Here is a 113405-nt window from a genome sequence, read left to right on the forward strand (position 1 = left end):
TAAGGCGTCTCGCGCACCATCATCACCAGGCGGCGGCGCTCCTTCAGCGTCACGTCCGCGGCGCGGGTGATGAGGTTGTCCGACAGCCCATGGGCCACGGCCGCCAGGGTACGCATCGAGCACGGCACGATCACCATGCCCGCCGTGGCAAACGCCCCGCTGGCCAGTGTCGCGCCGATGTCGCGCACGCTGTATACGTGGTCCGCCAGCGCTTGCACCTGCTCGCGTGTCATGTCGAGTTCGTGCTTGACGTTCAGGACGCCAGCGGCGGACACGACCAGATGGGTTTCCACGTCGGGCACATCGCGCAGGGCCTGCAGCAGCCGTATGGCATACAGCGACCCTGTCGCGCCCGTCACGCCGACCACCAGCCGGCGCACGGCCATCGTCATGCAGTGGCCCCGGCGTCGTCCAGCAGCGTTTTCAGTTCGCCGCTTTCATGCATCTGGCCCATGATGTCCGATCCGCCGACGAACTCGCCGCGCACGTACAGCTGCGGGACGGTCGGCCAGTTGGAGAATTCCTTGATGCCCTGGCGGACTTCGTCGTCGTCCAGCACATTGACGGTGACCAGCTTCTTCACGCCACAGCTCTTCAGCAGCTGGATGGCCTTGCCGGAAAAGCCGCATTGCGGGAACTGTGCCGTGCCCTTCATGAAAAGCACGACCGGATGCTGCGTCACGGTATCGCGGATGAATTGTTGAACGTCGCTCATGATGCACTCACAAAGAGGTGATTCTTTCAATTATAGGTATCTGCGGCATTTCACAGATACCCGCCCGAAATCCTTTCTATGCCGGCCAGGTCGCGCCGGCTGTCCACCCCGCGCAGCCCGGCCTCGGCCAGCAGGCCGCGTACCGCCTCGGCCTGGTCCCAGCCATGCTCCACCCATAGCACGCCGCCCGGTTTCAGATGGGCGGGCGCACCGGCGATGATGGCGCGCAGGGCATCCAGGCCGTCGGCTTCGTCCGTCAAGGCCAGGCGCGGCTCGAAACGCAGATCGCCCTGTTCCAGATGGGGATCGTGTTCGGAGATATAAGGGGGGTTCGACACGATCACGTCGAATTTCTGGCTGGCCGTCAAGGCGCCATACCAGTTGCCGCCGGCAAAATGCAGATGGGCGCTTAGGCGGACCGCGTTTTCCGCCGCCACCTTCAGGGCCTTCATGCTGCGGTCCGTCGCCAGCACTGCCACATCCGGCCGCGCCAGGGCGATCGAAATCGCGATCGCGCCGCTGCCCGTGCCCAGGTCCAGCACCGACAGCGATTCGAAACCGGCCAGCCATTCCAGCGCCGCCTCGACCAGCAGTTCCGTTTCCGGTCGCGGGATCAGCACATCCGGACTGACCTTGAACATACGCCCCATGAATTCCCGCTCGCCGATCAGATAGGCCATGGGCTCGCCGGCGGCGCGCCGGGCCGCCAGCACGGTGAATGCGCGTACGGCCTGGGCCGGCAAGGGATCGGCGTCGTGCGCCAGGATCCAGGCGCGCGGCTTTTCCAGCACGTGCTCCAGCAGCATGCGCGCCTCCAGCCGCGGCAGGCCCGACGCGAACAGGATGTCCTTGGCGCAGGCCACTCAGACCTCTGCGCCCAAGGCCGCCAGTTGCTCGGCCTGGTGCTCGGCGATCAGCGCGCCGGTCAGTTCGTCCAGGTCGCCCTCCATGATCTGCTGCAGCTTGTACAGCGTCAGGTTGATGCGATGGTCGGTCAGCCGGCCCTGGGGAAAGTTATAGGTACGGATACGTTCCGAACGGTCGCCGCTGCCCACCAGGCTCTTGCGTTCGGCGGCTTCCTTGCTCTGCCTTTCGCGCTGCTGCTTGTCCTTCAGGCGCGCCGCCAGCACCTGCATGGCCTTGTCCTTGTTGCGGTGCTGGGAACGGTCGTCCTGGCATTCCACCACCAGCCCGGTCGGGATATGGGTGATGCGCACCGCGGAATCGGTCTTGTTGATGTGCTGCCCGCCGGCGCCGCTGGCGCGGAAGGTGTCGATGCGCAGGTCGCCCGGGTTGATGACGATTTCGCCCATCGCGTCGGCTTCGGGCATGACCGCCACCGTGCACGCCGACGTATGGATGCGGCCCTGCGCTTCGGTGGCGGGCACCCGCTGCACCCGGTGTGCGCCGGACTCGAACTTCAGCCGCCCATACACGCCGTCGCCTTCGATGCGGACGATGACTTCCTTGTAGCCGCCCAGTTCGGACGGGCTTTCGGACATCAACTCCACGCGCCATCCCTGGCGTTCGGCATAGCGCGAATACATGCGCAGCAGGTCGCCGGAGAACAGCGCGCTTTCATCGCCCCCCGTGCCGGCGCGGATTTCGAGGAACACGCTACGGGCGTCGTCGGGGTCGCGCGGCAGCAGCAGGCGCTGCAGCGCGCCGTCCAGGTCCTCCAGCTTCACCTTGCCGGTCTTGAGCTCTTCTTCCGCCATGCTTTTCATATCCGGATCGGAGAGCATCTCCTGGGCTGTCGCCAGGTCGTCCTCGGCGCCGCGATAGGAGGCGAAGGCCGTCACCACCGGCTCGAGTTCGGCGCGCTCGCGCGACAGTTTGCGGAAGCGGTCCATATCCGTCGCGGTGTCGGGCTCGGACAGCAAGGCATCCACCTCGACCAGCCGTCGGGACAATTGCTCCAGCCGGTCACGCATGGAAGATTTCATAAGCACTCAAAACAAGGGAAAAAGGAAGCAGCGAACGCGTATGCACGCCGGGTCCGCGCGAGGGCGCGGCATGGCGATGATGGCAGAGCGTCGCTAACGCCGCGTGTCGCGGCCGGGGAACAGGCGCGGGACCATGGCCAGCAGTTGCTCGCGATCGGCGCCTTCGCTGCGATTCAGCGCGGCCAGGGGGCCGTGCAGGTACTTTTGCGTCAGGCCGTGGGCCAGCTGTTCCAACACGGCGTCCGGCGATTCGCCCCGCGCCAGCAGGCGGCGGGCGCGCTCCAGTTCGGCCGCGCGGATCGCATCGGCGCCTTGCTGCAGGTCCTGCAGCACGGGCACGATGGCGCGCGAGGCCATCCACTGCATGAAATTGCGGACCCGGGTTTCGATGATGGCCTCGGCCTGGACCATCGCGGCCCGGCGCGCGTCCGTGCCGCTTTGCACCAGCCGCCCCAGATCGTCCACGGAATACAGGTAGACGTCGTCCAGGCGGCCGACCTCGGGCTCGATGTCGCGCGGCACCGCCAGGTCGATCATGACCATGGGGCGGTGGCGGCGTTGCTTGGTGGCGCGCTCCACCATCCCCAGGCCGAGGATGGGCAGCGAGCTGGCCGTACAGGAGACGATCACGTCGAATTCGTGCAGGCGCTCGATCAGGTCGGCCAGGCGCATCGTCCCCGCCGAGAAACGATTGGCCAGGGCTTCGGCGCGCTCCGCGGTTCGGTTGGCCACGACCATTTCCCGCGGCCGCTGCGCGGCGAAATGGGTAGCGCAGAGTTCGATCATCTCGCCCGCGCCGATGAACAGCGTGCGCGCGTCGCCCAAGTCACCGAACACTCGCTCGGCCAGGCGCACCGCGGCCGCGGCCATGGAGACCGAATGCGCGCCGATGTCGGTGGTCGACCTCACTTCCTTCGCCACGGAGAAGGTGCGCTGGAAGAGCTGGTGCAGCAAGGTGCCCAGCGAACCGGCCTCGTCGGCGACGCGCACCGCGTCCTTCATCTGGCCCAGGATCTGGGGCTCGCCCAGGACCATGGAATCCAGCCCGCTGGCGACGCGGAAGGCATGGCGCACCGCGCCGTCCTGCTGATGATGGTAAAGATGCGGCTGCAGGTCGATAGCCTGTACCTGGTTGACGTCCGCCAGCCAGGCCGGCAGATGCTCGGCCACATGGGGTTCGGCCGCGCAATAGACTTCCGTGCGATTACAGGTGGACAGGATGGCGGCTTCGCGCACCGCGCCGCCAAAGGCCGCGCGCAATCCGTCCAGGGCCGGACGCAGCAGATCGACGGGCATGGACACGCGTTCGCGCACGGAAACGGGCGCGGACGTGTGATTCAAGCCAAAAGTAAGAACGTCGACCGACATGTGCCATCGCCTGCGCCGGATCGCAGGCCGGGATAGTGGCCAGCCACCATCCGCGGAGGTAGCGGCTGGTATCTGGAATGCGTGGAATTATAGCGCTTCGCTACCGACCGGTACGTGCTGCCGAGCACGACCCCGAAAAATTGTGTATAGTTGCGGGCTTCGGTTGGCCTGGTAGCTCAGTCGGTAGAGCAGAGGATTGAAAATCCTTGTGTCGGTGGTTCGATTCCGCCCCAGGCCACCATCGATTCGATGCCCAGCCCCAAAAGCTGGGCATTTTCATTGGTGCATCAGGCACTTACGCCTGAACTTCGCCCCCAGCGCCTGGCCGCCCGTGTCCAGCAGAATGTTCCTGCTGGCTTCCATACGGGGTTCCATATGCCGGCCGTGGCCGCTTATCCATGCGGCCCGACAGCGCTGCCTCAGGCATACTTCTCGACCACCGCGGACAATATGGCCGCCGTTTCCACATCCAGCGCCCCATCCTAGTTCCCCGGCCGGAAGTGCAGTTGAAACGCGCGTACCAGGTCCTTGAATCCCGCCGGACCTCCCACCGCACTTGTGTCATAGCCGTATTTGCGGAATTGCTTCAGCGCCTCTTCCTGCGGCAGTGGCGTGTCGGTGTATTGGGCCAAATACCGGGCCTTTACATCCTCTTCATACCAGGCGCCCACACCCGCCCGATGCAGATCCTGCCACGGGAACATCGGGCCCGGATCGCTCTTGCGGCCAGGCGCGATGTCGGCGTGCCCGACCACATTCGTGGGCGTGAATCGCGGGGTAGGCGCGCAGCCGCGTCCGAAACAGTCTCCGGCGGCTTGTACGCGGCAAATGCATTGATTTGTCCGTTCACACCATCGTCATTATGAAGCGCAGGCCGGACGCCGGGTTCCTCGAAACGAGGCACCACGGAATGGGAGATGGACGTAACAGCCATGGGTAAGCTCCTCATCACACGGCCACATTGGCCGCGAACGATACGTGCCCCATGAGGTCAGGCGTGCTCCAGGGCTAGAAGGCCGTCCTGACGGGAACCATTGCGTCCGTAGACCCCGCCTAAATGGCTTAGCCGCCCCCGCTCAAGTAGACATTTCTTTCTAGAAAAAGTATTCTACGCGGCAATTTTGTTCTAGCGCCCTTTGCCCAGTGACCGGTACCGCCCCTTCCGCCAAGCCTACCCCCGCCGAACTCCATGTGTTGCAGGCGCTATGGGCGCTCGGCCCCGCGACCGTGAAACAGGCGCACCAGGCCATGCAGGCGGAACGGCCGGATCTGACCTATGCCACGGTTCTGCGTCAGATGCAGATCATGCATGCCAAGGGTCTGCTCAAGCGCGATGAAAGCGAACGGTCGCACGTCTACGCGCCGATGCAGACCCAGAACGCGCTGCAAAGCAAGCTGTTGAAAGACGTTATCCAGAAAGTCTTCTCCGGTTCCGGCAAGGCGCTGGTGCTGGCCGCGTTGCGCGCGCATGTCACGCGCGAAGAGCGCGCCGAGATCGAACAATTCCTTCAAGCGGAAAGGCCATGAGCAGCCGTGCCTTCGGAAAGATCGCGAAGAGCCGGGCGGCGATGGAGGTTTTCCGTTCCCACAACATCAAGAGGACGCTCTTGGCGGCGCGCGGTATCGCGCCGCCGCATGGCGTTCTCTACCCATGGCCTCTTTTACCCGACCATGCCTGATTTCTTTTTCCCATTGCGCGCGCTCGTGCGCCGCGTGTCGACCGGCCTGATACTGGGCGGCGCCGCCGCGACCTTCGTGGCGCTGCCCACGGCGGCACATGCCGGCACGGCCGATACGCCGCAGACCGCCAAGAAGGCCGGTGCCAAGAAGGCCGCCGCCAACAAGAAAACCAGCAAGATCATCTATCGCTCGCGCTCGCGCGCTACGTCGGCGCCGCGCCACCACGGTGCGACGCACGCCGCCGTGGCAACGCGCACCGCGCTGGAGCTAGACCCCTACGCCACCCGCCCGTATTCGCCCGACGGCAGCACGCTGCGTTCCGAAGTCGCGTATATGGTGGACGAGAGTACCGGCTTGCCGCTGGTGGACAAGAACGCTGACGACATCGTGCCCATTGCGTCGATCACCAAGCTGATGACGGCGATGGTGGTGCTGGATTCCGGGGCGTCGCTGGCCGAACCGATCCGCGTCACGGACGAAGACCAGGACTTCGAAAAGCACACCGGGTCGCGCCTGCGGGTCGGCGCGGTCCTGTCGCGCGAAGACATGCTGCACATCGCCCTGATGGCCTCGGAAAACCGCGCGGCCGCGGCACTGTCACGCTACTACCCCGGTGGGCGGCCCGCATTCATCGCGGCGATGAACCAGAAGGCACAGGCGCTGGGCATGACCAACACGCATTTCGAGAACCCCGCAGGGCTGTCGAAGTACAACGTATCGACCGCGCGCGATCTGGTGAAGATGGTGGAAGCCGCCGCGCACTACCCCATGATCCGCTTGTATTCGACCGACCAGAACTATACGGTGAACACGGGCAAGGGCGTGCTGGATTACCACAGCACCAATATCCTGTTGGGCAAGCCGGATTGGGATATCGGCGTGCAGAAGACGGGCTTCATCAACGAAGCGGGCATCTGCCTGGTGATGCAGGCCACCATCGAGAACCGGCCTGTCGTCATGGTGCTGTTGCATTCCAATCGCCGGCACGCCGACTTCATGGATGCCGAGCATCTGCGCACCGCGATGTTGAACAACGCGTTCCCGACGGCCGGCATGCAGCGCAATTACGCCAACGCTGACGCACATCCGATGTAATGGATCAACGCGTAAACCGCACGGTTCGTAAAAAGGGGGAAACCCCCGCGGCGAAACGGCCATCGTCCAAGGCGATCGCGGCCGACAGCGGCCTGACCGTGGGCGTGGACGGCCTGGCCCGCCCGCCGTGGGCCGCGGTGGATCCCCTGCTGCAGGCCTACTACGACACCGAGTGGGGCATGCCGGTGCGCGACGAGCACGGGATGTTCGAGCGGCTGGTGCTGGAAGGCTTCCAGTCGGGCTTGTCCTGGGCGACGATCCTGCGCAAGCGGGAGGCCTTCCGTGCGGCCTTCCATCGCTTCGATCCGGACAAGGTGGCGGCCTACACCGCCGCCGACGTCGAGCGGCTGCTGGCCGACGCGGGCATCGTGCGTAATCGGGCCAAGATACTGGCGACCATCAACAATGCGGCCGCCACGATCAGGCTGCGGGATGACGGCGGGCTGGTGGATTTCATCTGGTCCTTCCAGCCGGCGCAAACGCCAGCCCCACGCACCCTGACGGAGATCCCGACGATATCGGAAGCCTCCATTGCGCTGAGCAAGGCCTTGCGCAAGCGCGGCTTCGCTTTCGTCGGTCCCACGACCATGCACGCGCTCATGGAAGCCACGGGGATAATCGATACCCACCTTGTCGGCAGCCACCGCCGCGGGGCCTCCGGCGTCTGGCCGGCATAGGCCCGCCGCGGCGACGATCAGGTTCCCAGGCGCAACGGCGCGGTCAGCTTGCGTAGCGCCGCCAACACGCTTTGGGCGGTGATGCGCCCGGTCTTGGGGTTCTCCGACGGGATATTCTGGATTTCCATCGAAAACGTCGCCGCGTCGGAATCGACCTCCACGCGGTGGAGGTTGCGTTGCAGCGTCGGATCGGCCCAGATTTCCAGCGTGGTCTTGTCCGGCCCGATACCGGCCAGCGAGACGCTGACCGCGACGTTCAGGTTGGCGGGAAAACCGATGGCCGCCTCGCGCGGGGAACCGCGGAAGATCAGCGTGGGTTCGGTGATATCGGAAATATCGATGTTGTTGGCCGCCAGATAGGGCGCGCCGAGCAGGCCCCGCACGGGCTTGCGGGTGATCATGGTCACCGAATGGATCTTGCCTTCCGCGGCCGCGGTCAGGGCATCCAGGCCGAGGATGGCCCCCGACGGAATCACGATCTGCCCGCCGCTCGCGCGCGCCGCGTCGATCAGTTCCGGATGGGACAGCAAGGCGCCCGAACTGAGCACCACGGCCTTCTTGCCCGCGCGCAGCATGGGCCCGATGGCGTCCGCGAAGACCGCCGCCGGCGCGCATTCGACGACGACATCGCACAGCGGCTCCAGGCCGTCCAGCGTGGTGACTACCGGCGGCTTGCCTTGCCAGGAGGCGGAGGCGTGCCGGGATGGATCGCGTACCGCGATGGCGGCCAGGGTCATGCCGGGCACCGCGCCCACATCCACCGATTTGGCCACCGATTGTCCGATGGCGCCGAAGCCCGCGATACCGATACGTATTCCGCTCATGAACGTCCTTGTCCAGACGCGGGGCCGTCGCAATCGTGCGCGCCTGCCGCGTTCTCATTGCAGTGGTCAGGATCCTCGACCTGCACCGTCACATGGGAGATATCGAAGCGCTGCGCGACCCGCTGCCGTACCGCCTGGATGACGTCGCGCGCGGCGACGCCCTCTTCGGGAACGACATGCAAGGTCAGCATATGCTGCTCCGCTGTGATCGACCAGGCATGGATATGGTGCGCCACGCGCACCACCGCGACATTCTGCTCCAGATCGGCCTTGATTGCATCCGGCTCCAGGCCCGGCGGCGCCCCTTCCAGCAGGATGTGGCCGGTGGACCGGACCAGCCGCCAGGCGCTTCTCAATACGATCAGGGCCACGAAAATCGACAGTATCGGGTCGATCGGCGTCCAGTCGGTCAGCATGATGACTACCGCGGCCACGATCGCGGCCACGGATCCCAGCATGTCGCCCAGCACGTGCAGCAGTGCGCTGCGCATATTCAGATTGCCCTGGGTGCCGCCCGTCAAGACGAGGAAGGCCACGATATTGGCCGCCAGCCCGGCGATCGCGATGGCCAGCATGGTGCCGGCCATGACATCGACAGGACTCCAGAAGCGCTGGACGGCTTCCACCGCGATCCAGATCGCGATGGCGAACAGGGCCAGCCCATTGACGAACGCGGCCAGGATTTCCAGGCGTCGATATCCATAGGACATGCGGGGCGTCGCCGCACGCCGGCCGACCCGCAATGCGACCAGGCTGAAACCCAGCGCGGCCGCATCGCTGACCATATGACCCGCATCCGCCAGCAGGGCCAGCGAACCCGACACCACGCCGCCGACGACCTCGACGACCATGAATAGCACGATGATCAGCAGCGCCCAGGCCAACCGGCGCTCGTCGGTGGCGCCGGCCGCATGACTGTGTCCGGAATCTCCATGGCCCGGGTGGCTGCGGCCGGGGTGACCGTGGCCGGGACGGCCCGCGGCGGCGTGGCCGCGATGATCGCGATCGCGCGGGTGGGTCTTTTCTTCGGCATCACGGGCGTGCGGCATCGGAGACTTTTGGATGGAGGCGATGGCGCCGAATATACCGCCGGCTGTGCGCGCACGCCCTCCGGATGGGCCGCGCGCGCAGCCCGCGCCCCGGGCACATCGGCACGCGAGGGACGGCATGCCATCATGAGTTTCATTGATTACGCGTAAATCGTCCTTATCCGAGACCCCAAGGCACGAACCCACGCAGTGGCAGACGTAACCGATCCGGGTGATCCCATCATGGCTTCACCCCGGCCACACCGCTTCGGCGGCGCCGGAATCCAGCAACATTCGGAGCCCTCGAACATGACAGTGCCCCAAACCGCGGCCGTGGCCGCGACCGCCTATCCCAACGTCGACCAAGAAACCGCGAATACCCCTCCACCCACCGGGAAGCTTGGCGATCACAGCTTCGAGCCGCAGGACATCGGCGATAGCGGCCGCGCCGCCATATCGCCCAAGCCCGGTATGCCCCCACGAAAGCTCACGCTTGTAGCCGGCCAGCAAGTGGCGACCGGGGCCAATCGCAGCCGCACGGAGTCCACCCCCCCCACGCCGGATTCCGGCCTGCCCCCGACCTCGTCCAAAGGCTCTCTCTTTGGATCCCGGGCGGACGACCTCGATCGCATGCGCGACACCGCTGCGCCGATCTCGCCCGCGGGCCGACCGCCTGAGTTCAACGCCTTGTCCCGCGCGCGTTCGCACAGCCTTACGCCGCTGGTGGATGCCGATTCCCTGCGTCGGGCCGGCGCGAATCCGGCCGACGACGCAAGGTCGGTAGACTCATACGATCGGAATCCATTCGACGATGCGTCCTCCGTGGGCTATGCCGTAGTGCTCCCGTCTCGCCAGAGTGCCCGGCCGCTCCTGGATGAAACCGGTCAACCACCGGCTGCCGCCATTACGCAGCAACGTGCAACCGCCCCGCCCCGGCCCGTTCCAGCGGTGCGGACCAAGCGCGCGCCCGCCGAGGTGCCGGTATCCCCGCCCCCTGTGCGCCAGCAGGCCGCCGTCATCGCCCGCGCCGAGCAGCATCCGGATGTCGAGGCCGCCCTCCACGCCCTGCGGGACGCCGTGACCCAAGCCGCGCCGCGCACGCCGGAAGCATCCCGAAAAACAACCCGCTATACCGGCGCCCGACCGCTGCAAAACATTGCGCGCGCACAACGCCATTCCAAGGACGTCCTGCATCAGCGCGCCATGGGTTTCTACAAGGCCGCGATCGCGCTGTCCCGCGATCCCAATGGCGCCGCGTCGCAGAAAAACGCCGCCATCATGCTGGCCGCCCTGGCCCAGCGTGCCGAGGCCGAAGGCTACGAGGCCGTGGAAAAGGATCTGGTCAAGCGTGTAATGACGCCCCTGCTGCACAGCCTGTCCCTCGAAGCACTGTGCCAATTGGCACGCCTGAATGATCGTGACGACGGCCTGGGCGACCAAATCCTGCACGACGCCGGCAAGCTGTTGGGTACGGACAAGCCGCCCCAAACGGCCGATGGGGCACAGGCCCGCCGACAATCGAACGTGGCATCGGCGCTGCTGGGCCTGTTGGCTGAATTGAGCCGCGAACATGCGCGCGCCGCGTCATGGGACGGTCAAGTCGCGGCGGCGCTGGAGGCGGCCCGTAACGGCCAGCATCAGCGCCTGGACGCGGCACTGCGTGAAATGTGGCAGGGCGACCTGTTGGCAGGGGACATCGGCACGCCGCGCAGCCAGCGCCTGAAGGAGCTGGTCGAACGGCTGGCGCCGGACCAGCAAGACGCGCTGGCCCGGATGCTGGGCACGGACGGCGCCGTTGATGCCGCCACGATCAACTTCAACGATTTCACGCTACGTCACCTGGGGGAATTCGAAACCGATCCCACCATGCACCGCCAGATGCTGGGTTTCATCGAGCACCTGCGCGCCGCCAGCCGGGCAACGCTGCACGCCGGCACGAACGCCTTCGCGCCCGCGGGCCAACCCGTCCCACAAAGCGGCGCGGATGCTTCCGTGTTTCCGGCGCGCATCACGCCACCCGCCACCTTGGGATCGACGTTCCGACGGCTGCGCCAGAGCGTCGCGTCGACATTCCGACGCAAGGCCACCACGCGGGACGCCGCCAAGACCGAGATCAACAAGGCGGTACTGCAACTGATCGCCGGAGGTCGCCTTGATGCCACCCACGTCCAAGCGCTGCAGTCCGTCAACGATAAGCTGGCGGACAAGCTGGGGCGGTCCAAGGGCACGACCTTTCAGGGTGTACTGGTCCAGGAGGCACTCAGCCGTCTGAGCCCGGACCAGCTGGGCCAGCTTCGCGCCAGCCTAACGGCGGCGCGCAACGATCCGCATGTGTCGACGGGACAGGACACCGGTGTGAAGGCGTTCTACCGGATGCTTGAGACACGACTGGATAGGGAGGCGCACATTCGCCGCGGCGCGGCAGCCCTGAACGAAGTCCTGGCCGCCCTGCAGCAGCCACGCCACCCGGAAAAGTTGGTAACCGCCCTGGACCTGCTGGCCGACGTGCACGTCCAGGCGCCCCCGCAGCAGAGCGAACTGGACTACTACGCGGATGCACTGGGCCGCCTGGGCGACACGGCAAGGGCAACCCTGCAAAAACGCTTGAAGGGACGCGAGGACATCCAGCGCCATATGCGAGGCATCCGTGACGAACTGATCCATGAGCCGGCGGCGTGGCTGCAATACCGGCACGGCCAGCTCAATACCCTGTCGGTGGCCGCCCGCACCAAGGTGTAGTTCCACACCCTGGCGCGGAAAGGGTAGGCAGGGGCTACCAGATGCCCTTACCACCCGCGGCCGCACGGCGTTTCGATTGAAACGCCGCGACCAGGAAATCCACGAACACGCGCACCTTGGCCGATAGATGGTGGCGTGTCGGAAAAACCGCATAGATGTCGGCGGGCGGCAGCCGATAATCCTCCAGCACCAGCTGCAAGCGCCCGCTACGCAAGTAGCGGGCAAGATCCCATTCCGCGCGCTGCAGAATGCCCAGGCCGGCCATGGCCCAGGTCAAGGTCACTTCGCCGTCGTTGCTGCTCAAGCTACCCTTGACCTTCACCGTCTGTATCTCGCGGCCCTTGGCAAAGCGCCAGACGCCATACGCCGATTCATTCTGGCGCAGGACGATGCATTGATGGCGCAACAGGTCGCGCGGCGTCTTCGGTATGCCATGGGCCTTCAGATAACCCGGTGACGCGCACACCAGGCGCCGATTCGGCGCGATCCTGCGTGCGATCAGCCGCGTGTCCGGCATTTCACCGAAGCGTATGCAGACGTCGAAGGCGTCCTCCACGAAGCTGGCGGGCGTGTCGCTCAAATGCAGCTGCACGGCCGTTTCCGGATGCGCCTGCGAAAACGCCGCGATGACGGGCGCGATATAGGTACGGCCAAAGCCCAAGGGCGCATTCACCTTCAGCAAGCCCAGCGGGCGCACGCCGCTGCTCGCCACCAGTTCATCCAGCTCTTCGATCTCGCCCAGGATGCGGCGGGCATGCTCGAGGTAAAGCTCCCCTTCCGCGGTCAGGCTGATCCGCCGCGTGGTTCGATTGAGCAGGCGCACCCCCAGGCGGGCTTCCAGCTGCCGCAGGCGCTTGCTGACTGCCGCCGTGGTCACGGCCATCTCGCGGGCCGCGCCGGTCAGGCTGCCCGCCTTGACCAGCTCCACCAGGAGGACCAGTTCGTTGGAATGACCCATTATTAACCTGTAGGAAAAAGCGGTTTGAATTATGCCGCGTTTGCCCAGCGGCGTCCGAGCCCATATTTGGCCCGTGCAAATCAGCAGAGGAGCCATCATGCGCCAATACAGCATCGCCGCCATACCGGGAGACGGCATCGGCTCGGAGGTCATCGCGGCCGGGCTGGAAGTCCTGCAAGCGCTTGCGTCCGCCGACGGGAATTTCGGGCTTCGCATCGAGCATTTCCCCTGGAGTTCGGCGTACTACCTGGAACACGGTTATTACATTCCACCCGATGGCCTGGCGCGGCTCAAGCAGTTCGACGCCATTTTTTTCGGCGCCGTGGGCGCGCGTGAAGTGCCCGACCATGTCTCCCTGTGGGGACTGCGCCTGCCCATCGCGCAGGGCTTCGACCAATACGCCAATGTGCGGCCCGCGCGCGTGCTGCCGGGCGTACGCAGCCCGCTGGCCGACGGCAAGGACATCGACTGGGTCATCATCCGCGAGAACTCCGAGGGCGAATACGCCGGCAACGGCGGCCGCGCGCATCGCGGCCTGCCGATAGAAGTGGGCACCGAAACCGCCGTGTTTACCCGTGCGGGCGTGGAGCGCATCCACCGCTTCGCGTTCGCGCTGGCGCGCAGCCGGCCACGCCGCCACCTGACCCTGGTGACCAAGTCGAATGCGCAGCGCTTCGGCATGGTGATGTGGGACGAGATCTTCTACGAAGTGGCGCGGGACTTCCCGGATGTCACGACGGACCGGGAACTGGTGGACGCGGTCACCACGCGCATGGTGCTCAAGCCCGCCACCCTGGACGTGGTCGTTGCGACCAACCTGCATGCCGACATCCTGTCGGACCTGGCGGCCGCCCTGTCGGGCAGCCTGGGCATCGCACCGACGGCCAACCTGAACCCCGAGCGCACCTTTCCGTCCATGTTCGAGCCCATCCATGGCTCTGCCTTCGACATCACGGGCAAGGGAATCGCCAACCCCATCGCCACGTTCTGGACCGCCGCGATGATGCTGGACCACCTGGGCGAACCGGACGCGGCGGCACGGCTGATGAAGGCCATCGAAAGCGTCACCGCGGCGCGCGTCTTTACCCCCGACCTGGGCGGCAACGCCACCACGGCCGAGGTCACCCGGGCCGTGCTCACGGCGTTGGCCGAAGCGGCTTGACGCACGGCGCCATCGCCCAAGGCCGGAAAACCATAAATACCGGTCCGCCCCCACCCTAGAGGAGACAACGATGCCTGACATCCTGCGTGCATGGGCCGCCGCGGCGGCCCTGTGCCTGGCCGGTGCCGCCACGGCGGCGCCGTCCTATCCCGACAAGCCGATCCGCCTTATCGTGCCCTTCCCGGCGGGCGGCACCACGGACATCCTGGCCCGCACCGTGGGCCAACGCCTGACCATGGCCTGGGGCCAACCGGTCATCATCGAGAACCGTCCCGGCGCGGGAGCGACCATCGGCGCGGACGTCGTGGCAAAGGCGCGTCCGGACGGCTATACGCTCCTGATGGCCGCCGTGCACCACACCATCGCCGCCACCTACTACAAGCAACTGCCCTACGACCTGCGCAAGGACCTGGCGCCGGTATCGGTGGTGGCCATCGTGCCCAACGTACTGGTGGTACGCCCGGACCTGCCCGTGTCCAACGTCCAGGAACTGATCGCGTACGCCAAGGCCAACCCCGGCAAACTGACCTACGCATCCAACGGCGCCGGCACGGCGCACAACCTGATCGGCGAGCAATTCAAGAGCATGACCGGTACGGACATCATGCACATCCCCTACAAGGGCAGCGCGCCGGCATTGACGGACCTGATGGGCGGGCGGGTCACGATGATGTTCGATACCGTGTCGTCCTGCCTGCCCTACGTCAAGGCCGGCAAGCTGAAGGCATTGGCGGTGGCCACGTCCGCGCGCTCCAGCGTGCTGCCCGACGTGCCGACGCTTTCCGAGGCGGGCCTGAAGGGCTTCGATATTGCCTCATGGTTTGGCGTGATGGCGCCCGCGGGCACGCCGCGAGCGATCGTCGACAAGCTGAGCGCGCAGATCGACAAGGACCTGGCCGACCCGGAAGTGCGCAAGGTATTGCTGCCCATCGGAGCCGAGCCGGTGGGCGGCACGCCGCAGGCCATGCAGACCCGTATCGATACAGAGGTCCGCAGCTACGGCGAGCTCATGAAGCGCGCCGGCATGCAGGAACAATAGGACGGATAAGGACAGGCAAGACCGAATCAGCCTGCCGTGACGGCTTGCTGGAAGGTGAAGCTATCCGCGTAGATATGGTCCATGCTGGCGCCCAAGGTGGCGAAAACCGCCTTGGCCTCGGCGACCATGTCCGGGGACCCGCAAACGTAGATCGCGTGTTCGGACAAGTCGTCGTAGTCTTGCGCGACCGCGTCCTGCACATGGCCGCGCCGTCCTTGCCATGAGGGACCGGCCCGCGACAGCACGGGCACGAATTCGAATTCATACAGGCGGTCCTTCCAGCTTTCGATGACGTCCCGCATATACAAGTCCGCCTCCGTGCGCATCCCCCAGTAAAGCCTGACGGGCGGACAATCGGGATCGTCCAGGAGGGATTCCAGGATGGCCTTGATGGGCGCCAGCCCAGTGCCGGTCGCCACCATCAGCAACGGCCGGTAGTCCTCCGGGTGGTAGCAGAAGGTGCCCAGCGGCGCCTCGATGTGCAGCGGCATGCCGGGCGCCGCCTGGGCCAGCACGGTATCGGTAAAGCGGCCGCCCGGTATGCGGCGGATATGAAGCTCGATTTCCGTACCGTTGGCGCGCGGTGGCGACGCCATGGAGAAACTGCGCGCACTGCCATCGGGCAACAGGACGTTCATATACTGGCCGGGCCGGTATTCCGGAAGACTGCCCTCCGGCAGCGCCAGGGTCACATGGACCACGTCGTTGCAGGGCTGATGAATGCGCGCCAGGGATGCCGTGGCGCGCACCGGCTCGGCAAGCAGGGGCCCGCGCGCCGGAATGGCCACGACCAGGTCGGACAGCGGCCTGGCCTGGCAGGCCAGTGCATAGCCCTGCGCATGCTCGGCTTCGCTCAGGGCGAGGGGGAATTCCTCGTACCCGACGGTGCCCTCCATCAGCTTGACCCGGCATGTGCCGCAGCCGCCGAAGGTGCATTCATGCGGCATCGCCACGCCGGCGCGGCCGGCCGCATCTAGGATGGACTCGCCCTCCTCCACCGTGAAGGCGTGCGCGGATTCGAGCAGGATGACGCGATGGGCCATGGCGGCCTCCAGAAAGCTATTTCTTGATGTCGGCGGCGACCACCACCTTCATGCCTTTGTCCGCCAGCAGATCCGCCAGCGCCTGCAGGGCCGCCACGCCCGCCGCGGTGTCCTGCTCGCCGTTGCCGCCGCTCAGGCCGACCCCGCCGACGACTTCGTCATTCACCACGATCGGAAAACCGCCGACGAACACCGCGAACTTGCCGTCGAAGCTCCATTGAATGCCGAAGGCTTCGTTGCCCGGCAGCGCGGGGCCATTGGGCGGCGTGTTGAACAGATGCGTGGAGCGCTTGTGGCCCGCGGCGGTAAACGCCTTGTTCCAGGCGATCTGCGGCCCGGTGATGCGTGCGCCGTTCATCCGCTCCATGGCGATGGGATAGCCGCCGTCGTCCACGACACACACGGTTTCCAGTACGCCGATGTCACGCGACTTGGCGATCGCGGCCGCGATCATCGCGCGTGCCTCTTCCAGCTCGAGCCTGTATACCTGTTTCATGCCTTGGTCCTGCCTGTATGTAGTCCAATGGGAGAACTGACGCGGCCCGCGCCCTAGCCGGCGCGATACACCGTCTTGATCTGGGTGTAGAACTCCAGACCTACCCGGCCGGATTCGCGGAAGGTGGATGTGCTGGACCGCTTCAATCCGCCGAACGGCGCATTGATGAGGTTGCCGGTGGTGGTGCGGTTGATCTTGACGGTGCCGGCCTGGATGTCCTTGGCGAATCGGTGCGCATGGCCGGCATTAGTGGTCGCGATGGCGGCCGACAAGCCGTATTCCGTGTCGTTGGCCTGGGCGATGGCGTCTTCATAGCCGTCCACCTCGATAATGGCGATGACCGGGCCGAAGATCTCTTCGCGGGCAATGCGCATTTGCTGCGTCACATCGGTGAAGATGGCGGGCGAGACGTAGTAGCCCTTGGCCAGCGCGCCATCCTGCAGGCGCTCGCCGCCATACAGGTGCGTGGCCTCGCTTTTGCCCACCGCGATATACGACAGTACATTGTCCAGCTGGCGCGCCGTGGCGAGCGGCCCCAGGTCGCAGCCCGGCTCCAGGCCGCTGCCTATCTTCATCGTCTTCACCCGGGCCAGCAGCTTGTCGGTATACGCGGCCTTGACGCGACGGTCCACCAGCACGCGGCTGGTGCCGGTGCAGGCCTGCCCCGTCAACGAGAATCCGCCCTTGATGGTCAGGTCGACCGCCTTGTCCAGGTCCGCGTCGGCCAGCACGATCAGGGGATTCTTGCCGCCAAGCTCCATCTGGGTCCGGGTCGTGATCCCGACCGAGCGGTGGATGTGTTCTCCCGCGGCGGTGGAACCGGTAAAGGAGATCGCCTTGACCTGTGGCGCCTGCGTAATGGCGGCGCCCACCGCGGACGCGGATCCTGCGAGGAAGTTCAGCACGCCGTCCGGGATGCCGGCCTCGACGAAGGCCTCGGTCAGGCGGTAGCCGCTGAGCGGCGCGTCCGACGACGGCTTGAACACCACGGTATTGCCCATGATCAAGGCGGGGGCGATCTTGCGCGCGGGGATGGAAACCGGGAAGTTCCACGGCGAAATCACCGTCACCACGCCCAGGGGCTCCAGCTGGCTGTAGACGACCATGTCGGGATCATCGTTGGGAAAGGTCTCGCCGGTGAAGGACTGTCCTTCGGCCGCATAGAAGCGCAGCGTCTGCGCGGAACGCAGGATTTCGTCGCGGCTCAGGCTGATCGCCTTGCCTTCTTCGCGCGTCAGCTCTTCCGCGAACTGGGCCACATGCGCTTCCAGGTAGTCCGCCGCGCGGTACAGCACCTGGGCTCGCCGGCTGATGGGCATGGCCTTCCACTGGGCGAATGCCTCTTGCGCCGCGGCCACCGCGGCGTGGGCGTCGGCCGCTTCGGACGCCGGGAAATTCCCGACGATGTCGTCGGTGTTGGCCGGATTGATATTGGGCACGGTACGCCCGCTCTCGCAGGGCGACCATTTGCCGGCGATGTAATTCGTGAATTCGCGATTTTTCAGGTCTTCCACGGACGGCGCCTTTGGATGAGAGAGGGACGGCCGGCCTGGCAATGCAGGCATCGGGGCGTATTGCACATTGTATACTTTAATCTGTTGTGTGCACGTGCGCGTGTCCTAGGGAATACGCGCACGGCGCCGGCGCCCCGCCTCGCTCACTGCCAGATGAGGATCGCGCAGATCGTGGAGATGAACAGCGCGAGCACCACCGGCAGCAGGAGCGCGCGCACCATTTCCAGGACATGCACACGGGCAAAGCCCGCCACGGCGATCAACGACGACCAGGCGATCAGGGTGCCGCCGCCGGTCCATACCGCGCCCATCTGGCCGACGGCGGCCAGGGTGGCGGGGTCGATACCCACGACGGGCCCAAGCGCGCCGGACAGCGTGCCGGTCAAGGGCAGCCCGGCAAAGCCGGAACCGTCGATGCCGGTCACCATGCCGACGATCAGGACGCCGAAGGCCACCAGGAAATGATTGGAGGGAATCAGCTGCTGCGCCGAAGCGATGATCTCGAAAAGCAGCCCCGGCGCCTGGGCGCTATCCATGCCCAGGATCTGGGCCGCCGTATCGTGGGCGCCGATGAAGAAGAAGCCCGCGATGGGTAGCACCGAGCCCATGGCCTTGAAGGCGAACACGAAGCCGTCGGTAATGTGATCGGGACAGACGTCCAGCATCCGGCGCGGCCCTTCGGCCGCCAGCGTCACCAGCATCATCAGCGCCACCGCCACGCCACCCACCAAGGCCGCCGCGTCGCCGCCGCGCAGCGCCGGCAGGCCGGGCCATACGCGCGGCAGGACCATGATCGCGATCACGCCCAGGAAGGCCAGCGGCGTAATCACGGCAAAAGCGCGCGACCACCGGATGCGGCGCGCTTCCTCGGGCGTGGCCGCGGTGCGCGGCGGCGTGGCCGGCGGCTCGTCATAACTGGTGCCGCGCGCGATCTCCGCCTTGTCGAAGCTGCCTTCCGATTCGATCGCCGCCAGCGAGCCGTCCTGCGCCCGCGCCTGCCAGGCGCCGAGCAAAGCGGCGCTGCCCGGCACGATATGGCGGCGGATCATGAAGTACGCGACCACCAGCGCGATGCCGCCGGTAATCAGCGACAGCACGAGCGCCCGGTCCGCCACGGTGGCTGCGCTGACTGCCGCCCCCGCGGCCTTGGCGCTGATCCCGGGCGCGACGCCGATAACGTAATCCGACGACAAGGCCATGCCCTGGCCTGCGATCGCGATGGCCATGGCGCCGGCCAGCGGCGGCAAGCCGGCCGCGATCGCCGCCGGCAGCAGGATGGCGGACACCAGCGGTACCGCTGGGGTGGGCCAGAAGAACAGCGAGATCACATACGTGCAGGCCGCGATGATGAAGTACGAGACGTGGCCGCCGCGCATGATCCGCCGCATCGGTTGCACCATGCGTACGTCGGCCTGGATGGACTTCAGCGCATTGAGCAGCGCGGTCATGAACGTGATGACGAGGAAGATGTTGAACAATTCCTTCGCCGCGACGAAGCTGGCCGAAAAGATCCCGATCAGTGCGCTGATCGGGCTGCCCGTGATGGCAAGGATCACCAGAAAGGTGCCGATCACGGACGGCACCACGACATTGGCCCGCAGGATCATCGTCAGGATGATCGCCGCCACGCTGAGCAGGTAAACCCAATGCGAGGCATTGAGAATGACGTCCGTATGCATCACCACATCCCCTTGCTGCCACGCGGCAGTCCATTGTCGAGATGGACGGTATACTATATGGCGAAATTACCGCCGCCAACGGCAATATGGCGCTCCTAGGGAATACGATAGGGGGCGGGCGCTGTATCTGGCACACGCGCAGTCCGCCGCGGGCATTGCAATATTTGGATATCGTATACATACCCATGCGATAGACGGGATGCTGCCGGCTTAAGCAAGCAAGAGGGGGTAATACAATGACACCGGAGACAAACGTTCGTACGCACAACGCCGCCATGCCCACATCCAACCATCCATCGCCGGCAGCCAATGACCCTGCGCCGCTCGCGGCGCGGCCGCTGAAAATCGGCGAACAACACCCGCAGCTATTCGCCGTCGTGCGCGACAAGCTGCGGGAACGCATATTGAGCGGCGAGTTCACGCCGGGCGATCGCCTGGTGGAAGGCCGCCTGTCCGACGAAATGGGGGTATCGCGCATTCCGGTGCGCGAGGCTTTGCGCGCGCTGGCCGCCGAAGGCCTGGTCACCATCGAACCACGGCGCGGCGCATCCGTGTCGGTCCTGTCCAACGATGTGGCCAACGACATGATAGAAGTCCGCGCCACGCTGGAAGGCTTGAACGCGAAGCTCGCGGCGCAGCGCCGCGACCAGGCCACGGTCGCGCGCCTGCAGGCCTTCCTGGACGACGGCAATACCGCCGCGCGGGCGGACAGCCTGGAACGCTTTCTGGCGCTGAATTCCGAATTCCACGAAATGCTCGCGACGATCGCCGGCAATGTGGTGCTGACCGACCTGATGCGTTCCCTGCGCGATCGCACTGCCCTGCTCTTCGCGCCCAGCAATATGCGGCGCGCCAAGCAGAACTGGGACGAGCACGCCCAAATCCTGAATGCCGTCATCGCGGGCAACGGCGACCTGGCCGCCCTGCTCGCCAGCCAGCATGTCCACAACGCGGCCAAGGCCTACGCCGACGCGCAGCAATCCAAATCCGCGGCGGGCTAACGCGGCTCCGGCGCCTTATCCACGCGCGCGGCGCGATGACGGACGGCCTGCGCCGCCGCTCAAGGCGACTTGTCCGCGCGGATTTGCCAGGACACCTTGATATCGCCATTGACGAAGGTCTGGCAAGCCATCCGGTAGCCTTTCTCGAAATCCTCCGGCTTAAGGTGGCGCCGCTCCTTGGGCTTGACCGCGTCAGTGTTCTCCAGCCCTTCCTCGATCAGGCATTTGCAAGTGCCGCAAAGCCCCCCGCCACACTTGAACGGAATACCGCCCTTTTCCTTCAGCGAGACGCGCAGGAGGTTGCTGTTCGGCGGGGCGGAAACCACTTTGCCGCCATTGGTGAGAAACGTGATTTCGACCATAATGAAAGACGGATTGAACGGCAGCGGGATGCCGGGGGATAGGTAAGCCACGCTCAGCGACGGACCAGGGTCGCCTCGAGCGTGCCGAAATTCGCCAGTTGGCCGACGGCGCGGCGCGCGTCCGGCAGGGACGCGAACTGCTCCATGACGCGTACCGGCACCAGGTTCTCGATATGCGGCGGGGCATCTTCCACGATGCGCACCTTGGCGCCCGGCACCACCCTGGCAATCTGGAACACGGCCTTCGTCCTGCCGTAGAACACGTAGTCGTAGGTCTCCACGATCTCCACGTCGGTAGTGGGCTCGCTGCGGTACAGGCCGGGCTTGCTGGTCAGCACCACGTAGGCGGGGATACCGTCCGGCTTATTGCTCATGCCTCGCCGTCGTCCTGGGCCAGCTCGATGTCGGCGGTCAGCCAAAGCTGGCAGGCCAGCCGGTAGCCCTGGTCGATACGATCGCCCAACTGCTTTTTTTCCTTCCAGTTGACCGGCGGCAGGTGCTCCCCGCCTGCCAGCACCCGGCACGCGCACTTGGCGCACTTGCCCATGCCGCACTCGTAACGCAGGTGCGGGTAGGGAAAGCGCTTGATGCCCGCCCGCACGACCAGGTTGGCGTTGTCCTGGACGACGTCCGTATAGGTCTGGCCGCCTTTGTGGAAAACGACAGTGGGCATGGCGGATTGCGACCCTCAGGCCGCCATTTTCAGTTCGGGCAGCGGAATGTCCTTCTGCACGTAGTCGGTGTACAGCGCCGTGGTGTACAGCAGGCGCATCTGCGCGCCGATCTCGCAGATCTTCAGGCAGCGTTGCTGCAGATCGGGCGTATTGGCGTGTTCCAGCACGATCTGGTAGCCGCGCTCGCCGTGAATTTCATCGGAGACGATATGCAGGTCGAAGAATTCCACTTCCTCGTCCGTAAACCCGTACTTTTCCCTCAGCGTGGGTGTCTGCTTGCGATAGATGGACGGCACCTGCGATTCCAGGCCGACGACCAGTCCGGCGACCGCGACGATGGGGTCTTCACGCATGGCCACGGCGTAGCACCAGCTTTGCAGCGCGCGGGTCGTGGGCGACATATTGTCGGGATTCGTCACCCGTTCCCGGGTCGTGCCGCAGGCTTCGGCAAAGCGGATCAACAGATCGGTATGGCGATCACCGCCGATCTCTTCTTCGTACATGTTCGCGAGCAGGAAGTCCTTGGCCTCGGTGTAGGCGTCCGGCGTACGGGCGTACAGATAGCCGAGGTAGTCCGCGAAGGGGCCCACATAGTGATAGTGGTTTTCCGCCCAGCGGCACAGGTGTTCGCGGCTCAGTTTCCCGCTGGCCCAGGCGATGCTGAAGGGTGATGCATTCGCGCTCTTGCCTTTGATGGCGTTTTCCAAGGCGGTGCGGAATTCGTCTCGACTCATGAGTTCTGCCATGGCGGGCTCCTGATTCACGGTGGGGAACAGGCGTGCGCAGAGAGCGACGCCTTTTGCACATTGTATACCGTTTGGCAGTCGCGTCTTCTAGGGTAAACGCGTATCACCCCAAGAAGCCCCGTGCTCTTCCGCAATGGCGACAGTTCAGCTCATCCATTTTTGAATACTGGATACGGAAGGCCCCTGCTTTTTCGGATAGGCGGCCAGAAAAAGCGCTCTCGCCGTTGAGCCCCAAGTCACGCTCGCGCTATAATTTTCCCAACGATTACGCAATCAGTATTTTCCATGACCCGCACTCATACCACCGACACTCCGCTTCACGCTTACCTGGCCACCCCCGTCGGCGAACAGGTGTGCATCCATCTGGACCGCCGCGCCGCGATTCGCCGTGCTGTCCCCTTGCTCCCCCGTCGCCTCGCTGACCTGCTGGCCCTGTGGCACCGCCCCGGCGCAACGACCGACGCCATGACCGGCTGCGATCGCGCCGGCCGCGGCGAGCGCCTGGCATCCCAGACCAAATAAAGAAAGGCGCAACAAAAAGCGGCATCCGCCGCGGCCCTGGAGGCCGCGACTTCGGCGACATCCCGGGGCGGCATGGCGCTTGCTCCTTGCGGTATTCCCTCAACCGGCAAGGAGAACCACATGAAGCTACGCCGTATCACCCCCGCCCTGACGCTGGCCGCACTGCTCGCCGCGGGTGGCGCGTATGCGCAATCATCGGCGCCGACGACGCCCTCCACTACCCCCAACGATACGACGGCCACGCCGCCGAACAATCCCAAGGTCCCGCCCGGCACGGCTTCTCCGCCCGTGAATTCGACGGCCACGCCGCAGTCCAACACCGGCAAGGGCACCACGACGCACAAGAACGGCATGCGGCACGAGGGCTCGCACACCAAGAACAAGAGCAGCACCACCCATCGCTCCGGCTCGAGCACCTCGGGCACCTCGGACAACACGGGCAATTCGAGCACGATGGGAACGGACAGCTCCACGTCCGGCTCCCCGCAGCCGTCCAAGTCGGTTCCGGCGACCGGCTCCGGCAAGTAAGACGGCCCTCCCGGCCGGCGCCCGCCGGCCGGCGTTTCATCGTTCTGCGAACGCCCGGAGCCCGCCCCAACGCAGCTTTGCCGGCAACGGGGTGTGCTTCGCGCATGGAGAAACGAGCATGGGGACGTTTGCCCACAAGACCCACGCGCGCGTCGAAGACGACGTGATCGTGTTTTCCCTCTCCCGCAATGGAGAGGAACGCCAGTTCGAGATTTCCGGAGACGCCCTGCGCGAATATTTCGGCGCCGAGGATAATTCCGGCAGCGCGCTATTGCGCGCGTTCGAACGCGGTTGCGACAAAATCCAGGCCGTGGCCTGCGCTGCTTTCAATACGCCGACCGACGGCGTGACGGCCCTGGGTACCGGCGATTTCGACTAGTGAGCGCCACCCCGCCGTACCGGCCCCGCTGATTCGGGCCGGCGCGGCGGGTTCTTTACGGCGACGCGTCCCGGCGCTCAACGCCGCGCGACTACACCGTCCCGCTCGCATAATCGGGCCATCCGCGCTCCATTATTTCCGGGCCATGACGAAGAATATGCACCCGGCGCCACGCCGCAGCTCGCAAAAAATTATTTCAGCTTTGACAGGCAGCCGGCCCAATCCATAGGGACATTGTGCAAAAATCGCGCTGTCACATCGCATTCCGCCCCACCCTTGGAGCCAGAGGCAATCCCACGTGTTTGCGCATTCTTCCCGCCGGCTGACCGGCGCACTGTCCGCACTTTGCGTGTCTATGGCCGCCTTCGTCGGCCTGGCCGTCAGCCAACCCGCCCAAGCTTTCTCGTTTTTCGACGTCATGAAGCAGGCCCGCGATCTGGCGGACCAGAGCTATAAGGCGCCGGAGCCCAATCTTCCGGATTCCCTGCAGGAATTGAAGTTTGCCGGCTATCAGCAGGTGCGCTTCAAGAACGACCATCTGCATTGGGGCAACGCGGGCACGAAATTTACCCTCAGCTTCTACCACGAGGGCATGCATTTCAATACGCCGGTCCGAATCAATGAGATCGATGCTTCCGGCGTACATGAAATCAAGTTCAACCCGGACGATTTCGATTATGGAAATCTGAAGCTGGATGCCGCGGCGCTGAAGAATCTGGGTTTCGCCGGCTTCCGCGTGTTGTATCCGATCAATAACAAGGATAAGAAGGACGACGAGCTGGCCTCTTTCCTGGGCGCCAGCTATTTCCGCGTGATCGGCAAGGGCCAGGGCTACGGCTTGTCCGCGCGCGGGCTGGCCATCGACACCGCGCTGCCGTCGGGCGAAGAATTCCCCCGTTTCCGTGAATACTGGATCGCACGTCCGGCACCGGAAGACACCACGCTGACGATATACGCCCTGCTGGATTCCCCGCGCGCCACCGGCGCCTACCGCTTCGTGCTGAAACCGGCCGACGATGGTACGGTGGTCGATGTAAAAGCCCGGATTTTCCTGCGCGACCAGGTGGGCCGCCTTGGCATCGCGCCGCTGACCAGCATGTTCCTTTACGGGTCCAACCAGCCATCGCCGGTCGTGAATTACCGGCCGGAAATGCATGATTCGGATGGCTTGGCCATACACGCCGGCAATGACGAATGGCTCTGGCGGCCGCTCGTCAATCCCCGCCGTCTGGGGGTCAGCGCCTTCAGCGCGGAAAACCCCCGTGGCTTCGGACTGCTGCAGCGCGGGCGTGAGTTCAGCCGCTACGAGGACCTGGACGACCGCTACGAAAAACGGCCCAGCCTTTGGATCGAACCGCAGGGCGATTGGGGCAAGGGCAGCGTGCAGCTCGTGGAAATTCCCACAAAAGATGAAACTAACGACAACATCGTCGCCTTCTGGGTACCGGACAAGCAACCGGCCAAGGGCGAGCCGCTGGACGCCGATTACCGCATGACCTGGACCCTGAACGAGAACAAGGTCCACAACACCCCCCTGGCTTGGGTCATGCAGACGCGCCGGTCACGCGAGGAAGTCAAGGGCGCGGACCTGATTCGCCGCGGCGACGGCAGCATTGCCTACATCATCGACTTCGTCGGCCCGTCGCTGAAATCGCTGCCCGCCGATGCCACCATCACCGCGGACACCTGGGCCGACGGCAACGGCCAGATCGTGGAAAACAGCGTGCGGCCGAATCCGGCGACGGGCGGCCGGCGCCTGACGCTGCGCGTGAACGTCAAAGATCCCACCAAGCCGGTGGAAATGCGGGCTTTCCTGACCAATGGACAAGCGCCTTTGTCGGAAACCTGGACTTATCGCATTCCGAATGAACCTGAAGCCAAATAACAGCCTGCCGGGCGCGGACGCGGTGGAAGACTATCTCGACCGCCTGGCGCTGCCCCCCGAAGCCCGCGACGCCGCCGTCGATCGCGCCGCGCAAGCGGCAAGCGAAGGCCGGTCGGCCCTGGACGCCGTGCACCGCTCCCTGGCGGGCGACGATACGCTGGGCGGCGATCCTGTATTGGCCTCGGGCCTGCAGCGGCTGCGGGCCGCAGAGGGCAACGACCCGGATATCGACAGCATTGCGCGGCAGGCGCCGGAATCCGGTGTCTGCCTGGCGTCGGCCCCGCCCTTGAACCGCACGCCCATGTCGCCGGAACCGTGGGTACCCAACCCCATCGTGCGCTTCTGGCGCCGCCTGCGCGGGGAAAGTCCCCACCTCTCGGACGACTACATGGCCACCGCGCCGCGCATGGACCCGCGCTGGCGCCAGGCAGGCAGCCGGCGCCGCATGTGCCTGTTGATCCTGGTGGTCCTGCAGACCGTGGTCGCGACGTACTACATGAAGGGCGTGCTGCCGTACCAGGGCAAACAGGTGCTGGAAGTCGGAATCCTGTTTCTTTTCGCGCTGTTGTTCGGTTGGGTATCGGCCGGATTCTGGACCGCGATGATGGGCTTCCTGCAACTGCTGATCGGCCGTGACCGCTACAGTATTTCGGCGCGCGGCATGGAGGACGCCCCCATCGACCGTTCGGCGCGGACGGCGATCGTCATGCCGATCTGCAACGAAGACGTATCGCGGGTATTCGCCGGCCTGCGCGCCACCTACGAATCGCTGGCGCAGACCGACGCCCTGGACCATTTCGACATTTTCGTCCTGAGCGACAGCTACAAGGCCGATATCTGCGTGGCCGAACAGCGCGCCTGGGTGGATCTGTGCAAGGCGGTCAAAGGCTTCGGCCGGATCTTCTACCGGCGCCGGCGCCGGCGCGTGAAGCGCAAGAGCGGCAATATCGATGACTTCTGCCGCCGCTGGGGCGGCAATTACCGCTACATGATCGTGCTGGACGCCGACAGCGTCATGACGGGCGAATGCCTGAAGCGCCTGGTGCAGCTGATGGAAGCGAGCCCCGACGCGGGCATCATCCAGAGCGCGCCGCAAGCCAGCGGCATGGACAGCCTGTATGCGCGCATCCAGCAATTCGCCACCCGTGTGTACGGGCCGCTGTTCACCGCGGGCATGCACTATTGGCAGCTGGGCGAATCGCACTACTGGGGCCACAACGCCATCATCCGTCTCGCGCCGTTCATGCGGCACTGCGTACTGGCGCCGCTGCCGGGCAAGGGCGCCTTCGCGGGAGCCATCCTGTCGCACGACTTCGTCGAGGCGGCATTGATGCGGCGCGCGGGCTGGGGGGTCTGGATCGCCTACGACGTGCCAGGCAGCTACGAAGAACTGCCACCCAATCTGCTGGAGGAATTGCAGCGCGACCAGCGGTGGTGCCACGGCAACCTGATGAACTTCCGGTTGTTCTTCATCCAGGGCTTTCACCCGGTGCACCGCGCGGTGTTCCTGACGGGCGTGATGTCCTACCTGTCGGCGCCGCTGTGGTTCCTGTTCCTGCTGCTGTCGACGGCGCTGCTGGCGGTACACACGCTGACCGAACCGCAATACTTCGTGGAGCCCCGCCAGCTGTTTCCGATATGGCCGCAGTGGCACCCGGACAAGGCCATCGCGCTGTTTTCCACGACCTTCGTGCTGCTGTTCCTGCCCAAGGTCCTGGGCGTGCTGCTGGTATGGGCGCGCGGTTCGCGCTTGTTCGGTGGCCGCCAGAAGGCCTTGTCCAGCATGTTGATGGAAGTGCTGTTTTCCATGCTGCTGGCGCCGGTACGCATGCTGTTTCACACGCGCTTCGTGGTGGCGGCATTCCTCGGCCTGTCGGCCAAGTGGATTTCGCCGGCGCGGGACAACGACCAGACCACCTGGGGCGACGCGTTCAAGCGGCATGGCTCGCAGACGCTGCTGGGCATATGCTGGGCAGCGCTCGTGGCGTGGCTGAATCCTGTCTTCCTGTTGTGGATGGCCCCCATCCTGGCCGCCCTGCTGCTGATCATTCCGCTTTCGGTCTATTCCAGCCGGGTGGACCTGGGCCGGCGCGCCTATCTGTCGCGCCTGTTCCGCATCCCGGAAGAAACCCAGCCGCCCACGGAGTTGCAGGCGACGCGGCGCTATACGGCCCAGAACCGCACCGGCGCGCACATTCCGCACTTCGAGGACGCCGTGGTGGACCCGGGGGTCAATGCCCTGGCCTGCGCCATGGCGACCGGGCGCCACAAGCCCAATGCGCTGAACGAAGCGCACCGCCGCGAGCAGGTGGACCGGGTGATGGAATACGGCGTGGATGCCTTGTCCGAACCGCAGAAGATCAAGCTGCTGGACGACCCAGTGGCGCTCAGCCGCGTCCATGGGGCGATCTGGCGCAGCCGCGAGGAACATGCCGTGCAGCTGCGCGAGCGCACGGCGCCGCGTGAAGAGCCGCCCGAAACGCTGGTTTCGGCGGAAACGGCGGCCGTGCTGTGATGCGGCCTTACAGCGTCCGTATCGGCGAACAGGCGGCCCAGGCCTTGATGGCCTCCAGGACGTTCTGGTAGAACGCCTTGAAGTTGTCGGCGCTGACGTAGCCCAGGTGCGGCGTCAGCACCACGTTCTTCAGGTGGCGCACCGGATCGTCCGCCGGTAGCGGCTCCTCCGGATAGACGTCCAGGCCCGCTCCGCCGATCCGCTGCTTGCGCAGTGCATCCATGAGCGCGGCCTGGTCCACCAGGCCGGCGCGAGAGGTATTCACCAGGAAAGCCGTGGGTTTCATGGCCGCGATGCTGGCCGCATCGACCACTTCCCGCGTGGACGCCGACAAGATCAGGTGAACGCTGATGACGTCGGAGGTCGCGAACAGTTCCTGCTTGTCGACGTAGCGCGCGCCGCCCTGTTCCGCCCGTTCCGCGGTCAGGTTGGGACTCCATGCCACCACGTCCATGTCGAAGGCACGCCCCACCCGGGCCAGCACGCTGCCCAGCTTGCCCAGGCCGACCACGCCCAGCCGCTTGCCTTTCAGCGGAACCGGCATGCCGGTCTGCCACAGGCCCTTGCGCATGTTGGCGTCTTCCGTGCACACGTTCTTGAACAGCGCCAGGATCAGCGCCCAGCTCAGCTCAGCGGTGGCGTTCAGGCCGTTGTCCGAGCCGGGGGCGCCGCAGACCACGATGCCGCGCGCCTTGCAGGCCGCCATATCGACCGAATTATTGCGCAGGCCGGTGGTGACCAGCAGCCGCAGATTGGGCAAGGCATTGATCAGTTCAGCGGGGAACGGCGTGCGTTCGCGCATGATCACGATGACGTCGAAAGGCTGCAGGGCGGACACGCGCTGGGGGCCTTCGGGCAGATACTCGCGAAACACCTGCACGCTGGCCTGCGGCCCTAGCGAGGCCCAGTCAGCGTAGTCCTTGGACACGCCATGGTAGTCGTCAAGAATGGCAATCTTCAATGCCTTCTCCTGGTGAGGATGATGGGATGTGGAGGCAGCGTGCCCGCTCAGCCGCCCTTCTGCGAGGTTTTATTCAAGTACGCCAGCAGTTCGTCGCGCGGCAGCGCGCCGCTGACCCGGCTGCCGTCGCGGAAGAACAGCGTCGGTGTGCCGCGCACCATCAGCCGCTGCCCTAGCGCCAGCACCTGGTCGGTAGGCGCATTGCAGTTGCCGGTGGCCGGCATCTTGCCGCGCACCATCCAATCGTCCCAGGCCTGCCCGGGATGTGGCGCGCACCAGATGTCGCGCGCCTTGACCCGCGAATCGGGCGCCAGGATGGGGTAGATGAAGGTATAGATCGTCAGATTGGGAATGTCTTCCAGCGTCTGGCGCAATTGCTTGCAGTAGCCGCAGTTGGGATCCTCGAACACGGCGACGACGCGCGAGCCGTCCCCCGTCACCCGCTTGACGGCCAGGTCCAGCGGGAGCTGGTCGAAGGACACCGCGCCGATCTGTTCCTGCCGTTCCCGCGTCACGTCCTGGCGGGTCGCCGCGTCGATCAGCGGGCCCTCCATGACCCAGCCCACGTTCACGTCGGTGTAGATCAGGTCCATGCCAACCTGCACTTCGTACAGGCCGTAGGGGGTACGGCGCACGGCGGTCACCGCCAGGTCGGGAAAGCGCTGGTGAAACAGCGCGGCCACCTGGTCGAGGTCGGCGGTACCGGCCTGGGCCGGGGCGGCGCTGATCACCTTTTCTCCCGCATTGGGCCCGCTGGTGCTGGTCACCTTGGCGGAAGGACCGGCGCCCGAGGTGCTGGTCACGGTTTCGCCGGGCGCCGGCTGGCCGGCCGACTGGGTCGAAATGACCTTGTCGGCGGCACGGGCGGGCATCGCCGCCGCGGCAGCCGCTACCGCGGCCGCAACACCGAAGGCCGAAAGCCAGGCGCGGGTGATCATGGACAACTCCTTGAAGCTTGGTGGCGGGTCCGCCAGGGAGCGGCTGCCGGATATCCGGGCTTGGACTGCGACGAGGACAGCAGGTTCACCCGCCGGAAGCTTGCTCGATCAGCAGCCTTTTGAAAAGAGGTACGGCGTCGACCCAGCGCATGCCGGCGTTGCGCGCCCAGGCCGCCGGCGCGGCACGGCTGGCGAACAGCCGCTGCAGCCCATCGGTGGCCAGGCGCATGGCCAGCACGGGTTCGGCGCGGGCGCGCTGGTAGCGCCGCAGGACGCGGGGATCGCCCGCGCTGCGGTACGGCTCGCGCTGGGCGACGATTGTAGCGAGGGTTTCGGCGTCCCCCAGCCCCAGGTTCAAGCCCTGCCCCGCCAGGGGATGCACGCGGTGCGCCGCGTCGCCGGCCAGCGCCACGCCGGCACCGGCCATCTGGGCATGTTCCAGGAAAAGGGGAAAACCGTGCAGGGCGATATTCATGCGCAGGTCGCCCAGCCGCCCCTGCGTCACGGCGGCCAGATGCGCGCGCAGGGCATCCGCCTGCGCTTCAGCCGGCAGCGCCTGCAGGGCCCGGGCGCGGGCGGCGGGGGCCGACCACACCATGGAGACCTGCGGCCCACGCCCCGTATCCGGCAAAGGCAGCAGCGCCAGCACGCCTTCGTCGTGAAACCATTGCATCGCCGTCCCGTGATGGGGCAGGGACGCATCCAGATGGGTGACCAGGCCCACCGCGTCGTAGGGCGAGGAATGCTGCACCAGCCCGGCGGCCGAACGCAGCGGCGACCCTGCACCATCCGCCCCGACCGCCAGGTCGGTCCGCAGCTGGGCGCCGTTTTCGGTCAGCGCGACGCCACGCTCATAGCCGACGCAGCGGTCGGCGATCCAGGGGATGCCGGACAGCCGAACCGCCTGCGCCAGGACGCGCTCGATTTCGGTGGCCTCGACAATCCAGGCCAGGTGGGGCTTGGCCGCCTGCCAGGCGTTCAGCGTGACCGTGCCGTCCGCGTCGCCATGCACTTCCATGGCGTCGACCGGCGTGATGCGCGCGGCCGGCAGGGCGTCCCAGATGCCCAGGGCGGCCAGGAAGCGGTGGCTGGCCGGAGACAGCGCGTAGACGCGCGGATGGTAGTGTTCCGCCGGGGCGGCGGGCACGGCCGCCCCGGGCGCCAGCACCGTGACGGGCTGCTTTTTCCGGGCCAGGGCCAGCGCGGTCGCCAGGCCGACGATGCCGGCGCCGCAAACGAGTATTCCGTGGCTCATCTCGCGCTCGGCTCCCCAGCCTGTTTCGGCCACAAGATCCACATCTGGCCGCGCTGCTTCATGCGGCCGGCCATCTGGCCGGCGGCGTCACCGTAGCCCCAATAGAAATCCGCGCGCGCCGCGCCACGGATAGCCGTCCCGGTGTCCTGTGCGAAAACCAGCCGGTCCAGCGGACGGTCCGTCCCGGGCCACGTCGTCCCCAGAAAAACCGGCGTGCCCAGCGGCACGAAGGAGGTGTCGACGGCAATGGACCTTCGCGCGGCCAGGCTCAACCCGTAGGCCCCGCGCGGTCCGGCTTCCGGATCGGTTACCGGCTCTTCCTTGAAGAACACGACCGCCGGGTTGGCGTTCAGCATGTCGCGCACCCGCTGCGGATTGCGTTGCGCCCAGGCGCGGATGTTCTGCATGGACGCCTGGTCCGCCGATAGCTCGCCCTTGTCCACCAGCCAACGGCCGATCGAGACATAGGGCTGCCCATTGTGGTCCGCATAGGCCACGCGTATGGTCGCGCCCGCATCGGGCCCGTCGGTCAGCTGCACGCGACCGGAGCCCTGCACCTGCAAGAAGAAGTTGTCGACCGGATCGTCCACGTAGACCAGCACGGGCGGGCGCCGCGCGGGATTGCTCTCCAGGTCCGCGCGGCTGTCATAAGGGATCACGCGCTTGCCGTCCAGCTTGCCGCGCACGCGCTTGCCGGCCAGTTCCGGATAGATGGCCCCCAGGTCTATGGTCAGCAGGTCCTTGGGCGGCACATACAGCGGCCATTGATTCAGGCCGCCCTGCACGCGCGAACCGCGGACCAACGGCTCGTAATATCCGGTGACCATATTCGATGCGGGCTTGCCGTCCGGCGCGAGCAGGCGCCAGGGCTGCAGATAGGTCTGCAAAAACCGGCGCACGCTTTCGGCATCGGCGGCAACGGGGCGCCGGGCGGGATCGACGGCCGCGGCGCACACAGGCTGCCAGGCGCGCGGCGTGGCGCGGGCAGGCAGCGTCAGATTGCCGGACGTCGGGCGCATCAGCCCCTTGCAATTGCGCAGGAAGACCTGCCAGAACTGCGCCAGGTCGTCATCGCGCCAGGCCGGGATCTCGCTGTAGTTGACCCGTTGGAAGCGGCCCGCCAGCGGGCGGGTCGGCGTATCCGGCAAGCTGGACAGCGGGGGCACCACCAGCGAGCCTTCCGCCGCGGGGACCGGAACCGCGGCGCCGCCCGGCCCGCCGGCGGCCTGCTCCGGCGGAATCGCGTTTTCGACGGTGGAACAACCGGCCAGGGCAAGGCCCAGCAGCACGAGCGGGGCCAGTCGGGACAATGAGCGCTTCATCGGGAAAATAGGGACAGGTGTAGCAAGCGCCGGCGTCGCGGGATGCCGGCGTGGGTTCAATGCAGGGTGCGGGGCATGGCGAGCAGGAATTCCTCGATCGCGACGTCGAAGGGAATGCCGTTTTCGCCGACACAGTGATAGCTGCCGCGCATGGTCCCCACGGGCGTGGGCAGCGGGCAACCGCTGGTGTATTCGAAGGTTTCACCGGGCGCGAGCAGCGGCTGCTGGCCGACCACCCCCAGGCCGCGGACTTCGCGCACGCGCTGGTTACCGTCCGTGATGATCCAATGCCGGCTGATCACCTGCGCGGGATGTTCCCCGGTATTGGTGATACGGACCGTATAGGCGAACACATATTCCTGTTCAGCGGGATTGGACTGATCGGGCACGTAGCGCGGCTCGATGGCCACGGTAAGGTCATAGGGTTTCACTGCTTTCCGGCCTTTGAAGTCTGAATCGACGGCAGCTTGCTGCCGGTAACGTTGCCGCATGCTGATGCTGCATCGGCGGCTGGCGCGGGTCCCGGCAAACTACAATATTGGCACATTATCCCTTGAATGCCGCCGACCATGCCTTTCCTCTCCCCGGCCACGCGCATCGCGCCCAGCATCCTTTCCGCCGACTTCGCCCGCCTGGGCGAGGAAGTCCGCAATGTCGTCGCCGCGGGCGCCGACTGGATCCACTTCGACGTCATGGACAATCACTATGTCCCGAACCTGACGATCGGTCCCATGGTGTGCGCCGCCATCCGGCCGCACGTCGAGGTCCCCATCGACGTGCACCTGATGGTGGAACCGGTGGACGAACTGGTTCCGCAATTCGCCAAGGCAGGCGCCAACATTATTTCCTTCCATCCGGAAGCAACGCGGCACGTCGATCGGACGCTCGCCTTGATCCGCGACCATGGCTGCAAGGCGGGACTGGTGTTCAATCCGGCCACCTCGCTCAGCTACATGGACTACGTGATGGACAAGCTCGACGTGGTGCTGGTCATGTCGGTCAACCCGGGCTTCGGCGGCCAGAGCTTCCTGCCCTCGGCCCTGGACAAGCTGCGCGATGCGCGCGCGCGCATCGACCGCTGGACGCGCGAAGGCGGCCAGCACATCGCCCTGGAAGTCGATGGCGGAGTCAAGGTGGACAACATCGCTGAAATCCGTGCCGCGGGCGCGGACACATTCGTGGCGGGCTCCGCCATCTTCGGCCATTCCGATTACGCCACGATCATCGGCGCCATGCGCGAACGGATCGCCTCGGCCGACACACTGCCGGCCTGAAGGGGAATAGTTTCATGAAGTTTTTCCAAGCCGCGCTGCTGGACCTGGACGGCACGCTACTGGACTCCGTGCCGGACCTGGCCACGGCCGCCAATGCCATGCGCATGGAGCTCGGCATGCCGCCGCTGCGCGAAGCCGTCATCGCAACCTTCGTCGGCAAGGGCGTGGACCGGCTGGTGCAGCGAACGCTGGCCGGCGCGCAAGAGCACGGCGACCTCGACCCCGCGCTGTACGCCCAGGGGCGCGCCTCTTTCTACCGCCACTACCACCTGGTGAACGGCGACAAGGCCGTGATCTTCGACGGCGTGCTGGACGGGCTCAAGGCGATGCGGGACCAGGGCCTGAAGATGGCGGTCGTCACCAACAAGCCCACCGAGTTCACGATACCGCTGCTGCAGCGCACGGGCCTGGCGGGCTTCTTCGCGGCCGTGGTGTGCGGCGACACCTGCGCCCGCAAGAAACCCGACCCCCAGCCGATGCTGCATGCCTGCTCGCTGCTTGGCGTGCCGCCGGAGCGCGCCGTGACGATCGGCGATTCCATCAATGACGCCCAGGCCGGGCGCGACGCCGGCACCCGCGTGCTGGTGGTGCCCTACGGGTACAACGAAGGCGTGGATGTGCGCACGCTGGATGTCGATGGTATAGTTGCGACTCTGGTCGAAGCCGCGCAATGGATAGGCCGGGACAACAGTCTGCTTTCCCCCAGCGCGGCTCACTGAAATACCTACCCGAAACGCAAAAATGATCGCCCCTGTCCTGACGCAACTGCCTGGCGCCTCGTGGCGCTGGTGGCGTTTGGCTTCCGGGTGGCGATAAGGCAACTCCCGGCGTCCGACGCGTATGCGATCAGGCGCCGCTCCAGCAAAATCCCCAAGCCCGGAACCAGACCACTGGCCGGGCTTTTTGCTTTTTGCCCGGCTCGACATCAAAAGACCGACACGAGACCGATATGACCGAACTGGAATTCAAAGCACTCGCCAACCAAGGCTACAACCGCATCCCGCTGGTCGCCGACACCTATGCCGACCTGGACACGCCGCTGGCCATCTACCTGAAACTGGCGCATTCCGGTCCGGAGAACGGGCGCATGACCTGCCTGCTGGAGTCGGTGGTGGGCGGCGAGCGCTTCGGCCGCTATTCCTTCATCGGCCTGCCGGCGCGCACCGTCATCCAGTCGCGTGGCACCGTCACCGAAGTCGTGCATGACGGCAAGGTGGTGGAAACGCATCACGGCGATCCGCTCGCTTTCATCGAGCAGTACCAGGGGCGCTTCAAGGTCGCCCTGCGGCCCGGCATGCCGCGCTTCGCCGGCGGCCTGGCGGGCTATTTCGGCTACGACACGGTGCGCCACATCGAGCCTCGGCTGGGGCCGGCCGTCAAGCCCTTCCCCGCCGGCATGGAAGAAGGCACGCCGGACATCATGCTGCTGCACGTCGACGAGCTGGTCATCGTGGACAACCTGGCGGGACGCATCTACTTGATGGTCTATGCGGATCCGGCCCAGCCCGAGGCCTACGCGCGGGCCCAGCAGCGGCTGCGCGAGCTGCGGCAGAAGCTGCGCAAGCCCGTCGACATCCCGTATAGCCACGCCAGCATGCAGACGGCCGAACAGCGCGACTTCAAGAAGGAAGACTATCTGGCCGCCGTCCTGCGCGCCAAGGAATACATCGCGGCCGGCGACCTGATGCAGGTGCAGGTGGGACAGGTGATCACCAAGCCTTTCCGCGATTCGCCGCTGTCTCTGTACCGGTCGCTGCGCTCGCTCAATCCGTCGCCGTACATGTACTTCTGGAATTTCGGCGACTTCCACGTCGTCGGTTCGTCGCCGGAAATCCTCGTCCGCCAGGAACGCGTCACGGAGGACGGCCAGTCCAAGTCCCGCGTCACCATCCGGCCGCTGGCCGGGACGCGCAAGCGCGGCGGCACGCCGCAGGAAGACGCCGCGCTCGCGGCCGAACTGCGGGCCGATCCCAAGGAAATCGCCGAGCATGTCATGCTGATCGACCTGGCGCGCAACGACGTGGGACGTGTCGCGGAAACCGGCTCGGTGAAGGTCACGGACACCATGGCGATCGAGCGGTATTCCCATGTCATGCATCTGGTGTCCAACGTCGCCGGCGACCTCGATCCCGCCATGACCAGCATGGACGTGCTGCGTGCCGCCTTCCCGGCCGGCACGCTGACCGGGGCGCCCAAGGTGCGGGCCATGGAGATCATCGACGAACTGGAGCCGGTGCGACGCGGCATCTACGGCGGCGCCGCGGGGTACCTGAGCTATGGCGGTGAAATGGACGTGGCCATCGCCATCCGTACCGGCGTGATCAAGGACGGCACGCTGTACGTCCAGGCCGCCGCCGGCATCGTCGCCGACTCCAACCCGGAAGCGGAATGGGCGGAAACGGAAGCCAAGGCGCGCGCGGTGCTGCGCGCCGCCGAACAAGTCCAGAACGGCCTGGACCAGCCCATCTGACCGCATCGCGGCCGGCATCCGGACTTTCCCACGAACAGAAACCAAGGGTTGTATCCATGAGCCTCTTGATGATCGACAACTACGATTCCTTCACCTACAACCTGGTGCAGTACTTCGGCGAACTGGGCGAAGACGTGCGCGTCGCGCGCAACGACCAGATCACGCTGGAGGAGATCGCCGCCATGAAGCCGGACCGCATCTGCGTGTCGCCCGGCCCGTGCTCGCCGGCCGAAGCCGGCATCTCGGTGGCGCTGATACAGGAATTCGGCGGCAAGGTGCCCATCTTGGGCGTGTGCCTGGGCCACCAGGCCATCGGCACGGCTTTCGGCGGCGACATCGTGCGCGCGCCGCGCATCATGCATGGCAAGACCGTGCGTATTTCGCATACCGGCACCGACATCTTCGCCGGCCTGCCCTCGCCGTACACGGTAATCCGCTACAACTCGCTGACCATCGACCCCGCCACGCTGCCCGACTGCCTGGAAGCGACCGCCACGGCGGAGGATGGCGACATCATGGGCGTGCGTCACAAAACGCTGCCTATATACGGAGTACAGTTCCACCCCGAATCCGTGCTCAGCGAGCACGGCCATGCCCTGATGCGCAATTTCCTGGATATACGATAGAAAACCATTCCGAAGAGGGGGAAACGACCATGACCATAACGGCGACCGAGGCGCTGACCCGCTGCATCGAACACCGCGAGATCTTCCATGATGAAATGCTGCACTTGATGCGCATGCTGATGAGCGGCGAAATGTCGCCGCAGATCGCGACGGCATTGCTGATGGGCTTGCGCGTGAAGAAGGAAACCATAGGCGAAATCACCGCGGCCGCGCAGGTGATGCGCGAGTTCGCCACGCCGGTCGTAACTCCCTACCCCGAGCAGCTGCTGGACATGTGCGGCACCGGCGGGGACGGCAGCCGGACTTTCAATATCTCCACCGCGGCGATGTTCGTCGCCGCCGCGGCCGGCGCCAGGATCGCCAAGCATGGCGGACGCAGCGCGTCGTCGTCCTCGGGCAGCGCGGACGTGCTCGAAGCCCTGGGCGCCAACCTGCAGCTCGACCCGCAACAGGTGGCCGAATGCATCGACACCGTGGGCATCGGCTTCATGTTCGCCCCCGCGCATCACGGCGCGATGAAGAACGTCGCCGCCGTACGCAAGGAAATGGGCGTGCGCACCATCTTCAATATCCTGGGACCGCTGACCAATCCCGCCGGCGCGCAGAACCAGTTGATGGGCGTTTTCCATCCCGACCTGGTCGGCATCCAGGTCAGGGTGCTGGAACGGCTGGGCTCGCGCCACGTGCTGGTGGTGCATGGCCGCGACGGCATGGACGAGGCGTCCCTGGGGGCGGCGACCATGATCGGCGAACTGAAGGACGGCAAGGTCCTGGAGTATGAAATCCACCCGGAGGACTACGGGCTATCCATGATGTCCAACCGGGGAATCAAGGTGTCCAATCGTGAGGAATCACGCGACCTCATCCTGGAAGCGCTGAACGACAAACCGGGTCCCGCGCGCGATATCGTCGCGCTGAACGCCGGACTTGCCATCTATGCGGGTAATGTCGCTCCAACGATTGAAGCCGGCCTGAAACTCGCGGCTGATACGATTGCATCTGGTGCCGCTCGCGGCAAGCTGGAAGAATTTTGCGCTTACACCCGGAAGTTTTGAAATGAACGACATTCTTGCGAAAATCCTCGCAGTCAAGGCCGAGGAAGTCGCCACCGCCCGCCAGATGCGCAGCGAAGCAGAACTGCTGCGCGAAGCGCAAGCTCGCCAGGACGTGCGCGGCTTCGCCCAGGCCATCGAAGACAAAATCGCCGCCGGCAAGCCCGGCATCATCGCGGAGATCAAAAAAGCGTCGCCGTCGCGCGGCGTGCTGCGCGAAAACTTCAGCCCGGCCGAAATCGCGGCATCGTATGCGGTACACGGCGCGGCCTGCCTTTCCGTGCTGACCGACGTGCAGTTCTTCCAGGGCTCGCACGACCACCTGCGCCAGGCGCGCGCGGCCTGCCCCCTGCCCGTGCTGCGCAAGGATTTCATCATCGATCCTTACCAGGTGGTGTTCTCTCGCGCCCTGGGCGCGGACTGCGTGCTGCTGATCGCGGCGGCGCTGGCCCCCGCGCAGCTGAAGGATCTGGAAGCCTGCGCCATGGACCTGGGCATGGACGTGCTGGTGGAAGTCCACGACGCCGCGGAACTGGAAGTGGCCACGCAGCTGCGCACGCCCCTGATCGGCATCAACAACCGCAACCTGCGCACATTCGAGACGACGCTGCAGAATACCCTGGACCTGCTGCCGCAGGTGCCCAGCGGGCGCCGCATCGTCACCGAAAGCGGCATCTTGCGCCCGGAGGACGTCCGCATGATGCGCGAGCACAAGGTCGACGCCTTCCTGGTGGGCGAGGCCTTCATGCGCGCGGCCGATCCCGGTGCGGAGCTGGCCAGACTCATCGCTTGAAAGACAGGCGCGGTTCGCCAGGGAGAAGGCGCCGCAGGGCAGGCCAGGGAACAGGCCCCACGCGGCCTGCAGGCGCCGGTCGCCCGCAACCGGCATGCTCTCCGGCCAGGGCCGCTCCCACGCAAAAAAAGCGACCGGTTAGGCGTATTTCTCGGCGCTTTCCCGTGCGGCCCGCGTTGCTAAGATCGCGGCGTGGCGCCGCTCGCGCGCGGCCTTGCCACCTGCACATCCCGTCCCCGCCGGCCGCCCTGCCGCGCACCGACTCCAGACACCCAGACAGGACACTCCTCCATGGATGAAGCTTTCAGCCACCAGTTGTCGATGACCATCCTGATGACGCCGGATATGGCCAATTTTTCCGGCAACGTCCATGGCGGACACATCCTCAAGTACCTGGACCAGGTTGCCTATGCCTGCGCCAGCCGCTATGCCGGCCAGTACGTGGTGACGCTTTCGGTGGACCAGGTGGTGTTCCGCGAACCGATCCATGTCGGTGAGCTGGTGACCTTCCTGGCATCGGTGAACTACACCGGCAGGACCTCCATGGAGATCGGCATCAAGGTCATCACCGAGGACATCCGGCAGAAGCTGGTTCGCCATACCAACAGCTGCTACTTCACCATGGTGGCGGTGGACGAGCTGGGCAACCCGACGCCCGTCCCGCCGCTGGAGCCGCGCAACGAAGAAGAACGCCAGCGCTGCGAAGCCGCGGACCAGCGCCGCACCCTGCGCCAGGAAATGCAGCGCCGCCACGTCGCCATCAAGCGAAATGTGGCGGACGCCAGCCCCCTCGGCGGCCAGCACGCCGGGTAAGAGCGTAGCGTGGGGGCGCGTTCCCCCGCCGGGCCGCCCCAAGGGAGAACAGCCCCCTCGGGGGGCAGCAAGCCGGGTACCGGCGCAGCGTGGGGGCCCACTACCGCTGCAGGGCCTCGGTCACCATGGTGGCGAGCTGGTCCAGGTTGAAGGGTTTTTGCAGCACGCGTTCGTGCTCCAGCACGCTTCCGCCGGCCTGCGCGTCGGCATAGCCGGTCGCCAGGATGATAGGCAGGTCGGGCACCAGCCTGCGGGCGCGCTCGATGACTTCGGCGCCGTTCAGCTTGGGCATGATGAAGTCCACCATCAGCAGATCCGGCGGCTGTTCCTGCAGCAGTGCCAGGCCTTCCTCGCCATCGGCGGCCTGCCGGACCTCATAGCCCAGTATCTCCAGGCATTCGACGATCAGGTGGCGCACCGACGCGTCGTCGTCGATCACCAGCACATTCGCGGCCCCGGCCTTGCCCGCCCCATCGAGACCCGCCACCAGCATGCCGTCCACCGTGGCGGGATCGGCCGGCGCCAGCCAGATCTCCACAACCGTGCCGTGGCCCTCTTCGCTGGCGATGCGCGCGATGCCGCCCGACTGGCGCGCGATCCCATAAACCTGGCTGAGGCCCAGCCCCGTTCCCTTGCCCACCGGCTTGGTCGTGAAGAAGGGATCGAAGACCTTGCTCAGCGTTTGCGTCGGAATCCCCGTGCCGGTGTCCTTCACGGCAATCACCACGTAGCGGCCGGCCGGAAGGTCGCCTTCCTCCGCCTGGCGCAATGCCGTCGACAGGGTGACTTCGCCGCCCGCGGGCATGGCGTCGCGCGCATTCAGGCAAAGGTTGAGCACGGCCAGTTCGAGCTGATTCGCGTCGGCCGTGGCCATCGGCAAGTCGGGTGCGAAATCGGTCAGGACGCGCACCGTGGGCCCCAGCGAGAGCCCCAGCAATTCGCGCATGGCCGACAGCAGCGCATTGATGTCGGTGGGGCGCAAATCCAGGTTCTGGCTGCGCGAGAACGCCAGCAGTTGGGCGGTGAGCTTCGCGCCGCGTTCCACCGCGTGCCTGGCATTGACCGCCAGCCGCCGCGCACGCTCGTCAGCCGAGGTGCGCTGGATCAGCTCCACGCTGCCCATGATGACATTCAGCAGATTATTGAAGTCATGGGCAAGCCCGCCCGTCAACTGGCCGATCGCCTCCATCTTCTGCGATTGCACCAAGGCGCTTTGGGTGCGCTCGCGCTCGCGTATTTCCTTCATCAGCCTGTCGTTGGCACGCGCCAGCGCGTGGGTGCGTTCCCCGATACGCGTTTCCAGCGTCTCGTTGAACATGCGCAAGGTCTCTTCCGTTTCGGCCTGGCGCTGCAGCACCGCCCGGGCATCGTACTGGCGGCCTCGGGCGCGCAGCGCGGTGACGACGGCGCGGCGCATGACGTCCTCGCGCAGCGGACGCTGCAGCAAGATCACGTTGCCCAAGGGCGTATAGGGGTCGTGCGACCCCAGGGCCTCGGCGTACGGGCCGGCGCGCTCGATCACCAGGAAGGGAAAATCCGACCAGGATTCCTACCGCCCTACCCAGTCCGCCAGGCCGTCGAGGGCGTGGGAACCCAGCGCCTCGCCAGGCAGGATGGCGCAACCCGCGCCGCGGGCCAGCGCCGATAACAGCGCTTGCGCATCGTCGCAGTCCATCGTGGGCTGGCCTGTCGCGGCCAGCACGTCGCGTATGACCTGAAAGTCCTCACCATGCGCCGCGAGTACCAATACTTGCATGGCAGTTTCCACGGGCCCTCCCATTTCTGCGGGTAAGCCATTACAGCAGCTTGGGCGGGGGCGCGGCTGTTACGCCGTGTTGCAGCGGGTGCGGGATATTTTCTTGCGCTACACACAAGAGCATATCGCCGCGTGCATGATAGGCTAGTCCGGTCCATGACGGGCTCCCTACGGCGCGGGCCATGCCGGATGCCTCCAGCGCGGCGCATATCGATCGGCAGCCCGACAACAACAAGGAGGTTCGGCCTTCATGTCGAAACCGCTCGAAGACTACGGAATCATCGGCAACATGCTCTCGTCCGCGCTGGTGTCGCGCGACGGATCGATCGATTGGCTGTGCCTGCCCCACTTCAATTCCGCCGCCTGCTTCGCGGCGATGCTGGGCAACGAAGAGCACGGGTACTGGCAGCTGCGGCCGCGCGGCGCCTTCACGTCCCGGCGCCGCTATATCCCGGGGACAGCGGTGCTGGAGACCCGCTTCGAGACCGGCACCGGCACGGCGACGCTGTTCGATTTCATGCCCTTGAGCGACGACGAAGAACGCGTGGACGTGGTGCGTATCGTGCGCGGCGACCACGGCCACGTCGATATCGATATGGACCTGGTGCTGCGGTTCAACTACGGACAGGCCGTACCCTGGGTGCGCCGCCGCGACTACGGCATCAGCGCCATCGCCGGACCGGATGCCGTCGAACTGCACACCCAGGCGCCGCTGGAAGGCCGGGACCTGCGTACCGTATCGCGTTTTACCGTCCAGGCCGGCGAGCACGTGCCTTTCACCCTCTCCTATCACCCTTCGCACAAGGTGCCCCATTTCGTGCCCGACCGCATGGAAAGCCTGGATCGCACCGTTGCGTGGTGGAAGGAATGGTCCAAGCGCTGCCGCACCGACCACCGCTTCCCGGAATGGCATGAGGCGATCGTGCGTTCCTTGATCACGCTCAAGCTGCTTACCTACCGCCCCACCGGCGGCATCGTGGCGGCCCCCACCACGTCGCTGCCGGAAAACCTGGGCGGCACGCGCAACTGGGACTACCGCTATTGCTGGCTGCGCGATTCGGCGCTGACCCTGTACGCGCTGCTGAACGCCGGCTATCGCGAGGAGGCGGAAGCGTGGCGCATGTGGCTGATGCGCGCGTCGGCGGGTCATCCGAACCAGCTGCAGATCATGTACGGCATCGCCGGCGAACGCAGCCTGCCGGAAATGGAAATACCGTGGTTGCCAGGGTACGAGAACAGCGCACCGGTACGCATCGGCAACGCCGCCTCGGCGCAGATCCAGATGGACATCTACGGCGAGCTGATCGATACCCTGCACGCGGCACGCGAAGCCGAACTGGCGCCGCTGGAACAGGCATGGCGGCTGCAGCGCATCCTGCTCACCCCGCTGGAGCACGGCTGGAACACGGAAGACCACGGCATCTGGGAAGTCCGCGGCGCGCGGCGCGCCTTCACGCATTCGCGCCTGATGTGCTGGGTGGGGTTCGACCGCGCCATCAAATCGGCGGAACGTTTCAATTTGCAGGGGCCGGTGCAGCGCTGGCGGCATATCCGCGACGCCATACGCACCGACATCCTGCAACACGGCTTCGACGCGGGCATGAACAGCTTCGTGCAGTACTACGGCGGCAAGGTGCTGGACGCCAGCCTTCTGCTGATTCCCCAAGTCGGCTTCCTGCCCGTGGACGATCCGCGCGTGACGGGCACGATACAGGCGATCGAAAAAGGCCTGATACGCGATGGGCTGGTGATGCGCTACGTGCCCGAAGAGTCGGACGACGGCCTGGCCCAGAACGAAGGGGTGTTCCTGGCGTGCAGCTTCTGGCTGGCGGACGCCTATGTCCTGCAGGGCCGCGTGGATGAGGCGGTCGCGCTGTTCGAGCGGCTGCTTGCGCTGCGCAACGACCTGGGACTGCTGGCAGAGGAATACGACCCGCTGCGCCAGCGCATGGTGGGAAACTTCCCGCAGGCGTTTTCGCACATCGGGCTGGTCAATACGGCATACAACCTGCTCCAGCACCAAGGCCCGGCGCGGCAGCGTTCGCGCAGCGCGGCGCCGCACAACGGCTCGGGAACCCACAACGGCCCGGCATCGCGGGATGGCGCGACGGCACATGAAGGCGGCGGGACGCCACCGGCCCCAGCCGTGCAGGAGCGGGACGCTGCCCCCGCCGTTACCGCGGCCGCGACGACGGAAAACCCGGCCGAGTAGCGGCTATTCCGCCGCGACGTGCTGCAGCTCGGCCTGTTCCGCGGACCGCTCCGCGGCAGATGCCACGCGCCGCGTCCGCATGAACACAAGACAGGGTATGGCCGCCAGTGTCAGCCACATCATGAATCGGAAATCGTCCAGGTAGGCGATGAAGGCCGCCTGGTTGCTCACGACTTCGTTCAATCCGGCCAGGCCGGTGGGCGTATGCACATTGAACATCCGCGATAGCGCGTCCGGGTGCATCATCAAGGCGGCGGCCGATACGTAGGCCCCCAGGGACGCATGCAGGGTGGCGCTGTTGCGCACCAGCAGGGTCTGCATCGCCGAAATCCCGATGCTGCTGCCGATATTGCGCGACAGGCTGTAGATGGCGGTGCCGTCCGACCGCAGCGACCGATCCAGCGTCGAGAACGTCATCGTGGTCAGCGGCACCGACGTGAAGCCCAGGCCCAGTCCCTGGATGAAGCCTGGCACGATGACATCCCACTCCGTGATCTGCGGCGTATAGCCGGACATCTGCCATAGCGACAGCGTGGTCAGCCCGAAGCCGAAGGCGATGATCAGGCGGCCGTCCAGCCTGCCGACCAGGCGGCCAGCCACCAGCATCGACACCATGGTGCCGAAGCCGCTGGGCGCGGTAACGATGCCGGTGGTCACCACCGGGTAGCCCAGTATCGTTTGCAGCAGCGGCGGCAGCAGGGCCCGTGTCGCGTACAGAAGCAGCCCCAGCAGAAAGTAGAACGCCAAGCCCATCGCGAAGTTGCGGTCGCGCAGCAGCGCGACCTTGAAGAAAGAGTGTTCGCCGCTGGTGGCCGTGTGCAGGATGAAAAAGGTGAAGGAGATGAACGCGCACACGGCATAGATGCGGATCTCGATCGAGTCGAACCAGTCGGCCTGTTCGCCGCGATCCAGCATCAGCTGCAGCAGACCGATGGCCACCGCCAGCGTGGCGAAACCGAATACGTCGAAGCGTCCATCGCGCCGCGTGCCGTCGTCATGGATGTAGCGCGCCACGCCATAGAACGAGAGCATGCCCACCGGCAGATTGATCAGGAACACCCACCGCCAGTTCATGTTGTCCGTCAGCCAGCCGCCCAGCGTCGGCCCCAGGATCGGTCCCAGCATCACCCCCATGCCCCAGACCGCCATGGCCTTGGCGTGGTCCTTGGGCTCGTTGATGTCCAGCATCACCGCCTGCGACAGCGGCACCAGCGCGGCGCCGAAGGCCCCCTGCAGCAGGCGGGCCAGCACGATCTGCACCAGGTTGCCAGCCGCGCCGCACGCGAGCGACATGACGGTGAAGCCCGCAATGGAAACCAGGAATACGGACTTCAGCCCGTAGCGCCCGGTGAGCCAGCCCGTGACGGGCGTGGCGATGGCGGCCGCGACGATATAGGAGGTCAATACCCAGGTGATCTGGTCCTGGGATGCCGACAGCCCGCCAGCCATGTGCGGCAGCGCGACGTTGGCGATGGTGCTGTCCAGCGTCTGCATGATGGTCGCCAGCATGATGGAGACCGTAATCATGGACTTGTGCGGGACAGCGCCAGGATGGCCGGCGGGAGACATGAATTTAATAACCTACGTTACTATTTGCTCAAAAAAAGAGACGTCCGACGCGCCGCGAGAGGTCAATCAACGTGCGGCAGCAGTTTGCGCAGCAAGCGCTCCAGTTCGTCGATCTCCGCGGGTTCGAAATTGGAAAACAGGGACTTCAGCTGTGCGCGCCGCCTGGGCAGGTACAGCCGCACGAAGGCCAGTGCCCTGGGAGTCAGTTGCAGGAATATCTGCCGGCGGTCGCTTTCCCCGGCCTGGCGGGTCACATAGCCCTGCCGTTCCAGTTCGCGCGCCACGCGCGTACTGTTGGTCCGCGACGAATTCATGAAGACGCTGAGCTCCGACGGCTTCAGGCGGTGCTGTTCGCTGGCGTAAATGACGACCAGCGAGGTCCACAGCGTGGAGTTCAGGCCATGCTCGCGCAGCGGTGCGTCCATATGCTCCCCCAGGCGCGCCGCGACGTGCATGAAAAGCCGGCTGAGCACGGACTCGCGCAACTGATGGCGCGACGCCAGGCGCAGGGCCAGCTCGTCCATGGCCTGCTCGAACGGCTCGAAAGAAGATGGGGACATCGGGGGGTGGATGTGCGCGGACGCGGTCGCGGTACGGCGGAGATCGCGGTGGCAGTCGCGCTACCGGTGATCGCACGCAATTGATAACGTACGTTATTATATCGCCGCGCCCACTGACAAGGAACTGAAGACGTCCCCAACCCCGGACGGAATCCCCTGTGCGCTGCGGCCCGATTCGGTTTAAATCGGCCTTCCGGCCCGTGCCGCCCCAACCCTCCCGCCGCCATGTCCGCCCAACTCGACACGCAGTCCCACACATCCGAGACCCTGGCCCTGCGGGCCGACCTGGCGCTGGCCCTGCGCGCGGCCGCGCACCACGGACTGGAGGAAGGGGTCTGCAATCATTTCAGCGTTGCGTTGCCGGACGGCAGCGATCGCTTCCTGATCAATCCGCGCGGCCTGCACTGGAGCGAAATCGACACCGACGATATCGTCCTGGTGGACGCCCGGGGCGCCAAGCTGGCCGGACGACATGACGTCGAGGCCACCGCCATGTTCATCCATGCGGCCATCCACCGCCTTGCGCGCAAGGCCTGCGTCCTGCATACGCATATGCCCTACGCCACGTCGCTGACGCTGACCGCGCGGCGCGGCCTGGACACGCGCCTGTCGCAGAACGCCATGCGTTTCCACGGCCGCGTCGCCGTGGATGCCCGCTACGACGGCCTGGCACTGGATAACGCGGAAGGCGAGCGCATCGCGCGGGCCATGAAGGGGGCCGACGTGCTTTTCCTGGGCAACCATGGGGTGGTCGTCTGCGGCGAACGGATCGACTACGCCTACGACGACCTGTATTTCCTGGAACGCGCTTGCCAAGCCGAGGTCCTGGCGCTGTCCACCGGGCTGCCGCTGGAACCCGTGCCCGAAACCATGGCACGCCATGTCGCCATGCAGATCCAGGGCGAGCGGCTGCAGTCCACGCTGTTCTTCGAATCCCTGCGCCGCCGGCTGCCCGCCTCGGGCCGCTGAAAAGCGGCGATCGCGTACGGGCGTGATCGCCCGTACGACCCTCAGAATGCCGGAACGACGGCGCCCTTGTACCGCTCCAGGATGAACTGCTTGAGCTCGGGCGTATGCAGGGCCTTGACCAGCTTTTGCACCGCCGGCCTGTCCCGGTCGTCGGGCCGCGCCACCAGCACGTTGGCATACGGCGAATCGGGCCCCTCCATGACAAGCGCATCCTTGGTCGGCACCAGGCCGGCTTCCAGGGCGTAGTTCGTGTTGATCAGCGCCAGGGCCACATCGTCCAGCGAGCGCGGCAGCATGGCGGCCTCCAGTTCCTGGAACTTCAGCTTCCTGGGGTTCTCGATCACGTCCTGCGGCGTCGCCCGGATGTCCGTGGGGTTCTTCAGCTTGATCAGCCCCGCATTCTGCAGCAACAGCAGCGCGCGTCCGCCATTGGTGGGGTCGTTGGGGATGGCCACCGTCGCGCCGTTCTTCAGTTCGGACAGCTTCTTGATCTTTCGCGAGTAGGCGCCGAAAGGTTCGACGTGGACCTTGGCGATCGCCACCAGGTTGGCCTTGCGGTCCTGATTGAAGGTATCCAGGTAGGGCTGGTGCTGGAAGAAATTCAGGTCCACCTGCTTGTCCACCAGCTGTACGTTCGGCTGCACGTAGTCGCTGAACACCTTGACGTCCAGGTCCACGCCTTCCTTGGCCAATGCCGGCTTCACGAAGTCCAGGATCTCCGCGTGCGGGACCTGCGTGGCGGCGACCACCAGTTTGTCGGCCGCCGCGGCGGCCGAGGTCATCAAGGCCGCGCACAGGCCCGATATGAACAGGGCCGTCCAAGCCGCCAGGACGCGGGCGCCGGGCGCGCGGATTGCGGCCCGTCCGGCCGCACGATGCGCGGCAGCGGGCCGCGGCGTTGCTTGATTCATTTTTTCTCCTCGTCGGGGGTTCCCGCCTAGACCGTTTAATACGAAAGGGATCAAATCTACATGAAGCCGGCTTTTTTGTACTCCATCTGTTTATTACGCGCTGGCATAAGCCCCAACGGGTAATACAATGCCGGTCAACGGCGCCCTGTGCGGCGCCGCGTCCTTTTTCATCATCATCGCGTTTCCAGCCGCCATGACCGATACCTCCGATACCGCCGTCCTGTCCCCCGCGCTGAAGGCTAGCGTGCTGTCCGAGGCCCTGCCCTATCTGCGGCGCTTCCACGGCAAGACCATCGTCGTGAAATACGGCGGCAATGCCATGACGGAAGAGCGCCTGCAGCAAAGCTTCGCGCACGACGTCGTGCTGCTCAAGCTGGTGGGCCTGAATCCCGTGGTCGTGCACGGCGGCGGCCCGCAGATCGACGATGCCCTGCGCCGCGTCGGCAAGAGCGGCACCTTCGTGCAAGGCATGCGCGTAACCGATGCCGAGACGATGGAAGTCGTCGAATGGGTGCTGGGCGGTCAGGTGCAGCAGGACATCGTCATGATGATCAACGAGGCCGGCGGCAAGGCCGTGGGCCTGACGGGCAAGGACGGCGGCCTGATTCGCGCGCGCAAGAGGCTGATGGAAAACAAGGAAAATCCGAGCCAGCCGCTGGACATCGGCTTCGTCGGCGATATCACCCAGGTCGACCCGGCCGTGGTCAAGGCACTGCAGGACGATCAGTTCATCCCGGTGATTTCACCCATCGGCTACGGCCAGGACGGCAAGGCGTACAACATCAATGCCGATGTGGTGGCCGGCAAAATGGCTGAAGTCCTGGGCGCGGAAAAGCTGCTGATGATGACCAACACGCCGGGCGTGCTGGACAAGAACGGCCAGCTGCTGCGCAGCCTGTCGGCGCGCGCGATCGACGAATTGTTCGCCGACGGCACGATATCGGGCGGCATGCTGCCGAAGATTTCCTCCTCGCTGGACGCGGCGCGCAGCGGCGTGAATTCCGTGCACATCATCGATGGACGCGTGCCGCATTGCCTGCTGCTGGAACTGCTGACGGATCAGGGTGTGGGCACCATGATCACGTCCCGCTGATGCAGGTACACCGGTACCTGCTGCGGCCGGCGGCGCGCCTGCGCCGCTCGCGCCGCGCCGCCACGGCCGTGCCCGCGCGCCTGTGGCTGTTCGACCTGGACAATACGCTGCACAACACCTCGCATGCCATCTTTCCGCGCATCGACGCGGGCATGACGCGGGCGGTGGCGCAAACGCTGGGGGTCGACATGGACACGGCCAATACCCTGCGGACCACGTACTGGAAGCGCTATGGCGCAACGGTCATCGGCATGGTGCGAAACCATGGCGTGAACGCCGAGGCCTTCCTGCGCATGAGCCATGATTTCGATGTCCGCCCGCTGATCCGGGCGGAAACCGGCCTGCCCGCCAAGCTGCGGCGCCTGCCCGGACGCAAGGTGCTGCTGACCAATGCGCCGCTGCACTACGCACGCGCGGTGCTGCGCCACCTGGGGCTGCTGGGACAGTTCGACAGCCTGTGGGCCATCGAACATATGAACTGGCACGGCAACTTCCGGCCCAAGCCCTCGGCCACGCTGCTGCGGCGCGTGCTGGCGCGTGAAGGCGTGGCCGCCGCGCATACCGTCCTGGTCGAGGACACGCTGGAGAACCTGCGCGGCGCGCGGCGCGCGGGCCTGCGCACGGTGCACATCCACCACCCGGGCACGCCCTTCAGCAAGGGCAGACGCAACCGGCCGGGCTATGTGGACTTGCGGGTACACTCGGTCAGCGAGCTGCTCCTGCAACGCCGGCCCCTGCGGCGCTAGCAAGACCTTTTCAGTTTTACCCTCCTTCCTGAACTTTCCTCTACCGGCCGCCTCGCGGACGGCCCCCACCCATGGCAAGCAGACCCGGCGAAAAGAAAACGCAGATCCTGCAGACCCTGGCGGAAATGCTGGAGCAGCCCCACGCGGCACGAATCACGACAGCGGCCCTGGCGGCACGCATGCAGGTTTCGGAAGCCGCCCTGTACCGGCACTTCGCCAGCAAGGCGCAGATGTTCGAAGGCCTGATCGAATTCATCGAGCAGACCATATTCACGCTGGTCAACCAGATCGGCACCGCGGAACCGCAGGGCATCGGCCAGGCGCGGCGCATGGTGAACATGCTGCTGACGTTCTCCGAACGCAACAAGGGCATGACCCGTGTACTGACGGGTGACGCGCTCGTCACGGAAGACAACCGCCTGCAGGAACGCATCAACCATATCAATGACCGCATCGAGGCCTCGTTCCGCCAGTCCCTGCGCACGGCCGTCCATGACGGCGCCCTGCCGGCGAACGCCGACGTCAGCGCGCACGCCAGCCTGCTGACGCATTTCGTGCTGGGAAGGTGGCTGCGCTATGCCCAGAGCGGCTGGCGCGTGGCGCCGACGGCGCATCTGGACGAACAGCTGAGGCTGGCGCTAGGCTGATGCCGATCTCCGCGGGCCGGACTCACACACTCTCTAGCAAGAAACAGGTGCTCCCCCATCGGGGACGCCGCGGATCCGGCTTTGCCGGTCCGCAGGCGTCGCCCCCTTGAGGGGGAAGCGCGCACCGCTTTGGGGGTGGGGCTATCTACCCGCGCACACCGCGCATTCTTCATCGCGCGGCACGTTCAGACTGCGCCACTGCATGGCCAGGCCATCCAGGCATAGCAGGCGCCCCGCGAGTGTTTCGCCTATCCCCGCCAGCACCTTGAGCGCCTCGGCCGCCTGCACGCTGCCGATGATACCCACCAGCGGCGCCAGTACGCCCATGGTGGCGCAATTGGCTTCCTCGACATCGTCGGCTTCGGGAAACAGGCAGTGATAGCACGGCGACGTTTCCCCCCGCAGGTCGAACACGCTGACCTGTCCGTCGAAGCGGATGGCCGCGCCCGAGACCAGGGGCTTGCGATGATGCACGCACGCCCGGTTGATCTGGTGCCGTGTCGCGAAATTGTCGGAGCAATCCAGCACCACGTCCGCGCCGGCGACGGCGGCTTCCAGCGCATCGCCTTGCAGGCGCTGGGCGATGGTATCGACGACGATTTCCGGATTGAAGGCATGCAGGGCGCGGCGGCCCGATTCCACCTTGGGCTGGCCCAGGCTTTCCGTGGTGTGCAGAAGCTGGCGCTGCAGGTTGCTGAGTTCGACGACGTCATCGTCGACCAGCGTGATGTGGCCGACACCGGCGCTGGCCAGATACATGGCTGCGGGGGATCCCAGCCCCCCCGCGCCGACGATCAGCGCACGCGCGGCCAGGAATTTTTCCTGCCCTTCGATACCGAGCTCGTCGAGCAGGATATGGCGCGCGTAACGCAGCAACTGCCGGTCGTTCATTTTGCCTTGGCGGGCTCGACTCCGGACGGCGTGATGGTCATGCGTTCGGTGGCCGAGTCCGCGGCGGGGCGGGCGGCGGCCTGCGGGCCGCCGGCCTTGTCGTTGGATGCCGTTTTGGGCACCGCTTTCTGGATCGGCTTGCCATCCAGCAGGTTCACCGCCTGCTTCAGCTGGAAGTCTTCCTTGCCGCCGAATTCGAAGGTCTTGGGCAGTTCGATGTTGGCCGGATCGTTCGCTGATTTCACCTCGCCGTTCGGCGCCTGCTGATTGGCCAGGTGGCGCTGCAGGTCGGCTTCGCGCGGCAGGCGGAACAGGTCTCCCGTGGCGGTGTCCGCAACCACGTAGTCCGGCTCGATGCCCGTGGCCTGGATGGAGCGGCCGTTGGGCGTGAAATAGCGCGAGGTGGTCAGCTTGATGGCCGTATCCTCGCTCAAGGGCAGGATGACCTGGACCGAGCCCTTGCCGAAGGTGCGGTTGCCCATCACCTTGGCGCGCTTGTGGTCCTGCAGCGCGCCCGCGACGATTTCCGAGGCCGATGCGGAACCCACGTTCACCAGCACGACCATGGGAACGGTCTTGACCCAGCCCGGCAGGCCGGACAGGTAGTTGCCTTCGCCACGCGCGTACTCGGCCGGCGTGCCCAGGTACTTGTGACGCGCGTCCGGCGTGCGGCCGTCGGTGGAGACCACCAGGGAGTCCGCCGGCAGGAAGGCCGCAGCCACGCCGATGGCGCTGGTCAGCAGGCCGCCTGGATCGTTGCGCAGATCGAGGACCAGCGCGCGCGGCGGCTGCTTCGCGCCCAGTTCGGCGAGCTGGCGCGCCATGTCGGCGCCCGTTTTTTCCTGGAACTGCGCGATGCGCACGTAGCCGACGTTGCCGTCCAGCATCTTGCTGCGCACGCTGCGCACCTTGATGACGTCGCGCACGATGCGCAGCACGATGGGCTGCGGATGGTCCGCGCGCATGACGGTCAGCGTGATCGGCGTCTTGGGCGCGCCGCGCATCAACTTGACCGCGTCGTTCAGCGACATGCCCTTGGTGGGTGTGTCGTTGATCTTGGTGATGAGATCGCCCGCCATGACGCCGGCGCGCGCGGCCGGCGTATCCTCGATGGGCGAAATGACCTTCACATAGCCGTCCTCGGCGCCGACCTCGATGCCCAGGCCGCCGAATTCGCCTTGCGTGGCGGTCTGCATATCGCGATAGGCATCGGCATCCAGATACGCGGAGTGCGGATCCAGGCCCGACACCATGCCGGATATGGCGTTATCGATCAGCGTCTTGTCGTCGACAGGCTCGACGTAGTTATTCTTGATGGCGCCGAAAACGCTGGTGAATTGGCGCAGTTCGTCCAGGGGCAAGGGGCTGCCGCCACGCTGCGCGACCGCGGTCACGCCGACGCTGAGCAAAACCCCGGCGACCACGCCGATCGACACCAGGCCGAAACTACGAAACTTGCGAGTGCTCATGCACACTTCCTGAATTGGTTTAGCCAAACGCTTCTACTGGGCCAACCACTGGGCTGGGTCCACCGGCGCGCCGCCATGACGAATTTCAAAGTATAGGCCCGATTCCACCTGGCCGCCTGTCGCACCGGCCGAGGCGATAGTGTCCCCCGCCGCGACGTGATCGCCGACCTGCTTGAGCAGGGATTGGTTATAGGCATACACCGTCATATATTGCTGACCGTGATCCACGATGATGAGGTTGCCGAAGCCGCGCAGCCAATTGGCGTAAACCACGGTACCGGGGGCGACGGCATGCACGGGCGTGCCTTCGGGCACGCGCAGCACGATGCCGCGCCACACACCGCCGTCCGGACGGCCCAGGCCGAAACGGCCCTGGACGGTCGCGCCCTGCACCGGCACGGGCAGCCCCTGGCGCAAACCGCGGCCAGCCGGCGGTTGCGGGCGCGCCGCGGCGGTTTGCGGGGCGCTCGCGGGTTCAGGTGGCTTTAAGCCTTCTATATTGCCGCGCGCCACGGGCAGGCCGGCCTGCGCGGCGCGGCGCGCGGCGGCCTCCGCATCGTCGGCCTGCTTGGCCGCGGCCGCGGCCTGCTTGTCGGCCGCGGCGGCTGCCTCGGCATCCCGCCGGGCCGCGGTTTCGACTTGTTCGCGGGCTTGGCTCGCCTCCTTGGCCTCTTGCGCGCGGCGCGCGGCCTCGGCCGCCTTGCGCGCATCGTCGGCGCGCCTGCGCGCTTCTTCCGCCTTGCGGCGCGCTTCTTCCAGCGCCTGCCGCCGCGCTTCCTCGGCCTTGCGGGCGGCTTCCGCTTCCGCCTTGCGCCGGGCCTCCTCCGCCTTGCGGCGGGCTTCTTCCGCCTTGCGCGCTTCCTCGGCCTGTTTTTCGATGGCGGCCTGCAGGTCGTCGATCAGGCGGGTCATGCGCTGATCGTCGCGGCCCAATTTCACGGCTTCTTCACGCTGCGCGTTGATCTGTCCTTCCAGTCGCGCCAGCACGCTGGCGCGCTCCTTTTGCTGCGCTACCAGTTGCGCCTTCTGGTCGGCGGTTTCCTTGACGACCTGCGCGATTTCCTGTCGCCGCGCATCGGCCTGGCCTTGCAGGCGGGCAAGCTCGTCCAGGTCGCGTCGCAGCGCCTGCACCGCTTCGGCCCGCGCCTGGGAGACGTAGCCCAGGTAGGCGAGGTTGCGCCCCAGCTGCTGCGGATCGTCGCCGGAAAGCAAGGCGGTCCAGGGCGACAGGCCGCTGGTGTACTGGGCGCGCAATTGGCGGGCGAGTTCTTCGCGGCGCTGGGCCAGCACGGCCTGCTGCGCCGTCATCTGGCGCTCCAGGCCGGCCAGGTCGGCTTCGGCCTGCTTGCTCTGCACGGCCAGTTCGGCCAGGCGCCGGTTGATCTGGGAGATGGCGGTTTCGGATTGGCGCAGGGCATCGGCGGCTTCCTTGCGCGCCGATTCGCGTTCATCGATGGTTTTCTGCAGCGACTGTATGCGCTCACGCAGCGCGGATTGCTGGCGCTGCGCCTCGGTCTGCTTTTCGGCGAGATCCGCCGGCGCCGCGCATACGCCGCCGGCGGCCAGCGCCAGCGTCAGCGCGGCTGCCCTCCACCCCCTTGCCGCCAGCTGCATCGATCAGGCCTTTTTCGCCTTGCCCTGGGCGGCCACGGCCGCCATGGCGGCCTCGATTTCAGCGGGGTCGCCCAGGTAGTAGTGGCGCTGCGGGCGCAAATCGTCGTCCAGCTCATACACCAGCGGCTGGCCGGTGGGAATGTTCAGCCCGACGATATCGTCGTCGGAAATACCATCCAGGTGCTTGATCAAGGCGCGCAGGCTGTTGCCGTGGGCGGAGATCAGCACGCGGCGGCCGGAACGGATGGCGGGGGCGATGGAGTCGTTCCAGAAAGGCAGAACGCGCGCGACCGTATCCTTCAGGCATTCCGTGGCGGGCAGTTGGTCCGCCGGGATGCGGGCGTAGCGGTTGTCGAAGCGCGGATGGCGCGGATCGTCCAGCGGGATGGCGTCCGGCGCGATGGCGTAGGCGCGGCGCCAGATCAATACCTGCTCGTCGCCGAACTTGGCCGCGGTCTCGGCCTTGTTCAGGCCTTGCAAGGCGCCGTAATGCCGCTCGTTCAGGCGCCAGCTGTTCCCGACGGGGGTATACATGGCGTCCATGGCATCCAGGGCGATCCAGAGCGTGCGGATGGCACGCTTCAGGACGGAGGTGTAGGCCAGGTCGAAGGTATAGCCCTCGCGCTTGAGGAGTTCGCCGGCGGCGCGCGCCTGTTCACGGCCGGTATCCGTGAGGTCCACGTCGGTCCAGCCGGTGAAGCGGTTTTCCAGGTTCCACTGGCTTTCGCCATGGCGCATCAGAACGAGTTTGTGCATAGTGCGGGTCGCTTGAAACGGAGTTGAAAGATGCCGGGATGGCATCATTTTATAATTGCAAGGTTATGCCCCTTCCGGACCCTTGCGTGCGAACGCCCGGACCGGCGGCTCCCGATGGGCGGTTTACCCGCCCATTAACCGTCATATTTCAGGACGTTCCGTGGATTTTCTGCATTTTCTGCTAAGCCAGAACAACATTTTCATCGTCGCCGCAGCGATCGTATCCGGCATCATGCTGGCCATTCCGGCGCTGCGCAAGAGCGGCGGCGGATCAGCCGTCGACACGGCGCAAGCCATCCAGATGGTGAACCAGCGCCAGGCCGTTTGGGTGGACGTGCGGCCCGCCGAACAATACCAGGCGGGGCACATCGCCCAGGCACGGAGCGTGCCGGCCACGGACCTGGAAAAGAAATCCGCGGGTCTGCCCAAGAACAAGCCGCTGGTCGTGGTGTGCGAACACGGCCGCGACGCCAGTCGGGCCGTGGCCAAGCTGAAAGCGCAGGGCTTCGCCGAAGTGGTGGCCCTGCAAGGCGGCATGAAGGCCTGGAGCCAGGCGGGCCTGCCCGTCACCCAGAAGGCCTGAGCAGGCCCGCCGCGCGCCAGCACCCGCTTCGTCCGTTTTCAACGTAGAGAACCGCCACGATGAAAAAAGTCCTGATGTACAGCACCGCCGTCTGTCCGTATTGCATCCGCGCCGAAGCCCTGCTGAAGCAGCGCGGCGTTGCCGAGATCGAAAAAATCCGTGTGGACCTCGATCCCTCCCAGCGCGACGTGATGATCCAGCGCACGGGGCGCCGCACGGTGCCGCAGATCTATATCGGCGATACCCATGTGGGCGGATACGACGACCTGGCGGCGCTGGACCGTGCCGACAAGCTCGTCCCCCTGCTGGGCTGAATTTCCAGCGCCGTCCCGGCGGACGGCGCACCCTTTGCCTGACCAGGCTTTACCCCCTACCTTTCCGGAATTCTCATGGCTGATCAAACCAACCAGCAAGCGGGCGACGACGCTCCGTCGTTCAATCTGCAGCGCGTCTACCTGAAGGACCTGTCGCTGGAAATGCCCAATGCGCCGCACGTATTCCTGGAACAGGAGACGCCCCAGGTCGAAGTCAACATCAACGTGGGCGGCCAGCGCCTGACCGAAACCCTGTTCGAATCCACCGTCACCGTCACCGTCACGACGCGCATCGCCGACAAGGTGCTTTACCTGGTGGAAGGCACGCAGGCCGGTATTTTCGAACTGGCGAATATCCCGGCCGAACAGCTGGACCCGCTGCTGGGCATCGTTTGCCCCACCATGGTCTACCCCTACCTGCGCGCCAACATCGCCGACGCCATTACGCGCACGTCGCTGCCCGCGCTGCATCTGGCCGAGGTGAACTTCCAGGCCTTGTACGAGCAGCGCATCGCGGAACTGCAGCAGCAGCAATCGCAGCAATCCGGCAATGACTCCGGCATCATCCTGCCGCCCAATGTCACCCGCCAATAACAGCCACGAAACGCAGCCTCCTTCCGCGGCCCGGCTTGCCCCGCCGCGGGTCGCAGTGCTGGGCGCCGGCAGTTGGGGAACGGCGCTGGCGGCGGTGGCCGCGCGCCGCCGTCCCACATTGCTGTGGGCGCGCCAGGCCGCGCAAGCCGACGCCATGCGCGCGACACACGAAAACGCCCGGTATCTTCCGGGCGTTTCTTTGCCGCCCTCCTTGGATATCGACAGCAACCTGGACCAGGCGCTGGCCCGCACGGCTGCGGACGGCGGCGTCCCGCTGCTCATCCTGGGCGTGCCGGTGGCCGGCCTGGATGCCATGTGCCGGGAGCTGGCGCGGCGCCTGCCCTCGCTGGGCTGCGCGGGCTGGCATGTCGTGTGGACCTGCAAGGGCTTCGACGAAGAACAGGGCCGCCTGCCGCATGAGGTCGCGCGCGCGTCGCTGGGCAAGTTGCCCGGCATCAGCGTGGGCGTGTTGTCCGGGCCCAGCTTCGCGCGCGAGGTCGCCCAGGGCTTGCCCGTGGGATTGACGGTCGCCAGCAGCGACGCCGGGCTCTGCGCGGCCGCCACGACCGCCTTGCATGGCGGCGCCGTGCGGGTCTATGCCGGATCCGACATCGTGGGCGTGGAGGTCGGCGGCGCGATGAAGAACATCATTTCCATCGCTTGCGGCGTATCGGACGGCTTGATGCTGGGGACCAACGCCCGCGCGGCGCTGATTACCCGCGGCCTGGCCGAAATGACTCGGCTGGGCATCGCACTGGGCGCACGCGCCGATACGTTTTCCGGCCTGACCGGCCTGGGCGACCTGGTGCTGACCGCCACGGGAGAGCTGTCGCGCAACCGCCGCGTGGGCCTGGAGATCGGCGCCGGCCGCAAGCTGGACGAAATCCTGGCCGGCGGGATGACCGCGGAAGGCGTGCGCGCGGCCCGGTCCGCCCTGGCACGCGCGCGTGCATTGAATGTCGACCTGCCTATCACCGCCGCCGTCTGCGCGGTCCTGTTCGACGGCGTGTCGCCCATGACGGCCGTTTCCACCCTGCTGGCGCGCGACGCCCGCCCGGAAAGCGGCGACTTGCGCGTACCTGATTAGAGCGGTCGCCCGCAGCGGCCGACGCATTTACCCAAAGGAGAAATCGATGTTCCAGTCCGCCCCCCGCCGCCGCGGCACGCGCATGCCCCGGTTGTGGCTGGCCCTGGCCAGTCTTGTGGCCGCCCTGACGGGCGGCGCACCCGCCCATGCGGAATGGCCGGAGCACCCCATAGACCTTATCGTGCCCTTCCCGGCCGGCTCCTCTCCCGACCTGCTGGCCCGCATCGTGTCGGAGCCGCTTTCGCAAGCGCTGGGCAAGCCCATCATCGTGCAGAACAAGCCAGGTGCCGGCGGCAATATCGGCACCCGCCTGGCCGCCGAAGCCAAGCCGGACGGCTATACGATGCTGTTCACGATCAACGGGCCGCTGACGACGGCACCGACGCTGTATCGCAAGACGCTGGGCTACGATCCCTTCACCGATCTGGCGCCCGTCACGCTGGTGGCCACCAGTCCGAATGTGCTGGTGGTGCCCAGCAACCTGCATATCAAGACAGTGGAACAGTTCGTGAAGCTGGCCAAGGAGAAGCCGGGCGCGCTGAACTATGGCTCCGTGGGCCCGGGCAGCGCGTCGCAGCTGGCCATGGAAATGTTCAAGGGCCTGGCCGGGCTGGATATCGCGCATATCCCCTACCCCGGCTTCCCCCAGGTGATCAGCGCCATCATTGCCGGCGACATCCAATCGTCGTTCATGGTGCCGGCGATCGCCATGCCGCAGGCGCGCAATGGCAAGGCAACGGTATTGGCCGTGACCAGCCTGGAACGCGCCGAGACGCTGCCCGACGTGCCCACCATGGCCGAGCAGGGTTACCCCGGCTTCGAAGCGATCTCCTGGGACGCCATCCTGGTACCGGCGGGCACGCCCAGCGGTATCGTGGACCGCTTGAACAGCGAACTGGCGCGCATCATCAGCAGCGACAAGGTGCGCGAGCAGATGGCAGTGCAGTACTTCACGCCGGCGCCGTCGTCGCCGGAGCAGTTGAGCACTCGCATGCGCGATGAAAAAGCACGTTGGGACGCGGTGATCCAGAAGCTGAATCTGTCGCTGGACTGATCGCGGGGGCCCTCCCCCCGCGATCATGCCCCGCACTCAGGCGGCGCTGGTCGATGGCACGGCGGCGCTTGCGGGCGCGGGGGCCGCCGTCGACGCCGGGGCCTCGTCGGCCTGTCCAGTTTCCGCTGGCGCCGTCGCATCCCGCGAATCCGCATAGCGGTCCATCGGATTGCGTTGCACGAACACCTTGCCGGAGGCGTGCAGGCCTTCCAGGAAGTAGCGGTACAGGAACAGGTTTTCTTCCGCGATCGTGTTTTTCACGGCGTCCGCCTTCAGGAAATCGTCCATGTGGGTTTCGTACCGCGCAAGCCGACCCAGAAGATTCTGCCGCCATTCCGGCCGGATGCGCGCCCATGCGGCATCGTAGGCCGTGAAACTGCCTTCGCTGGGGCTGGACCAGGTGTTGCCGTCGCTCTGGATGATGCCGTCCAGGGCCGCCTTCATGCCCGCGTAGTCCTTGCCGCGATCGCGGCCGAATCGGCTGGCAAGCCTTTCCAGTTGGAACGCGTAGCAGCGCGCTTCAGGCTCGCGTTCAGCGGCGGCGCGCAGCTCCGTCCAGCAACGGCTGGCCGTGCGCTGCCATTGCACGGAGTCCCGCGGCATCGCGCGATACTCGTCCACGAACTTGTTGCGCCACCAGGCTTGCAAACCGGCGAAGGCGGGCAGGCGGGGCGCCCGACGCGTCATGTCTGGGCACGGCTGCTGCAGGTACTTGTACAGGTTCTTGATGGCTGTCGGCGCCAGCCCACCCACCGTATGCGAGAACGCGAGGCGCAGATAATCGTCGCACGCGGTATCGCGGAATTGCCGGGCGCCGAATTCGGCCCGCAGGTCGTCCGCCACATCCAGGAAGTCGCGGTAGGCGCGGCGCACGGTGCGCGGCTCGACGGCATCGTGGGAGAGTAGGTTCACCAGCACGCCCAGGCGTTTGTCGACATGGGCCTGGTGATAAGCGAAGCGCTTCGCTTCCATTTCGGCGGTGCCACTGAAGACGAAATAGCCGCTCCAGAACCGCACCTTGTCCCAGGCGCGCCGTAGTCCGCTACGGGTCTTGCCGGGCAGCGCGCCCTGCAGCTTGTCGAAATCCGCCGGTTCCCGCCAGCCGGCGTTCGTGCGGTCCGCCGGCGACGCCAGGGCCTTGCCTTCCAGGACCACCCGCATTTCCTGCAACAGCCGTTTGTATTGCGGTCCCATGAGTTCCGCATTGTGCGTAATGCGCAGCACGCCATCCATCAGCGCCTGGAACACCGGGGGCTCCCGGCCCGGAATCGCGTCAGGCGCACGCCAGGTGGTGTTGTCCAGCAGCTTGGCACGATCTTCGGGCGTGGCCCGTTCGAAGATCAGACGGGACAGATACTCGGTACGCGCTTCGTTGCCGCGCGTGGACAGGCACATCCCACGCAACAGGCGATGCATGGCATCCTGCGCCTTGACATAGATGTCCGACTGCTCCGGCAAGGGAACTTCATTGGCATGCAGGCCGGTGTCGCTCATGCCCTGGGTGGCATTCGCTTCGATCAGCTCGGTCAATTCGGCAAAGGCGTGCAGGGGTTCGGTCTCGTATCGGCGCACGCGTTCCTCGTCGGTCGCCTGGCGCCAGGCATCCAGCACATCGGCCGACCTGGCGCGATCGGTTTGCACCAGTAGCGTTCCCAGATAGCCGCCGGGCGCCACGGTCCTGCATACGTCGTCGAACGCGTTGTCGGAGAGCTCGTGCAGCGACCGGGAAACGTGACATTTGATGAACTGCTTGATTTCCGCCGACGATGGGCCGATCAGCCCGAGCGCGTCCGACAGATCGGTGATCCAACTGTCCCGGCGCGGGTTGGGCAAACCATCCAGCGTCTTTTTTTCCGCCTGGACGGCACGCCAGTGATCGAGATGCTCGGCTCCGAACGCCTGGACGGCCTGTTGCCACTGCGCCGGATCGGGATGGGCTTCGCGGGCCGTCGCGCGGCCTTGTTCCAGCAAGGCCCGGCATACGCCGATGGCGGTTTTCGGGCTGCCGCCCAGGTCCATGCTGCCGCGCAGCTTGTCCAGCGCACGGCCGATGTTGTCCGCCCGCGCTTCTTCAAGGCCGTGTTCCCACAGCCGTTCGATGGCTTTGGTCGCCTCTTCGGCCGACGCGCCGGAGCCCAGGCCTATCGCTTCCCTGCCCCTTTGCATCGCGGCTTGCAGCATGCCACCCGCATGGCCGCTTTCCTTGCGCGCCTGTCCGAGTGCCAAGGCCGGCAAGGCCTTGCACAGATAAGCGCTATCTTTCTCCAGATGCGATCGTGCCTCCATCCGGCGCGCGCTGGCGGCCCCTGTCAGGCGACCCAGCTTCTTGCGCGCGGCCTTGAGCATGTCGGGCACCTTCTTCAGGCACTTCTTCTCGGCACGCAATTCCTCGATGCCGGCATTGATCTGCTGCCTGGCCTGGATCGCCGCTGGGTCCGCGAAGACGGTGGCGTCTTTCAGGGCCGGCATGTTCTTCAAGGCGGGAGCCAGCGTTTCCAAGGCGCGCACCCCGGCACCGAGGCACGCGTCCTCCAGACGATGGGCGGCCTGTCCGACTTTCTTGCGCACTCTTTTTTTGGCCGTATGGGTCGCATCGACGCACTGGTGCACGACCGCGCGCCCCGCGTTGTACGCATGCCGGAACACATCCGACTTTTTCTTGCCGGGCTTGGCCGCGACCAGCGTGGCGCCATCGTCGCTATTCGAGGAAACGTTATCAGCGCGGCGCGCGGATTCCTGGGCAATAACGGCGCTGGAACCAGCGGCATCGGCGCCACCGTAGGGGCTAACGGAATCAAGCATATGCGGTCCTTCTACTGCAATATGGTCTAGCTATGGGTACGCGCCGACCATAGGCAGTTCCGCGCCAGCGTGCGCACTATCGACGCACCGGCAAAATGGGACTCAACGCTAGCGCCTGTTCCTTCGATCGTTAACAGGCCCCAGGCGAGCGCCGGTGCACGCGCCGGAACTGACATCGCTCATTGCAGGACCCGAGACTGCGCGCTACATGCCGCCTGCGTAACCGGCCTGCCGCCAGGCTTCGAACACCACGACCGCCACGGCGTTGGACAGGTTCAGGCTGCGCTGTCCCGGCCGCATGGGCAGGCGCAAGCGCTGCGCAGGGCCGAAGAGCCGCAATTGCGCTTCCGATAGCCCCGCCGTTTCACAGCCGAAGACGAATACGTCGCCCGGCTGGAACGCCGCGCCGGCGATGGAGCGATCCGTGCGCGTGGTAAGCGCGAACACCCGCTCCGGCGGCGCGGCGATGGCCGCCAGCGCCTCGGGCAGGGTGGCATGCACGCGCACCGGCTGCCATTCGTGATAGTCCAGCCCCGCCCGGCGCAGGCGCGCGTCGTCCAGTTCGAAGCCGAGCGGTTCGACCAGATGCAATTGCGCGCCCGTATTGGCGCACAGGCGTATCGCATTGCCGGTATTGGGCGGGATTTCTGGTGCGACGAGGACGACGTGGAACATGGCGCGGGGACAAGACTAGGGCAGGCGATATTGTGCCAGCGTACCGCCGTCGTCGGCCGGCGCCCGTGCCGCCACCAGGCCGATGATCCGGCCCGCTCCGGCCGCGCGCAGCGCCAGCGCGGCCGCCTGCAGCGTGCTGCCGGTGGTCATGACGTCATCGACCAGCCCGATCGTGCACGGCGGAACGGGCCCGGGACACACGAAGGCGCCCGGCGCGATGCGCAGGCGGCCCTGGCGCGTCAAGCCGCTTTGCTTGGGCCCTTCGCGGCCACGCGCGAGCCAGCGGGGCTGGACGGGCCGGCCCGTACGCTGCCCGAGCGCGCGCGCAAGTTCGGCGGCCGGGTTGAAGCCGCGCCGGCGCAGCGACGCGCGCGACGACGGAATGGGGACCAGCACGGTGTCCGCCGGCAATCCCGCCGTGCCATCGGTGCCGCGCGGCAGGCCCGGCGCACGCAGGATAAGCTCCGCCAGCGGCGCTGCCAGCGCATGGCGCCGCTCCCCCTTGAACCGGGCGATCAGCATGTCGCCGGGCAATTCGTAGTCGAAGCCGGCTGCCACGCCGTGCAGCGCCAAGGGCCGCTGCCCGCAGTCGGGGCACGGCGTTCCGGCCCTGGGCAAGCGCAGGGCGCAACGCGGGCACCGGGGCTGCCCGGGATGCATGGTCGCGACCACATCCGCCAGGCACGCGGCGCACGGCCGGCCGCCGGCGGATGACCCGCCGCACAGGGGGCAATCCGTGGCAATCATGGAACGCATCCGGCATTGCACCGCGTGCCACCACCGCATGGCCCCTCCCGACGCAAATCCCGCACGGCGGCCCGGCCCATCACGGGGCCGCGCAGCGCCATGCGCAATAATGGAAGGCGTATCTCACCACATCCGCGCCGCGGCACCGCCCGCGGCGCGACCTAAATGTCCGACGCCCTGCCCGACCTTCCCATCGTCAGCGCCCACGTGGCCCGCCAGTTCGCCCGCCGAGCCGATCTGCAAGACGCCCAGTTCCTGTACGGCGAAATCGGCCGGCGCATGCTGGAACGCCTGCGGTACATCCGGGTGCAGCCCACGCAACTGCTCGACGCCGGTTGCGGCGCGGGCGCCAGCCTGCCGTTGCTGCGTGAACGCTATCCGGAAGCGGAATACATCGGCCTGGACGCCTGCGCGCCCTTGCTGGAGATCGCGCGCCAACGCCACGGCGCACCGCGCCGCGCGGGCCTGCTGAACCTGGGCCGCCTGGCCGCCAGCCTGGTGGGCGGCGGGGACAAGACCGCGCTGCCGCGGTTCGTCCACGCCGATCTTGCCGAGACCGGCCTGCCGCCGGAGTCGCTGGAGCTGGTGTGGTCCAACCTCGCCTTGCACTGGCATCCCCGGCCCCATGATGCCCTCGCGGAATGGCGCCGCATCCTGAAAGTGAACGGCCTGGCCATGTTCTCCTGCCTGGGCCCAGGCACCTTGCGGGAGTTGCGTCAGGCGGTGGCCGACGCGGGGCTGCGCACGGCGACGCCGGCCTTTGTCGACATGCACGATTTCGGCGACCTGCTGGTGGAAAACGGCTTTGCAGACCCCGTCATGGACCAGGAAACCCTGACGCTGACCTACCAGACGCCGGACCGCCTGCTGGAGGACGTCCGGGCGCTGGGGGGCAACCCAGCGGCCGCCCGCAAGGCCTCCCTGGCGACGCCGGCATGGCGCGAGCGGCTGTGCGGGGCGCTGGAGGCCCAGCGCCGCGCGGACGGCACCATCGCCTTGACGATAGAAGTCGCCTACGGCCACGCTTGGCGGGCAGCCGCCCGCCGCGCCGCACCCGGGGAAACGCACCTGTCCGTCAGCGCGATAGGCGGCCGGCGCCGGCCGGGCGAATAGCCGGGTCCGCGCCGCGGGACCGGGGTCAATGCAGGCGCCGCGGCGCCGTCCCCGGCTCGGCCAAGGTCTGGACGCCCACGCCGCCCAAGGGCTCCGAAGTCGCCCTGACGCGGCGGCGCAGCACGGCGGTGGGATCCGTGCCTGCCATGCCGACCACCCCGATTTCGCCGCGGAAGGCGCCGGTCATGGATTCCACCACGGACGGCAGATCGCGCAGGCGATGGAACTGGGCGCGCAGCCACCGCGCGTCATTGCCCGCACGCAGCGCATCGTCACGCAACGCCGTCAGCATGTCCGTCGTGCCCAGTTCGTCGGCGACGGGCAGCAGGCGTCCGAACAGCGCGCGCAGATGGTCGATCAGCCGCAGCCGCTGCCCTTCGGCCGTGACGTAGCTGCCCTGCAGGCCGAAACGGCAAGCCTGGAAGTGATTGCTGCGGTAGGCCAGCCACAGTCCACCTTCCGGCTGGGGCTCGCGCTGCAGCAGCACCGCCAGCGCCTGGGCGAAGGCCGCCAGCTGGCACGCGCGCTCCACCGTCAGCGGCGTATCGCAGACGCGGATTTCCACCGTGCCGAACTCCGGCTTGGGGCGGATATCCCAATACAGGTCCTTGATGCTTTCCGCCAGGCCCAGGGTACGCAACTGCGCCAGATGGGCCTCGAACCGGTACCAATCCGTGACTTCGGGCGGCATGTGCCCGGCAAGGGGGAAACTGTTGACCGCGTTCAGGCGGCAACACGAAAACAGCGTATCGACGCCCTCGTAATAGGGCGAGGAGGCCGACAAGGCAATGAAGTGCGGCACGTAGGCAGATAGCTGGCGTGTCAGCGTGATGGCCTGGTCGCCGCTCTTGACGCCCAGGTGGATATGCTGGCCGAAGACGGTGAACTGCCGCGCCAGATAGCCGTACATCTCGGCCAGGTACTGGAAGCGCGGGGTGTCCGAGATGGACCGCTCCTGCCATCGCATGAAGGGATGGGCGCCGCCGCCGGCAACGGACACGCCGACGGCGTCGGCGGCTTCGCACAGGGCCGAGCGCATTTCCCGCATTTCGGCGAGCAGGCCCATGGGATGCTCGTGGACGGAGGAATTCAGCTCGATCATGGAACGGGTGATTTCAGGCTTGACCCGGTCCGCGATGGGATGGTCGGCCATTTGCGCCAGCAATTCGTCCGAAGCAGCGGTCAGGTCGAACGTCCGAGGATCGATCAATTGCAGTTCAAGTTCGATTCCCAGGGTGTTGGGGGCGGAAGGGACGAACGGAATCTGTTCCATTTCCTGCTCCTATGTATCTTATGGTGGGGGACGGCGTCAGGCGTACTGAAGGCGGGCGAGAGCCCGGGATGCCTGGTCTGTGACGCGAAGCCCGCAGTTTAGCCGCCCATTGGCGTCATAAGCGGTGAAAATCGTGACATAAATAAGCAACCGCGCGTAACTCGCGTGCTTCTCCCCGGGCAGCGAGTAAGCGAGCGCTCACCCCCTAGGGTTTTTCCGGGGGGCTGCTCACCTCCTCCAGAAAGCCGGCGTAAAAAGCAGTAGCACCGTGAACAATTCCAGCCGGCCTATCAGCATGCCGAAGGTGCATACCCAGACCTGGAAGTCGGTCAGGACCGCGAAGCTTCCCATGGGACCGATGGGGCCCAGGCCCGGCCCGGTATTGTTCACGCTCGCCACCACCGCGCTGAAGGCGGTGACCGGGTCCAGCCCAGACATCAACATCAGGACGGTCAACACGGCAATGGACATGCCGTACATCAGCATGAAGGCCAGCACGGAAGCCATCACGCGGTTATCCACCACCCTGCCGCGCAGCCGTACCGGGCTGACCGCGTGCGGATGCAGCATGGTGACCAGTTCCGTGCGGGCCTGCTTGGCCAGCAGGATCGCGCGGATCATCTTGATGCCGCCGCCGGTGGAGCCCGCCGACGTTGCCACGCCGGACAGCAGCAGCATCGGCAAGGTCGCGTACAACGGCCACTTGGCATAGTCCACGCTCGCGTATCCCGTGGTGGTAATGACGGAAACGGCGTTGAAGACGCCGTAGCGCAGCGCTTCCCCGGGCGTCTGGTAGATGCCGTTGATATAAAGGAGGACGGCTATCGCCAGCGCGGCCCCCAGCGTCAGGACCAGATAGGGGATGGTCTGCGGGCAGTTCCAGTACGGTCGCATGCTGCGTGCATGCCAGGCGCCGAAGTGCGTGGCGAAGTTGATGCCGGCGATCAGCATGAAGACGATCGCCACGATTTCCACGGACAGGGAATCGAAGTGCGCGAAGCCGTCGTCCCAGGTGGAAAAGCCGCCCAGGCCCATGGTGGTCGCCATGTGGCACCAGGCCTCGAACCACGTCAGCCCGGCCAGGCGGTAGGCCAGCAGGCATACCAGCGAAAAGCCGAAATAGACGGCGTACAGCGCCTTGGCGGTGCTGGCGATGCGCGGCGTCAGCTTTTCATCCTTCATGGGGCCCGGCGTCTCGGCACGGAATATCTGGTGGCCGCCGACCCCGAGCAGCGGCAGCACCGCCACGGCCAGGACCAGGATGCCCATGCCGCCCAGCCACACCAGCGTCGCGCGCCACAGGTTGATCGAGGGTGGGAGGCGATCCAGCCCGGTCAGCACGGTCGCGCCCGTGGTGGTCAGGCCCGACATCGCCTCGAAGTAGGCATCCGTGAAGGACAGCGGCGTTCCTGCACGGTGGAAATAGAGCAGCAGCGGCATGGCCGCCAAGGCGGGCAGCACCGTCCAGACCATGGACACCAGCAGGAAGCCGTCGCGCGGACGCAGTTCGGACCGGCGCCGGCGCGTGACCACCCAGAGCAATCCACCGGCCGCCATGGACACCAGGGCCGCCTGGATGAAGGCCTGCAGCCCCGCGTCCCCGGTGTAGAGGGCCAGGCCCAGCGGCAGGATCATGGCCAGGGCGAACAACGCCATGATCAGGCCCAGCAGGTTGAATACGGAAGCCAGCCTGCTCACCCCGGCCCTCCGCGGCATAGGCCCGCGGTGCCGCGCCGGCCGCTCCGGAGCCGGGGCGCCATCCTGGGCGCGCGGCGCCAGGGAGCGATAGAAGGGAACGTAGGCATGGCCAACGGGGCGGTCAGAAGAACGACGCGGAAACCTGGAACAGCTTTTCCACGCGGGCCATCTGGTTGCGGCCCGGCACGAAGACGATGACATGGTCGTCCGGCTGGATGACGGTGTCGGGCTGCGGCATGATGATTTCGTCTTCGCGCACCAGCGCGCCGATGATGGCTCCCTTGGGCAGGCGTAGCTGGCAGACCTGGCGCCCGACCACGCGCGAGGTGCGCCGATCGCCGTGCGCGACGGCTTCCAGTGCCTCGATCACCCCTTGCCGCAAGCGATGCACGGCAACGACGTCGCCACGGCGCACGTGGCGCAGCAGTTCGCTCATCGTGGCATGCGAAGGCGATACCGCGACGTCGATATGGCTACCCTGCATCAATTCGCCGTAGGCCTGCCGGTTGATCAAGGCAATGACGCGGCGCGCCCCAAGCCGCTTGGCCAGCAGCGAGGACATGATGTTGTCTTCGTCGTCACTGGTGAGCGCCAGCCAGGTATCCATATCCTGGATATTCTCGCGTTCCAGCAAGGCTTCGTCGGTGGCATTGCCGTGCAGGACCAGGACGCTGGACGGCAGCTTTTCCGCCAGGGACTGGCAGCGCGCCGCGTCCTGCTCGATGATGCGCACGCTGTAGTTTTCCTCGGCCAGTTCGCTGGCCAGCCGCAAGCCGATGTTGCCGCCGCCGGCAATCATGATGCGCCGGGCGGTTTTTTCGGCCGTCCGCAATTGGCGGACGGCGCGCCGCGCGTGGCGCGTATCGGCCACCACCACGACTTCATCGCCCGGCAGGATGACGGTGCCATGCCCGGCCTGCAGCGGCCGGCCGTGACGCACGATGTCGACAATACGCGCCGAGACGTCCGGCCAGACTTCCGGCAGCGCATCCAGGGAGCGATTGGCCATGGCGCTGCCGCGCCCCACCCGCGCGGTTACCACGCTGACCCGGCCACCCGCGAATTCCACCACCTGCAGGGCTTCGGGAAATTCGATCAAGCTGTGCAGGTAGGTCGTGACGCTGCGCTCGGGGCTGATCAGCGCGTCGATGCAGAAGCCCTCGTCGCCGAGCAGCTCGGGATGTTCGGCGACGTCGGACGAGCGTATGCGGGCAATGCGCCGTGGAATACTGAACATCTGGCGCGCGATGCGGCACGCCACCAGGTTCACCGCATCCGAAGCGGCGCAGGCGATGAACAGATCGGTGTCTTCGGCGCCGGCTTCGCGCAGCACGGAGACCTGCGTGCCGTCGCCATGCAGCCCGCGCAGGTCGCAGCGTTCCTGCAGATCGAGCAGGTTGCGCGCGTCGGTATCGATAACGGTGATGTCGTTTTGCTCCGAGACGAGGTTCTCGGCCACGCTGGTGCCTACCCGTCCCGCCCCAACGATGAGAATCTTCATGTACTGCGCTTGCGCGCGGACTCGATGCCCAACTGCTTAAGCTTGCGGTAGAGATGGGTGCGTTCCAGGCCCGTCTTTTCGGAGACCCGGGTCATGCTATGGCTTTCGCGCACCAGGTGGTATTCGAAATAGATGCGTTCGAAGGCGTCGCGCGCTTCGCGCAGGGGCTGGTCCAGCGAGATGCTGCCCAGCAATCCGTTGGAGCCGGCGGGCGCTTCCACGGAATGGGCCGGCGCGGCGGGAGCGTCCAGTTCATCTTCCAGCGGCACGGCCGCCAGGGATGCCGCCGTGGGCGCGGGCTGCGGCGCGCGGCCGCGCGAGAGCGCTGCGGAAATAGTTTTTAACAACCGCTGCAGCGTAATGGGCTTTTCCAGGAAGTCCAGGGCCCCGATGCGCGTGGCTTCGACCGCCGTGTCTATGGTGGCATGGCCGCTCATCATGATGACGGGCATGTCCAGCAGGCCCTGCGAGCCCCACTCCTTCAGCAGGCTGACACCGTCGGTGTCGGGCATCCAGATATCCAGGAGTACGAGATCTGGGCGCGACCGTAGACGCGCGGCACGGGCCTGGGCCGCGTTTTCGGCCAGTTCAACCGTGTGTCCTTCGTCGTACAAGATTTCTGACAGAAGCTCGCGAATGCCAACTTCGTCATCAACCACCAGAATTCTGGCCATAAGCCCGTCCACCTATTGCGTAGCCGCATTATCCTGTTGTTGTGCGGTTGCGTCCAGAGTATCGACCCCGCCCGCCAGGCGGGTCAACAGTATCGAAATGCGGGCGCCGCCTTCGCGCCGATTCGCCAGATCGATGCGTCCGCCATGCTCTTCAACGATCTTGCGGACGATCGCCAATCCTAACCCAGTCCCGTGCGACTTGGTGGTCACATAGGGTTCGAAGGCCCGCTGCATGACTTGCGGGGAAAAGCCCGGCCCGGTGTCCGCCACCGTGAAGCGCAGCGCAAGCTGCTCTTCGCCATCGCCCTGGCGCGCGCGCGTCAGCTGCGTGATCACACGCACCTTGCCCTCTTTCTGGTCCGCGATGGCATCGCGCGCATTCGCCAGCAGATTGTGTATCACCTGGCGCAATTGCGTGGGATCGCCTTCGATGGCCGGCAAGCCGGGTTCCAGCTCGACCTCCAGGTTCAGCGAATTCACATGATCGCGCAACACGCCTTCAACGGGATCCCAGCCATACAAGGACAGGACGTCGGCCACCAGGTCGTTGAAATCGATGCGTTTCATGACGGCCGGGGGCGTGCGGGCGAATTCGCGGAAATCGTCGACCATGTGCTTCAGCGACGAGACCTGGTTGACGATGGTATTGGTGGAACGCTCCAGCATGCGACGGTCGTTCGGCTCCAGGCGATCGGCCAGCTTCATGGCAAGGCGTTCGGCCGACAACTGGATGGGCGTCAGCGGGTTCTTGATTTCGTGGGCGAGCCGGCGCGCGACCTCGCCCCAGGCCACCGCGCGGTTGGCCGACATCAGTTCGGTGATGTCGTCGAACACCACCAGATAGCCGTTGCCACGCCCGTCCACCCGCAGGTGCGTGCCACGGGCAAGCAGCGTGGCGGCTTGCGGGGCGGCGTGCGGATGCGCGGCCGGACTGAGCTGAATTTCGAACTGCTGCTGCCAATGCAGGCGCTCCGATCCCACCGCGGTATGCGCGGCGAAGGCCTGCCGCACGATCTGCGCGAAGGGCAGCATGCCTTCGACGGTTTCCAGCGGCCTGCCGATGACCGAACGCAGGTCGGCCTGCAGGATGGTCTGGGCGCCCTGGTTGACGGTGGTTACGCGAAAGCCTTCGTCGAAGACCAGCACCCCGGAAGACAGGTTGGACAGCACGCTTTCCAGATAGACATTCGAGCGTTCCAGCTGCTGCCGGTTGCTTTCCACCATGCGGCGGGCTTCGTCCAGCTGCCGCGTCATGGCATTGAAAGAACGCGTAAGCTGCCCGACTTCGTCGCGCTCGGGCGGTTCGGGCAAGGGCCGGTAGTCGCCTATGCCGACGGCCTGCGTGCCGGCCGCCAGGCGCAGCAGCGGACGCACCAGCCGCTTGGACAGCGACAGGGCCACGGCAATGGCGGTGAAGACGGAAACCAGCAGGGCCAGCGTCAGGGTGATGCCATAGAGCTTGCGCAGCCCCAGCCGCGAAATCGCCAGTTCCTGGTAATCGCGAAAGCCCTGCTGGACGCGGTTGGCGTTGTGGGCGATCTGCTCGGGGACCGGCTGGATCAGCTGCAGCCAGCGCGGCTCCCCCCCGGAATTGCCCAGCGTATCGAAGCGCTCGGGCGCGATCAGCGGGATGACGACCCGCAGGTGCAGGCCGCCCTGGCCGCGGTCCAACGGATCGTCGGCTTCCGCCGCCGAATAGCCGCGCGACAGCCGCAACTGGTTCAGGACCGTGGCCGGCGGCAATTCGGGCAGCAGCTGGCCATACTGGTTGGTGGAAAAAGCGATCATGCGGCCCCCGCCGGTGAAGACCATCGCTTCCTGCACGCCGTTGGCTTCGCGCAGCCGGGTCAGCGTCAACGCGATATTGCTATCGCTGGCGCGGTTCAATTCCGTTGCCATGGAGCGTGCCCGCGCATCCAGATCGGCCAATAACGAATCCAGCGCCGCGCGTCCCAGGTTCAGGCCCGATTCCAGCGCGCTGTCCACCCGCACATTGAACCAGGACTCGATGGACCGCGACATGAACTGCACCGACAAGGTGTAGATCAGGGCGCCAGGCACCACGCCGATCAATGTAAAGGCCAGTGCGAACCGCGCGGTGAGCCGCGCGCCGAACTGCCGGCGCCGTATCTGCCGCACCAGCTTGACCGTCAGCGCCACGACCCAGGCGAACAGCGCCAGCGCGACCACGCCGTTCAGCAACAAGAGGGCATCGTAGTAACGCGCCAGGCGCGACGCATTGCCCGTGGACCAGGCCAGCAGGCCCAACAGCAGCACGCCCGCCAGCGCGCCCACCACCAGGGCGATGCGCAGGAGGAGTCTCATCGGTTGCCCCCCGACGGATTGGCGATGGCGAAGTCGAAGTCTTTCCACGGCGTGGCCACGGACCACGAACTGCTGTTCAGGGCATTGACCTGGAAGGGCCGCGCCAGCATGGAGGTATCCAGGCGCAAGCGCAGCCTGCCGTCGTAGCGTACACCCGTGGAGAGATCGCCCGCATCGGCCACCGCCCAGCCGCGTATGTGCCGCACCATGTCCATGGCCGCGTCCAGCGACTGCACCGGCAGGTTCAATTCGCCGACGCCGGCGCGCCACTGGCGGGTCAGGGCGTTGTAGATGATGCGCCACGTCATGCTGGTATCGACCACGGTGGTGTCCAGCCACCACCAGCGCGAGCGCGTAATGACGATGTCGGCCGTGAAATAGAGCGGCACGCCGCGCTCCGCGGCCTCGCGCAGCTGGTCGTTCAAGTCGAAGCGGATGTCCGCGTCGATTTCGACCTTGCCGTTGCGGATCACGGGATCGACATTGACCACCTTGGGATCGGCCGCCCGGGCGGCAGCCGACCACGGCAGCAATAGCACGGTGGCCAGCAACAATAAAAACAGGCGCGTGGAAGTGGACATACGAAGAATCAGCGCGGCGACTCCACTATTCTTGGCGATTCAGCGGGCCTTGGCAAACAAGGCATAGAAAAAGCCGTCGTGCTGCGCCGTTTCTGTTGCGCCGGACGCGACGGGCAGCAGTTGCCCCGGCGCCTCCTGGCGGCTCGCGTCCGCATGGCGGGCGGCAAAGGCCGCCGCCTGCCGTTCGCCTTCGTCCGGGAAGACCGAGCACGTCACGTACAACAGCCGGCCGCCCGGCGCCACGGTACGCCACAGGGCGTCGACGATACGTGCCTGCAGCTTGACGGTGCGCGGGACGTCGTCGGCGCGCCGCAACCAGCGGATGTCGGGATGCCGGCGCACTATGCCCGAGGCCGTGCAGGGAACATCGGCGAGCACCGCATCGAACGGCCGCCCATCCCACCAGCCGTCCAGGTCGGCAGCGTCCGCGGCCCGCAGCGCCACGCGCGGCGTATCCAGGCCAAGGCGACGCAGGTTGTCGCCTACGCGCCGCAGGCGCCCGGCGTCCGCATCCAGGGCAAGCAGATCGACGTCGGCCAATTCGAGCAGATGCGCGGTCTTGCCGCCCGGCGCCGCGCAGGCATCCAGTACCCGCATCCCATCCTGCACGCGCAGAAGCGGGGCGGCAAGCTGGGCGCCGGCGTCCTGCACGGACCACCAGCCCTCCTCGAAGCCCGGCAGGCGCTGCACGGGACGCGGCTGGGCCAGAACGATGCCGGCGGGACCGACCGGCTGGGCGCCTATGCCCGCCGCCTGGAAGGCGGCCAGCACCTGTTCCCGCGTCACCCGGCGAACGTTGACGCGCAAGGCCAGGGGCGCCGGCACATTGGCCCCGGCCAGGATGGATTCCCATTGCTCGGGATAGGCTGAACGCAGCTTGTCCACCCACCACTGGGGATGATTCCAGCGCGCCTCGATCTGGCGCGCCAGCTGGGGTAACAGCGCCGCCTGGTCGCGCAGGAAGGACCGCAGCGTGCCGTTGACCAATCCTTTCAAGGGGGCGACGCGCGGCAGGCGGGCGGCGGCTTCCACGGCCTGGTCCACGACGGTGTAGGGCGCGTAGGCCGGCCCGCCGGCCACGGAAGCAGCCTCGGATCCTGGCGCGGTGGCGGGCAGGATGCCGGGGGGAAGCGAAAAAGGCGACTGGGGCGCGCCCGCGGTCGACGCCGCCACGGGCGCGGACAGCAGCAAAGCCAGGCTGACCAGCAGCAGCGCTTCGGCAAGCGGTTCGGGCGGCGTCCGGGCAACAAGGATGCGCCGCGCGGCGCGCGCCTCTCCAAGCCGCCGCATGGTGTGGAACGACAGCGCCTGCGTACCGGCACGCAAGGGCGCCGGCACCAGGCCGATGGCGTCCGTCATGGATCGGCCCGCCAGCACCGCCCGTACAACCCCCGCGCTTTCCGCGAGCAGATCGTGCAATGGGGCGGCGACAGCCGCCGGAAACGAGGGGGAATCGGACATGAGAGAGGAAAAACCCGTGTGTAACGCCCCAATGGTACCTTTTCGCGGCCAGCGGCTCCGCCGGTGCCTTATCCGCGGCGGCATCGCGCCCCTGGCGCAGCCCGACGAACGTGCCGCGACGCCCCTCGCCATCCGGGCGCGCCGCCGATGAGTCCCGGACGGGCAGGCCGGCATCGGCGCCCGATGCCTCGGCCGGCAGCAGGCACGGCCACCGAAATCATTTGTGAGACATCGTCCAAGGACATGGATTCCGGCGGCTCCGATGCTATGGTGCTGGCGCGCCGTTGCATCGTCCATGACGGCGCGGTGGCTACGCTCGTACGACGGCCGCTGGCATTCCTGCTCACGAGGATGCATCCATGAAAACGCTGTTTCGGATTCTGCTGGCGCTTTCCCTGTTGACGCAGCCCCCGGCCTTCGCCGGTAGTCCCTCCCCTGGCCCCGGGCACACCGCCGAAAAAAGCCGTCAGAACAAGAACCGCAAGGTGTTCGGCGCCTATGTGGCAGGAAAGATGGCCGACGCCTTCGATGGCAAACTGGCCGCGATGTATCCCTGCGGCAACAAGCCTGCCAACTATTGCCAGGGGCTGATGGTGACCGCCTTCGAAAGCGACGACCCGTATTGGATGGAGCCCAAGACCGCCAGGATATCGTTTACGTATTTCAGGCAAGACATCGCGACACCGTGATTCGGGAATGCCGGCCTGGCTCTGTGGCCCCAGGCCTACCTGGATCACGACTTCCCCATGGTGGGACAGGACCACCAGGCCTTCAAGCCGAACTATCGCTGTGCCTATCCCACGGATGGCGATACGGACATACGCAGCAACTCGGGGTGCGGCGCGCAGATCCTCGACGGCAAGATCGTTCCCGATACCGCGCCTTGCGCGAGCCTGGGCATTACGACGGGGCAACAGTGGATAGATAAATATGGCGCTATCCCGGGAAGCATTTGCGGCTTCGCACTGAACCCGGCGAATGGCTCCGACCGGCGCGGCATGGAGGCCATGATCCAGGCGGACGCCGCCATCCTAAAAATCGGTAGCCCGGTGCTGATGCCTTGGAACGAGGTGGTCATGAGGCCTTGGCCGTCGTACGCCCCGGCCCGTATTCCGCTGATGGCCTTCTTCTTCGTGCCTTATAAACAAGAGGCAAGGTCCGCTGCGCACGAGGCAAGACCAGGCGCACGGGAAAAAGCGTCCACGCCCGGGACGCAACATGAACGCGGGCCGGCTCGCCACTATCCGCTGTCCTTCACGCAACAGCAACAGAAGCGGTATTACGACCTGACGAAGATTTTCGTGCCCCTCATCGAAATCTCCGAGGCCAGCCCCAATGCGGTGTTTACGTATCAGGACTCGGATCAGGCTGCCGGCATTCCAGGCATCGTCACCACGATGCCGCAATAAGGGCCCGGCCTGGGGAGCCCGCAGGCCATTGAATCGCTGCTTCGTTCCCCCACCTTCGCGCCCCGAACCCATAGCGCTGCCGCCCGGACGACACAGAAGCGGCCATATCTCAGAAATTTCGCCTGCGCCCGTCCGGCGAAACTCGTCAGAATCCCCGCGAAGGTTCATTGAACGAGAGCCGCCGAACGCCGCGGCCGGATGCCCGCGCGCCGGCATCGGGCCGTCCTACATCCTTGCATCGAGTCCTGCCTACGCAATCGCGGGCAGGTAAGGGCGAAGCCATCCATGAGCACATTCCGGAGAAAGCAGTTCTACGACAACTCTTGTGGCGCCGCGACATTGCTGTGCGCCGCCGGCGAATTGGGCATCACCCACCTTCCCCACATTCCCAATACCATGCTCATGGGCCAGGAACTGCAGTCCAACAATACCTGCGAATCCGCGATCTATTACATGACCTGCGGGGCCAGCCTGGGGCCGACGCCCTTCTTCAACCTGGAAAAGGGCGGCTACTCATTCCCGCACAACATCGTATTCGCCGGCCGGATGCTAGGCCTGGATGCCGAGGTCTACATGGAAAATGCGTGCACGTCGGGCTTGCTCAAGGCGCTCTATCCCCGCTGCGAGCAACTGTGTGCGCAGTCCGGCGTCCTGGTCAAATACCGCAAGCGGCCTGCCTTGCTCGAGTCGCAAAGGGCGCTGAAAATCATGGGCGTCATGAAGCTGCTGGGCCTTCATTACGTCATGGAGCGGCCGAATGGCACGTACATGGATCCCGCGGATGGACGGAACTTCCCCGATCTGAAGGCGATGAACAATAGTTGGGCGAAGTGCTATGCGGAGACCGGCATTTCCATCGTATTGCAGAAGGCCTGAGGCCCAGTCGCCACGCCAACATCACGCGCGCGCTCTCCCGCATCTATCGAAGCGACGCGCCATTCCTGCTAGCGAGTTAGGCGACATCACTACGGACTACACCCGGGTAAACGTGGCTGCATGACCGGAGGACTGCCGCGTAGTGTGGCGATGTCGCCATATCGGCTTACGTATCGGCTCTCTTCCGCTCTTGGTTTCTGCCGCCGGTTACGTGCAAGGCAAGCATACTCACTTCCAAAAAACGCTTAAACGCATCAACCATGTTCAAAACGACCGCGTGACCCCTTTTCGCGCCCGCGGCCTCGTATTCCAGACCTGCCGTCTCTCGCTGTCATAAGTCGCTGTCGCCCCTGGTAAGTTGGGTTGGGACATGTTGCACGGCGCCCGGCCCGGATCTTCCTGATTCCGGTCAAGGAGCGCTGACATGAAACAACGAATCCTGCAAAGCCTGTTCGTTTCCGCGGCGCTATCGTGCTCCGCGCCTGTACTGTGCCAGTCGTCCGTGCAGCCGCAAGCAGCACCGCAAGGACAGCCGCAAGCGCAGACGACCAGCCGGCAGCCGAACATCATCGTCATCATGGGCGACGATATCGGCTGGTTCAACATAGGCGCCTATCACCAGGGGATCATGGCGAGCAGGACGCCCAACCTGGACAAACTGGCGGCCGAAGGAATGCGGTTCACCGACTATTACGCGGAAGCCAGTTGTACCGCGGGGCGAGCCAACTTCATCACCGGCGAACTTCCCATACGCACGGGCTTGACCACCGTGGGCCAGGCCGGCTCACCCCTGGGCATCCCGGCCGAAGCGGCCACCATCGCCACCGCCTTGAAATCCATGGGCTATGCAACCGGCCAGTTCGGCAAGAACCACCTGGGCGACCTGAACCAGTTCCTGCCGACCGTACACGGATTCGATGAGTTCTTCGGCTATCTCTATCACTTGGACGCGATGGAGGACCCGGCCCATCCGAACTATCCGCAATCCCTGAAAGACCAGGTGGGACCGCGCAATATGGTCCATAGCTGGGCCACCGATACGGACGACGCCACCATGCAGCCGCGCTGGGGCAAGGTGGGCAAGCAAAGGATCGAAGACGCCGGCGCCCTGTATCCCAAGCGGATGGAGACGGTCGACGACGAGATCCGTGACTACGCCCTGAAGTTCATCGATAAGGCGCATACGGACGGCAAACCTTTCTTCGTCTGGCTCAATCCGACACGCATGCACGTCGTTACGCACCTGTCGGACGAATATCAAGGCCGGCGCACAGCCGAGAACGGTTGGTCGATCTCCGAGGGCGGGATGGCCCAGCTCGATGACGATGTCGGGCTCGTGCTCAAAAAACTGAAGGACCTGGGTATCGACGACAACACCATCGTCGTGTTCACCACGGACAACGGCGCGGAGAATTTCACCTGGCCGGACGGCGGCCAGACCCCCTTCGCGGGCGGCAAGGGTACCGCGCTGGAGGGTGGCTTCCGGGTGCCGGCGATCTTGCGGTGGCCGGGCAAGGTGCCGGCCGGCAAGGTCGAAAACGGCATTGTGTCCGGCATGGACTGGTTCCCCACCTTCGTGGCGGCCGCGGGCGACCCGCATATCGCCGATGAACTGAAGCAAGGCAAGCAACTCGGAGACAGGCGCTACAAGGTGCACCTGGACGGGTACGACCAGACGGCGCTGATAACGGGAAAAGGGCCGTCGGCGCGCCATGAAGTCATCTATTTCACGGAGAGCACGCTGTCGGCGGTACGGATCGACGACTACAAGTATCGCTTCACCGACCAACCGAGCGGATGGCTGGGCGGAACGGTGAAGGTGGACTGGCCCATCCTGACGAACTTGCGGCTGGATCCCTTCGAGCGCACCGGCATACCGACGGCCAACGGCGGATCGCTGAACTACTACTCCTGGTTCATCTACGAATTCTGGCGATTCCAATTCGTGCAGAAGGAAATCGCCGATCTGGCCCAAACTGCCATTGAGTACCCGCCCATGCAGAGAGGCGCCAGTTTCAACCTGGACGCGGTCAAGGAGCAGATCCAGAAGGCCATGGAATCGCACGTGGGCAATTGAACCAGGACGCGGGAGGGCGCCATGAGCCTTGGAACCAAGCCACGATACATGCTGTTGGCCGCCATCGGCTTGATCGCTGCCGGCATGGTCGTCGGCGCAACGCATATCCACGCGTCCGGCAAGCATGGCGAGCCGCGGGTAGGCGATGGCGTCGCCGGCCCCGCCGGAATGGTGTGGGTAGAAGGCGGGACCTTCCAGATGGGCAGCGATGCGCGGCCGGCGCAGCGAAACGAGCGGCCGGCCCACCCGGTGAAGGTGCATGGATTCTGGATAGACCAGCACCATGTCACGAATGCCGAATTCCGCAAGTTCGTCGAGGCGACCGCTTATGTCACCACGGCGGAACGCAAGCCCGACTGGGAAACCTTGCGGGTGCAGTTGCCGCCGGGTACGCCCCGGCCGCCCGACGCGGCCCTGGTAGCGGGCGGCATGGTGTTCGTCGGCACGTCCGGCCCTGTCGCACTGGACAACATCGCACTATGGTGGCGCTACGTGCCCGGCGCCGATTGGCGTCACCCGCTGGGTCCTGGCAGCAATATCGACGCCAAGGATGATCACCCCGTCGTCCAGGTCTCGTATGAAGACGCGCAAGCGTACGCGAAGTGGGCCCACAAGCGCCTGCCCACCGAGGCGGAATGGGAATACGCGGCACGCGGCGGTCTGGAGCAGGCCACCTATGCTTGGGGCGACGAGTTCGCGCCGGACGGCAAGCAGATGGCGAATGTGTGGCAGGGACAGCAGGCCCAACCCTTCCCCGTCACGAACGAGAAGACCCGGACCTCTCCGGGAACCAGCCCGGTGGGAACATACCCGCCGAACGGCTATGGCCTTTCCGACATGACGGGCAATGCATGGCAATGGGTGGCGGATTGGTACCGCTACGACCAGTTCCAGCGCGAAGCCGCGGCCGGAAAACAAGTCGTCGATCCACAAGGCCCTTCCGAGAGCTATGACCCGTACGAACCGGGCGTCCCCGCCTATGCGCCCAAGCGGGTGACGCGGGGAGGCTCCTTCCTGTGCAATGAATCCTATTGCCTGAGCTATCGGCCCAGTGCCCGCCGTGGCGCCGATCCATACAACAGCATGTCGCACCTCGGCTTTCGACTGGCCATGGACGACACCCAATGGCAGCAGCAGGCCGGCCGGCCGCCAGGCACCGCGCAGGCAATGGCGTCACCCTGAGAGCACTGACACACGGCTGCGCGGAGGCGCATGACTATGGCCAAAGGGAGGGTCGATGAAATGCTCACTTTCTAGCGGATGCGTCCGTCTTGCGTTGACGGCCTTCCCTATCGTCGCATCGACATCGGCCCAGGCACAAGACAGTCCATCCCCCGACACATGGCAGTTCGAAGTAACGCCGTACTTCTGGGCGGCCGGCGTAAGCGGTTGGGGGCGTATCGGCGCGAGAACGCCCACGGTGAAATTCGACGCCAGTTTTTCCGACGTATGGCGCAACCTGGACGTGGGCGCCATGGGTACCGTGGAAGCGCGCAAGGGCCGCTGGGGCATCCTGTTCGACGCGATATATGTCAAGGTGGGCGAGGACTCCAAGCCATTGCTCGAGGGCGACCTGGGCAAGGCAAGGCTGCACGTATCGCAGACCATCCTGCAACTGGCGGGCGCTTACCGCATCGTCGACGACAGGGTGTTTCCCATCGACGTGCTGGCCGGCGTGCGCTATACCTACCTGGACAGCGACCTTTCGTTCACGCGCAGCCCCTTGTTGCCGAACGGGGCCGACCGCAGCAATAACGTCGACTGGACCGACGGATTCGTCGGAATACGCGGCCGCTATTACCTGACGGACAAGTGGTCGGTACTGGGGTACGCCGACGCGGGCACCGGTGGCACCAAGTATTCCTGGCAGCTTATCGCGGGCACTGACTACCAATTCAACAAGTCGGTGGTGGGGAAGTTCGGATACCGGATCCTCAGCATGAAATATGAGTCGGACAAGTTCCTATATCAGGGAAAGACAGCGGGCCTCTACCTGGGCGTAGGCATCAAGTTCTGACGACCGGGATGTTCCCTCCCGCCACGCGGTCCCGCCGGATGGCGTAGAACCGTCCGACTCGGCTGCAGGCGCGGAACGCGCCAATAACGCCTGTGTCACACGGCTTTCCCGCGGCATCCGATAGGGGCCGCACTTTGGAGTCGCCGCCGTGTCCGTTGTCAATCCCGTATCCGTCGCCAAGGATAGCCTCTCGTTCTTGCCTTCCCACCCGCCAGCACCCGATATCCCGGATCTGGCGCCGAGTCAGCTGACCGATTCAAGCGCGCCGTCGTAAACGAGCCGTCCCGCGCCAAGCCGACCCGCGGCGAGCCCCCCTGCGACGACTTACGGTGATGCCTAGCCATGCTTTGCACGACTGGCCATGGCGCAACCCTGATCCAAGCGCCTTGCGGCCGAGGCGCCTGGCTGCCCCACGGGTTAAAATTGCCGATTTTCGGCCGTGGCGCGCGGGCGCCCATCGAGGTTCTCCATGTCTTCCCCCAAAGTCGGTTTCGTCAGCCTGGGCTGTCCCAAGGCGCTGGTCGATTCCGAACGTATCCTGACCCAGCTGCGTACCGAAGGCTATCAGGTCACCCCCTCGTACGACGATGCCGATGTCGTGGTGGTGAACACCTGTGGCTTCATCGACAGCGCCAAGGCCGAATCGCTGGAGGCGATCGGCGAGGCGCTGGCCGAGAACGGCAAGGTGATCGTCACGGGCTGTATGGGTGTCGAGGAATCGGCCATACGCAGCGTCCACCCCAGCGTCCTGGCCGTGACCGGCCCGCAGCAGTACGAGCAGGTGGTGCGCGCCGTGCACGAAGCCGCGCCGCCCAACGCGGACCACAACCCCTATGTGGACCTGGTGCCGCCGCAGGGCGTCAAGCTGACGCCGCGCCACTACGCCTACCTGAAGATATCGGAAGGCTGCAACCACCGCTGCAGCTTCTGCATCATCCCCTCCATGCGGGGCGACCTGGTCAGCCGCCCGGTGGGCGACGTGCTGAACGAGGCCGAACGGCTGGTCAAGGCCGGCGTCAAGGAACTGCTGGTGATCTCGCAGGACACCAGCGCCTATGGCGTGGACCTGAAATACCGCAGCGGCTTCTGGAACGGCCGCCCGGTCAAGACGCGCATGACGGAGCTCTGCGCCGCGCTGTCGGAACTCGGGGTCTGGACGCGCCTGCATTACGTATACCCCTACCCGCACGTGGACGAAGTCATCCCGCTAATGGCCGAGGGCAAGATCCTGCCTTATCTGGACATCCCCTTCCAGCATGCCAGCCCGCGCATCCTGAAGGCCATGAAGCGGCCGGCGTTCGAGGACAAGACGCTGGCGCGCATCAAGCGCTGGCGCGAAGCCTGTCCCGACCTGACCCTGCGTTCGACCTTCATCGTCGGCTTCCCCGGCGAAACGGAGGAAGACTTCCAGTACCTGCTGGACTGGATGAGCGAGGCGCAACTGGATCGCGTCGGCTGTTTCCAGTATTCGCCCGTGGAAGGCGCGCCGGCCAATACGCTGGACAATCCGGTGCCCGACGAGGTCAAGCAGGAACGCTGGGACCGCTTCATGGCGCACCAGCAGGCGATCTCCGCCGAACGCCTGCAGCAGCGGGTGGGACGCGAGATCGATGTGCTGATCGACGAAGTCGATGAAGACGGCGCCATCGGCCGCAGCAGCGCCGATGCGCCGGAGATCGACGGCACGGTCTACGTGGCTTCGGATAAGCCGCTGAAGCCTGGCGATCTGGTGCGCGCGACCGTCACGGACGCGGACGAGTACGACCTGTGGGCCGACGCGGCCTAAGGTCGGGAAAAGACAGGGGGGCCCGGGTCAGATCGCCACGGGCACGTGCGTGAACGATGGCGGCGTACCGCCATCGCCGTGCAACAGGGCGCGCGGGGCCGCCAGGCGATCCCCGCCGCACCGCCCGCATCAGGCCAGGAAATCCGACAGGTCGTCGGCGTGTTCTTCCTCCACCGCCAGGATCTCTTCCAACAGCCGTCGCGTGGTGGGATCGTTTTCGCCGATGTATTCCACCATCTGCCGGTAGCTGTCGATGGCCACGCGTTCGGCCACCAGGTTTTCCTTGATCATGTCCTCCAGCGTGGACGCTTCGACATACTCGGAATGGCTGCGCTGGGTCAGGCTCGCCGGGTTCATGTCGGGCTCGCCGCCCAGCTGGACGATGCGTTCGGCGATGCGGTCGGCGTGCTGCTGTTCTTCGGTGGCGTGTTCGGCGAATTCCGCCGCCACGGGTTCCGCGTTCATGCCGCGCGCCATGAAGAAGTGGCGCTTGTAACGCAGCACACAGACCAGTTCGGTGGCCAACGCTTCGTTTAACAAGCGCAGTACGGTCTGGCGGTCGGCGCGGTAGGTATCGGTGACCGCGCCATCTTTCAAGCCCTGGCGGGCCTTTTGACGCAGGGCCTGGACGTCGACGTGGAAATCGGCCGTCTTCGATTTGCTGGGCATATCCATATCTGTACTCTCCTTGTTTTGGCGTGGGCCAGGACCGGCGCCACGTAGCGCCGTCCCGATGAGAATCCCGTCGTCCGCGGTCCGCGCCGACGATGCGATCCGGCCGGTCGCGGCCGGCGATTCGGGGTGCGAAGCGATACCGATATGCGGCCGGCGCGCTGTGTCAAAACGTATCGGCGCCGCGGAGCCTCGCGGGAAAATATGCGTAAACTACCGAGCTTCGGTCTACGGGTCCGGGGCGGTAAGCAAGTTTCGCGCCCGGGCCTACCGCCCGGTGCCGCGATGGCCAGGTCCCCAGGGCGCCCGCCCTGCGGCAAGTGCCCCTCGCGCCCAGGGCCGACAAACGCTAGGTGCGAGCGGTGCAAAGCATGAAACTCGAAAATATCTGTGTGTATTGTGGGTCCAACGCGGGGCGCCAGCCGGTCTATGCGGAGGCTGCCCGCGGCTTCGGCCGCGAATTGGCGCGGCGTGGGCTGGGCCTGGTCTACGGCGGCTCCAGCGCCGGCATCATGGGCATCCTGGCCGACGCGGTGCTCGAAAACGGCGGCCGCGTGATCGGGGTGATTCCCGAGGCCCTGGTCAGGAAGGAGCTGGCCCACGGCGGCCTGACCGAACAGCACATCGTCGCGTCCATGCACGAACGCAAGACGATGATGGCCGAAAAGGCCGACGGCTTCGTGGCACTGCCGGGCGGCGTCGGCACGCTGGAAGAAATATTCGAAACCTGGACGTGGGCGCAGCTCGGCTTTCATGCCAAGCCCTGCGGCCTGCTGAATATCGCCGGCTATTTCGACAAGCTGACCGCCTTTCTGGACCACACCGTCGAGGAAGCCTTCATGCGGCCCCAGCATCGCGCGATGCTGGCGGTGGAAAGCGACCCCGCACAGCTGCTGGCGCGTTTCGCCAGCTACACGGCGCCCACCGTGTCGAAGTGGATCGAACCGGCGAAATAACATGAAGACGACCACCGAACAGCTGCTGCGCGATTACTTCCATGCCAAGGACGAGAACCGCCCGTGGTACATGGCCCGCGCCTTCGCGCCGGATGCCCGGCTGAACATGGTGCTGAAGACCGCTTCCATCGCCTTCCCGTCCGAGGTCGCGGGCGAACCCGCCATTGCCGATACGCTGGTCCGCGCCTTCGGCCAGACCTACGACAACGTGTACACCTTCTACCTGGATCGACCGGCGCCGGGCACGGTGCTGGACGAATTCAGCTGCGACTGGATGGTGGCGATGACGGAAAAGGCCACCGGCAACGTACGTGTGGGCTGCGGCCGCTACGATTGGCGCTTCCAGGCCGAGCCGCATCGGGTCAAGCACCTGACGATTACCATCGAGTCGATGGAAACGCTGGCGGCCGAGGCGATGCCGGCGGTGTTCGAATGGATCACGTCGCTGCCCTACCCTTGGCTGGACCGGGCGGCGCTGGCACACATGCCCGCCCTGCCCGGCCTGGAAAACCTGCGCCGCCTGCTAGGCTAGATTGAATCTTCACTGTCCGACTCGATAATCTCGACAAGATGGTAGCGGGCGGAGATCGGACTGATGATCTCGCGGTGCCAACGGCCTTCGGGAGTGGGCGCCATGCGCAGATCGAAAGCCAGGGAGGCGTAGCTCTGCTCGGCGTCCAGCTTCACGCCGGATCCGGTGAATAGCGTGACGCTGTCCTGGTGATCCCACGCCACGCAGATCCGCAGCACGTATGACCCGTCGGCCAGGCGCGTCACGTCCGTGCACACCGACCCACCCCCGCCCGGCAGCACCGGGCGGCCGTCGTCCAGCTTGATCGGCGCCGCCGGTCCCAGCGCGTACAGGGCAACCTGGCAGTCCCCGGCGATCGCCTGGGTGAAATATATCGAGAGCGCAACGGTGTCGGCACCGGCCACTTGGCTCACGGCCGCAAGCGCGCGGTCGGCACCTGGGACATGGCTATCCTCGCCCGGCACCGGCGCCGAACTCGTATAGGGAAGGTACTGGCCACGGCGGTCGATGCCCATGACCGAGAACCGCGTGGTCGGCCGGTCTATCGCATCCAGCAGGAATTGTTCAGCCACGTCGATGGTCAAGGGGCCGTCCGGGGAGGCGACCTGGCGATAGGCCAACCTGTTCACGGTCATGTCCTTGCGCAGGAGCTCCCTGGCGAAATCCCGCTGCTGCGTGGGCGTCATGGCCAGGCTGGCCTGGCCGAGCACCGCGTCGTAGTGCACGCCGAATTGTTCCAGGACCGCCTTGGACAGGGCGGGCGTCCAGCGGTCTGCGAAGGTGGTGCCGATAATATCGCGCATCGCCACTTCGTCATCCGCCGCGGATACCGCGATCAGGGCTTCCATCAGCTGCGAAGCCAGGCGCAGCCGCCACGCCACATACGATGCGGGCTGAATGGGCGATGCGCCATTCCCCTGTTCATCGGGGTGATCCAGGACGACGCAGGAAGCTGCATCGTTCAATCCATTGGAAAGGATGTGACCGAGCCGGTCCATTCCGGCGCACGCGGCCGCACGGCGATCCGGATGCCGTTCCACGAAGTCGCGCCACGCCTTCCCCGCAGCCTCCGTACACAGGCGCAGGGTTTCGTCGGGGCCCATGTCGATAAAGCTGGCGTGCGTCGCGCAGGCCGTGGCAAGCGAATCGGCGCCATCGCGTAACGCATGCAGGATATGGGTGGGTTCCAAGTTCCTTTCGGCCAGGCGTTCGGCCAGCGCGGCGATATGTTCCGCGCCGATCGCGATATGCGGCGTGCCGCGCTCGCGGGCGACGGCTTCCAGGGCACTCCTGTCCATGACCAGGCCGTATTTTTTCAGGCCGCGTTCGCACTGGCGCAAGCCTTCGACCTCGCTATGGCACATGCGCTGGAGGGCCGCGAGATCGAACACGCGTGGCGAGTCGCCGGAACCGCTGCAAAACAGGCGCAGGGCGCGCTGCACGGCGACGCGCAAGTCCTCGTCGACGAGGCGTGGCATGGCTTCGCCACTGGCCAGGCAGTCGTTTTCCCAGGATACGCACGTGAAGGCCAATTCCTTCAGCGCGGCCAGGACCCGCCCCCGTTCGCCGCTGGCGAGGCAGCCATTCAGATCCCGCAGGCATCCAATCAGCCTGTCGCGATAAGGCCGCATTTTTTCATCGCGCACGCCCTGTATCAGTCTGGCCGCGCCGGCCAGCCGGGCATCGTCGCCTGCCTCCATGGCCAGGATCAGGCTGCTCAGTGCTTTTACGTGCAGCTTGCCCACGAAGTCCAGCACGTCCTTGAGGGGCCTGCGCATGAGGGCGGCGGCGATCAATCGCGGGACCAGCGTATTACCGTTGCCGATATCCAGCAGGCCGGTGTAGCCCGCCGCCTCCAGGTTCTTCACCACGGATTCGCAGGCCAGGTCGTAGACGGCCTGGCTTTCCCGGCCCTGGCCCAGCTGGAAATCGATCAACTGCGCGGTCGCATGGACGAAATAGTCCATCCGCCGGCTGACGGCATGGGCCACGGGATCCTGGAGCCCGGCGATCAGGTCAAGCCGCTGTCGCCACAGGTCCGGCGAGGACCGCAGATGCGCAAGCGCCCGGGCCATCGGACACCGCGCGGGTCCGGTACCTTCCGCCGCCGCGGCGGTGTTCAGCGGCGCCAGTTGCAAGGCCAGCGTCCGCAACTCGGCATGGGCCAACTGCGCAAGGGCAGCCGAAAGCACATCGCGCGCCATGCGATCGTCGCCCAGGCTTTCCAGCCTTACCGCCAGGCGGGCGCATGCGGCGTCCAGCGCATCGGCGTCGGCGGGGAGCGCCCGCGCCACCTGCCTGAGCGGCGTGATCAGCGTGCGCCGCGCGAGCTCCCTGTCCAGCATCGCGCACAGCGTTTCCCACGCCTTGCGGGCCGGATCGCCTTGTGGCGCGCGGGCCAGCCAGGCGTCGGGATCCCGGGCGGCGGTACCCAGGGTGCCCCGCAGCGCGGCCAGTTGCCCGGTATCGGCGCGTCGGCAATATTCCTGGGTGATGCGGTTGAAGACCTGCGCTTGCGCGGATTCCGGGCAGCCGCGGGCCACACGGTCGCACAGGCGCCGCATGTCGTCCTGGCTGATACTGCCGCCGCGTTCGGTGTCCGACCACTTCTGCATGGCGCGCACCCGGCTGTCGGTGCCCAAACTGGCATAGAGCAGCGCCAGCGAGCCGCGCAGGGAGCCGACATGGCGCATGTCCCTGGCCAGTTGCAGCAGGCGCTTGGCACGGCCAGGGCGGGCCCGGAATGGCGCGGCGCCTGCATGGCCCGCTACTGTCAAATCGGCGGCGTAGGACACGCCGCCGGCAGAGCGCAAACTATCCAGCGCCATCATGCTCTCCCGGGTAAGGGCCTGCGCCCATGCTCGGACGAGAAAAGTACCGGCACCGCCAGGCCCGCGCCCCGCCGCCGCGGGGTAACCGGTCATGGTAGAAACAGAGATGGCGCCGCGCCATCTCCGGACATCCCAATCGCGCGTACTGCCGGATTAAAAGGACATCGGAAAAATCCGATGATGCGGCTGTCTCGGCTACGATAGGCGCCAGGCGCGCCAGACTGCGCCGCCGCCATGTCCGTCCTTCACCACCACCACGCGATGATCATCGACGACGAACACCGGATCGCCGACCTGGATGCCTTGACGGCGCTCTACGGGCAACCCCAGGGCGCTTCCGTGCTGAAGGAAAGCGCCACGCTGCATCCGAACTATTGCGCCTTCATTCGCGCCGCACCCTTCGTGGCGCTGGCGACCACCGGCCCTGGCGGACTGGACGTATCGCCGCGCGGCGACGCGGCCGGCTTCGTGGAGATCCACGACGAAAGTACCCTGCTGCTGCCGGACCGGCGCGGAAACAACCGGGTGGACAGCCTGCGCAACATCATCGCCGATCCGCGCGTGGCCTTGCTGTTCCTGATTCCCGGCATCGGAGAAACGCTGCGGGTCAACGGCAGCGCGGCGATTTCGGTGGCGCCCACGCTACTCGATCGGTTTGCCATCGACGGCAAGCCACCGCGGTCGGTGCTGGTGGTGCGCGTGGATACGGTGTTCTTTCAATGCTCGCGTGCGGTGGTCCGGTCCAGGCTGTGGGACCCTGCCACGCAGCTGCGGCGCGCGGCCCTGCCCAGTACGGGCAAGATCCTGCGCGACCTGGTCGGCGACGGCTTCGATGGCGAACAGTACGATCGCGACCTGCCCGAGCGGGTCAAGAAAACGCTGTACTGAATCGCGGCGCACGCCGTGCGGGCCTTAGCCCTGCGGCTGCCATCCCCGCACGAAGACATCGGCCGGCTGCCGCTTGCCGCCGGCCTTCTGCAACTCGAGCAAACGCAGGATGCCGTCGGCGGCGGCAATATCGATGCCGGTGGGCAGCGCCCGCAACACGGTGCCCGGCACCGCGGCCGATACGCCGGGCAAGGCCTGGGCGCGCCAGACCTTGACGGGGTCGTCCAGGCCCGGCAAGCGCACCGTCGCGCCCGGCACCGGGTCGAAAGCCCGAACACGGCGAGCGAGGACATCCGCCGCCAGGGAAAAATCGAGGGCCGCTTCGGCCTTGTCCAACTTGGCCGCATAGGTGACGCCTTCGGCGGGCTGGGGCTTGCGCGCCAACTTGCCCGCCGGGACCGCGGCCAGGGCTTCAACGATTGCCGCGGCGCCGGCGGCGGCCAGGGCGTCGTGCAGCGAAGCGGCGGTCTGTTCCTCGCCGATGGGAACCCGGCGTACCAGCAGCATGTCGCCGGTATCCAGGCCGGCATCCATCTGCATGATGGTCACGCCGGTCTCCGTATCGCCTGCCTCGATGGCGCGCTGGATGGGCGCCGCGCCGCGCCAGCGCGGTAACAGGCTGGCGTGGATGTTCAGGCAGCCATGGGGCGGCAGGTCCAGCACCCACTGCGGCAGGATCAGTCCATACGCGGCGACCACCATGACATCCGGCGCGGCGGCCAACAACTGCTCGCGCGCCCGCGTGGCTTCTTCGGGATAACGGCCGTCCAGGCGCAGGCTGCGCGGCTGCTCGACCGGAATGCCGGCGGCCAGCGCCGCCTGCTTGACCGGGCTGGGCGTCAGCTTGAGCCCGCGTCCGGCAGGCCGGTCGGGCTGCGTCAGGACCAACGGAACCGTGTGCCCCCCGGCCAGGATGGCTTCCAGCGCCAGGCGAGCGAAATCGGGCGTACCGGCAAAAACAACGCGCATCGTGTCAGTTATCCATAAAGCTGCGGCCCGCAATCATCGCATGCAAGGCGGCAAGCCGGAGCAACAAGCCGGCAAAGCCCGTGCAGCGAAGCACACAGCGCGTCGGACCACCCTTCATCACCGCAAGAAACAGATGTAGCCCGACCCGAGACGCGCCGGAGCCGGCTTTGCCGGGCCGGCTGCGTCGCCCCCTTGAGGGGGAAGCGCGCAAGCGCTTCGGGGGTGGGCTAAACCCCCTCGCGTTCGGCCTTGCGCAGCTTGGTCTTGATGCGGTTCTGCTTGAGGGGCGACAGGTACTCGACGAATACCTTGCCATCCAGGTGATCCAGTTCGTGTTGCACGCAGACGGCCAGCAAGCCTTCGGCTTCGCGTTCGTAGGGCTTGCCGTCGACGTCCAGTGCCTTGAAGCGAATGCGCGCCGCGCGTTCCACTTCGTCGTAGACGCCGGGCACGGACAGGCAGCCTTCTTCGTAGGTTTGCCTTTCCTCGCTCTTCCAGGTGATTTCCGGATTGATCAGCACCAGCAGCTGGTTGCCTTCTTCGGACACATCGATGACGACGACGCGTTCATGCACGTCGACCTGGGTGGCGGCCAGGCCGACGCCCGGCGCGTCGTACATGGTATCGGCCATGTCGCGGACCAGCCGGCGGATACGGTCGTCCACTTCCGCCACCGGCTTGGCCTTGATGTGCAAACGCGGATTGGGATAGTGAAGGATGTTGAGCAAAGCCATGGAAAGCGGCGGATCCCGCCATCGCATACGTGCGGGCGGGAAGCATCGGTAAGGGTTGGGAATACCATCATGATAATTCATCAAGCGCTTGATTTCTAATAGTTTCCCGCTAAGGATGGTATAGGGGGACGGCACGCGCGTTCCCGTCACTGCTCCCCTGTCCGGCGGGCGCGATCGTGCGACACTGCCGACATGCCTCTGGACCATACCCACGACGAACTGGCCGCCTGGCTGCGGCTTTCCCTGGAGCCCGAACTGGGCCTGATCGGCGCCATCGGCCTGCTGCGCGCGGCCGGCTTGCCTGAAGAGATCTATGCCATGGGCGCGGGTGCTCTGGCGCGCCACGTCCCCACGGAGCTGGCCCGCCAGCTGGCGGCGGCGCCCGCGCCCGGCACGGCGGCGCTGATCGACGATGCGCTGCGATGGGTGGAAGGGGCCGATTGCCATATCCTTACCCTGGCGGATCCACGCTACCCCCCGGCCTTGCTGGCCACGGCGGATCCGCCCCTGCTGCTTTACGTGCGCGGCGATCCGGCGTACCTGGCGGGCCCCGCGCTGGCGGTGGTGGGTGCGCGCAGCGCCACGGCCGCAGGCATGGAAAACGCGCGCGCCTTCGCGCGCTTCCTGGCCCAGCATGGCTGGTGCATCGTCAGCGGCCTGGCGCAGGGCATCGATGCGGCGGCCCACGAAGGCGCCCTGGACGCCGGGTCGCGCGGCGCCGGCACGGTCGCCGTCATGGGCACGGGAATCGACCGGGTCTATCCGCCCCGGCATGTCGAATTGGCCCACCGCATCGCGGCGCAGGGAGCGCTGGTGTCGGAACTACCGCTGGGCAGCCCCGCGCTGCGCGGCCACTTTCCCCGCCGCAATCGACTGGTCGCGGGGCTGGCGCGCGGCGTCCTGGTCGTGGAAGCCGCGCGCCAGAGCGGTTCGCTCATCACTGCCCGCCTGGCGGCCGAAAACGGCCGTGAAGTGTTCGCCATTCCCGGCTCCATCCATTCCCCCTTGTCGCGCGGTTGCCATGCGCTGATCCGGCAAGGCGCCAAACTGGTGGAAACCGCCCGCGACATCACGGACGAATTGGGCAGTGCGGCCGTGCCGCCCAGGACGGCGGCGGGCGTGGAGGACGACAGCGCCGCGCGGGATACTCCCGCCGGGTCCGATGCCGCCGGCACGCCGGACAACGCGGCCCCGGCGGACGCTGGCGACGATCCCGTGCTGGCCGCCCTGGGGCACGACCCCGTCCATTTGGATACCCTCCTGGCGCGCACCGGCCTGGACAGCCCGGCGCTGGGCGCCCGCCTGCTGGCGCTCGAATTGGCGGGCGTGATCGCCCGGCTGGATGGAGGTCGGTTCCAGCGTTTGGCGGGAGCGCGGCGCGCCGCCACCGGCTAATATCCGGCTATATCGCCGCATTCAGTCCAGGAATACGCCATGTCTTCCCCTACCCGCGTCAAGATCGTCGAAGTATCCCCGCGCGACGGCCTGCAGAACGAAAAAGAATTCATCCCGACGGATGTGAAAATCGAGTTGGTGAACCGGCTTGCCGACGCAGGCTTTCCCAATATCGAAGCGACGTCGTTCGTTTCGCCCAAATGGGTGCCGCAGATGGCGGACGCGGCCCAGGTCATGGCCGGCATCTCGCGCAAGCCGGACGTCATCTATTCCGTCCTGACCCCCAACATGAAGGGCTTCGAAGCGGCGCGCGACGCAGGGGCCGGCGAAGTCGTGATCTTCGGCGCCGCCAGCGAAGCGTTTTCCCAGAAGAACATCAACTGCTCGATCGCCGAATCGGTCGCACGCTTCGAACCGGTGGCCGCCGCGGCCAAGGCGGCCGGCCTGCGGCTGCGCGGCTCCATCAGCTGCGCGCTGGGCTGCCCGTACCAGGGCGAGGTGCCGGTGGAATCCGTGGTCGACGTGGCGCGGCGCTACCTGGCCCTGGGCTGCGACGAAATCGACGTGGCCGACACCATCGGCGTGGGTACGCCCAAGCGCGTGCGCCAGGTCATGGGCGCGGTCACCGCGGTGGTGGATCCCACGCGCGTGTCCGGGCATTTCCACGACACCTACGGCCAGGCGCTGGCCAACATCCTGGCCGCGCTGGACAGCGGCATCGCGATCTTCCATACCTCGGTCGCGGGACTGGGCGGCTGTCCCTATGCCAAGGGCGCGACGGGCAATGTGGCCACCGAGGACGTGCTGTATCTGCTGCGGGGACTGGACATCGATACCGGCATCGACTTCGATGCCGTGGTGGATATCGGCCAGTGGATGTCCGGCCATCTGCATCGCAAGTCTTCCAGCCGCGCCGGCAATGCCGTCGCGGCCAAGCGGGCGGCCTAGAGCCGCCTCCGACAGCCCCGCCGAGGCGCCGACGCGCATTCCCATGAACCGCCCCGCCGAGCCGCCGCCCTATATCCCGCTTGCCGCGCTATTGCAGGAGATCGGCCCCCTGCCGCTGAGCGGCCAGGCCTGGCCCGACTGGGTGAAAATCCTCGCGTGGGTGCTGCTGGCCGCGCTGGGCTGGGAAATCGTCACGACCATCATCCGGCTATACAGCGGCAGCCTGAATCCGCTTCTGCTCGGCGGCGTGCTGGTGTGCTTCCTGGCGCTGGCGGTGGTGGCCTGGTTCATGCAGACCTCGATCACGACGATCGACAACGGCGGACTGCGGCAGACCTGGCTGACGCGGCGCGAAATCGCCTGGGAGGACATCCATAGCGCGCGCTTCGTGCCCCTGGTGTTCTCCAAGCGCCTGCTGGTGATCAGCCGCGCCGGACGGCCCGTGGTGTTCCAGGGCGGCACGCGCGAGCTGGAACGGGCATTCATGCATATCGCGGCGACCTACCAGGGCAAGCCGCCGCCCCCGGGCGCGTGATAGCCGGGTGCCGGCGCCGACATCGCGGATGCGTGCCGGCACCACAACCGGCATCCTGATGATCGCCGCCTGATCAACCAGGCGGCGGCCCTGCCGCCTGGTGTCCGGACGCGGGAATCAGCGGATCGGCAGCGCGTACATCAACCCGCCCTTGTTCCACTGCGCGTTCAGCCCGCGCTGCAATTTCAGCGGACTGCCCTGTCCCACGTTGCGCTCGAAGCTCTCGCCGTAATTGCCTACCCGCTTGACGATGTTGTAGGCCCAGTCTTCGCCCAGCCCCATGTTGCTGCCGGCACCCGCGGTCACGCCCAGGATGCGCTTGACATTGGGATTGGTGCTGCTGGACTTCAGTTCATCGACGTTGGCCGACGTAATGCCGTATTCCTCGGCTTCGATCATCGCCGACAGCGACCACGAAACGATGTTCAGCCAGTTGTCGTCGCCCTTGCGCACGAAGGGGCCCAGCGGCTCCTTGGAAATGATTTCCGGCAGCACCACATAATCGTCGGGATTGTGCAGCTTGGAAATGCGAATCGACGCCAGCCCGGATGCATCCGTGCTGAACACATCACAGCGGCCCGCTGCGAATGCGTTGACGACTTCGTTGAACTGCTCGATGACGACCGGCTTGTACTCGACGTGATTGGCGCGCGCCCAATCGGCCAGCGTGTTTTCGTTCGACGTTCCGGCCTGCAGGCAGATCGTGGCGCCATTCAGTTCCTTGGCGCTCTTCACTCCCAGCGATTTGGGCACCATGAAGCCCTGCCCGTCATAGAAGTTGACGCCGGCATGGATGATGCCCAGTGCCGTATCGCGCTGCTGCGTGACGGTGGTGTTGCGCGCCAGCAGGTCGATTTCGCCCGATTGCAGCGCGGTGAAACGCTGTTGGGCATCCAGCGGCACGATCTTGGTCTTGTTGGCGTCGCCCAGCACGGCCGCGGCGACGGCGCGGCACAGGTCCACGTCCAGGCCATGCCATACGCCCTGGGCGTCCGGCGCCGAAAAACCGGCGAAACCGGTCGTCGTACCGCACAACAGCACGCCGCGCTGGCGTACCGTGTCCAGGGTGGCGGCGTGCACCGCCTGTCCGGCGATGGCCAACAGGACGGCACCGATGAATGCCTTGATAAGCTTGATACGCATGGGGTTTCCTTCTTCGAGTCGATGCGCGCGGCCCCTGCCCATGGAGCCGCTGGGCGCAAAGCTTAACGCGCCGGCGTGGGTCGGGGAAATCACAAGCTTATAACCGCCCCGGGAACGGGTCGCGTCCAGCCCGCTTTCCGCGCAGCGCGCGGGCATCGAGGGCAGGCGCGGCAAGCGGCCGGCGGTTCCCCGCATCAACGGTAGTCGCGCCTGTCCTCGATGACCTTGCCGTCGTTGGGCAGGCTGCCCGGCGCGCACAGGACGACGTCGGCGCGCAGCTTGGCGACGTCGCGTACCGAGCGGGCGATGGCCTCGGCCAGGCCGGGCGGCGCGCCGGCGGCCTCGACGTGCAGCGTCATCGTGTCCTCGCCCACCGCGCCGCCCACGACCAGCCTGGCGCGCGCGGCTTCGGGATGGCGGCGCAGGATGTCGGCGATTTGGGGGGGATGCACGAACAGGCCGCGCACCTTGGTGGCCTGGTCCGCCCTGCCCATCCAGCCGCGGATGCGCGTATTGGTGCGGCCACAGGGCGACATCCCGGGAAGCACCGCCGACAGGTCGCCGGTGCCGAAGCGCACCAGCGGATAGTCCGGGTTCAGCGTGGTGACGACCACTTCGCCGACCTCGCCTTCCTGCACGGGATCGCCCGTGCCGGGACGCACGATTTCGACGATGATGTCCTCGCCCAGCACCAGGCCTTCGCGGGCCGGGGTTTCGTAGGCGATCAGCCCCAGGTCGGCGCTGCCATAGGCCTGGTAGCCGTCGACCCCGCGCGCCGACAGGCTGTCGCGCAAGGCGGGTGGAAAGGCCTCGCCCGATACCAGCGCATGGCGCAGCGAAGGCAGCGGCATGCCCAGTTCCTCGGCCTTCTCCAGGATGATCTTCAGGAAGCTGGGCGTGCCGGTGTAGGCCGACGGCGCCAGGTCGCTGATCGCGCGCACCTGCTGCTCGCTCTGCCCCGTTCCCCCGGGGAACACCGTGCAGCCGAGCGCATGCGCAGCGGTTTCCATCATCGAGCCGGCCGGGGTGAAGTGATACGAGAAGCAGTTGTAGACCAGTTGCCCGCCCCGGATACCGGCGGCGTACAGGGCTCGCGCGAAGCGCCAATAATCGCGCCGCGCGCTTTCCGGTTCGTAGATGGGGCCGGGCGAGGCAAAGACCCGCAGCGCCTGTCCCCATCCCACCGCGGCGTACCCGCCCATGGCCTTGGCCGCGCCGGCCGGCGCCGGGCTGTCCCGGCTGGCCTGCTGGCGCGCCAGCAGGTCGGCCTTGCGCAGCACCGGCAAGGCAGCCAGTGCGTCGCGCGACACGATCCGCGCGGGGTCCACGCCAGCCAGCTGATCGGCGATCGCCGGTGCGCGCGCGATCGCCTGGGCGATGGCATGCGGCAGCGCGGCCATCAGGGACGCTTCACGCGCCGGCGCGGGCCGCGTTTCCAGCGCGTCGAAGTACGGGGACTCGGACATGGCGATCTCCAAGAGGCCGATGGTGCGCCTACGCCAGCCACCGTTTGCGGCGGCGATAGAACTTGGTGTCGCGGAAGCTGCGCCGCGCACCGCTGGATATTCCCAGGTAGAACTCCTTGACGTCTTCGTTGCTGCCCAGCGCGGCGGCGTCGCCATCCATCACCACCCTGCCGTTCTCCAGGATGTAGCCGTAGTCCGCATAGCGCAGCGCGATATTGGTGTTCTGCTCGGCCAGCAGGAAGCTGACGCCTTCGCGCTGGTTCAGGTCGCGCACGATCTGGAAGATTTCCTCGACGATCTGCGGCGCCAGGCCCATGGACGGTTCGTCCAGCAGGATCATCGCGGGGCTGGCCATCAGCGCGCGCCCGATGGCCGTCATCTGCTGCTCCCCGCCCGACGTATAGCCCGCCTGGCTGCCGCGCCGCTGCTTCAGGCGCGGGAAGTACTGGTACACCCGTTCCAGCGCCATACCGGTCTCGGCCCGCCCCAGCCTGCGCGTGTAGGCGCCGGTCAGCAGGTTTTCCTCCACCGTGAGGTGCGCGAAGCAATGGCGGCCTTCCATGACCTGCACCACGCCACGCCGCACCAGGTCCGCCGGCGACAGGCGATCCACGCGTTCGCCGCGATAGCGGATGCTTCCCTTGGTCACCTCGCCGCGTTCGCCGCGCAGCAGGTTGGACACCGCGCGCAAGGTCGTCGTCTTGCCCGCGCCGTTGGCGCCCAGCAGCGCCACGACGCGGCCTTCGGGCACGCACAGCGATACCCCCTTCAGCACGAGGATGACATGGTTGTAGATCACCTCGATGCCGTTGACGTCCAGCAGGACATCGGGCGCCACGGCGGCGAGCTGCGCGTTCATTGTTGTACCCTCCTCTTTCCGATCAACTCACCCCTGCGACTCGCAGTTGACGGGGGTGATGTTCTTCTCCTTGGCATACTTGGCGGCGGCCTCCTTCACCAGCGGGTCGACCATGCCCTTGTCCGCCTGGTACCAGTCGGACACCACCTTGAACTTCGCGCCGTCCCACTGCACGATGCGCGCCCAGTCGGCGCCCAGGTGATTGGCGCACGAAGTCTTGACGGGACGCATGATGTCGCCGAAGCCCAGCTGGTTCAGCCTGTCCTGCGTCAGGTTCAGGTTCTCGAAACCCCAGCGCACCTGCTCCGGCGTCATGGATTTTCCCTTGCCGTATTTCTCCTGCGCGGTGCGGATGGCCTCGACCTGCAGCATGGAGATGATCATGCCGCGCATGTGGGCAATGGTGCCCATCGAATTGCCCGTCTTGTCGCTGCCCTCGCCCTTGTCGTAGACGAACGTCTTCAGGTCCTTCGATACCTTGCCGGGTTCGCCGCTGTTGTGGATGGTGATGGCGTTGTAGCCCTTGGCCACGCCGGCCAGATCCTTGACGTCGCCTTCCGAGCCGGCCCACCAGATTGCATAGATCTTCTCGCGCGGGTAGCCGCTGGCCTGCGCCTCGCGGATGGCCGTCGGCGTCATGATGCCGGCGCTCCACAGCAGGACGTAGCTGGGCCGTGACTGCCGTATCTGCAGCCACGTGGACTTTTGTTCCACCCCCGGCGCGGTGACCGGATACAGCAGCAGTTCGAAGCCGTCCTTGGCGGCGCGCCGCTGCAGCAGCGGGATGGGCTCCTTGCCGTAGGGCGAATCGTGATAGACCAGGGCGATCTTCTTGCCCTTGAGGTTGCCGCCCTCTTTCTTGGCGATGTCCTGGATCATGACGTCGGCCGCGGTCCAATACGTGCCCAGCAGCGGGAAATTCCACGGGAAGATCGAGCCGTCCACCGCCTGGGACAAGCCGTAGCCCACCGTTTCCACCGGCACCTTGTCCAGCGGCGCCTTGTCGCTGACCGCGAAGGTGATGCCCGTGGACTGCGTATCGAAGCCGGACGCGCCGGTGGGCGGATGCGTCTTAAGGCGTTCATAGCACTCCACGCCGCGATCCGTGGCGTAGGCGGTTTCGCACTCCTCGTAGGTGAGCTTCACGCCGTTGATGCCGCCATCGCGGGCGTTGACCAGCTTCAGGTAATCCAGCTTGCCGTCGGCCCACGGTATGCCCAGCGGGGCGAAGGAGCCGGTGCGGTAGACCAGCAGGGGGACGAACTGCTCGTCCGCCCAGGCCGGCTGGCTGGCCGAACCCAGCACGGCCGCGGCCGCCGCGGCGATTGCCGCGAGTCGAATCTTCAAGCGCTTCATGTCCAGCTCCTCCTGGGGTGCGCGGGACACCGGGGTGTCCGGTGTGGCGCTGTTATGTAATGGGTATGCGTCCATGCGGCGCATGGGTCAATGCGGGAACGGCCACATGCGCAGCTTCTCCTTGCCTATGCTCCACAAGCGCGCCAGGCCATGCGGCTCGGCGATCAGGAAGAACACGATCAGGGCGCCGAACACCATGTGCTCGATATGCGAGGCCGTGTCCACCGGCAGCGGCAGGCCCAGCACGCGCGGAATATTCGTCAGCAGCACCGGCAGCAGCACGATGAAGGCGGCGCCGAAAAAACTGCCCAGTATCGACCCCAGCCCGCCGATGATCACCATGAACAGCAGCTGGAAGGACCGCGTCAGGTCGAAGGCCAGGGGCTCCCAGGCGCCCAGATGGATGAAGCCCCACAGCACGCCGGCCACGCCGACGATGAAGGAGCTGACGGCGAAGGCGGTCAGCTTGGCGTACATCGGACGGATGCCGATGACCGAGGCGGCCACGTCCATGTCCCGTATCGCCATCCACTCGCGCCCCACCGCGCCCCGCACCAAATTCTTGGCCAGGAGCGAGAAGACCGCCACGACCGCCAGCACGAACAGGTACTTCTGCACGGAGGTCTGCAAAGGCATGCCGAAGACCTCCAGCGGCGGCACCGACACGCTGCCCGAGGGCGAATAGTTGGTGAAGTAGGGAATGCGCAGGAAAGCCCAGTCGACGAAGAACTGTGCCGCCAGCGTGGCCACCGCCAGGTACAGCCCGCGGATGCGCAGGCTGGGGATGCCGAACACGACGCCCACCGCGGTGGCGCAAAGGCCGCCCAGCACCATCTGCAGCAGCAGCGGCATCGCCGGCATGCGCACGCCGAAATTCCAGGCGGCGTACGCGCCCACGGCCATGAAGGCACCCGTGCCCAGCGATATCTGCCCGCAATAGCCGACCAGCACGTTCAGCCCCACGGCCGCCAGGGACAGGATCAGGAAAGGGATCAGCAGGGCGCGCAGGAAGTAGTCGCTGGCCAGCAGCGGAACGGCCACGAAGGCCGCGATCAGCAGCACGGCCACGAACACTCGGTCCTGCCGGATCGGGAAGATCTGCTGGTCGGCCAGATAGCTGGTCTTGAATTGTCCGTTTTCGCGATAAAGCATGACGCTTTCCTTGCGGTTCCGTGGCCGGGGACCTAGACCCTGTCGATGATCTTCTCGCCGAACAGCCCCTGCGGCCGGAACAGCAAAAAGCCCAGGGCCAGGACGTAAGCGAACCAGATCTCGATGCCGCCGCCCACCATGGGCCCCAGGTACACCTCCGATAATTTCTCGCCCACGCCGATGATCAGCCCGCCCAGGATCGCGCCCGGTATCGAGGTCAATCCGCCCAGGATGACCACCGGCAAGGCGCGCAGGGCGGCCGTGGACAGCGTGAACTGCACGCCGAATTTCGATCCCCAGATCACGCCCGCCACCAGGGCCACCAACCCGGCGACGCTCCACACCACGACCCAGATCCGATTCAGGGGTATCCCGATCGACTGGGCGGCCTGGTGGTCGTCGGCCACCGCGCGCAAGGCGCGGCCGGTGCCGGTGTACTGGAAGAACACCGCCAGCGCGGCCACCAGCAGCGCCGCGATCACGGCCGCGGTGAGATCCTCGAGATTCAGCAGCAGGCCGCCTTCGAATACGCGATCCAGGATCATCGCGGGATCCTTCGGCATGCCGACATTGATGGAGTACACCGAACTGCCGAAGGCGATCTGGCCGGCCCCGTCCAGGAAATAGCTGATGCCCAGGGTGGCCATGAGCAGCGTCGTCGCTTCCTGGTTCACCAGATGCCGCAGGACCAGGCCTTCCACCGCCCGCGCCAGGACCACCATCAGGACGGCGCTGACGGCGAACGCCAGCACATTGGCCAACAGCGCGCTGTCGAAGCCTAGCCAGCGCGGTATCCATTCCGAAAAGCGCGCCATCGACAGCGCGGCGACGAGCACCATCGCGCCCTGCGCGAAATTGAAGACGCCGGACGCCTTGAAGATCAGCACGAAGCCCAGGCCGATCAGCGCGTACAGCATGCCGCTCATCAGGCCGCCGAACTGGGTTTCCAGGAAGAATCCCACCGCGTTCTCCTCGTTTCCGCCGTCAGTGCGGCACGCCCAGGTAGGCGCGCACCACGTCCGCGTTGGTGCGCACCTGCTCCGGGTCGCCGTCGCCGATCTTGCGGCCGTAGTCCAGGACCACGACGCGATCGGAAATGTCCATGACCACGCCCATGTCGTGTTCGATCAGCACGATCGTCGTGCCGAACTCGTCGTTCACGTCCAGGATGAAGCGGCACATGTCCTGCTTTTCCTCGATGTTCATGCCGGCCATGGGCTCGTCCAACAACAGCATGCGCGGCTCCATGGCGAGCGCGCGGCCCAGGTCCACCCGCTTCTGCAGGCCGTACGGCAGGCGGCCCACCGGCACCTTGCGGTAGGCCTGGATTTCCAGGAAATCGATGATGTTCTCGACGAACTCGCGATGGCGCACTTCCTCGCGCGCGGCCGGCCCGATACGCAGCGCCTGCGCGAGCACGCCGCAGTGCATGCGCAGATTGCGCCCGGTCATGATGTTGTCCAGCACGCTCATGCCCTTGAACAAGGCCAGGTTCTGGAAGGTGCGCGCGATGCCCATCTCGGCCGCGCGTCGCGGCGTCATGCGCGCATAACGCTTGCCCTGGAACACGATGGCGCCCTGCTGGGGGGTATAGACGCCATTGATGACGTTCAGCATGGAGCTTTTGCCCGCACCGTTCGGCCCGATGATCGCCCGTATTTCATGTTCGCGCACGTCCAGGGAAATATCGGTCAGCGCCTTCACGCCGCCGAAGCGCAGCGAGATGTTCTGCATGTCCAGGATCACCCCGCCGATCCGCCGCGCGCGGTCCGGATGAACGCTGCGGGAAACCTGCAGAACGTCATCGGCGACGACCTGGCCGTCGGCCGGATGAACGGGAATGGCGGCGCTATATCCCATATCAGTCATCCATGGCACCAACTGCAACCCGCATCGCATAAAGCCAGCGTCGCCCCCTTGAGGGGGAAGCGCGCAGCGCTTCCGGGGTGCGCCCCATCCCACCTCTCGCCGCATGACACAGGCCTCCCCCTGACCGCGGACGCCGCGGATCCGGCTTCGCCGGTCCGCCAGCGTCGCCCCCTTGAAGGGGGAAGCGCGAAGCGCTTCGGGGGTGGGCCTTCCCTCCGGTCCGCCAGCGTCGCCCCCCTTGAGGGGGGAAGCGCGCAGCGCTTCGGGGGGTGGGCCCTCGCCCTCATGCAGCCTTCCGGGCCACGGGCGGATAGTGGCGTACGTCGCGGATGGGAAGGTCGGCGGCGATGCAGCCCACGCGCCCGTCCTCGAACTTGACCTCGGTTTCGATAAAGCGCGACGGGCTGCCGTCGAACAAGGCCTCTACCAGCGTTGCGTATTTCTGCGCGATGTAGGCACGCCGCACCTTGCGGGTGCGCGTCAACTCGTCATCGTCCGGATCCAGCTCCTTGTGCAGGATCAGGAAGCGCCGCACCTGCGACGCCGCCAGGCGGGCATCTCGCGCCAGCTCGGCATTGGCCTTTTCGATGCAATCCGCGATCAGGCCATAGACCTCCGGCTTGCCCGCCAGGTCGGTATAGCCGGCATACGGCAAGCCGCGCCGCTCCGCCCAGTTGCCCACGGCTTCCAGGTCGATATTGACGAAAGCGCATACGGCATCGCGCCCCGCGCCGAAGGCCACGGCCTCCTTGATATACGGAAAGAACTTGAGCTTGTTCTCGATGTACTTGGGTGCGAACAGGCTGCCGTCGGCCAGCTTGCCCACGTCCTTGGCCCGATCGATGATCTTCAGGTGGCCGTCGCTGTCCAGGAAACCCGCATCCCCGGTATGAAACCAGCCCTGCGCGTCGCGCGCCGCCTGCGTGGCCTCGGGATTGCGGTAGTACTCCTTGAACAGGCCGGGGCTATGGACCAGGATCTCGCCGTTGTCGGCAACCTGGATGCGCACCCCCTCGACCGGCGGCCCCACCGTATCGGCGCGCACCTGTCCATCCGGCTGCACGCACACGAAGACCGACGTTTCCGTGGACCCGTACAGCTGCTTCAGGTTGATGCCGATGGAGCGATAGAAGGCGAACAGATCCGGTCCGATGGCCTCGCCCGCCGTGTAGGCGACGCGCACGCGGCTCATGCCCAGGGCGTTGCGCAGCGGGCCGTAGACCAGCAGGTTGCCCAGCGCGTACAGCAGCCGGTCGCTCGCGCCGACATGCCCGCCATCCAGGATGCGCACGCCGACGCGGCGCGCCAGCGCCATGCAGGACTGGAACAGGCGCCGCTTGAGAAAGCCGGCGTCCTCCATGCGGATCAGCACGCGCGTCAGCAGGTCTTCCAGGATACGCGGGGGCGCAAAGTAATACGTGGGACCGATATCGCGCATGTCGATGGCGACGGTGGCGGGCGATTCCGGATGATTGACCGTGAACCCGGATACCAGCAGCTGGGTGTATGAGAACATGTTCTGGCCTATCCAGGCGGGCGGCAGGTAGGCCAGCACATCTTCCCGGTCGGTCAGGTTTTCCATGGCCGCGATGGCGCGCGCGCGGTCGATCAAGGCGGCGTGGGTCAGGACGACGCCCTTGGGCTTGCCGGTGGTGCCGGAGGTATAGAACATCGCCGCGGTCTGCTCCGGCCGCACCGCCCGCGCGCGACGCTCGAAGAATCCCGGATCGCGCTGCGCCGACTCTGCCCCCACGCGCAGCAGTTCATCGAAGGACATCAGCAGCGGATCGCTGTAATGGCGCAGGCCGCGCGGATCGTCGTAGACCACGTGGCGCAAGGCAGGGCACTGGTCGCGAACCTCCAGCATCTTGTCCACCTGTTCCTGGTCCTCGGCCACGACAACACCGATTTCCGCATCGCGCAGGACATAGGCCATTTCCTGCGCCACGGCGTCCTGGTAAAGCGGCACGGGGATGGCCCCCAACGTTTGGGCAGCCATCATGGCGATATACAGGCGCGGGCGGTTTTCCCCCACCACGGCGACGTGCTGACCCGGCTCGACGCCCAGCGCCGCCAGCCCATGGACGACGCGGTCGGCCAGATCGGCCACCTGCGACCACGTCAGGGTTTGCCAGATACCCAGGTTCTTTTCGCGGATGGCGGGGCGCGCCGCGCGCAGGCGCGCGTGCAGGAGCAGCAAGGCGGGAAAGGTATCCTCCGTCAGCCCCGGCGGGGTTGCGGCCTGGGATTGCGCCACGTCGTCTCCTGTTTGTGTGGGCGCCTGCACGCCCGGCGCGCCCGCTGTAGCGGGTGCGAGGTACGGAAGACGCAAAGCGCGCATTTATGGGGTGCCAGCTGCGCTTTAACCTGCGGTTAAGGTATAAGCTTGCACCAGGCCCAACTGTCGCGATCGCGACAATTCAGGGCGATTCAGGGACGATTTAGGGTATATCCCGATGCAAGTAATCGACTCCTTGCAATTGGCTGCCGCATGGTTTCGCCTGCTTACCCCAGGCGAGCAAGCGCGCGTGCAGAAAGACCTGACGGTGCAGCAAGTGCCCGCGGGCACGATCATCGAGCGCAAAGGGCAAATGGCCCAGGCCTGGATCGGCGTGCTGGCCGGGCTGGTGAAGGTGTCGGTAGGCAACGCGGAAGGCAAAATGGCCTCCCTGACCGGCGTGCCGGCGGGAGGCTGGTTCGGCGAAGGCTCCCTGTTGAAGCACGAAGCGCGCAAGTACGACGTCGTGGCGCTGCGCGATTCGGTCATCGCCCGGCTACCGGCCGCCACCTTCGAATCGCTGCTCGACAGCAGTATTCCGTTCAATCGCTACCTGCTGCAGCTGCTGAACGAGCGCGTGGCGCAATTCATCGGAAAAGCGGAGAACGACCGCCTGCTCGACGCGGACGCGCGCGTGGCGCGCTGCCTGGCCGAACTGTTCAATCCCATGCTGTATCCGGGGATGGGCCTGCGCCTGAGCATCACGCAGGAAGAGGTCGGTTACCTGGCGCGCGTGTCGCGCCAGCGGGCCAATCGGGCATTGTGCAACCTGGAACGGGCCGGCCTGCTCAAGGTGGAATACCGCGGCGTGCGGGTGTTGGACCTGGAAGGCTTGAAGGGGTACGAGACGGCACAGCGGAAGTAGGGATTCCGGGAAAAACCACGGAACCCTATTCGCACGCGCACGACGCACGTCCTTGCCCGCCGCGTGCCGGTGGCACCGAACGCCCATCCCCTCTTGCCGGCCGAGTCTCCATGACAGTCGATCCTTCCTCCTTATCCGTGCCAGGTGTCAGCCAGGCGTTCTGGCAGCCTTATGTACCGACGGCCGGCCAGGACCACGCCGTCGAAGCGAGGGACACCGCGCCCATGCCCGGTTTGCGTTATTCGCCGCAGCTGCACGGCAGCCATGCCGATTTTCGTCGAAGCGAGAATTTCGCGCGATACAGGGAAGAGATGCGCGATAGCCTGTCCTTTCTCGTGGACTTCTGCCGGCGGCATGACATGCCGGATACCCACGCCATAGAGGAAAACTTCAACACCTTCTTCAGCCACCGCTTTCTCGATCACCATTATTTCGATACCCGCGCTGAAATCGTCGACTCCGTCGGCAAGCGTTCATTGGACGAGTTCTGCGCTTGCCGCTTTCTCGGCGATGCTGGCCGATCCCGCAATCCAACCCCACATCGGACAGCCGCTGCTCGATCAGCTTATGGGTGGACCAGAGAACGCGTGATCCACGGGGCTTGCAGTCCTTTCCCCGCATCGCTCTCAGGGGCTGGCCGTATCCTGCACGCCGATGCGCACGCCGGATCGCTGCCGGTGTTCCGCCATGGGCTCAGTGGCTGCTACCCAGGTAGGCGGCCACCACGGCCGGGTCGCCTTTCAGTTTCTCCGGCGTGCCGTGCACGGAGATGCGGCCGTTCTCCAGTACGTAGCCATAGTCCGCCACGTTCAGCGCGGCCGCGGCGAACTGCTCCACCAGCAGCATGGTCACGCCCTGCGACTTCAGGCGGGCAATGATGCGGAACACTTCCTCCACGAGGATGGGTGCCAGTCCCATCGACGGTTCGTCCAGCAGCACCAGCTGGGGATTCAGCATGACCGCCCGCGCCATCGCCAGCATCTGCTGTTCGCCGCCCGACAGCGTGCCGGCCAGTTGATCGCGCCGCTCCTTCAGCCGGGGGAACAGGTCCATCGCGCGATCCAGGTCGGCCTGCACGTCCCCGCGCGGCCGGCTGCCCGTCAGGCGGGGATAGGCGCCCAGCAGCAGGTTGTCCGTGACGGACAACGTGGGAAACACGCGCCGCCCTTCCGGCGAGTGCGCCAGGCCCAGGCGCGCGATGCGATGGGATTCCAGGCCGTCGATGCGGCGGCCGCCCAGGGTGATCTCGCCTGCGCTGGGCTTGATCATGCCCGACAGCGCCCGCATGGTGGTGGTCTTGCCGGCCCCGTTGGACCCGATCAGCGTCACCACCCTGGCCTGGGGCACCTCCATGCTGATGCCGTGCAGCACCTTGACCTTGCCGTAGCCAGCTTCCAGGTTCTTGATCGATAACATACCGGTCTTCTCCTTTACGCCGTCACCGCGCCGCCCAGGTAGGCTTCCACCACGCGGCTGTCCGCCTGCACCTGCGCCGGCTGCCCTTCGGAAATCTTTTGCCCGAAGTCCAGCACCGACACCGTGTCGCACACCCCCATCACCACGTCCATATGATGTTCGATCAGGATCAGGGTGATGCCGTGGTCGCGCACCTTGCGGATGATGTCGAGCAGTTCGGCGATGTCGGGAGACGTCAGCCCCGCCGCGGGCTCGTCCAGCAGCAATAGCTGGGGATCCAGCGCGAGCGCGCGGGCGATTTCCAGCAGGCGCTGCTTGCCATACGGAAGATTGCGCGCCTCTTCTGCGGCAAAGGACTGCAGGCCGACGAATTCCAGCAAGGCCAGGGCGCGCGCGCGGGCGCCGCTTTCTTCGCTCTTCCAGCGTGGCGTGCGCAGCGCGATGTTGGTCAGGCCCGTTCGGAAGCTGTGATGCAGGCCGACCAGGACATTTTCCAGCGCCGTCATTTCGCCGAACAGCGCCACGTTCTGGAAGGTGCGCGCGATGCCGGCGGCGGCGATCTCGGCGGGTACCATGCCGGCCAGCGGTCGGCCCTTGAATTCGACCGTGCCGCCCGTCGGCACATAGATGCCGGTCAGCACGTTCATCATGGTGCTCTTGCCCGAACCGTTGGGGCCGATCAGGCCGTGTATGGTCCCGCGCCGGACCGTCAGGTCGACCTGGTTCAGGGCCTTCAGGCCGCCGAACTGCATCACCACGCCCTTGGCGTCGAGCAGGATATCGCCCGCTACCGCGCCGGCGGCCGCGGCCTGCGGCACGGCCTCGATGCGGTCCGCCAGCGCCTTGCTGACCGCCAGTGCCTTGCGTCCCGTATGGAAGAACAGGCCGCGCACGAAACCCACGATACCGTCGGGCAGGTAGTAGACGACGAACAGGATCATGGCGCCGAAGATGGTCAGGCGCCAATCCGTCAGTGCTTCCACCCAGAACGAGAAGACGGCCAGCAGCACGGTGCCGGCCACCGGAATGGCCATTTGTCGCGACGTGGCCCGGCCCTGGGCAATGGCGATCGCGGCACCCAGCGCCATCAGGATCGCGAGCGTCAAGGCGATGGCGCGAAAGGTGGAGATGTCGTCCAGCATCTTGGGCAGCAGCACGACGATGGCGGCCCCCAGCAGCGCCCCGACGCGCGACTTGCGCCCGCCCATGATGATGGCCAGCAGGAACAGGATGGTGAGTTCGAAGTTGTAGGTATTGGGCGAGATGTATTGTTCCGAATAGGAATACAGCGCGCCCGCCAGCCCGGCGAAGCCCGCGCTGATCACGAAGGCCACCACCTTGTAGCGGTACACGGAAACGCCCATGCAGTCGGCCGCGATGGGGCTGTCGCGCAAGGCTTCGAAGGTACGCCCGATATGCGACTTCAGGATGCGGTGCACGACGACCAGAGACAGGACCAGCAGCACCGCCACCAGCCAGAAGTACTCCTGCTTGGTCAGGACATGGCCGTTGAAGGACGGCTTGTTGATCTTGATGCCCAGCGGCCCTTCGGTCAGGAAGGTCATTTCGTTGATCAGGATCTGGATGATGGTGCCGAATGCCAGCGTCACCATGGCCAGGTAGGGGCCGGTCACGCGCAGCGCCGGCAGCGCCAGCACCGCGCCGAAAGCCGCCGCGATCAGCACCGCCGCGGGCAGGATGATGCCGATCGGCATGTGCAGATGGAAAACCAGCACGCCGGCGACATACGATCCGATCCCGAACAGCCCCGCATGCCCCAGCGAGACCTGGCCGGTATAGCCCACCACGATATCCAGCCCGAACAACAGGATGGCATAGATCATGATGGTCTCGACCAAGTGCAAGTAATAGGGATTCGACACCGCCAGGGGCAGCCCGGCCAGCACCGCGATACCCACTATCGAAGCCGCGAAAGTCAGGGATCTCATATCAATCATCCATTACGCTTTACGCCAGCCGCATCGCAAGAAACAGGTGCAGCCGACCGGGGACGCCGCAATCCGGCTCGACAAGGAAGCGCACCGCGCTCCGGGAGCACCTCCATCACAGCCTCCGCAAGAAACAGGTGCATCTGACCGGGGACGCCGCGGATCCGGCTCCGCCGGTCCGCTGGCGTCGCCCCCTTGAGGGGGAAGCGCGCAGCGCTTCGGGGGTGGGTCTCATCCCTATACTTTTTTTATCGCCGTCTTGCCGAACAGGCCGGCGGGCTTCATGGCGAGCACGAGCAGCAGCAGCACGAGGCCCGGCACGTCCTTGTAGCCGGTGGACAGGTAGAAGCCCGTGGTGGTTTCCGCGATACCCAGGATCAGCCCGCCGACAATCACGCCGGTGCCGCTGGACAGGCCGCCGATGATGGCCACGGCAAAGGCCTTCAGGCCCAGCACGGCGCCCATGGTGGCCCCCGTCAGCGTCAAGGGCGCGATCAGCACGCCCGCGAAGGCGGCCGTCAGGGACGACAAGGCATAGGACAGGGTGATGACCAGGTTGGTGTTGATGCCCATCAGGCCCGCCGCGGCGCGGTCCGCCGACGTGGCAACGAAGGCCTTGCCATAAATCGACTTGCGATTGAACAGCTCCACCAGCAGCATCATCGCCAACGCGCCGACCACCACCAGCAATTCCATGGGCAGGACGTTGGCACCGGCCAGCTGGATGGGCGACATCGGCAGCGGCGAGGGAAAAGGCAGGTCGTCGCGGCCCCAGACGTTCTCCGCGACGTTGCGGAATATGATGCCCAGCGCGATGGTCGCCATGATCCAGCCGAATTCCGACCGCGTCTTGATGGCCGGCCGGACGCCCACGCGTTCGACCAGCGCGCCCTGGACGAATCCGAAGAGGCAGACCAGCGGGATCATGACCCAGTAGTTCACGCCCAAGCCCACGAGGGAAAGACCCACGAGCGCGCCCAGCATCAGCGCCTCGCCCTGGCCGAAGTTCAGCGTGCCGGAGGTGGCGAAGGTGAGCTGATAACCGAAGGCGATCACGGCGTAGATCATGCCCAACGCGATGCCGCTATAGATGAGCTGTAGAAGAATCATGGGACTTCCACAAAAAAGGAACATCGCCGCCACGACAAGCAGAGACGGCGCCGTACCGGCATGCCCGGCCGCGGCTTCGGCGGACCGGACCCGTGTCCCGCCGCGGTATCCGCAGCCCGCCGGCCATGGCCTTGGCGCCCGCAACCGGCGCCAAGGCCACCGTATTTATTTCGCCGGCGCCGATGCGACCTTGGCCGCGGCGTCCTTTTTGCGCGGCTCCGCGGTCGCCTTGAGATCGTCCGGATACGCATAGACCACCCGGCCGTCCTTGACTTCGCCGAACACCACCAGGTTGGGCGTAATGGCGTCGTGATCGTCATGCGTGAAGGGATGGTCATAGGTCATGACCACGCCTTCCACCGGCGTCTGCAGGTTTTCCAGGGCCGCGCGGATCTTCGGGCCATCGGTGGAATTGGCCTGCTTGATGGCCGCGGCCAGCAGGTAGATGGAGTCATAGCCCTGCGCCGCCGATACCGGGGAATCGATGCGATTGTTCTTGGGCTTGAATTTCGCCAGGTAGGCGTCGATGAAGGCCTTGCGCTTGGGCGTGTTGGGTTCCTGGATGAAGGTCTGCGGCATGCGCGCGCCGCTGCCGTTGGCGCCGGCGTTGTCGATGTAGTTGGCCATGGACAAGGTCCAGCTGCCGATCATGGGAACCTTCCAGCCCAGCTTGGCCATTCCGTTGGCGATCTGGGCCAGCTCCGGGCCGATGCCGTAGGTCAGGACGGCTTCGGCGCCGGCCTGCTTGGACTTCAGCAATTGCGCCGTCATGTCGACGTCCTTGATATTGAACTTCTCCACGGCGACGGCCTTGACGCCCTTGGCCGCCAGCGCCTTTTCCAGGTCTTCGCGGCCGAGCTGGCCGTAATTGGTGGAATCGGCCAGGATCGCGACTTTCTTATAGCCGTCGCGCACCACCGCTTCCTCGACGATCATGGGCGCCTGGATGCTGTCATGCGCCGCGTTGCGGAACACGTAGTTTTCCGGATCGTCGAACTGGTGCGTGATGATGCTGCCGGTCGCGACATTGTTGAAGACCGGGATCTTGGCGTCCTGGTAGAAACGCTGCGACGCCAGGGCCACGCCGGTATTGATGAAGCCTACCGTCGCGACCACCTGCTCCTTGTTGATGAGTTCCTGCGCGATCTGTACGCCGCGTTCGTTCTTGGCTTCGTCATCGCGCTCGACCAGTACCAGCTGCCGCCCCAGCACGCCGCCGCTCTTGTTGATTTCTTCCGCGGCCAGGCGCACGCCATCGCGCATGCTGACCCCCATGGACGAAGACCCGCCGGTATATGGGCCGGACACGCCGATCTTGATGGGGTCGGCGGCGTAGGCGCCGCCGGCCAGTGCGAATGCAAGGGTTCCTACCAGCAATTTTGAACGATGATTCATCGTTGTCTCCGTTGTCGATATCGATGCTGCGTTGGAAAACCGGGGATGGTGCGTTCAGCGGCGGTGGCGAAGCTCCTGACAAAGAGGCGAGCGATAGCCACCGCGGATGGCGCGGCGATGGAGCTAGGGAAATGGGAAGCGCGGATCGAAAGGCGGAAGGTGATCGCCGCGGTGTAGGCGTACGGCCCGTGCGGCGCGATGATGGCGGCGCCCGTATGCTCGTCTTCCGCGATGGCGGAAACCATGCAGTCTCCCTTGGTCTTCTTGTATGGGCGGGCGCCGTGGACGCCATGCCGCCGTGTTCGACGCGCGGCCGCTCTGGACGCGCTGCGCACTCCGCGTCCAATGATAGTGAGCGCGCGTCAAGCGCTCAATGCCGGTTGCATTAGGGATTGCCCGCGCGCCGAAAGTTTGGCGTAAGTTCTATCGCGGCGGTGGCCCGGCGTGCCGGGCTCATGGGCCTGATGGTCGCGCTTATGTCGTGATGCGAGCCAAAGATGTGGACGCGACGCGTATATCGCCCGCCCTTGCTTGGCTCACGACGCGCGCATCACAACACGCGCGCCAGCAGCCTGCATGCAAGCGCACCCATGATGACGGCGACGCCGCCGTCCAGCACGCGCCATGCGCGCGGGTCGCGAAACAGCGGCCGCAACAGCCGCGCGCCGCCGCCCAGGACCAGCAGCCACAGCGCACTGGCCGTGATGGCGCCCGCGGCGTAGGCCGCCGCGTTGCGGCCGAAGGCCTGCGCGAGAGACCCGACCAGGATGATGTCCAGCCAGAAGTGCGGGTTGATCAGCGTGAAGCCCAGCGCCGCCAGCACGGCGGCACGGCGCGTCGCCGCGACCTCGCGCGCGGGCACCAGGACATCGCCGGCGAACCAGGCGCGATGGGCCGCACGCGCCGCGTAGATCGCCAGGAACGCGGCGCCGGACCAGGCCATGGCGGGCATGATCCACGCCGCCTGGTCCGACAGCGTGCGCCACGCCAGCACGCTCAGCGCGATACATAGGGCATCGGCCGCCGCGCACACGGCCAGCACGCTGCCGACGTGGGCGCGCTGCAAGCCCTGGCGCAGGATGAAGGCGCTTTGCGCGCCCACCGCGGCGAACAGGCCAAGGCCGGTACCCAGGCCGGACGCCCAGGGCAGGAAGAAGGAGAAGGTGGCGTTCATGATGAGGGCCATTCTGGCTTGCGGCGTACATAAAGAAAAGCTAATGTTCCTAAACCATATTTAGCGGCGCTAATCACACCATGAACCTCGACCATGCCCAGTTGCGTGCCTTGGCCGCCGTCGTGCGCGAAGGCAGTTTCGAGCGCGCCGCGGCCGCCCTGCACGTCACGCCGTCCGCCGTGTCCCAACGCATCAAGGCCCTGGAGGACCGCGTCGGGCGCCTGCTGGTGCAGCGGACCACGCCCACCGCTGCCACGGCCGATGGGCGGGTTCTCGTCCAATTGGCGGAACACGCCGCGCTGCTGGAACACGATGCCTTGAACCGCCTGGGCGTGGCCGAGGACACGCCGCGGGCCATGCTGCCCATCGCGGTCAACCATGACAGCCTGGAAACCTGGTTCATGGACGCGGCGGTGGCCTTCGCCGGACGCACCGGCGCCACGCTCGATCTGCGCGCGGAAGACCAGGACCATACGGCCGAACTGCTGCGCGGGGGCGCCGTGATGGGCGCGGTCACGACGCTGGCCGAGCCGGTGCAGGGATGCCGGCTGCATGCGCTGGGCAGCATGCGCTACGCCGCGACGTGCAGTCCGGAATTCCACGCGCGCCATTTCGCCGACGGCGTCGACGCCCGATCCCTGGCACAGGCGCCCGTGCTGGTCTACAACCGCAAGGACGCGCTGCAGGGCCGCTTCGCGCGGCGCATCATGCGCAATGCCGCGTGGCAGCCACCGGTATGGTGGCTGCCCTCCGCGCGGGCCTTTGTCCGCGCCTCGCTGGCCGGACTGGGCTGGACCATGAATCCGTTGTCGCTGGTCCAGGCCGAGTTGGACGCCGGGCGGCTGGTGCTGCTGCGGGCGCGCGCCTTTGAGGACACGCCCTTGTACTGGCAGCATTGGCGCGTGGCGTCGGACACCATGGCGGCGCTGACCGATGCGGTACTGGCGGCCGCACGCGGGCTGATACGGCGGCGCGCGGCGTGACAGGCCGCGCACCGGGCAGGGACATGGGACGCGGGGATGGCGCGCAGGCGGGTCGGCGCGGCCGGCGGTGGGAGACTGAAGGCGGCGGCCGGATGACGGCGGGGACGTTTCAACGCCCCGGATAAAGCCCGGTGAGTACACTATGCACCCACGGCCATCCGCCCCTGCCTTGCCGGCACCGGCCACGCCCGGCGCCTGTCCGCGTAAGGCCCCGACCATCCCTGGAGACTCGCATGCTGTTTTCCCGCCTGGCCCTCGCCGCCACCGTACTGGCCCTGCACGGCACCGCGATGGCGCATGACTACAAGATCCGCGACATTGAAATCGACGATGCCTGGGTGCGCGCCACCGCGCCGGGCCAGCCGGCCGGCGGCGGCTATATGGAAATCGAAAACGACGGCACCACGCCGGACCAGCTGATCCGCATCAAGTCCGACGCCTCGGAAAGGGTCAGCATCCACCAGACCGTCACCAGCAATGGCGTGGCGACCATGCGCGAGGTCGATGGCGGCGTCGCCGTGCCGGCCAAGGGCGAAGTCAAGTTCACGCCCGGCGGCTATCACATCATGTTCGAAAAGCTGAAGGCCCCCTTCAAGGAAGGCATGGAAATCCCCGCCACGCTGACCTTCCAGCGAGCAGGCGACGTGCAGATCGTATTCAAGGTAAAGCCGCTGACCTACAAGGCGCCGGCCACGGGCGAGCACATGGATCACGGCGGCAACATGGGCAATATGGGTGGAATGGGCGGCCACATGTCGCACTAGTCTTCCGCCGGACCGGCTATCACCCGGGTCTACTCGAGCTTGATATTGGCCTTCTTGATCACGCCCGCCCACATCGCGCGTTCCTGCTCGGCATAGGCCTTGAATTCCGCGGGCGGCATGGGCATGGGGATCACGCCCATGTCCTGCAGCTTGCCGGCCACTTCGGGCTGCGCCAGCGTCTTCTGCAAATCGGCGCTGAGCTTTTTCACCACCCCATCCGGCAGCCCCGCCGGCCCCACGACGCCCTGCCAGGCGTAGGCGGTGAAGTCCGTCACGCCCTGCTCGGCCATGGTGGGCACGTCGGGCAGCAATGCAAGCCGCTGCGGCGTGGCCGCGGCCAGCACGCGCAGTTTGCCCGCCTTGACGTTGGGCAGGCCGGCGGCAAGATCGATGAACATCATGTCCACCTGGCCGCCGAGCAGGTCCTGGATGGCCGGCGCCGCGCCCTTGTAGGGCACGTGCAGCATATCGACACCGGCGCGCTGCTTGAATAGCTCCAGCGCCAGGTGGTGCGGCGAACCGGAACCGGCGGAAGCGACCGTCAGCTTGCCCGGCGTGGCCCGCGCGGCAGCCAGCACGTCCGCGACGGTCTTGTAGGGTGAATTCGCATTCACGGCCAACAGCAAAGGCAGCTTGGCCAGGCCGCCGATGTATGTGAACTTGGCGGGGTCATAGGACAGCTTGGCATACAAGGAAGGGTTGTAGGCCAGGGTGCCGGAGTCGGCCGTGCCCACCATGTCGCCGTTGGGGGCGGCCTGGGCGATGGCCGTCGCGCCGATGATGGTGCCGGCACCGGGCCGGTTTTCCACGACGATGGTCTGGCCCAGGGACTTTTCCAGCGAACTGGCGACCGTGCGCGCGACGACGTCGGAACCGCCGCCGGCGGGATAGGGCACGATCCACCGTATGGGTTGCGTCGGCCAGTTCTGCCCGTACGCGGACGTGACGGCGGCGGCGCCCAGCGCAGCCATCATGGCCGCGCGCCTCAGGATTGCGTGCATGGTGTTATCTCCGTGGCGCCCGCGTCGAAACGCGCGGGTCGGCGCCCATTATGCCGACAAGCCCGGAAAGCGCGCCATCCGGTGTAGCAAGCATGGCGCGCCGCCGGCCGATGCGCACGGCCGCGGATGGCCGGGCGTCGCCAGCTCCCCGCTGGATCGCGGGCCCCGATCAGACCTCGGAGGCGCCGTAGTCGCGCGCGCCGAACAGCGCGCTGCCGATGCGTACCTCCGTCGACCCTTCCTCGA

General features: G+C 66.1%; 109 protein-coding genes and 1 tRNA gene (2 of these 110 running past the window's edge). 48 read left to right on the plus strand and 62 right to left on the minus strand.

Annotated features, from left to right (window positions below):
• From AKI39_RS22740 to hemA, 5 genes are all read right to left on the minus strand, one after another.
• Positions 1-380, minus strand: partial view of a UbiX family flavin prenyltransferase gene (locus AKI39_RS22740; RefSeq protein WP_066643639.1) — the 5' portion only. It extends 184 nt beyond the left edge of the window; 380 of the gene's 564 nt are visible here — the first part of the coding sequence; its start codon is at positions 378-380; its stop codon lies off the left edge, out of view.
• Positions 381-388: 8 nt separating this feature from the next.
• A complete protein-coding gene (grxD, locus tag AKI39_RS22745; protein ID WP_066641200.1) occupies positions 389-715 on the minus strand; it encodes a Grx4 family monothiol glutaredoxin in 327 nt (108 codons plus the stop codon).
• Positions 716-765: 50 nt separating this feature from the next.
• Positions 766-1578: a peptide chain release factor N(5)-glutamine methyltransferase gene (gene prmC, locus AKI39_RS22750; protein ID WP_076879737.1), complete on the minus strand. Its 813-nt coding sequence runs from the start codon at positions 1576-1578 to the stop codon at positions 766-768.
• Complete coding sequence (prfA, locus tag AKI39_RS22755; protein WP_066641202.1) at positions 1579-2661, minus strand: peptide chain release factor 1; 1083 nt, start codon at positions 2659-2661, stop codon at positions 1579-1581.
• Positions 2662-2754: 93 nt separating this feature from the next.
• A complete protein-coding gene (gene hemA, locus AKI39_RS22760; protein ID WP_066641204.1) occupies positions 2755-4029 on the minus strand; it encodes a glutamyl-tRNA reductase in 1275 nt (424 codons plus the stop codon).
• Positions 4030-4194: 165 nt separating this feature from the next.
• Between hemA and AKI39_RS22765 the strand changes: the two genes are divergently transcribed.
• Positions 4195-4270: transfer RNA gene (locus AKI39_RS22765), tRNA-Phe, on the plus strand.
• 241 nt (positions 4271-4511) lie between these two features.
• Here AKI39_RS22765 and AKI39_RS22770 read toward each other — a convergent pair.
• The gene (locus tag AKI39_RS22770; RefSeq protein WP_145925356.1) at positions 4512-4733 is read right to left on the minus strand and encodes a hypothetical protein; all 222 of its coding nucleotides are present in this window, start codon (positions 4731-4733) and stop codon (positions 4512-4514) included.
• A 487-nt stretch (positions 4734-5220) separates the two neighbouring features.
• Here AKI39_RS22770 and AKI39_RS22775 point away from each other — a divergent pair, with 487 nt between their 5' ends.
• The 4 genes from AKI39_RS22775 to AKI39_RS22785 are packed head-to-tail and all read left to right on the plus strand — an operon-like array spanning position 5221 to position 7481.
• Positions 5221-5556, plus strand: coding sequence for a BlaI/MecI/CopY family transcriptional regulator (locus AKI39_RS22775; RefSeq protein ID WP_066641210.1), 336 nt, complete (start codon positions 5221-5223; stop codon positions 5554-5556).
• Positions 5553-5708: a hypothetical protein gene (locus AKI39_RS25805; RefSeq protein WP_158515205.1), complete on the plus strand. Its 156-nt coding sequence runs from the start codon at positions 5553-5555 to the stop codon at positions 5706-5708. Before AKI39_RS22775 ends, AKI39_RS25805 begins: the two co-directional genes overlap by 4 nt.
• Positions 5701-6804, plus strand: a complete 1104-nt coding sequence (locus AKI39_RS22780) for a serine hydrolase (protein ID WP_066641212.1) — start codon at positions 5701-5703, stop codon at positions 6802-6804. Before AKI39_RS25805 ends, AKI39_RS22780 begins: the two co-directional genes overlap by 8 nt.
• A complete protein-coding gene (locus AKI39_RS22785) occupies positions 6804-7481 on the plus strand; it encodes a DNA-3-methyladenine glycosylase I (RefSeq protein WP_076879739.1) in 678 nt (225 codons plus the stop codon). Before AKI39_RS22780 ends, AKI39_RS22785 begins: the two co-directional genes overlap by 1 nt.
• 17 nt (positions 7482-7498) lie before the next feature.
• Here the strand turns inward: AKI39_RS22785 and AKI39_RS22790 are convergent, their stop codons facing one another.
• Positions 7499-8305 carry an aspartate dehydrogenase gene (locus AKI39_RS22790; RefSeq protein ID WP_066641213.1) on the minus strand — a complete coding sequence of 269 codons (807 nt, stop codon included), beginning with the start codon at positions 8303-8305 and terminating at the stop codon, positions 7499-7501.
• Positions 8302-9354 (minus strand): cation diffusion facilitator family transporter, encoded by a 1053-nt coding sequence (locus AKI39_RS22795; RefSeq protein WP_083229006.1) that lies wholly within the window; start codon positions 9352-9354, stop codon positions 8302-8304. The genes AKI39_RS22790 and AKI39_RS22795 overlap by 4 nt, the downstream gene beginning before the upstream one ends.
• A gap of 927 nt (positions 9355-10281) precedes the next feature.
• Between AKI39_RS22795 and AKI39_RS22805 the strand changes: the two genes are divergently transcribed.
• On the plus strand, positions 10282-12072 hold the full coding sequence (locus AKI39_RS22805) for a hypothetical protein (RefSeq protein WP_145925357.1): 1791 nt from the start codon (positions 10282-10284) through the stop codon (positions 12070-12072).
• Positions 12073-12106: 34 nt separating this feature from the next.
• Here the strand turns inward: AKI39_RS22805 and AKI39_RS22810 are convergent, their stop codons facing one another.
• Positions 12107-13030: a LysR family transcriptional regulator gene (locus AKI39_RS22810; protein ID WP_066641217.1), complete on the minus strand. Its 924-nt coding sequence runs from the start codon at positions 13028-13030 to the stop codon at positions 12107-12109.
• A 97-nt stretch (positions 13031-13127) separates the two neighbouring features.
• Between AKI39_RS22810 and AKI39_RS22815 the strand changes: the two genes are divergently transcribed.
• A complete protein-coding gene (locus AKI39_RS22815) occupies positions 13128-14192 on the plus strand; it encodes a tartrate dehydrogenase (protein WP_066641219.1) in 1065 nt (354 codons plus the stop codon).
• A gap of 70 nt (positions 14193-14262) precedes the next feature.
• Positions 14263-15231 (plus strand): tripartite tricarboxylate transporter substrate binding protein, encoded by a 969-nt coding sequence (locus AKI39_RS22820; RefSeq protein WP_066641221.1) that lies wholly within the window; start codon positions 14263-14265, stop codon positions 15229-15231.
• A gap of 26 nt (positions 15232-15257) precedes the next feature.
• Here the strand turns inward: AKI39_RS22820 and AKI39_RS22825 are convergent, their stop codons facing one another.
• From AKI39_RS22825 to AKI39_RS22840, 4 genes are all read right to left on the minus strand, one after another.
• Positions 15258-16274 (minus strand): 2Fe-2S iron-sulfur cluster-binding protein, encoded by a 1017-nt coding sequence (locus tag AKI39_RS22825; protein ID WP_066641223.1) that lies wholly within the window; start codon positions 16272-16274, stop codon positions 15258-15260.
• A 16-nt stretch (positions 16275-16290) separates the two neighbouring features.
• Complete coding sequence (locus AKI39_RS22830; protein WP_066641225.1) at positions 16291-16770, minus strand: GlcG/HbpS family heme-binding protein; 480 nt, start codon at positions 16768-16770, stop codon at positions 16291-16293.
• Between the two features lie 53 nt (positions 16771-16823).
• Positions 16824-18284, minus strand: a complete 1461-nt coding sequence (locus AKI39_RS22835) for an aldehyde dehydrogenase family protein (RefSeq protein ID WP_066641227.1) — start codon at positions 18282-18284, stop codon at positions 16824-16826.
• A 143-nt stretch (positions 18285-18427) separates the two neighbouring features.
• A complete protein-coding gene (locus tag AKI39_RS22840; protein ID WP_066641228.1) occupies positions 18428-19963 on the minus strand; it encodes a hypothetical protein in 1536 nt (511 codons plus the stop codon).
• Between the two features lie 275 nt (positions 19964-20238).
• Between AKI39_RS22840 and AKI39_RS22845 the strand changes: the two genes are divergently transcribed.
• Positions 20239-20964, plus strand: coding sequence for a GntR family transcriptional regulator (locus AKI39_RS22845; protein ID WP_066641229.1), 726 nt, complete (start codon positions 20239-20241; stop codon positions 20962-20964).
• Positions 20965-21023: 59 nt separating this feature from the next.
• On the opposite strand, the gene AKI39_RS22850 is transcribed toward AKI39_RS22845, so the two are convergent.
• From AKI39_RS22850 to AKI39_RS22865, 4 genes are read right to left on the minus strand one after another with little or no spacing between them, the layout of a single operon-like run.
• Entirely contained in the window at positions 21024-21326 is a 303-nt protein-coding gene (locus AKI39_RS22850; RefSeq protein ID WP_066643648.1) for a 2Fe-2S iron-sulfur cluster-binding protein, read from the minus strand.
• A 53-nt stretch (positions 21327-21379) separates the two neighbouring features.
• On the minus strand, positions 21380-21700 hold the full coding sequence (locus AKI39_RS22855) for a hypothetical protein (RefSeq protein ID WP_066641230.1): 321 nt from the start codon (positions 21698-21700) through the stop codon (positions 21380-21382).
• Positions 21697-21999: a 2Fe-2S iron-sulfur cluster-binding protein gene (locus AKI39_RS22860; RefSeq protein ID WP_066641232.1), complete on the minus strand. Its 303-nt coding sequence runs from the start codon at positions 21997-21999 to the stop codon at positions 21697-21699. Before AKI39_RS22860 ends, AKI39_RS22855 begins: the two co-directional genes overlap by 4 nt.
• 15 nt (positions 22000-22014) lie before the next feature.
• Positions 22015-22746, minus strand: coding sequence for a TenA family transcriptional regulator (locus AKI39_RS22865; protein ID WP_066641234.1), 732 nt, complete (start codon positions 22744-22746; stop codon positions 22015-22017).
• Between the two features lie 285 nt (positions 22747-23031).
• Between AKI39_RS22865 and AKI39_RS22870 the strand changes: the two genes are divergently transcribed.
• The 5 genes from AKI39_RS22870 to mdoH all read left to right on the plus strand — a co-directional run bounded on the left by AKI39_RS22870 (position 23032) and on the right by mdoH (position 28575).
• Complete coding sequence (locus AKI39_RS22870) at positions 23032-23268, plus strand: hypothetical protein (RefSeq protein ID WP_066641236.1); 237 nt, start codon at positions 23032-23034, stop codon at positions 23266-23268.
• Between the two features lie 120 nt (positions 23269-23388).
• A complete protein-coding gene (locus AKI39_RS22875; protein ID WP_066641238.1) occupies positions 23389-23796 on the plus strand; it encodes a hypothetical protein in 408 nt (135 codons plus the stop codon).
• Positions 23797-23914: 118 nt separating this feature from the next.
• Complete coding sequence (locus AKI39_RS22880; protein WP_066641240.1) at positions 23915-24175, plus strand: DUF1488 family protein; 261 nt, start codon at positions 23915-23917, stop codon at positions 24173-24175.
• Between the two features lie 355 nt (positions 24176-24530).
• On the plus strand, positions 24531-26060 hold the full coding sequence (locus tag AKI39_RS22885; protein WP_066643651.1) for a glucan biosynthesis protein G: 1530 nt from the start codon (positions 24531-24533) through the stop codon (positions 26058-26060).
• Positions 26041-28575, plus strand: coding sequence for a glucans biosynthesis glucosyltransferase MdoH (gene mdoH, locus AKI39_RS22890; RefSeq protein ID WP_066641242.1), 2535 nt, complete (start codon positions 26041-26043; stop codon positions 28573-28575). The genes AKI39_RS22885 and mdoH overlap by 20 nt, the downstream gene beginning before the upstream one ends.
• Before the next feature lie 7 nt (positions 28576-28582).
• On the opposite strand, the gene AKI39_RS22895 is transcribed toward mdoH, so the two are convergent.
• From AKI39_RS22895 to apaG, 5 genes are all read right to left on the minus strand, one after another.
• A complete protein-coding gene (locus tag AKI39_RS22895) occupies positions 28583-29536 on the minus strand; it encodes a D-2-hydroxyacid dehydrogenase family protein (protein WP_066641243.1) in 954 nt (317 codons plus the stop codon).
• Between the two features lie 47 nt (positions 29537-29583).
• Complete coding sequence (locus tag AKI39_RS22900; RefSeq protein WP_066641244.1) at positions 29584-30474, minus strand: DsbC family protein; 891 nt, start codon at positions 30472-30474, stop codon at positions 29584-29586.
• 85 nt (positions 30475-30559) lie between these two features.
• Entirely contained in the window at positions 30560-31729 is a 1170-nt protein-coding gene (locus tag AKI39_RS22905; RefSeq protein WP_066641245.1) for a UbiH/UbiF family hydroxylase, read from the minus strand.
• Positions 31726-33039, minus strand: a complete 1314-nt coding sequence (gene mltA / locus AKI39_RS22910; RefSeq protein WP_066641247.1) for a murein transglycosylase A — start codon at positions 33037-33039, stop codon at positions 31726-31728. The genes AKI39_RS22905 and mltA overlap by 4 nt, the downstream gene beginning before the upstream one ends.
• 68 nt (positions 33040-33107) lie before the next feature.
• Complete coding sequence (gene apaG, locus AKI39_RS22915) at positions 33108-33482, minus strand: Co2+/Mg2+ efflux protein ApaG (RefSeq protein WP_066641249.1); 375 nt, start codon at positions 33480-33482, stop codon at positions 33108-33110.
• Between the two features lie 138 nt (positions 33483-33620).
• Between apaG and rpe the strand changes: the two genes are divergently transcribed.
• The 7 genes from rpe to AKI39_RS22950 all read left to right on the plus strand — a co-directional run bounded on the left by rpe (position 33621) and on the right by AKI39_RS22950 (position 40079).
• Entirely contained in the window at positions 33621-34325 is a 705-nt protein-coding gene (gene rpe / locus AKI39_RS22920) for a ribulose-phosphate 3-epimerase (RefSeq protein WP_066643653.1), read from the plus strand.
• Between the two features lie 14 nt (positions 34326-34339).
• Complete coding sequence (locus AKI39_RS22925) at positions 34340-35044, plus strand: phosphoglycolate phosphatase (RefSeq protein WP_066641252.1); 705 nt, start codon at positions 34340-34342, stop codon at positions 35042-35044.
• A 230-nt stretch (positions 35045-35274) separates the two neighbouring features.
• On the plus strand, positions 35275-36795 hold the full coding sequence (gene trpE, locus AKI39_RS22930; RefSeq protein WP_066641254.1) for an anthranilate synthase component I: 1521 nt from the start codon (positions 35275-35277) through the stop codon (positions 36793-36795).
• 56 nt (positions 36796-36851) lie between these two features.
• Positions 36852-37421: an anthranilate synthase component II gene (locus AKI39_RS22935; protein ID WP_076879740.1), complete on the plus strand. Its 570-nt coding sequence runs from the start codon at positions 36852-36854 to the stop codon at positions 37419-37421.
• A gap of 29 nt (positions 37422-37450) precedes the next feature.
• Positions 37451-38476, plus strand: a complete 1026-nt coding sequence (gene trpD, locus AKI39_RS22940) for an anthranilate phosphoribosyltransferase (RefSeq protein ID WP_066641262.1) — start codon at positions 37451-37453, stop codon at positions 38474-38476.
• 1 nt (position 38477) lies between these two features.
• Entirely contained in the window at positions 38478-39266 is a 789-nt protein-coding gene (gene trpC / locus AKI39_RS22945; RefSeq protein ID WP_066641264.1) for an indole-3-glycerol phosphate synthase TrpC, read from the plus strand.
• Positions 39267-39557: 291 nt separating this feature from the next.
• Positions 39558-40079, plus strand: coding sequence for an acyl-CoA thioesterase (locus tag AKI39_RS22950; RefSeq protein WP_066641266.1), 522 nt, complete (start codon positions 39558-39560; stop codon positions 40077-40079).
• 100 nt (positions 40080-40179) lie between these two features.
• On the opposite strand, the gene AKI39_RS22955 is transcribed toward AKI39_RS22950, so the two are convergent.
• Positions 40180-41601, minus strand: coding sequence for a response regulator (locus AKI39_RS22955; protein ID WP_338012412.1), 1422 nt, complete (start codon positions 41599-41601; stop codon positions 40180-40182).
• A 27-nt stretch (positions 41602-41628) separates the two neighbouring features.
• Positions 41629-41835, minus strand: a complete 207-nt coding sequence (locus AKI39_RS26240; protein WP_338012413.1) for a hypothetical protein — start codon at positions 41833-41835, stop codon at positions 41629-41631.
• 250 nt (positions 41836-42085) lie between these two features.
• On the opposite strand from AKI39_RS26240, the gene AKI39_RS22960 reads away from it, so the two are divergent.
• Positions 42086-44047: a glycoside hydrolase family 15 protein gene (locus tag AKI39_RS22960; RefSeq protein ID WP_083229007.1), complete on the plus strand. Its 1962-nt coding sequence runs from the start codon at positions 42086-42088 to the stop codon at positions 44045-44047.
• 3 nt (positions 44048-44050) lie between these two features.
• Here the strand turns inward: AKI39_RS22960 and AKI39_RS22965 are convergent, their stop codons facing one another.
• Together AKI39_RS22965 and AKI39_RS22970 are read right to left on the minus strand one after the other, a co-directional pair.
• Positions 44051-45616: a DHA2 family efflux MFS transporter permease subunit gene (locus tag AKI39_RS22965; protein WP_066641268.1), complete on the minus strand. Its 1566-nt coding sequence runs from the start codon at positions 45614-45616 to the stop codon at positions 44051-44053.
• Between the two features lie 62 nt (positions 45617-45678).
• Positions 45679-46176 (minus strand): MarR family transcriptional regulator, encoded by a 498-nt coding sequence (locus AKI39_RS22970; protein ID WP_066641272.1) that lies wholly within the window; start codon positions 46174-46176, stop codon positions 45679-45681.
• Positions 46177-46401: 225 nt separating this feature from the next.
• Between AKI39_RS22970 and AKI39_RS22975 the strand changes: the two genes are divergently transcribed.
• Positions 46402-47145: an aldolase gene (locus AKI39_RS22975; RefSeq protein WP_066641274.1), complete on the plus strand. Its 744-nt coding sequence runs from the start codon at positions 46402-46404 to the stop codon at positions 47143-47145.
• 41 nt (positions 47146-47186) lie between these two features.
• Here AKI39_RS22975 and AKI39_RS22980 read toward each other — a convergent pair whose 3' ends face one another.
• On the minus strand, positions 47187-47927 hold the full coding sequence (locus AKI39_RS22980; protein ID WP_066643655.1) for a MetQ/NlpA family ABC transporter substrate-binding protein: 741 nt from the start codon (positions 47925-47927) through the stop codon (positions 47187-47189).
• A 322-nt stretch (positions 47928-48249) separates the two neighbouring features.
• Between AKI39_RS22980 and argB the strand changes: the two genes are divergently transcribed.
• From argB to slmA, 3 genes are all read left to right on the plus strand, one after another.
• Positions 48250-49149, plus strand: coding sequence for an acetylglutamate kinase (gene argB, locus AKI39_RS22985; RefSeq protein WP_066643657.1), 900 nt, complete (start codon positions 48250-48252; stop codon positions 49147-49149).
• Entirely contained in the window at positions 49149-49895 is a 747-nt protein-coding gene (locus AKI39_RS22990; protein WP_066641276.1) for a pyrimidine 5'-nucleotidase, read from the plus strand. Before argB ends, AKI39_RS22990 begins: the two co-directional genes overlap by 1 nt.
• 71 nt (positions 49896-49966) lie before the next feature.
• Positions 49967-50542, plus strand: a complete 576-nt coding sequence (slmA, locus tag AKI39_RS22995; RefSeq protein WP_066641277.1) for a nucleoid occlusion factor SlmA — start codon at positions 49967-49969, stop codon at positions 50540-50542.
• Positions 50543-50683: 141 nt separating this feature from the next.
• On the opposite strand, the gene AKI39_RS23000 is transcribed toward slmA, so the two are convergent.
• Genes AKI39_RS23000 through gpmA form a run of 4 tightly spaced genes read right to left on the minus strand, consistent with a single transcriptional unit; the run spans position 50684 to position 55272 of the window.
• The gene (locus AKI39_RS23000; RefSeq protein ID WP_066641279.1) at positions 50684-51433 is read right to left on the minus strand and encodes a HesA/MoeB/ThiF family protein; all 750 of its coding nucleotides are present in this window, start codon (positions 51431-51433) and stop codon (positions 50684-50686) included.
• Complete coding sequence (locus AKI39_RS23005; protein WP_066641281.1) at positions 51430-52902, minus strand: S41 family peptidase; 1473 nt, start codon at positions 52900-52902, stop codon at positions 51430-51432. Before AKI39_RS23005 ends, AKI39_RS23000 begins: the two co-directional genes overlap by 4 nt.
• A gap of 33 nt (positions 52903-52935) precedes the next feature.
• Positions 52936-54516 carry a murein hydrolase activator EnvC family protein gene (locus AKI39_RS23010; RefSeq protein WP_066641283.1) on the minus strand — a complete coding sequence of 527 codons (1581 nt, stop codon included), beginning with the start codon at positions 54514-54516 and terminating at the stop codon, positions 52936-52938.
• Positions 54517-54519: 3 nt separating this feature from the next.
• Positions 54520-55272 (minus strand): 2,3-diphosphoglycerate-dependent phosphoglycerate mutase, encoded by a 753-nt coding sequence (gene gpmA / locus AKI39_RS23015; RefSeq protein ID WP_066641284.1) that lies wholly within the window; start codon positions 55270-55272, stop codon positions 54520-54522.
• A gap of 160 nt (positions 55273-55432) precedes the next feature.
• On the opposite strand from gpmA, the gene AKI39_RS23020 reads away from it, so the two are divergent.
• The 5 genes from AKI39_RS23020 to AKI39_RS23040 all read left to right on the plus strand — a co-directional run bounded on the left by AKI39_RS23020 (position 55433) and on the right by AKI39_RS23040 (position 58904).
• Complete coding sequence (locus tag AKI39_RS23020) at positions 55433-55855, plus strand: rhodanese-like domain-containing protein (RefSeq protein ID WP_066641285.1); 423 nt, start codon at positions 55433-55435, stop codon at positions 55853-55855.
• Positions 55856-55914: 59 nt separating this feature from the next.
• The gene (gene grxC / locus AKI39_RS23025; protein ID WP_066641286.1) at positions 55915-56169 is read left to right on the plus strand and encodes a glutaredoxin 3; all 255 of its coding nucleotides are present in this window, start codon (positions 55915-55917) and stop codon (positions 56167-56169) included.
• A 75-nt stretch (positions 56170-56244) separates the two neighbouring features.
• Positions 56245-56763: a protein-export chaperone SecB gene (gene secB, locus AKI39_RS23030; protein ID WP_066641287.1), complete on the plus strand. Its 519-nt coding sequence runs from the start codon at positions 56245-56247 to the stop codon at positions 56761-56763.
• Entirely contained in the window at positions 56747-57850 is a 1104-nt protein-coding gene (locus AKI39_RS23035; RefSeq protein WP_066641288.1) for an NAD(P)H-dependent glycerol-3-phosphate dehydrogenase, read from the plus strand. Before secB ends, AKI39_RS23035 begins: the two co-directional genes overlap by 17 nt.
• Before the next feature lie 82 nt (positions 57851-57932).
• Positions 57933-58904 (plus strand): Bug family tripartite tricarboxylate transporter substrate binding protein, encoded by a 972-nt coding sequence (locus AKI39_RS23040; protein ID WP_443103676.1) that lies wholly within the window; start codon positions 57933-57935, stop codon positions 58902-58904.
• A 36-nt stretch (positions 58905-58940) separates the two neighbouring features.
• Here AKI39_RS23040 and AKI39_RS23045 read toward each other — a convergent pair whose 3' ends face one another.
• The 3 genes from AKI39_RS23045 to AKI39_RS23055 all read right to left on the minus strand — a co-directional run bounded on the left by AKI39_RS23045 (position 58941) and on the right by AKI39_RS23055 (position 62954).
• The gene (locus AKI39_RS23045) at positions 58941-61706 is read right to left on the minus strand and encodes a hypothetical protein (protein WP_066641292.1); all 2766 of its coding nucleotides are present in this window, start codon (positions 61704-61706) and stop codon (positions 58941-58943) included.
• A 204-nt stretch (positions 61707-61910) separates the two neighbouring features.
• Positions 61911-62381: a tRNA (cytidine(34)-2'-O)-methyltransferase gene (locus tag AKI39_RS23050; RefSeq protein ID WP_066641294.1), complete on the minus strand. Its 471-nt coding sequence runs from the start codon at positions 62379-62381 to the stop codon at positions 61911-61913.
• 15 nt (positions 62382-62396) lie between these two features.
• On the minus strand, positions 62397-62954 hold the full coding sequence (locus AKI39_RS23055; RefSeq protein WP_235610701.1) for a ComF family protein: 558 nt from the start codon (positions 62952-62954) through the stop codon (positions 62397-62399).
• 339 nt (positions 62955-63293) lie between these two features.
• Between AKI39_RS23055 and AKI39_RS23060 the strand changes: the two genes are divergently transcribed.
• Positions 63294-64241 (plus strand): methyltransferase domain-containing protein, encoded by a 948-nt coding sequence (locus tag AKI39_RS23060; RefSeq protein ID WP_066641296.1) that lies wholly within the window; start codon positions 63294-63296, stop codon positions 64239-64241.
• 25 nt (positions 64242-64266) lie between these two features.
• Here the strand turns inward: AKI39_RS23060 and AKI39_RS23065 are convergent, their stop codons facing one another.
• From AKI39_RS23065 to rsmB, 7 genes are all read right to left on the minus strand, one after another.
• Positions 64267-65514: a YbdK family carboxylate-amine ligase gene (locus tag AKI39_RS23065; protein ID WP_066641299.1), complete on the minus strand. Its 1248-nt coding sequence runs from the start codon at positions 65512-65514 to the stop codon at positions 64267-64269.
• Positions 65515-65742: 228 nt separating this feature from the next.
• Positions 65743-67170 carry a TrkH family potassium uptake protein gene (locus AKI39_RS23070; RefSeq protein WP_443103678.1) on the minus strand — a complete coding sequence of 476 codons (1428 nt, stop codon included), beginning with the start codon at positions 67168-67170 and terminating at the stop codon, positions 65743-65745.
• A 163-nt stretch (positions 67171-67333) separates the two neighbouring features.
• Positions 67334-68713 carry a Trk system potassium transporter TrkA gene (gene trkA / locus AKI39_RS23075; RefSeq protein WP_066641302.1) on the minus strand — a complete coding sequence of 460 codons (1380 nt, stop codon included), beginning with the start codon at positions 68711-68713 and terminating at the stop codon, positions 67334-67336.
• The gene (locus tag AKI39_RS23080; RefSeq protein WP_066641304.1) at positions 68710-69387 is read right to left on the minus strand and encodes a response regulator; all 678 of its coding nucleotides are present in this window, start codon (positions 69385-69387) and stop codon (positions 68710-68712) included. Before AKI39_RS23080 ends, trkA begins: the two co-directional genes overlap by 4 nt.
• Before the next feature lie 12 nt (positions 69388-69399).
• On the minus strand, positions 69400-71712 hold the full coding sequence (locus AKI39_RS23085) for a sensor histidine kinase (RefSeq protein WP_066641306.1): 2313 nt from the start codon (positions 71710-71712) through the stop codon (positions 69400-69402).
• The gene (locus tag AKI39_RS23090; protein ID WP_066641308.1) at positions 71709-72293 is read right to left on the minus strand and encodes a DUF4390 domain-containing protein; all 585 of its coding nucleotides are present in this window, start codon (positions 72291-72293) and stop codon (positions 71709-71711) included. Before AKI39_RS23090 ends, AKI39_RS23085 begins: the two co-directional genes overlap by 4 nt.
• Positions 72294-72332: 39 nt before the next feature.
• Complete coding sequence (gene rsmB, locus AKI39_RS23095; protein WP_066641310.1) at positions 72333-73754, minus strand: 16S rRNA (cytosine(967)-C(5))-methyltransferase RsmB; 1422 nt, start codon at positions 73752-73754, stop codon at positions 72333-72335.
• Between the two features lie 359 nt (positions 73755-74113).
• Between rsmB and AKI39_RS23100 the strand changes: the two genes are divergently transcribed.
• From AKI39_RS23100 to rimO, 7 genes are all read left to right on the plus strand, one after another.
• On the plus strand, positions 74114-74443 hold the full coding sequence (locus AKI39_RS23100) for a hypothetical protein (protein WP_066641312.1): 330 nt from the start codon (positions 74114-74116) through the stop codon (positions 74441-74443).
• Between the two features lie 57 nt (positions 74444-74500).
• Entirely contained in the window at positions 74501-75163 is a 663-nt protein-coding gene (locus AKI39_RS23105; protein WP_066641313.1) for a hypothetical protein, read from the plus strand.
• 285 nt (positions 75164-75448) lie between these two features.
• On the plus strand, positions 75449-76039 hold the full coding sequence (locus AKI39_RS23110) for a hypothetical protein (RefSeq protein WP_066641314.1): 591 nt from the start codon (positions 75449-75451) through the stop codon (positions 76037-76039).
• 424 nt (positions 76040-76463) lie between these two features.
• Positions 76464-78116 (plus strand): arylsulfatase, encoded by a 1653-nt coding sequence (locus tag AKI39_RS23115; RefSeq protein ID WP_083229012.1) that lies wholly within the window; start codon positions 76464-76466, stop codon positions 78114-78116.
• A gap of 21 nt (positions 78117-78137) precedes the next feature.
• Positions 78138-79298, plus strand: coding sequence for a formylglycine-generating enzyme family protein (locus AKI39_RS23120; protein ID WP_443102626.1), 1161 nt, complete (start codon positions 78138-78140; stop codon positions 79296-79298).
• A gap of 238 nt (positions 79299-79536) precedes the next feature.
• Positions 79537-80133, plus strand: a complete 597-nt coding sequence (locus AKI39_RS23125) for a hypothetical protein (RefSeq protein ID WP_066641318.1) — start codon at positions 79537-79539, stop codon at positions 80131-80133.
• 469 nt (positions 80134-80602) lie between these two features.
• A complete protein-coding gene (gene rimO / locus AKI39_RS23130) occupies positions 80603-81919 on the plus strand; it encodes a 30S ribosomal protein S12 methylthiotransferase RimO (RefSeq protein WP_066641319.1) in 1317 nt (438 codons plus the stop codon).
• Between the two features lie 129 nt (positions 81920-82048).
• Here rimO and AKI39_RS23135 read toward each other — a convergent pair whose 3' ends face one another.
• Complete coding sequence (locus AKI39_RS23135) at positions 82049-82594, minus strand: ferritin-like domain-containing protein (RefSeq protein WP_145925359.1); 546 nt, start codon at positions 82592-82594, stop codon at positions 82049-82051.
• A 368-nt stretch (positions 82595-82962) separates the two neighbouring features.
• On the opposite strand from AKI39_RS23135, the gene AKI39_RS23140 reads away from it, so the two are divergent.
• Positions 82963-83547, plus strand: a complete 585-nt coding sequence (locus AKI39_RS23140; RefSeq protein ID WP_066641320.1) for a TIGR00730 family Rossman fold protein — start codon at positions 82963-82965, stop codon at positions 83545-83547.
• A 1-nt stretch (position 83548) separates the two neighbouring features.
• The gene (locus tag AKI39_RS23145) at positions 83549-84079 is read left to right on the plus strand and encodes a hypothetical protein (protein WP_066641321.1); all 531 of its coding nucleotides are present in this window, start codon (positions 83549-83551) and stop codon (positions 84077-84079) included.
• On the opposite strand, the gene AKI39_RS23150 is transcribed toward AKI39_RS23145, so the two are convergent.
• The gene (locus tag AKI39_RS23150) at positions 84076-86910 is read right to left on the minus strand and encodes a hypothetical protein (protein ID WP_158515206.1); all 2835 of its coding nucleotides are present in this window, start codon (positions 86908-86910) and stop codon (positions 84076-84078) included. The two genes, AKI39_RS23145 and AKI39_RS23150, sit on opposite strands and share 4 nt — an antisense overlap.
• 261 nt (positions 86911-87171) lie before the next feature.
• On the opposite strand from AKI39_RS23150, the gene AKI39_RS23155 reads away from it, so the two are divergent.
• Positions 87172-87798, plus strand: a complete 627-nt coding sequence (locus AKI39_RS23155; RefSeq protein ID WP_066643663.1) for a pyridoxamine 5'-phosphate oxidase family protein — start codon at positions 87172-87174, stop codon at positions 87796-87798.
• A gap of 24 nt (positions 87799-87822) precedes the next feature.
• Here the strand turns inward: AKI39_RS23155 and fmt are convergent, their stop codons facing one another.
• Positions 87823-88767: a methionyl-tRNA formyltransferase gene (gene fmt / locus AKI39_RS23160; RefSeq protein ID WP_066641325.1), complete on the minus strand. Its 945-nt coding sequence runs from the start codon at positions 88765-88767 to the stop codon at positions 87823-87825.
• A 227-nt stretch (positions 88768-88994) separates the two neighbouring features.
• Positions 88995-89501, minus strand: a complete 507-nt coding sequence (gene def, locus AKI39_RS23165; RefSeq protein ID WP_066641327.1) for a peptide deformylase — start codon at positions 89499-89501, stop codon at positions 88995-88997.
• A 192-nt stretch (positions 89502-89693) separates the two neighbouring features.
• Here def and dprA point away from each other — a divergent pair, with 192 nt between their 5' ends.
• Genes dprA through AKI39_RS23180 form a run of 3 tightly spaced genes read left to right on the plus strand, consistent with a single transcriptional unit; the run spans position 89694 to position 92379 of the window.
• Positions 89694-90896 (plus strand): DNA-processing protein DprA, encoded by a 1203-nt coding sequence (gene dprA / locus AKI39_RS23170; protein ID WP_066641332.1) that lies wholly within the window; start codon positions 89694-89696, stop codon positions 90894-90896.
• A gap of 39 nt (positions 90897-90935) precedes the next feature.
• Complete coding sequence (locus AKI39_RS23175) at positions 90936-91844, plus strand: hydroxymethylglutaryl-CoA lyase (protein ID WP_066641334.1); 909 nt, start codon at positions 90936-90938, stop codon at positions 91842-91844.
• Positions 91845-91887: 43 nt separating this feature from the next.
• Entirely contained in the window at positions 91888-92379 is a 492-nt protein-coding gene (locus tag AKI39_RS23180; protein WP_066641336.1) for a hypothetical protein, read from the plus strand.
• Positions 92380-92496: 117 nt separating this feature from the next.
• Here the strand turns inward: AKI39_RS23180 and AKI39_RS23185 are convergent, their stop codons facing one another.
• From AKI39_RS23185 to AKI39_RS23220, 8 genes are all read right to left on the minus strand, one after another.
• Positions 92497-93522, minus strand: a complete 1026-nt coding sequence (locus tag AKI39_RS23185) for an amino acid ABC transporter substrate-binding protein (protein ID WP_066641338.1) — start codon at positions 93520-93522, stop codon at positions 92497-92499.
• 194 nt (positions 93523-93716) lie between these two features.
• On the minus strand, positions 93717-94988 hold the full coding sequence (locus AKI39_RS23190) for a phenylacetate--CoA ligase family protein (protein WP_066641340.1): 1272 nt from the start codon (positions 94986-94988) through the stop codon (positions 93717-93719).
• 28 nt (positions 94989-95016) lie between these two features.
• Positions 95017-95847, minus strand: a complete 831-nt coding sequence (locus AKI39_RS23195; RefSeq protein WP_066641342.1) for an ABC transporter ATP-binding protein — start codon at positions 95845-95847, stop codon at positions 95017-95019.
• A gap of 27 nt (positions 95848-95874) precedes the next feature.
• Positions 95875-97203 (minus strand): ABC transporter substrate-binding protein, encoded by a 1329-nt coding sequence (locus AKI39_RS23200; protein ID WP_066641344.1) that lies wholly within the window; start codon positions 97201-97203, stop codon positions 95875-95877.
• Positions 97204-97290: 87 nt separating this feature from the next.
• Positions 97291-98355, minus strand: a complete 1065-nt coding sequence (locus AKI39_RS23205) for a branched-chain amino acid ABC transporter permease (RefSeq protein ID WP_066641346.1) — start codon at positions 98353-98355, stop codon at positions 97291-97293.
• Between the two features lie 32 nt (positions 98356-98387).
• Complete coding sequence (locus tag AKI39_RS23210; protein ID WP_066641348.1) at positions 98388-99317, minus strand: branched-chain amino acid ABC transporter permease; 930 nt, start codon at positions 99315-99317, stop codon at positions 98388-98390.
• 22 nt (positions 99318-99339) lie between these two features.
• Positions 99340-100089: an ABC transporter ATP-binding protein gene (locus tag AKI39_RS23215; protein ID WP_066643665.1), complete on the minus strand. Its 750-nt coding sequence runs from the start codon at positions 100087-100089 to the stop codon at positions 99340-99342.
• A 418-nt stretch (positions 100090-100507) separates the two neighbouring features.
• On the minus strand, positions 100508-102481 hold the full coding sequence (locus tag AKI39_RS23220) for an AMP-dependent synthetase/ligase (RefSeq protein ID WP_066641350.1): 1974 nt from the start codon (positions 102479-102481) through the stop codon (positions 100508-100510).
• Between the two features lie 199 nt (positions 102482-102680).
• On the opposite strand from AKI39_RS23220, the gene AKI39_RS23225 reads away from it, so the two are divergent.
• Positions 102681-103367: a Crp/Fnr family transcriptional regulator gene (locus AKI39_RS23225; RefSeq protein ID WP_066641352.1), complete on the plus strand. Its 687-nt coding sequence runs from the start codon at positions 102681-102683 to the stop codon at positions 103365-103367.
• A gap of 131 nt (positions 103368-103498) precedes the next feature.
• Here the strand turns inward: AKI39_RS23225 and AKI39_RS23230 are convergent, their stop codons facing one another.
• The 7 genes from AKI39_RS23230 to AKI39_RS23255 form a co-directional block, all read right to left on the minus strand.
• Positions 103499-103795 (minus strand): hypothetical protein, encoded by a 297-nt coding sequence (locus AKI39_RS23230; protein WP_066641354.1) that lies wholly within the window; start codon positions 103793-103795, stop codon positions 103499-103501.
• Between the two features lie 265 nt (positions 103796-104060).
• The gene (locus tag AKI39_RS23235; protein WP_066641355.1) at positions 104061-104783 is read right to left on the minus strand and encodes an ABC transporter ATP-binding protein; all 723 of its coding nucleotides are present in this window, start codon (positions 104781-104783) and stop codon (positions 104061-104063) included.
• Between the two features lie 14 nt (positions 104784-104797).
• Positions 104798-106732: a branched-chain amino acid ABC transporter ATP-binding protein/permease gene (locus AKI39_RS23240; RefSeq protein WP_066641356.1), complete on the minus strand. Its 1935-nt coding sequence runs from the start codon at positions 106730-106732 to the stop codon at positions 104798-104800.
• 237 nt (positions 106733-106969) lie between these two features.
• Entirely contained in the window at positions 106970-107842 is an 873-nt protein-coding gene (locus AKI39_RS23245; protein WP_066641358.1) for a branched-chain amino acid ABC transporter permease, read from the minus strand.
• Between the two features lie 165 nt (positions 107843-108007).
• A complete protein-coding gene (locus AKI39_RS23250) occupies positions 108008-109237 on the minus strand; it encodes an ABC transporter substrate-binding protein (RefSeq protein WP_066641359.1) in 1230 nt (409 codons plus the stop codon).
• Positions 109234-109482 (minus strand): hypothetical protein, encoded by a 249-nt coding sequence (locus AKI39_RS25660; RefSeq protein WP_145925360.1) that lies wholly within the window; start codon positions 109480-109482, stop codon positions 109234-109236. Before AKI39_RS25660 ends, AKI39_RS23250 begins: the two co-directional genes overlap by 4 nt.
• 305 nt (positions 109483-109787) lie before the next feature.
• Positions 109788-110411 (minus strand): LysE/ArgO family amino acid transporter, encoded by a 624-nt coding sequence (locus tag AKI39_RS23255; RefSeq protein ID WP_083229155.1) that lies wholly within the window; start codon positions 110409-110411, stop codon positions 109788-109790.
• Between the two features lie 80 nt (positions 110412-110491).
• On the opposite strand from AKI39_RS23255, the gene AKI39_RS23260 reads away from it, so the two are divergent.
• Together AKI39_RS23260 and AKI39_RS23265 are read left to right on the plus strand one after the other, a co-directional pair.
• Positions 110492-111394, plus strand: coding sequence for a LysR family transcriptional regulator ArgP (locus AKI39_RS23260; RefSeq protein WP_066641361.1), 903 nt, complete (start codon positions 110492-110494; stop codon positions 111392-111394).
• Positions 111395-111627: 233 nt separating this feature from the next.
• A complete protein-coding gene (locus tag AKI39_RS23265; RefSeq protein WP_066641363.1) occupies positions 111628-112158 on the plus strand; it encodes a copper chaperone PCu(A)C in 531 nt (176 codons plus the stop codon).
• Positions 112159-112187: 29 nt separating this feature from the next.
• On the opposite strand, the gene AKI39_RS23270 is transcribed toward AKI39_RS23265, so the two are convergent.
• Complete coding sequence (locus tag AKI39_RS23270; protein WP_066641365.1) at positions 112188-113159, minus strand: Bug family tripartite tricarboxylate transporter substrate binding protein; 972 nt, start codon at positions 113157-113159, stop codon at positions 112188-112190.
• 169 nt (positions 113160-113328) lie between these two features.
• Positions 113329-113405: the 3' end of a YggS family pyridoxal phosphate-dependent enzyme gene (locus tag AKI39_RS23275; RefSeq protein ID WP_066641367.1), read on the minus strand. Its footprint extends 646 nt past the window's final position; 77 of the gene's 723 nt are visible here — the last part of the coding sequence; the start codon falls outside the window, past its right edge — the gene reads right to left on this strand; its stop codon occupies positions 113329-113331.

This window comes from Bordetella sp. H567 (genome assembly GCF_001704295.1).
In the GTDB taxonomy this organism is placed as follows: Bacteria; Pseudomonadota; Gammaproteobacteria; order Burkholderiales; family Burkholderiaceae_B; genus Bordetella_C.

Excerpts from the sequence above, each read along its gene's own strand:
- grxD (WP_066641200.1), bottom strand. The coding sequence starts at position 715 with ATGAGCGACGTTCAACAATTCATCCGCGATACCGTGACGCAGCATCCG.
- prfA (WP_066641202.1), bottom strand. The coding sequence starts at position 2,661 with ATGAAATCTTCCATGCGTGACCGGCTGGAGCAATTGTCCCGACGGCTG.
- hemA (WP_066641204.1), bottom strand. The coding sequence starts at position 4,029 with ATGTCGGTCGACGTTCTTACTTTTGGCTTGAATCACACGTCCGCGCCC.
- AKI39_RS22770 (WP_145925356.1), bottom strand. The coding sequence starts at position 4,733 with ATGTTCCCGTGGCAGGATCTGCATCGGGCGGGTGTGGGCGCCTGGTAT.
- AKI39_RS25805 (WP_158515205.1), top strand. The coding sequence starts at position 5,553 with ATGAGCAGCCGTGCCTTCGGAAAGATCGCGAAGAGCCGGGCGGCGATG.
- AKI39_RS22780 (WP_066641212.1), top strand. The coding sequence starts at position 5,701 with ATGCCTGATTTCTTTTTCCCATTGCGCGCGCTCGTGCGCCGCGTGTCG.
- AKI39_RS22785 (WP_076879739.1), top strand. The coding sequence starts at position 6,804 with ATGGATCAACGCGTAAACCGCACGGTTCGTAAAAAGGGGGAAACCCCC.
- AKI39_RS22790 (WP_066641213.1), bottom strand. The coding sequence starts at position 8,305 with ATGAGCGGAATACGTATCGGTATCGCGGGCTTCGGCGCCATCGGACAA.
- AKI39_RS22795 (WP_083229006.1), bottom strand. The coding sequence starts at position 9,354 with ATGCCGCACGCCCGTGATGCCGAAGAAAAGACCCACCCGCGCGATCGC.
- AKI39_RS22810 (WP_066641217.1), bottom strand. The coding sequence starts at position 13,030 with ATGGGTCATTCCAACGAACTGGTCCTCCTGGTGGAGCTGGTCAAGGCG.
- AKI39_RS22815 (WP_066641219.1), top strand. The coding sequence starts at position 13,128 with ATGCGCCAATACAGCATCGCCGCCATACCGGGAGACGGCATCGGCTCG.
- AKI39_RS22820 (WP_066641221.1), top strand. The coding sequence starts at position 14,263 with ATGCCTGACATCCTGCGTGCATGGGCCGCCGCGGCGGCCCTGTGCCTG.
- AKI39_RS22825 (WP_066641223.1), bottom strand. The coding sequence starts at position 16,274 with ATGGCCCATCGCGTCATCCTGCTCGAATCCGCGCACGCCTTCACGGTG.
- AKI39_RS22830 (WP_066641225.1), bottom strand. The coding sequence starts at position 16,770 with ATGAAACAGGTATACAGGCTCGAGCTGGAAGAGGCACGCGCGATGATC.
- AKI39_RS22840 (WP_066641228.1), bottom strand. The coding sequence starts at position 19,963 with ATGCATACGGACGTCATTCTCAATGCCTCGCATTGGGTTTACCTGCTC.
- AKI39_RS22845 (WP_066641229.1), top strand. The coding sequence starts at position 20,239 with ATGCCCACATCCAACCATCCATCGCCGGCAGCCAATGACCCTGCGCCG.
- AKI39_RS22850 (WP_066643648.1), bottom strand. The coding sequence starts at position 21,326 with ATGGTCGAAATCACGTTTCTCACCAATGGCGGCAAAGTGGTTTCCGCC.
- AKI39_RS22855 (WP_066641230.1), bottom strand. The coding sequence starts at position 21,700 with ATGAGCAATAAGCCGGACGGTATCCCCGCCTACGTGGTGCTGACCAGC.
- AKI39_RS22860 (WP_066641232.1), bottom strand. The coding sequence starts at position 21,999 with ATGCCCACTGTCGTTTTCCACAAAGGCGGCCAGACCTATACGGACGTC.
- AKI39_RS22865 (WP_066641234.1), bottom strand. The coding sequence starts at position 22,746 with ATGGCAGAACTCATGAGTCGAGACGAATTCCGCACCGCCTTGGAAAAC.
- AKI39_RS22870 (WP_066641236.1), top strand. The coding sequence starts at position 23,032 with ATGACCCGCACTCATACCACCGACACTCCGCTTCACGCTTACCTGGCC.
- AKI39_RS22875 (WP_066641238.1), top strand. The coding sequence starts at position 23,389 with ATGAAGCTACGCCGTATCACCCCCGCCCTGACGCTGGCCGCACTGCTC.
- AKI39_RS22880 (WP_066641240.1), top strand. The coding sequence starts at position 23,915 with ATGGGGACGTTTGCCCACAAGACCCACGCGCGCGTCGAAGACGACGTG.
- AKI39_RS22885 (WP_066643651.1), top strand. The coding sequence starts at position 24,531 with ATGGCCGCCTTCGTCGGCCTGGCCGTCAGCCAACCCGCCCAAGCTTTC.
- mdoH (WP_066641242.1), top strand. The coding sequence starts at position 26,041 with ATGAACCTGAAGCCAAATAACAGCCTGCCGGGCGCGGACGCGGTGGAA.
- AKI39_RS22900 (WP_066641244.1), bottom strand. The coding sequence starts at position 30,474 with ATGATCACCCGCGCCTGGCTTTCGGCCTTCGGTGTTGCGGCCGCGGTA.
- AKI39_RS22905 (WP_066641245.1), bottom strand. The coding sequence starts at position 31,729 with ATGAGCCACGGAATACTCGTTTGCGGCGCCGGCATCGTCGGCCTGGCG.
- rpe (WP_066643653.1), top strand. The coding sequence starts at position 33,621 with ATGCCTTTCCTCTCCCCGGCCACGCGCATCGCGCCCAGCATCCTTTCC.
- AKI39_RS22925 (WP_066641252.1), top strand. The coding sequence starts at position 34,340 with ATGAAGTTTTTCCAAGCCGCGCTGCTGGACCTGGACGGCACGCTACTG.
- trpE (WP_066641254.1), top strand. The coding sequence starts at position 35,275 with ATGACCGAACTGGAATTCAAAGCACTCGCCAACCAAGGCTACAACCGC.
- AKI39_RS22935 (WP_076879740.1), top strand. The coding sequence starts at position 36,852 with ATGAGCCTCTTGATGATCGACAACTACGATTCCTTCACCTACAACCTG.
- trpD (WP_066641262.1), top strand. The coding sequence starts at position 37,451 with ATGACCATAACGGCGACCGAGGCGCTGACCCGCTGCATCGAACACCGC.
- trpC (WP_066641264.1), top strand. The coding sequence starts at position 38,478 with ATGAACGACATTCTTGCGAAAATCCTCGCAGTCAAGGCCGAGGAAGTC.
- AKI39_RS22950 (WP_066641266.1), top strand. The coding sequence starts at position 39,558 with ATGGATGAAGCTTTCAGCCACCAGTTGTCGATGACCATCCTGATGACG.
- AKI39_RS26240 (WP_338012413.1), bottom strand. The coding sequence starts at position 41,835 with ATGCAAGTATTGGTACTCGCGGCGCATGGTGAGGACTTTCAGGTCATA.
- AKI39_RS22960 (WP_083229007.1), top strand. The coding sequence starts at position 42,086 with ATGTCGAAACCGCTCGAAGACTACGGAATCATCGGCAACATGCTCTCG.
- AKI39_RS22965 (WP_066641268.1), bottom strand. The coding sequence starts at position 45,616 with ATGTCTCCCGCCGGCCATCCTGGCGCTGTCCCGCACAAGTCCATGATT.
- AKI39_RS22970 (WP_066641272.1), bottom strand. The coding sequence starts at position 46,176 with ATGTCCCCATCTTCTTTCGAGCCGTTCGAGCAGGCCATGGACGAGCTG.
- AKI39_RS22975 (WP_066641274.1), top strand. The coding sequence starts at position 46,402 with ATGTCCGCCCAACTCGACACGCAGTCCCACACATCCGAGACCCTGGCC.
- AKI39_RS22980 (WP_066643655.1), bottom strand. The coding sequence starts at position 47,927 with ATGACCTCGGCCGCCGCGGCGGCCGACAAACTGGTGGTCGCCGCCACG.
- argB (WP_066643657.1), top strand. The coding sequence starts at position 48,250 with ATGACCGATACCTCCGATACCGCCGTCCTGTCCCCCGCGCTGAAGGCT.
- AKI39_RS22990 (WP_066641276.1), top strand. The coding sequence starts at position 49,149 with ATGCAGGTACACCGGTACCTGCTGCGGCCGGCGGCGCGCCTGCGCCGC.
- slmA (WP_066641277.1), top strand. The coding sequence starts at position 49,967 with ATGGCAAGCAGACCCGGCGAAAAGAAAACGCAGATCCTGCAGACCCTG.
- AKI39_RS23000 (WP_066641279.1), bottom strand. The coding sequence starts at position 51,433 with ATGAACGACCGGCAGTTGCTGCGTTACGCGCGCCATATCCTGCTCGAC.
- AKI39_RS23005 (WP_066641281.1), bottom strand. The coding sequence starts at position 52,902 with ATGAGCACTCGCAAGTTTCGTAGTTTCGGCCTGGTGTCGATCGGCGTG.
- AKI39_RS23010 (WP_066641283.1), bottom strand. The coding sequence starts at position 54,516 with ATGCAGCTGGCGGCAAGGGGGTGGAGGGCAGCCGCGCTGACGCTGGCG.
- gpmA (WP_066641284.1), bottom strand. The coding sequence starts at position 55,272 with ATGCACAAACTCGTTCTGATGCGCCATGGCGAAAGCCAGTGGAACCTG.
- grxC (WP_066641286.1), top strand. The coding sequence starts at position 55,915 with ATGAAAAAAGTCCTGATGTACAGCACCGCCGTCTGTCCGTATTGCATC.
- secB (WP_066641287.1), top strand. The coding sequence starts at position 56,245 with ATGGCTGATCAAACCAACCAGCAAGCGGGCGACGACGCTCCGTCGTTC.
- AKI39_RS23035 (WP_066641288.1), top strand. The coding sequence starts at position 56,747 with ATGTCACCCGCCAATAACAGCCACGAAACGCAGCCTCCTTCCGCGGCC.
- AKI39_RS23040 (WP_443103676.1), top strand. The coding sequence starts at position 57,933 with ATGCCCCGGTTGTGGCTGGCCCTGGCCAGTCTTGTGGCCGCCCTGACG.
- AKI39_RS23045 (WP_066641292.1), bottom strand. The coding sequence starts at position 61,706 with ATGCTTGATTCCGTTAGCCCCTACGGTGGCGCCGATGCCGCTGGTTCC.
- AKI39_RS23050 (WP_066641294.1), bottom strand. The coding sequence starts at position 62,381 with ATGTTCCACGTCGTCCTCGTCGCACCAGAAATCCCGCCCAATACCGGC.
- AKI39_RS23060 (WP_066641296.1), top strand. The coding sequence starts at position 63,294 with ATGTCCGACGCCCTGCCCGACCTTCCCATCGTCAGCGCCCACGTGGCC.
- AKI39_RS23065 (WP_066641299.1), bottom strand. The coding sequence starts at position 65,514 with ATGGAACAGATTCCGTTCGTCCCTTCCGCCCCCAACACCCTGGGAATC.
- AKI39_RS23070 (WP_443103678.1), bottom strand. The coding sequence starts at position 67,170 with ATGGCGTTGTTCGCCCTGGCCATGATCCTGCCGCTGGGCCTGGCCCTC.
- trkA (WP_066641302.1), bottom strand. The coding sequence starts at position 68,713 with ATGAAGATTCTCATCGTTGGGGCGGGACGGGTAGGCACCAGCGTGGCC.
- AKI39_RS23080 (WP_066641304.1), bottom strand. The coding sequence starts at position 69,387 with ATGGCCAGAATTCTGGTGGTTGATGACGAAGTTGGCATTCGCGAGCTT.
- AKI39_RS23085 (WP_066641306.1), bottom strand. The coding sequence starts at position 71,712 with ATGAGACTCCTCCTGCGCATCGCCCTGGTGGTGGGCGCGCTGGCGGGC.
- AKI39_RS23090 (WP_066641308.1), bottom strand. The coding sequence starts at position 72,293 with ATGTCCACTTCCACGCGCCTGTTTTTATTGTTGCTGGCCACCGTGCTA.
- rsmB (WP_066641310.1), bottom strand. The coding sequence starts at position 73,754 with ATGTCCGATTCCCCCTCGTTTCCGGCGGCTGTCGCCGCCCCATTGCAC.
- AKI39_RS23100 (WP_066641312.1), top strand. The coding sequence starts at position 74,114 with ATGAAAACGCTGTTTCGGATTCTGCTGGCGCTTTCCCTGTTGACGCAG.
- AKI39_RS23105 (WP_066641313.1), top strand. The coding sequence starts at position 74,501 with ATGGTGGGACAGGACCACCAGGCCTTCAAGCCGAACTATCGCTGTGCC.
- AKI39_RS23110 (WP_066641314.1), top strand. The coding sequence starts at position 75,449 with ATGAGCACATTCCGGAGAAAGCAGTTCTACGACAACTCTTGTGGCGCC.
- AKI39_RS23115 (WP_083229012.1), top strand. The coding sequence starts at position 76,464 with ATGAAACAACGAATCCTGCAAAGCCTGTTCGTTTCCGCGGCGCTATCG.
- AKI39_RS23120 (WP_443102626.1), top strand. The coding sequence starts at position 78,138 with ATGAGCCTTGGAACCAAGCCACGATACATGCTGTTGGCCGCCATCGGC.
- rimO (WP_066641319.1), top strand. The coding sequence starts at position 80,603 with ATGTCTTCCCCCAAAGTCGGTTTCGTCAGCCTGGGCTGTCCCAAGGCG.
- AKI39_RS23135 (WP_145925359.1), bottom strand. The coding sequence starts at position 82,594 with ATGGATATGCCCAGCAAATCGAAGACGGCCGATTTCCACGTCGACGTC.
- AKI39_RS23140 (WP_066641320.1), top strand. The coding sequence starts at position 82,963 with ATGAAACTCGAAAATATCTGTGTGTATTGTGGGTCCAACGCGGGGCGC.
- AKI39_RS23145 (WP_066641321.1), top strand. The coding sequence starts at position 83,549 with ATGAAGACGACCACCGAACAGCTGCTGCGCGATTACTTCCATGCCAAG.
- AKI39_RS23150 (WP_158515206.1), bottom strand. The coding sequence starts at position 86,910 with ATGATGGCGCTGGATAGTTTGCGCTCTGCCGGCGGCGTGTCCTACGCC.
- AKI39_RS23155 (WP_066643663.1), top strand. The coding sequence starts at position 87,172 with ATGATCATCGACGACGAACACCGGATCGCCGACCTGGATGCCTTGACG.
- fmt (WP_066641325.1), bottom strand. The coding sequence starts at position 88,767 with ATGCGCGTTGTTTTTGCCGGTACGCCCGATTTCGCTCGCCTGGCGCTG.
- def (WP_066641327.1), bottom strand. The coding sequence starts at position 89,501 with ATGGCTTTGCTCAACATCCTTCACTATCCCAATCCGCGTTTGCACATC.
- dprA (WP_066641332.1), top strand. The coding sequence starts at position 89,694 with ATGCCTCTGGACCATACCCACGACGAACTGGCCGCCTGGCTGCGGCTT.
- AKI39_RS23175 (WP_066641334.1), top strand. The coding sequence starts at position 90,936 with ATGTCTTCCCCTACCCGCGTCAAGATCGTCGAAGTATCCCCGCGCGAC.
- AKI39_RS23180 (WP_066641336.1), top strand. The coding sequence starts at position 91,888 with ATGAACCGCCCCGCCGAGCCGCCGCCCTATATCCCGCTTGCCGCGCTA.
- AKI39_RS23185 (WP_066641338.1), bottom strand. The coding sequence starts at position 93,522 with ATGCGTATCAAGCTTATCAAGGCATTCATCGGTGCCGTCCTGTTGGCC.
- AKI39_RS23190 (WP_066641340.1), bottom strand. The coding sequence starts at position 94,988 with ATGTCCGAGTCCCCGTACTTCGACGCGCTGGAAACGCGGCCCGCGCCG.
- AKI39_RS23195 (WP_066641342.1), bottom strand. The coding sequence starts at position 95,847 with ATGAACGCGCAGCTCGCCGCCGTGGCGCCCGATGTCCTGCTGGACGTC.
- AKI39_RS23200 (WP_066641344.1), bottom strand. The coding sequence starts at position 97,203 with ATGAAGCGCTTGAAGATTCGACTCGCGGCAATCGCCGCGGCGGCCGCG.
- AKI39_RS23205 (WP_066641346.1), bottom strand. The coding sequence starts at position 98,355 with ATGCTTTATCGCGAAAACGGACAATTCAAGACCAGCTATCTGGCCGAC.
- AKI39_RS23215 (WP_066643665.1), bottom strand. The coding sequence starts at position 100,089 with ATGCAGAACATCTCGCTGCGCTTCGGCGGCGTGAAGGCGCTGACCGAT.
- AKI39_RS23225 (WP_066641352.1), top strand. The coding sequence starts at position 102,681 with ATGCAAGTAATCGACTCCTTGCAATTGGCTGCCGCATGGTTTCGCCTG.
- AKI39_RS23230 (WP_066641354.1), bottom strand. The coding sequence starts at position 103,795 with ATGGTGATCGAGAAAGCGGTGGCTGAAGAAGGTGTTGAAGTTTTCCTC.
- AKI39_RS23235 (WP_066641355.1), bottom strand. The coding sequence starts at position 104,783 with ATGTTATCGATCAAGAACCTGGAAGCTGGCTACGGCAAGGTCAAGGTG.
- AKI39_RS23240 (WP_066641356.1), bottom strand. The coding sequence starts at position 106,732 with ATGAGATCCCTGACTTTCGCGGCTTCGATAGTGGGTATCGCGGTGCTG.
- AKI39_RS23245 (WP_066641358.1), bottom strand. The coding sequence starts at position 107,842 with ATGATTCTTCTACAGCTCATCTATAGCGGCATCGCGTTGGGCATGATC.
- AKI39_RS23250 (WP_066641359.1), bottom strand. The coding sequence starts at position 109,237 with ATGAATCATCGTTCAAAATTGCTGGTAGGAACCCTTGCATTCGCACTG.
- AKI39_RS25660 (WP_145925360.1), bottom strand. The coding sequence starts at position 109,482 with ATGGTTTCCGCCATCGCGGAAGACGAGCATACGGGCGCCGCCATCATC.
- AKI39_RS23255 (WP_083229155.1), bottom strand. The coding sequence starts at position 110,411 with ATGAACGCCACCTTCTCCTTCTTCCTGCCCTGGGCGTCCGGCCTGGGT.
- AKI39_RS23260 (WP_066641361.1), top strand. The coding sequence starts at position 110,492 with ATGAACCTCGACCATGCCCAGTTGCGTGCCTTGGCCGCCGTCGTGCGC.
- AKI39_RS23265 (WP_066641363.1), top strand. The coding sequence starts at position 111,628 with ATGCTGTTTTCCCGCCTGGCCCTCGCCGCCACCGTACTGGCCCTGCAC.
- AKI39_RS23270 (WP_066641365.1), bottom strand. The coding sequence starts at position 113,159 with ATGCACGCAATCCTGAGGCGCGCGGCCATGATGGCTGCGCTGGGCGCC.